Source organism: Methylobacterium nodulans ORS 2060, assembly GCF_000022085.1.
GTDB lineage: Bacteria > Pseudomonadota > Alphaproteobacteria > Rhizobiales > Beijerinckiaceae > Methylobacterium > Methylobacterium nodulans.
Genome location: NC_011894.1, coordinates 6570259 through 6679794, shown reverse-complemented (window position 1 = coordinate 6679794; position 109536 = coordinate 6570259). Strand labels below are relative to the sequence as shown.

The following is a 109536-nucleotide window of genomic DNA, read 5'->3' as shown; positions in this document are numbered from 1 at the left end:
CAGCTTCAGGGCGATGGCGGTGCCGATCACCTCGGCGAGGTCGCAGGCGATGATCGCCGTCTCGCAGGCGGCCCAGAGGGCGAGGCCGACCGGTCGCGGATAATGGTCGCGGCAGGCCTGGGCGAGGTCGCGGCCGGTGGCGATGCCGAGCCGGGCGGCGAGGGCCTGCAGCACGATTGCCATCAGGTTCGACAGCAGGATGACGGCGAGCAGCGTGTAGCCGAAGCGGGCGCCGCCCGCGATGTCGGTGGCCCAGTTGCCCGGGTCCATGTAGCCGACCGAGACCATGTAGCCTGGTCCCAGGAAGGCCAGGAGGCGCCGGAGCCAAGTGCCCGAGCCCGCGACCGCCACGCTCCCGTTCATGCGCCCGAGGCTCGGCTCCGTCCCGAGCTTCCCGAATTGCCACGCCGATCCGTCCCGCATCCGTCCCGCGCTCCTGCTGCGGCACCATATATAGCCTTTGCTATAATCAATCGACAAGGCTGGATCGGGATGCCGGAGGGACGGAATGCCCCGGGGCCCGCGGGGGGGGGGGTGCGGCCTCCGGTCAGTCCCGCCGCTCGCGAAAGAAATCCCGCAGCAGGGCCGCCGCCTCGGCCTCGCGCAGGCCGCCATAGACCTCGGGGGCGTGATGGCAGGTGGGCTGGGAGAACAGCCGCGGCCCGTTCTCGACGGCGCCGCCCTTGGGATCGGCGGCGGCGAAGTAGAGCCGGCGGATGCGCGCGAAGCTGATCGCCCCCGCGCACATGGCGCAGGGTTCGAGTGTGACGTAGAGGTCGCAGCCCGCGAGCCGCTCGTCGCCGATCGCCTGACAGGCGGCCCGGATCGCCAGGATCTCCGCATGGGCGGTCGGGTCCCGCAGGGCCCGCGGGCGGTTGCCCGCCACCGCGAGCACGGTCCCGCCGCGCATCACGACCGCGCCGACCGGCACCTCGCCGGCCGCCGCTGCGGCGCGGGCGGCCTCGAAGGCGAGCCCGAGGGGATCGGGGCGGATCCGGGTCTGCGGTTCTGACGATTCGCCCATCGGCCCCGCTCGCGCAAAGGAATCCGCTCTGGTATCAGGCACGTATGAGCGACAGCAACGACCACGAGCCCCGCGGGCCCAGGCGCCGCCGCGGGACGGGCGAGCCTGACCCGGCTCCGGCTCCCGCACCGGCCCCTTCCGAGCCCGAGCGCATCGCCAAGGTCATCGCGCGGGCGGGCATCGCCTCGCGGCGCGACGCGGAGGCGATGATCCTGGAGGGACGGGTGACCCTGAACGGCGAGACCCTGACCTCTCCGGCCGTGAATGTCGGCCCCAACGACCGGATCACCGTCGACGGCGAGCCCCTGCCCGTCCGCGAGCGCACGCGGCTGTGGATCTTCCACAAGCCGCGGGGCGTGGTGACGACGGCCCGCGACCCGGAGGGCCGCCAGACCGTGTTCGAGATCCTGCCCGAGGATCTGCCGCGGGTGGTGGCGGTCGGCCGGCTCGACATCAACACCGAGGGGCTCCTGCTCCTCACCAATGACGGCGGCCTCGCCAAGGTCATCGCCCATCCGGAGACCGGCTGGCTGCGCCGCTACCGGGTGCGGGCCTATGGCGACATCGACCAGGCGCAGCTCGACCGGCTGCGCGACGGCGTCACCATCGACGGCATGGAGTACGGCCCGATCGAGGCCTCCATCGACCGGCAGCAGGGCGACAACGTCTGGCTGACGCTCGGCCTGCGCGAGGGGAAGAACCGCGAGGTCAAGCGGATCCTGGAGCATCTCGGCCTCTCGGTGAACCGGCTGATCCGGCTCTCCTTCGGGCCGTTCCAGCTCGGCGATCTGGAGGTCGGGCTGGTCGAGGAGGTGCGCACCAAGGTGCTGAAGGAGCAGCTCGGCACTGCGCTCGCCGAGCAGGCGGGCGTCGACTTCACGAGCCCGGTACGCGAGCCGATCGCGCCCTTCGGCTCGCCGAAGGGCGCCAGGAAGACGGCGGCCGCGACCGCCCAGGCCCCGCAGGGGCGCGGCGAGGGGCGGCCTGCCCGCGGCGAGCGCCCGGCGTGGGGCGAGCGACCGATGTGGGGCGAGCGCCCCGCCAGGGGCGGACGCGATCCCGCGCGGCCGCAATTCGGGCGGGCGCCCGGTCCGGGCACGCGGCCCGAACGGAGCCGGACGCCGGAGGCCGGCCCGGCGCCGCGCCGGATGGTGTGGCGCGATCCGGAGGCCGAGGCCGCAAGCGAGGCGCGGCCGCGGGTGCGGCGGCGCAGCAGCGATCCCAAGGAGGCCCGGGCCGCGGCGGCCGAGCGCCCGCGCGAGCGGGTCGGCGCCATCGCGTCGGGCGAGCGCCGGGTAGTGGTCGAGCGGCTCGTGGCGGAGCCCGCCCCCGAGCCGAGCCGGCCCCCTCGGCCGGAAGGCCGGCTTCGGCCCGAAGGTCGGCCCCGGCCCGAAGGTCGGCACCGGCCGGAAGGCCGACAGGAGGGCGAGCGGCCCGCGCGGGCGGAGCGCCCCGACCGGGCACCCCGCGCCCGCGAGGAGCGCCCGGCGCGGCGTCCGTACGCCGAGGGGGCGGCGCCCGAGCGGCGCGGCCCGAAGGGCGGCTTCGGAGGCGGCCCGCCGGGCTCCGGCAAGGGCGGTTTCGGCAAGGGCGGCTTTGCCAAGAGCGGCGGCCGGTCCGGCCCGGGCAAGCCGGCCGGCAAGGGCGGAGCCCGGCCGGGCGGCGCTCCGGGCGGGCGGGGCCGCGCGGGTCCGTCCGCGGGGGCCGGCCGTCCGGGCGGCGGACCGCCGCGTGGAGGGCCGCCGCGCGGGGGGCGCCCGCCACGCGGGCACTGAGCCGTGCGGATCGTCGGCGGCGCCCTGCGGGGCCGCGCCCTGACGGGGCCGCGCAGCGACGCGATCCGGCCGACCTCGGACCGCCTGCGCGAATCCGTCTTCAACGTGCTCGCCCATGCCTATGACGATCCGGTCGCGGGCGCGCGGGTGCTCGATCTCTTCGCTGGGACGGGGGCGCTCGCCTTCGAGGCGCTGTCGCGGGGAGCCGCTTTCGCGCTGATGGTGGACGAGGGCGCGGAGGCGCGGGGCGCCATCCGCGGCAATGTCGAGGCGCTCGGCCTCGGAGGCGTGACACGTCTCTTCCGCCGCGACGCGACCCGGCTCGGTGCGGCTCCGCCGGGCGAGCCGTTCGGGCTCGTCTTCTGCGACCCGCCCTATGGGCGCGACCTCGCCCCGAAGGCACTGGAGGCCTGCCGGGCGGGCGGCTGGCTCGCGCCGGGGGCGCTCGCGGTGGTCGAGGAAGCCGCCAACGCCCCGCTGGCGCTGCCGCCGGGTTTTTCGGAGCTGGAACGCCGGACCTACGGCGACACCCAGGTGGTGTTCGGCCGGTTCGAGGGCTGATGCAGCGCCGTGTTGCGTCACCCCGCGCTGCCAGCGCCAATTCCGGACCCGCTCAGCGCCTCAGCATCTCCTCCAGCACGGGCGCGAAGACGCTTGCGGCGACGCCGGCCCCGATACGGCCCCGGTAGGCGGTGCCGATCCGCTCGGCCCCGAGCACGGCGGTGTGGATGCCGACCAGCGCCGCGCCGCCGTCCGGCTCCAGCAGCAGGACGGGTGCACCGGACTCGCCCGAGCCGGACTCGCACAGATCCGTGAGCTGACCGCGGACGGGCGCGTCGATCCGGACCGCGCAGCCGCGATGGATCACCGGCAGGTAGGGCCGGTCGAAGGCGTAGCCCGCCACCGCCATCACGGCGCCGGGCAGGCCGCCCGGCAGGTCCGCGCCGGGCAGGACGCGCCAGGGCACGGGCTTCAGGTCGGGCAGCGCGTCCCTCAGGGTGATGATCGCCCAGTCGCGCCGGATCATCTCTTGGGCGATTCCTTGGGCGATGCCCTGAGGCGCAGGGCGGGCCTCGCGGCGCAGGTCGAATTCGGGGGCGATCCGCAGGGCCTCGGCGACGGCATGCCCGGCGAAGCGGTCGCGGGCCTGGCCCGCGACGAAATGGACCTGATGCGGCTTGACCCAGCCGTTCAGGCGCTCGTCGAACAGGCAATGGGCGGCGGTGAGCACGTGGCGCGGGCCGACCAGCGTGCCGGTGCAGTGGCCGCGATGCGCCGGGCCCTTCACCACGTTCACCCGCCCGATGGCGGTGAAGGGCCAGGATGCGGGCTCGAGCGGCACCCGGCGGTCGGCGGGAGGCTCCTGCGCGAGGGCCGGGAGCGCCAGGAGGACGGATCCGGCCCAGGCCAGGCGGCAACGGATCGACAGGGTCACGCAGCGGCCTCCCGCGGGCGTCGGTCAAGCCCGCGGGATTATCCTCGGGCGGTGCGACAGATCGAGGACGGGGGCTTGAGCCCGCCGGGATCGAGCCCCGGCGGGCTCAAGCCCGGTAGGCCTCGCCGTCGAGCCCGTGCGGGCGGCCGGCATCGAGGAGCGTCGCCCAGACCGGATCGGGCAGCGGCACGCCCTCGGCAAGGCGCTGCGCCCGCGTGCGGCGCTCGGGCTCGCCGGGGAGCAGCACCTCGCCGTCCGGCGAGGCCGGGCGGGCGCTCTTGAAGAAGTCGAGATAGGTGCGGGTCTCGGCGGCGATCGCGTCGCCCGAGCCGAAGGCCTCCGGCGTCAGGTAGATCGACAGCATCCCGTTGCAGAACCGCTTCGGGCCGGGGCCGGCCGTGCCCGATCCGGTGAGCGCGCCCGCGATGAGTTCGCACATCAGCGCCAGCCCCGAGCCCTTGTGCTCGCCGAAGGCCCGGATCGCCCCCTCGCCCCGGCGGCTGTCGCGCTCCGCCGTGCCCTCGATCGGGCCGAACAGGGTGCGGGGATCGCGGCTGAGCCGCCCGTCGGGCTCGATCAGCACGCCCTCGGGCAGCGGCTTGCCGCCCTGCGAGGCCACCAGCACCTTGCCCTCGGCCACCGCCGAGGTGGCGAAGTCGAGGATGATCGGCTCGGCCCCGGCGACCGGAAAGCCCGCCGCGAAGGGGGCGGTCGAGAAGCGGCGATCCACCGAGCCGAAGGGCGCGACGAGAAGGCTCCCCGCCACGTTGACGAAATGCACCGAGACGAGGCCGGCGGCGGCGGCCTGCTCGGCCCATTCGCCGATCCGGCCGAGATGGCCGGCATGGCGCAGCGCCACGATGGCGACGCCGTTCTGCCGCGCCCGGGCGATGCCGAGTTCCGTGGCGAAGGGGCCGGCGGTCTGGCCGAAGCCGTAATGCGCGTCGACCAGCACGAAGGCCGCGCTGTCGCTCACCACCTCGGGCGCGCGGTCCGCCACGACCTCGCCCGCGCGCAGCCAGCCGACGTAGCGCGGCACCCGGATGACCCCGTGGCTGTCGTGGCCGGTCAGGTTCGCGGCGACGAGATAGCGGCCGATTCGCCCGGCTTCCTCCGCCGAGCAGCCCTCCCCCACGAAGATGTCCCGGACGAAGGCCGTGAGGCCCGCGGCGGCGATGAGCATGAAATCCTCCCGATGGTCAGTGCCGATGTCGTCCCGGCTCTCCCCGCAATAGCGAACCATGCCGCACCCTCCAAGCGCCGCATGGCCGAGTTTCCGCAACGCACAATCAAAGACAGGCCGGACGATCCGCTAATTTTCGCGCTCCGGGGGTGGACATGGCAGCGCTGCCGGTGTCCTATCCGCGACAACAACCGGGCCTCGACACCGGAACCATCGGGAGGAAGACCTCATGAGGACGACGCGTCGCGTTTTCCTGGGCGGCGCCGCATCCGCGGTGATTGGTAGTATGGCGGGTCCGGGGCTGATCCGGTCGGCCTGCGCGCAGGGCGCCGGCTCGACCGTGCGGATCGGCATGGTGCTGCCCGTGACCGGCCCCGGGGCGGATGCGGGGCGCTTCGCCCTCAACGGCGCCAAGCTGGCGCTGGAGGCGGTCAACAAGGCCGGCGGCGTGCTCGGCAAGCCGCTCGAGATCGTCACCGAGGACGACCAGACCACCAATCCGGGGGCGGTGCTCGCCTTCTCCAAGCTCGCCTCGCAGAGCGACCTCGTCGGGTTCCTCGGCTCGATCCGCTCGACCCAGAACCACGCCATGGCGCCCGACATCCTCAAGACCGGCAAGCCGGTCTGCTTCGGCGGCACCGACCCGGTGCTGACCCAGATGGGCAACCCGTGGCTGTTCCGCTTCCGCCCGAACGACAGCTATTCGGCCCGGGTGATCGCGGATTTCGGCATCAACACGCTCGCCAAGAAGAAATGGGCGGTGATCCACTCCACCGACGCCTTCGGCACGAGCGGCGCCAAGGCGCTGACCGAGGCGCTCGGAAAGGCCAGCGCGAGCGTCGCCCTCGACCAGGGCTACTCGAACCAGAGCCAGGACTTCACGCCGGTGGTGCTGGCGATCCGCCAGTCGGGCGCCGAGATCATCGGCTCCTACTTCACCTTCGAGAACGACCTCGGCATCTTCGCCCGGCAGCTGCGCCAGCTCGGCGTGACCGTGCCCTGGGTCGGCTCCCCCTCGATCACCAACGTGACGGCGCTGAAGCTCGCCGGCCCCTCGCTCTACGGCACCTACGGGGTGGCCGACTACGCGGAGGATTCGAGCGAGGCGGCGCGGGCCTTCGGCAAGGCCTACCGGGCCGCCACCAAGATCGCCCCCGACAACCAATCCTCCTGGACCTATGACGCCGTCACGGTGCTGGCCCTCGCCATCAACAAGGCCGGGAAGACCGACCCGCAGGCGATCCGCGAGGCGCTTTTGTCCGTGCGCGGCCACGAGGGGGCGGAGGGCACCTACAACTTCGACAAGAACGGCGACGGCCTGCACGGCTACAACGTCGTGAAGAACGACAAGGGCACCATCACCTTCGACAAGCGCATCGACTTCTACCAGGGCTGAGCGCCCGCCGCCGGCCCGCCGCCATGGCGGGCCTTTCCCCCTCACCGGTCGCGGGCGGATCGCATGGACCTCGTCCTCCAGCTCCTCTTCACCGGAATCGGCATCGGCGCCGTCTACGCCCTGGTGGCGCTCGGCTTCGTGCTGATCTTCCGCGCCACCAACGTGGTGAACTTCGCGCAGGGCGAGTTCTCGATGGTGGCGGCCTTCCTGATGGTCGTCTTCGCGGTCGACCTGCAATGGCCCTACTGGCTGTCCTTCCTGCTCGCCATCGGGGGCATGGCGGTCCTGGGCGCCCTGTTCAACCTCGGCGTCTACTATCCCTTGCGCCACCGCACCTACCTGCCGGTGATCATCTCGACCATCGGCGCCTCGATCTTCCTCGCCAACACCACGCTCGCCCTCTACGGGCCGCAGCCGCAGGTGCTCTCGCCGGTCTTCGAGACGCAGGGGATCCTGCTCGGGCCGGTCTTCCTCGACAGCCAGTACCTGCTGATCATCGCCGTCACGGCTTTGCTCGTCGCCTTCCAGTACTGGTTCTTCGAGCACACGCTCCTCGGCAAGAAGCTGCAGGCCACCTCCCAGGACAAGGAGATGGCGGCGCTGCTCGGTATTCCGGTCGCCGGGATGATCATGCTGACCTTCGTGTACAGCGCAGTGCTCGGGGGCATCGCCGGCATCCTGGTGGCGCCGGTGCTGTTCGTGTCGATCCAGATGGGAGCGACGATCGCACTGAAGGCCTTCGCGGCCACCATCATCGGCGGCTTCGGCGACGTCACGGGAGCGATCATCGGCGGGCTCGCCCTCGGCATCATCGAGACCTTCGGGGCGGCCTACGTCTCGGTGCCCTACAAGGACGCCTTCGCGTTCATCGTCCTCGTCGCCTTCCTGACCTTGAGGCCCCAGGGGCTGTTCGGCGAACGCATCGCGGAGAAGGCATGACCGGCTCTCCCCTTCCCCAGGCGGGCCTCGCGGCCCCGCCCACCCCCGCCGCCCGCCGGCTGCCGCTCGGCTCCCTCGTCTACGCCCTGGTGGCGGCGGGCCTCGTCGCGCTCGCCGTGACGATGCCGGTCAACGGCTATCTCCTCAACATCCTGATGCAGGCCGCGACCTACGCGATCGCGGTGATCGGGCTCACCGTCGTGCTGGGGCTGTGCGGGCAGATCAACCTCGCCCAGGCCGCCTTCTTCGGGCTCGGCGCCTACGCGGTCGGGCTCGGCACGGTCGATCTGGGCGTGAGCTTCTGGATCTGCCTCGCGGCGGGGCTCGCGGCCGCCCTGGTGGCCGGCGCGTTTCTCGGCGCCTCGACCCTGCGGCTCGGCGGCCACTACCTCGCCATGGTGACGATCAGCTTCCAGCAGATCCTGACCCTGGTGCTGGTGAACTGGATCCCGGTCACGCACGGGCCGGACGGGGTGCCGCGCATCCAGCGCCCGGCCCTGTTCACGGACGGCCAGGCCTATCTCGGCCTGTGCCTCGCGGTGCTCGCCGTGGTGGCCTGGATCGTGTGGCACATGCCGCGCACGCGGCTCGGCCGCGCCATGCGGGCGGTGCGCGACAACGAGCTCGCCGCCGGCGTCACCGGCATCGACGTCTACCGCACCAAGGTGATGGCCTTCGCGATCGGGGCGCTGCTGGCGGGGCTCGGCGGCGGGCTCTTCGCCGGCGGCTTCACCTATGTCAGCCCGGACCAGTTCTCCTTCGCCGAATCCATCGTCTTCCTGACGATGGCGCTCCTCGGCGGCGTCGGCTCGCCGGCCGGCGCCGTGATCGGCACGGGGCTGCTCATCCTCATTCCCGAATGGCTGCGCTTCCTGAAGGAGATCCCGGGCCTCTACCTCGCGATCTACGGCCTCGCCGTGATCCTGATCGTGGTGTTCATGCCGGAGGGCATCTGGGGCTTCCTCGGCGACCAGGTGCGCCGCCTGCGCCCGCGCCGCGCGCCGGCCGGCCGCGCCGATGACCTCGTCCTCACGCAGGGCCCGGCGAGCCCGGCCCCGATCCTCGAGGTCGAGGGCCTCTCGAAGCATTTCGGCGGCCTCAAGGCCGTGGACGAGGTCTCGTTCACGGTGACCCGCGGGGGCATCCACGCGCTGATCGGCCCGAACGGGTCGGGCAAGACCACCACCCTCAACGTGCTCTCGGGCCTCTACCGGCCGAATGCGGGCCGCGTGCGCCTCGACGGGCAGGACATCACCCATGCCCCGCCCCACGCGCGGGCGGGGGCGGGGCTCGGGCGCACCTTCCAGAACATCCGCCTGTTCCGCTCGATGAGCGCGCTCGAGAATGTCGAGATCGGCGCCGAGCGGCCGGACAACCCGCTCGCCGGGCACGACCGGGCCGCCCGCGAAGCCCGGGCACGCTCGGCGCTGGCCTTCGTGGGGCTGGAGGCGCGGGCCGACGAGCCGGTCTCGGCCTTCTCCTACGGCCATCAGCGGCTGATCGAGATCGCCCGGGCGCTCGCCGGCAACCCGGTGCTGCTCCTCCTCGACGAGCCGGCGGCGGGCCTCAACAGCACCGAGAAGGGGGCGCTCACCGGCCTCTTGCGCCGGGTCGCCGCCAAGGGCGTCACCATCCTCATCATCGATCACGACATGACGTTGGTGAGCGACGTCGCGAGCCACATCACGGTGCTGAATTTCGGCCGGCACATCGCCGACGGCGTCGCCGCGACCGTGCTGCGCGAGCCCGCCGTGGTCGAGGCCTATCTCGGCCAGGAATCGGCCGGGATGCGCGACCCGGGCCTGCGCACCGACCTGGAGCGGCATCCGTGACGGATGCCGCTCCAGGTTTCTGAGTTTGCCGCATTTTCTGCGACGAACCGGGATCCGCTTCGTCGGAAAATGCTCTTGCGCCCACCTGAGGAGGGATCGATGGCGCTGCTCGAGATCCGCGACCTGACCGTGCGCTACGGCGAGATCGAGGCCGTGCGCGGCGTGTCCTTCTCGGTGGAGGCGGGCGAGGTCGTGACCCTGCTCGGCTCCAACGGGGCCGGCAAGTCGACCACCCTCAAGACCATCTCGGGGCTGGTGAGACCGGCGGGCGGCGAGATCCTGTTCGAGGGGCAGTCGCTCAAGGGCCTCAAGCCCGAGGAGATCGTCCGGCGCGGCGTCGCCCATGTGCCGGAGGGCCGCCGCGTCTTCCCGGGCCTCACCGTGCGCGAGAACATCATGCTGGGCGCCTCGAACCGGACCGGCCTGTCGGCGCGGCAGATCCGGGAGGAGGCGGACGGCATGTTCGAGCTCTTCCCCGACATCCGCCGCTTCGCCGATGCGCTCGGCTGGACGCTCTCGGGCGGGCAGCTCCAGATGGTGGCGCTCGCCCGCGGGCTGATGGCCAAGCCCCGCATCCTGCTCCTCGACGAGCCCTCGCTCGGACTCGCGCCGGTGATCGTGCAGGCGGTCTTCTCCATCATCGCCGAGGTGCGCCGCCGCGGCACCACCGTGCTCCTGGTCGAGCAGAACGCCCGCATGGGTCTCTCGGTCGCCGACCGCGGCTACGTGCTGGAGACCGGGCAGCTCGTGCTGAGCGGCTCGCCGGACTCGCTCTGGGCCAACGACGACATCCGGGCGGCCTATCTGGGCGGGCGGGCGAAGGCCGCGGTCGGGTAGGACCAACCCCGCGCCACCTGCCATGCCGAGGAGATGATCATGTCCGCCGCAACCGCCCTGCCGCAGACCTCGCCCCGCACCGTACGGCTGAGCCCCGAGGACAACGTCGTGGTGGCGGTCGACGCCATCGCACCCGGCGACCGGGTCGAGGGCGTGACGGCGGCAGCCCGCGTGCCGAAGGGCCACAAGATCGCGACCGCGCCGATCCCCGAAGGAGCGCCGATCCGCAAGTTCGGGCAGGTCATCGGCTTCGCGAGCCGGGCGATCGCCCCGGGCGACTGGGTGCATGAGCACAATGTCGGCCTCGGGCAGGCCAAGGGCGACTTCGCCCGCGACTACCGCTTCGCCGAGGAGGCCCGCGAGACGCCGATGATCCCGGAGGCGGAGCGCTCCACCTTCCAGGGCTACCGCCGGGCCGATGGGCGGGTCGGCACCCGCAACTACATCGGGGTGCTCACCTCGGTGAACTGCTCGGCCTCGGTGGCGCGCTTCATCGCGGAAAGCGTGCGCCGCTCCGGCCTCCTCGACGACTACCCCGCCATCGACGGGATCATCCCCCTCGTCCATGGCACCGGCTGCGGCTACGACATCCAGGGCGAGGGCAGCGAGATCCTCAAGCGCACCCAGTGGGGCTATGCGGCGAACCCCAACATGGGCGGCGTCATCATGGTGGGCCTCGGCTGCGAGGGTTTCCAGATCGACCGCTGGAAGCGCGCCTACGGCATCGCCGAGAGCGACACCTTCCGCAGCTTCACCATCCAGGAGACCGGCGGCACCCGCCGGAGCGTCGAGGCCGGCGTTGCGGCGATCCGCGAGATGCTGCCCGCCGCCGCCGCGGTCCGGCGCGAGACCGTGCCGGCCTCCGAACTCGTGCTCGCGCTCCAGTGCGGGGGCTCGGACGGCTATTCGGGCATTACGGCGAACCCGGCCCTCGGCGCCGCCGTCGACCGGCTGGTGGCGGAGGGCGGCACCGCGATCCTGTCCGAGACGCCCGAGATCTACGGGGCCGAGCACCTGCTCACCCGCCGCGCCGCGAGCCGCGAGATCGGTGAGAAGCTCGTCGGCATGATCCGCTGGTGGGAGGCCTATACGGCCCGCCACGGCGGCGAGATGAACAACAACCCCTCCCCCGGCAACAAGGCCGGCGGGCTCACCACCATCCTGGAGAAGTCGCTCGGGGCCGCCGCCAAGGGCGGCACCACCCGTCTCAACGGTGTCTTCCACTACGCCGAGCCCGTCACCGCCAGGGGCTTCGTCTACATGGACACGCCGGGCTTCGATCCGGTCTCGGCCACCGGGCAGGTGGCGGGCGGCGCCAACATCCTGTGCTTCACCACCGGACGCGGCTCGGCCTATGGCTGCAAGCCCACGCCCTCGATCAAGCTCGCCACCAACTCGGAGATCTATCGCCGCATGGAAGAGGACATGGACATCAATTGCGGCGATGTCCTCGACGGGGTGACGATCCGCCAGAAGGGCGACGAGATCTTTGCCAAGATCCTCGCGGTCGCCTCGGGCGAGCGTTCCAAATCCGAGGCGCTCGGCTACGGCGATGCCGAATTCGTGCCCTGGCAGATCGGCGCCGTGATGTAGGCGCGGGCGTCAAACCGCGTTATGGCCCGCCCGGGGCCCGGAGAAGAGGCCCCGAACAAAGGCTCGGCGAACGGGGCCCGGGAGCAACGCGGTCATGACACAGGATGCAGCCGGCGGGAGCGATCTGACCCGCCGCCAATGGATGATGACGGTGCTGGCGAGCCTCGGCGGCGGGCTCGAATACTACGACTTCATCGTCTATGGCATCTTCGCGAAGGACATCGCGGCCGCCTTCTTCCCGGCGAGCGATCCGGTCGCGTCATTGACCCTCTCGCTCGCGGTCTTCGCCGTGGGCTACCTCGCCCGGCCCCTCGGCGGCATGGTGCTGAGCCATTTCGGCGACCGCTCCGGGCGCAAGACCGTGTTCGTGGTCACGGTCTTCACCATGTCGGCCTGCACCTTGGGCATGGGGCTCGTCCCGCCATACGCCTCCTGGGGGGTCGCCGCGACGCTCCTCCTCGTCACCCTCCGCTTCGTGCAGGGCCTGTGCATCGGCGGGGAACTCCCGGGCGCCATCACCTTCGTGGTCGAGACCGCCGCGCTGAGGCCCGGCTTCGCCTGCGGCATCGTCTTCTGCCTCGTCAACAGCGGCGTGCTGCTCGCCGCCCTCGTCAACCTCGCCCTGCAATCCTGGCTGCCCCCCGCCGCCATGGCCGATTATGGCTGGCGCATCGCCTTCGTGCTCGGCGGAGTCCTGGGCCTGGTGAGCTTCTGGCTGCGCCGCACCCTCGAGGAGACGCCCGAGTTCCTGCGGCTGCGCCACATGGCAGCCCGCAGCCCGGTCGGCGAGGTGCTGCGCCTCCACCGCCGCGCGGTTCTGACCGGCATCGGCATCGTGGCGCTCACGGCGGGCTTCAACGGCCTCCTGTTCGCGCACATGCCCGCCTATCTGGGGCAGGTGCTGCACTACGAGCGGCAGACCATCGCGCTCGCCATGAACGTCGCTCTCCTTGCGATGTCCGCCTCGCTGCTCGCCGCCTCCTGGTTCGCCGACCGGATCCCGCCCCGGCGGCTGATGCAGGCCTCGGCCCTCCTGCTCCTGGTCGCGGTGCTGCCGATCTATCAGGTGCTGGCGCGGGGCAACGCGAACCTGTTCCTGGTGCTGCCGCTCCTCACCGTGGCGGTGGCGGGCGCGAATGGCAGCTTCGCCTATCTGCTCGCCGGGCTCTTCCCGACGCGGGTGCGCTTCAGCGGCGTCGCGCTCTCGCTCAATCTCGGCTTCACGCTGCTCAGCGGCCTCGGGCCTCTGGCGGCGAACGCGCTCGTGGGCGCCACCGGCTGGCTGGCTGCGCCCGGCCTCCTCATCGCGGCCGTCGCCCTCGTCGGGCTCCTCACCGCGTGGCGGCTCGGCGACAGGCCGGCGGAGATCGCAGCGGCGGTGCCGGCCTCCGGCTGAAACCAGCAGTGGATGCCGCCCGGGCCGCCCTGGTGCGGCGGCCGAGGCGACGCTAAGCCGGACCACGATGAAACGTCCGGTTGGGTGACGCGTGACGGACGCGCTCGACGACATAGCCGGCATCCTGGAGCGCACCGGGGAATACCGGGTGCTGCGCCGGCTCAGGGCCTTCGAGCCGGAGGCGGCCGACCCTGAGGAGCCGACCTATCTGGGGCTGATCCTCGACACCGAGACCACCGGGCTCGACCCCGCGGCCGACGAGGTGATCGAGCTCGGCATCATCGCCTTCACGTACGGGCCGAGCGGCCGGATCCACCGGGTGCGCCATCGCTTCAACCAGCTCCAGCAGCCCGCAAGGCCCATTCCCGAAGAGGTGACGCGGCTCACCGGCATCACGGACGCGGATGTGGCAGGCCGGCGCATCGACGACCGCGCCGTGGAGGCGCTGGCCGCCAGGGCGCGGGTCGTCATCGCCCACAACGCCCGCTTCGACCGGCGGATGTGCGAGGCGCGCTGGCCGGTCTTCGCCGGCCTCAACTGGGCCTGCTCCTGCCACCAGATTCCCTGGCGCGAGGAGGGCCACGAGGCGGCGCGGCTCGGCGGGCTCCTGGCCGACCACGGGTATTTCCACAACGGCCATCGGGCGATCGACGATTGCGAGGCGCTGCTGTGGCTGCTCGCCCGGCCGCTCAAGCGCTCGGGGCGCCTCGCGCTCGCCACCCTGATGGAGGCGGCCCGCCGTCCGACCGTGCGCCTGTGGGCCTCCGACGCGCCCTTCGCGCTGAAGGACCGGCTCAAGGACCGGAACTACCGCTGGTCCAGCCGGCGGCGCTGCTGGTACATCGACCTCGACGAGGCGCAGCTCGAGATCGAGCGTTCGTTCCTCTCGCGGGAGATCTATGGCGGCGCTCTCCCCGGCCTGCCCGCGGACCGCTTCACCGCCCGCGACCGCTTCTCGAGCCGAGTCGATCCCGAGGCATGATACCAACGGTCATTGTCATGTGACTGTTGGTTCCGCTCTCGAATTTTTGCCAAGCCTCTTCAACAAAGCCTGTGGCTTGGCATCGAAAATTCGAGACAGGTCAACGGCCAGCTGCGTCAGCATCTTGGGCCGTTGTATGATTCCGGGGTTGGCCGCCGCGCGGAACCGGCGGTCATGGGCGACGACCGCCGGCATGAGAAAACCCGGCGCCGCGGGACGCCGGGTTTCGCGAGATTGGGAGCTCGTCGCGCTCAGTAGCCGTAGTAGAACCGCCGCGGGCCGTAATACGGACGCCGCCAATATGGGCGCGGGCCATAATAGTAGGGCCGGGGTCCGTAGAAGGGGCGCGGCCCGTAGAACGGGCGGCAATAGCCGAAGCGGTTCGGGGCGAAGCCCGGGCCGCAGCCGCCGAGCACCGGTGTCGCCACCGGTTCGCCGGACAGCGCGCCTGCTGCACCGAGTCCGATCGGGGCGGCGCTTGCCGCAGAGGCCAGTCCGAGGCTGCCCGCCACCAGGGCGGCGATCCCGAGCACTTTGACCTGCGTCATCGTGAGCAAACTCCAGACAGGGACCGGACGGCCGGAAGCCGCCCGGGATCCTGCCGGGATAGGGCGTTGGGCCTGAATGCCCGATGAGTGCGCTCCCGTGCCGCCGTTCAGCTCTGCCCCTTGCGTGGCCGGCCGCGGCGCGGTGCTCCCTCGGCTTCGGTCACGACCGCATCGGGCGCCGCGCTGCGGGCCGCGCTGCGCATGCGCCGGCTCTGGCCGAGGCCGCTCGTCTTGGCGAGTTCGGAGCGCTGGGCCGCGTAATTGGCCGCCACCATCGGGTAGTCGGGCGGCAGGCCCCATTTCTGCCGGTACTGTTCCGGCGTGAGGCCCCGCCCCGCGAGGTGACGCTTGAGCGTCTTGTAGGGTTTGCCGTCCTCCAGCGAGATGATGTGGTCGGGCGTGACGGTCTTCTTGATCGGCACGGGGGGTGTCAGCTTCTCCGGCTCCGGCTCCGCCGGGGCGACGAGCTGCATCAGCGAACCGTGGACGGAGCCGATGAGCCCGGCGACCTCGGATGCCGGTACCGAGTTGTTCGACACGTAGGCCGACACGATGTCGGCGGTGAACTCGATCAGGTCGAGCGGGGAGGTTGGATCGTCGTTCGTCATGAGGCACCGGAATGTTTTGCTGAACAACGATGTGCATGACTTTAGCCAAAGGTCAACTTTGTCATTCGAGAGAACTTGTCTTCTCGCAGGATGAAACTCTGCATCCCAAACCGATTGCGCACGATCGGCTACAGCCCGCAGGCATGCGGTGGCCGCAGGGCCGCACCGACACGAGCCGCGCGGCCGGGCCTTGACCGTTGGCCGATCCGGTCTCATTTCGGCCGCCAAGCCCTTGCAGACCCTTGTGGAAGGCGGTCAGGAGACCGCCATCCGACCGAGCTCCCCGCGACCGATCATGACCGACCAGACACGCCGCACCTTCGTCGCGAGCGCCGTGACGGGCCTTGCCTCCGTGCTGTTCTCCACTGCGCTGACCGGCACCGCAGGCGCGTGGCCGCAGCGTTATCCTGCCCCCGCTCCCGAGGCCGAGCCAGATGACGACTGGCCCTTCGGGAGCCGCCGGGCGGTCGAGCCGGAAGATCCGTTCTGGGGCGGGCCGCGGCGGCCGGCGCCGCAGCTGCAGCCGCAGGAGCCGATCACGGCGGTCGACGACGGCCCGATCGACTATGCCCGCGCCTATGCGGCCGTGACGACCGAGCCCTTTCCGGTCCCGGCCTTCCGCTGGCAGCGGGCGAACCCGGTCTTCCTGCGCCAGGAGGTGGCCTATGGCGGGCGCTACGAGCCGGGCACGGTCGTGATCGACCCGCGGGCTCGCCACCTCTATCTCGTGCAGCCGGGCGGGCAGGCACGCCGCTACGGCGTCGGCGTCGGGCGCCAGGGCTTCGCCTGGTCGGGGGTCGCGACCATCAACTCCAAGCAAGCCTGGCCGGACTGGTACCCGCCCAAGGAGATGATCGCCCGCCAGCCGGACCTCGCCCGGCAGGTGAGCCAGCTCCAGAGCGGGCTCGGCGTCCCGGGCGGACCGCGCAACCCCCTCGGCGCCCGCGCCATGTATCTGTGGCAGAACAACAAGGATACGCTCTACCGCATCCACGGCACCACCGAGCCGGAGACCATCGGGCGCAGCGTCTCCTCGGGCTGCATCCGCATGATCAACCAGGACGTGATCGACCTCTACGCGCGGGTCGCCATCGGCGCCCAGGTCGTGGTGCTGGGCTAGAGCATTTTCCGACGAAGTGGATACCGGTTTGTCGCAGACAATGCGGCAACTCAAAGACATAGAACAGAAGCCATCCATGGTTGAGCGACTTCTGTTCTAGAGTTTGTCCAGGAGAAGTGGACACCTTTTCTCTGGCACCGGCTTCCTGGCACCGGTTCTCCGTTCGGACATTCTTCCAATCAATGCCTTGTCTGTCAGGCGCTCATTGAAGCGCCTGACAGACTCTGGCTTCCGGAGCGAGCGCCGGGATCACGAGCGCACGCCCTTCAGAAGGCCGGCCGCGAGCGCGCCGATCGCGCCCAGGGCCGCCAGCACGTTCGCCGCGGTGGACGGGTCGGTGAGGAACGCGGCGAGTGTGGGCTTGCCGGCGAGGCTGGCGCCGATCGCCGCGGCCGAGAGCAGGCCGGTCACCACGCCGGGCGTCAGGAACTTCGTCATGGTCTCTCTCCGGTGTCTGCGCCGCGGGACCCGGCGGCGCGCGGGAGGGCTCAGGCCGAGAGCCGCGCGATCGCGCGCCGCCACCCGGGCTTGGAGGCGGCGGTCGGAGCCGAGGCCGCCATCGCGAGGGCCGCGGCCCTGACCTCGCTCACGCGGCGCCCCCAGCCGCGGCCGAAGCTCGGCCAGGTGGACAGCCGCTGCAGGAAGGCGAGCCGGTCGGCCGAGATCCGCCGGATCGTGCGCGCCGCCGGCGCCCGGGCGGCCGCCGCCAGCGTCATCGGGCCGATCCGCCCGTCATCCGCCACGCCCACGGCGCGTTGCAGCGCCATCGCGGCCCGCCTCACGCCGCTGTTCACCGCAAGGTCGAACACCGCCAGGTCCACCCCGGCCGGCAGGGCGTCGCCGTGCACCGCATCCCAGAACCGCGCCCGGTACAGCGGCGCCACCGAGGCGGGCGTCAGCGCCTTCACCTCCGCCCGGGTCGCCGGCCGCCCCAGCCAGGCCGACAGCGTCGCTTGCGTGACCCCGAGGTTGGTGGGCCCGCCCGGGTCGGCCGGATGATCGGACCAGCCGCCCTCGTGCGCGAGCACGCGCGCGAGCGCAGCGTCGAAGCGCGACGCAGCCATCGAGTCTCTCCAGGGGTGGGGATCAGGGGGAGCCGAAGTCCGGCCGAGCCGGCCTGCCGGACCTCAGGCTGGGGTCAGCTCAGGCGGGCTTCGAGCGCCGCCAAGCGGGCCTCCTGGCCGCGGGCGATGAACAGCGCGAGCTGATCCGGCCGGAAGCCGTAGCGGTCGCCGGCCGGCCGGGCGGGCGACAGCACGCGGGTCTCGCCGCTCGGCTCTCCGTCCTCGCCGAGGATCGGCTCGGAGACCTCGGGCTCGGCGTCCCACTTGTCGTAGCAGATGAAGGCGTAGCGGAACGGGTCGAGGCCGCGCGCCTGCCCCAGCGCGATCGCCCGCTGCACCGTCAGGCCGATGTGGTGCCGCGCCCCCTCCGCGCCCTTCTCGGCAATTGCGGAGAGGAACTGGAAGGTGCCGATCTCCTTGGCGAGATCGCTCGCCCACGCGAGTTCCGCCTCGGTCAGCGGCGCAACCCCGGTCTTCTCGCGGGCATCCGAGGTGTTGATCGAGCCGGTCGCGGCGTAGACGGTGCTCCACCGGTTCGGGGCGAGCCCGCTGGCTTTGGCGTTGTCGGCAGACGGATGGAACCCGGCCTCGGTGAACCAGAACAGGTCGCCGGTGTCGTCCCGGTACACCCGCAGCGGGCCGCCGGCCGCGTACACCACCCAGCGCGCGGCGCCGCTCCAGCGGTCCGCCCACGCCACCTCGCCCGCAAGGCCGCTGACGGCCACGGCGCCGGGGACGGTGATGCCCGCCGTGAAGCTGCCGCCCGCCTTGTCCATCTTGGTGGTCGGATCGAAGCTGGCCGAGGTCCAGAGGCGATCCCAGCTGCTCCAGCGGCCGGCGACCCGGACGCGCTGCCAGGTCTCCCGCGCGGCGGCGTCGTTCAGCCGCGTCGCCCGCTGCAGGGCGTAGAGGCTGCTGTTCGAGTGGGTCTGGACCTCGATGTACCACCACTCGGCCGTGGGCGCGTTGACGAGCTGCGCGCCGTCGTAGAAGCCCGCGGTCGTGAGCGTGTCGAGGTTCGTCGCGGCGGGGAGCCGGCTCGCCTTGCCGTACGTCAGCGCGCCCGCCGCGAGCGGGCCGGCGACGAGCCCGCCGGTGCTGCGGTCGATCCGCAGCGCCTCGATCCAGGCGCTGCCGTCGGCCGAGACCTTCAGGTGCAGGTCGTCGTCGCCGGTCAGCCCGATCTCGGCCCGGCCGGACCAGCCGGATTGGAACAGCAGCGAGAGCGTGTTGGCGGGCGCGTCCTTGTTGAGGGTGTAGCGCAGGTCGCCCGTGCCGCCCTCGGCGCGGGCGAGCGCGGTCCACAGCGCCGCGTTGAGCTTGGCCGCGAACGGATTGGCGGCATCCGCCGTGGTGCCGATCCCGAGGCGGGCGAGGTTCTGCAGCGCCGTGAGCGTGGCCCGGAACCCGACCCACGCACCGCCCGTGTAGGTGTAAAGGTCCGCCTCATCGGTGACCCAGGCGAACCACCCGGGCCGCGGAACGAAGGATCGCCACGCGCCGTCCTGAAACCGGACGATGCGCCCCGCCCATCCCGTCCACGCGCCGCTCGGGCTCGCTCCGGCGATCAGGTAGCGGTCGCCCTCGGCCGGGCTTGCCGGGGGTTCGAGCCGGTCCTTGTCGAGGACGGCGAGCTGCACCAGCGTGTCGAGGCCGAGCAGTGCCTCGTTGTGCGTCACGTGTTTCTGCGCCTGCGCCGCCTGCAGGAGCGGCAGCGCGAGCAGCGGCGTTGCGTCAGACATGGAGCGTCGTCCTCAGGGCCGCGCCGCGGCCGTAGGTTGCGGAGAGCTGGTGGATGGCGATGGACAGGCGCAGCACCGGCCCGCCGAAGTCCGCCGCCTGCTCGGCCGCCGTGTAGGTCAGGCGCGGCGTGTCGGTCTGGACCGTGCGGAGCACCGTCATCCCGTCGCGAATCTCGACCGCATAGGCCTCGGTCTCCTCGGCGAGCGGCACCTCGGTCTGCTCCCAGGCATCGCCGTTGAGCCGGGTGCGGCGGATCCAGCTCAGCACGAGGTCGCCGCTCGCCTGGCGCCGCAGCCGGGCCTGCACCGGGGCGTAGGGGCGCAGGCCCGCCCCCGCGATGGTCAGGGTGGCGCCCGCATAGCTCGCATCCTCCGGCGGCAGTGCCGCCGGCCCCCAGCGGAAGACCTGCGGCAGGGCCCGGCTGGCCAGGGGCATGCCCGACTGCACCAGGGCCTCCGAGAGCACCACGAACGGCGCCCCGGCCGGGGTCGGGTCGCCCAGGGCGAACTCGGTCCCGCGCTGCCCGCGCAGCAAGGTGGTCAGCCGACAGCGGCCCGGCCCCAGCAGGGTGGCGGTGGCCCATTGCAGGATCTCCCACTCGCCCGAGGGGGTGAGCAGGGCCGCCGCGTTGGCGCCGTTGAGCACCTCCATCTCCGGCGCGGAGGTGAGCTCGGCCCCGGCCGGCACCTGCACGTCGAGCGCCGAGACCCGGTCCCAGCGCTGGGTGGGGCCGCTGGAGAGCGGGGCCGTGAGCTGGCCGATGATCGAGCGGGCGGCCACCACCGCATCCGCCGCGAACGGCCCGCCGCCGAGCGCCCGCAGCACCGCGATCGGCGACCACGGCGCGGTGTAGCCGGCGAAGTACGGCGCATGCGCCACCGCGTCCGCGCGCAGCAGCGGCAGGTCCAGGGCCTGGAACAGCCCGACCCCGATCGTCGCCGGCGGGGCCGGCGCCCGCCCGCTGGCACTGCCGTCCCGGTAGGCATAGACGCCGCTGTCCGCCCGCACCGCGCTCACCGGCCGGCCCGCCTCCAGGCCCAGCCGCGTCAGGCGGTAGTCGGTGCGGCTGCCGGCCAGCGTCAGGCTGACGACGTCGCCCGCCTCCAGGGCCAGGGCCGAGGGCGGCAGCACCGCGCCGACCGCCTCGCGCTCCACCACCGCCTGATAGAGCAGCGCCTGGGCCAAGCCGCGGGCGGCGCCCTCCTCCAGGCACAGCGGCAGCGCGGTCCGCGACACCGCGGCCGAGCGGCCGGCGGCGCGGCGCGCCTCGACGGCCGCGCTCTGGTAGGCGCGGGCCGGATCGAGGTAGCTCAGCGCCACCGCGGCCGGCAGCGCGGTCTCGTCCGTGCGGGTGCGCCGGTAATCCGGCCCGGCGCCGGAGGCGACCAGATCGGCTTCGGTGAAGTGGGCCACCGGAGCCTGCGCGAGCGGCCGGAAGTGGATGGCGCCGCCGCTCTCGACCCCATCGAAGAAGTAGGCGGTGCGCAAGGGCGCCAGGCTGTCGCGCGGGGCCTGCACCTCGGCCACGGTGTAGCCGTGCACGAGGCCGTGCAGCGCCGACACGTCGACCGGCGCGCCGCTGCCGGCGCAGAGATCGGCGACGACGTCGGGCAGCAGGCCGAGGTTGAGCCGGCCGGTGAGCCAATGCCCGAGGCTGTAGTTCGGGCTGTCGCTCCAGACCGAAACCTGGCGCGGGAACTCGGGGAAGGGCCGCGCATCCCAGGTCCACACGAACAGCCGCTGCGGATCGACCATGCGGCCGCCGTAGACCGTCGAGACCGGGTTGCCGTCCGGGCTCTGCCAGTGGCGCAGCGTCGCCTCGAGGTAGGCGCGCTGCATCATCAGGTCCTGCCGGCCGGAGGAGTAATGGGGCAGGAAGCTCTCGGAGGATTTCGGATCGACGAAGACGTTGGGCTGGTTGGCGCCCTTGTCGACGGCCGGGCAGCCCACCTCGGTGAAGCGGATCGGCTTGGACTGGGGCCGCCAGGCGGTGGCGGCTTCCTGCCGGACGCCGCCGGGCCGGTCGTGGTGCGGGTTGAGCCACCAGGCGCGCAGATCCTTGATCCGGAACACCCACGGCTCGGCATGGGCGCTGTCGGTGATCGGCACCCGGTTCTGCGCGTCGCGGTCGGCGAGCGTCGGATAGTACCAGTCGAACAGCTCGCCCCCGGCGATGTTCTGCGTCAGATACTCCGGATCGTAGATCGCCTTGTGATCCTGCGCGTCCAGATGATCGAAGCCGTCGCGCCAGTCTGAGAGCGGCATGTAGTTGTCGATGCCGATGAAGTCGATGTTGCTGTCCGCCCAGAGCGGATCGAGGTGGAAGTAGACGTCGCCGGTGCCGTCGGCCGGGCGATAATTGGCGTACTCGCTCCAGTCGGCGCCGTAGCCGATTGCAGCCCCGGCGCCGAGGATGGCGCGGGCGTCGGCCGCCAGGGACTTGAGCTGCGCCACGGCCGGAAAGGTGGCGGGGTCCGAGCGCACGGAGGTCAGCCCGACCATCTCCGAGCCGATCAGGAAGCTGTCGACCCCGCCCGCTGCCTCGGCCAGACGGGCGCAGTGCAGGATGAAGCGGCGGAAGCTCCACTCGGCCTTGGCGCAGCTGACGGTCGCGCCGGTCCAGGCCAGATCGGCCGGCCTCACCGTGCCGAAGAAGGCCGCCACCTGCGCGGCGGCCGCCGCGGTCTTGTCCGGGCTGCCCGGGCGGCCGATCGCCGGATCGCAGCTGAGGCGCCCGCGCCAGGGAAACGCCGCCTGCTCGGGCCCGCCATACGGGTCGGGCAGGCCGTTCCCGGCCGGGATGTCCATCATCACGAACGGGTAGAGCGTGACCGACAAGCCCCGCCGCTTCAGCTCGCCGATCGCCTGCACCACCGAAAGATCCGAGGGCGCCCCGCCGAGCAGCGGGGCGCCGTCCGCGTCCCGGCTCACCACCGACGCTTGCGCCCGCGACAGGCCGCCGGCCCGCCAGGGCACATCCGTGCTCTTGGCGGCCGTCTCGACCTTCGGCAGGATCCGGCAGGCGGCAAGCCGCAGGTCGGTGCCGTGCCACGCCACCACCAGCGCGACGTGCCGGCAGCGCGGCGCCTCGGCCTGGAGCTGATCGAGCGCCTTCAGCAGATCGACCCCGCCCGAGACGGTGTTCTGCCCGGCAATGGCGCCGAACTCGCGCGCCGTCACCGGGGCGGTGGCATAGACGAACTCGCCCATGCCCGGGATCAGGGTCACGGCGGTGATCAGCTCCTCCAGCGCGGGCCGTGCACTGGCGGCGGGCGGGCGGCGGATGATCTCGGCGGTGATCACCGGGACGCGGTTGCCGAAGGCGGCCAACGGCAGATCCTCGAACACGAGATAAGCCACGCCCCGGTAGGCCGGGGCCGCGCCCTCGATCGCCTCGATCTTGGGATCCGGCAGCTGATCCTCCGTGCCGAGATAGAGCCGGGCCTGGTAGTCGGCGAGCCGGATCGGCTTGCCGTCCGCGTAGACCTCGCCGAGGGCCTGGATCGGCCCCTCGCAGAAGGCCACCGCCATGCTGACGCTGTAGCTGTACGTCACGTTGTAGGTCTTCGGCTGCGGCATCCCCTTGCCGCCGCGGGTCTTCACCGTCTCGACGGCCTGGGTCTCCTTGAGCCTGGTGGCCCAGATGATCTGGCCGGCGACGCGGGTGCGGCCGTAGACGCGGGCGATCGCCGCGCCCTCGCTGGACGCGGTGACGTAGAGCTCGGACAGGCGCGGCCCGCTGGCGATCTGCGGCTTGGGCCGCGCGCCGAACAGGGCGCGATCGGCCACCCCGCCGAGGGCGGCCCCGGCGATCCCGCCGAGGACGCCGCCGAGCGGCCCGCCGAGCGCGGTGCCGACCGCCTTGCCGGCATAGGACAGCACCAGCGTGCTCATCGGGCGATCTCCGGAAAGCGGAAGGCATGCGCGATGCGCCGGCTCCAGGCCGGCGGGATCCCGCTCTCCAGGACGGCATGGCCGTCATAGGCGTGGATCATCCGGCTGGGGCCGGAGAGGATGGCGCAGTGCTTGGCCGGCAGCCCGTCGCGCCAGCGGAACAGCAGCACGTCACCGGCTTCCGCCTGCGGGATCGGGATTTCCTCAAGGTGGCGGCGGGCCGCCTCGCGCAGCGTCTCGCTGCCGTGGTCCTCCGCCCAGCTCGGGCTGTAGGGCGGCGGCGCTTCGGGCGCGCAGCCGTACAGCTCGGCATAGACGCCGCGCAGCAGGCCGAGGCAGTCGCAGCCCACCCCCTTGAGCGCGGCCTGATGATGGTAGGGGGTGGCGAGCCACGTCCGGGCGAGCGCAACGACCCGCGCGCGGGTGCGATCAGAGGCGTCCGCCGTCATTCTGCGCTCCCGCCGGGCTGGCCGACACCGCGTAGTCGTTGCCCGGCAGATCCGGGAAGCCGCGGAAGTGGACGCCATTGCCGAACTTGGCCCGGCAACTCGTGAAGGACTTGTCGCAGCCGGCCGTGAGCGTGAAGCTGTCGCCGGCCGCCATCGGGGCCGGCATCGGCTCCCACAGCTCGAGCAAGGCGCTCGCTCCGGAACGCAGGTGGGCGCGCACCTCGACGACTGCCCCGGCATTGGCGCCGGAGGCCCAGACCAGGTGGCCGGCGGTGAACCAGTCGGTGCGGTAGGCCTCGAGGCCCGCGGCGACGAGCGCGCGGGCGGAGCGCACGGCGGTGACGCGGCCGCTGCCCTGATAGGTGGCCGATGTGGCGTCGATCCCGCAGCGGGGATCGCCGAACAGGGCATCGCAGGAGCGCTGGTAGAGCCGGCCGCAGGGCTGAGCCAGCCGATCGGCGAGCCCGCGCACCTCGGCGGTGAAGCCGGTGCAGCCGCGCGAGACCTCGCCGATGGTGCCGGACAGGATGAGCACCGCATGGGCCGGGGCGGCCCAGTCCAGCCACCACACCGCGACGGCGGCACCGTCGTAGAGGCCGCGGGCGAGCTCGGCCTCGGCCAGGCGCCCGCTGCTCAGCGCGCCCATGATCTCCAGGCTGTCGACGGCGAGCCCCGCGCTCTGCTCGAGGGCGCTGCCGGTGGCGCCGCTCTCGGCCGAGCAGAGCACGCCGTCGCAGGTCACGTCCTCGTCGTGATCCGTGAAGCCGAGGCGCTGGCCGTCGCTGCGGGTGAGGATCCAGCAGCGGCACAGGGTGGTGACGCCGCTGGCGAGGCTGGCGGCGAGGCCGGGCGGCAGGGTCTTCATCGGCGCAGCTCGATCACCGGAATGTCGGCGACCACGCCGGCCAGCACGGCCTGGTGGTCGATCTCGAGGCGGTCGCTGGCGAAGCGCACCGGCACATCGAACAGGAAGCCGGCGGTGACGGCAGCACCCGGCGCCGGCGCCGCGGCCAGGGTGACGCGCCCGGTGGTGGGATCGACCTGGAAGGCGGAGGCCGGCAGCTCGGTGCCGGCGACCGCGATGCGCACGGAGCCGGCGACCGGCTTGCGGATGGGGCGGAGATAGGGAGCGAAGGCGCCGCCATAGGTCTTGGCGAGCGGGAACACCGTGGTGCTGCCGTCGCCGGTGCCGAGCGGCTGGTCGGTGGGAGCCGGCTGCTGGCCAAGCGCACAGGAGGCATGGTCGAAGGTGTCGCGCCAGCGGAAGCCGTAGAGCGGCCCGCGGCGCTCCTCGAAGAAGGCCAGCAGCAGGGCGATGTCCTCGGCCCGGCGCAGGGCCGGGCCGGCATTGTAGGAGCGGCGGGAGTGGCGCCAGAGGCTGTTGCGCTCCTCGTCGCCCGAGCCCAGCGTGACGATCTCGGTGCGCCGCTCGGGCCCGCCGCGCGAGCCGTAGGAGAGGCTCAGGGGAAAGCGCACCTCGTGGAAGGCCGTGCACATCTCACATTCCTCGCAAGCCGCGCTGCACCGCGCGGGCGAGCGCGGCAGTGATCTGCGCCTCGGAGCGCGCGAAGCTCGGCGCGTCGGGCGTGGCGATCGAGACCGAGACCTGGATCGGGGGCGGCGCCTGTGGCGGGACGCTGCTGCGGGCGGCCGGCAGGATGCGGCCCGGCTGGAGCGGCACGAAGGTTTCCCGGCCGCGCTCGCCCACCGTGTAGGCGAGGCCCGGCGTCACCGGCCCGCCCTCGGCGCGTCCGGTCGGGTTGAGGTCGAAGCCGAGGCCGCCGAAGACCTGCCCCAGGAGATCGCTGCCCGCCCCTCCCTTCGAGAAGAGGCCCTCGACCGTGCGGTCGATGCTTTTCGCCGCGAGCATGGTGACGAGGCGCGAGAGCACGACGTTGAGTTTTTCGCCGTCGAGGATCGCGCCCTTGAGTCCCTCGGAGAGGGCCGCACCGAAATCGCGGGAGGCCTGCCGGAAGGCGCGCTGCGCCCGTTCCGCCGTCTCGACCTGCTCGGCCGCCGCGCCATAGGCCGTCGCGACTTTCTCGATCTCGGCCGTGAGCTGCGGGGTTACGGCGAGGTCCGCCTTCTTGGCGGCGTCGAGGAGGCGGAAGGCAGCTTCGGCCTTCGCGGCGGCCCCCTCCGACCGGCCGACCGTCTCGGCCTCGACCCGCAGGAGGCCCGTGCGCTTGGTGAGGCGGGCGACCTCGGCGGTGAAATCGTCCTCGGACGCGGATGTACGCGGGGCGGCCGATGCCGGCGGAGCCGGGACGGGATCGGGGTTCTGGGCTGGCATGGGCGTGGCGCCCGAAGCGCCGGCCGGGGCCGCCACCCGGGCGATCTCGGCCCGCACCCCCTCCCCGGCCCGCGCCATCGCGGCCTGGATGCGGGCCGCGCCTGCCGCGGCGGCGCGTTCGGCCTGTGCGAGCGCCCGCTCGGCCACGGGCGCGGCGCGACCGAGCTCGCGCTCATAGGCGTCGATATTGGCCTCCAGGGAGACGACCAGACGGTCAAGCTCGGTCGACATTCTGCGCTCCCGCGGTCTCGGTCCGGATCCAGGCCCAGAGGGCGTCTTCCTCCGCCTCCGTCATCGGCTCGGGCGCGTCGGGATCCTGCGCCCGGTTGAAACCGTCGAGGTAGGCGGCGAACTGCCAGAGGCTCATCGCCCGCAGATCCGCGACGGGGAGCCCCATGGCGGCGGCGGCCTCGTAGAAGGGCGCGAAGGCCATGCGGCCCTCCGGACGGGCGGGACCGGGGCGCATCCAGCGGCCGACCGTCTCGTCCTCGGCACCCTCCAGCCCCGCCGCGAGCGCCAGGGTGGCGGTGGCGATGACGGTCAGGCAGGGCAAATTGTCGAGTTTGTCGGCGAGCGCATGGGCTTCGCCGACGCTGGCCCCGCCGCCGATCAGGGCCGTGCACAGGATGTCGCGCAGATCGCGGAAGCGGTAGGGCCGCCCGGCATGGAGCCGGTGCAGCAGGTCGGCGGGACCGAGGCCGGTCGCCTCCTGGAGGGCTTCGAGATCGCCGATGGCGAGGCGGAAGCGGCGGGTCGCGCCGGCAAACGCGAGGTCGACATGGCCGTCGCGGCTCATGGGACACCTCAGGGAGCGGGCGTGAACGGCACCGGGCCGCTCGATTGCAGGGCGACCGTCACGGTGCAGCGCTCGCCGCGGATCGCCCCGACCTCGAAGCTCGTGAGGTGGAAGAGGCCCTCCCAGTGGCCGCCGCTCTCGGTGGCGGCGATGTCGATCCGGATGCGGACGGGGATGTCCGCCTCGAAGGCGGCGCGCCAGCGTGCGAGGCTCTGGCGGGCCATGACGCCCTTGCCGTTGACCGTCACCGATTTCGAGACGACGTCGCGGGCGACGAAGGGCGCGGCATCCTCATTGGCGCAATCGGGAATGGCGACGCTGTTGGTCTCCTTGGCGAAGGAGATCGAGCGCTCGGTGAGCCCGCAGGGCGCCTCGAAGGTGCCGGCCTGGGTAAGGCTCTCCAGCTTCACGGAAACACCGGAAAAGGGCAGCGTGGCAGCTTCGGCCATGGGTTGGAATCCTCTGTGTCAGACGGGGTCCGGGGCCCGAGGCCCCGGCGGGTCCAGGGCGGAGCCCTGGTCGGGTCCGGGGCGAAGCCCCGGTCATGCGATCGCGACGGCGGTGAAGCGCAGGATGCCGTGCCAGGAGGCGGGGCCCTGCGGCTCGGGCACGTAGAGGCTGCGTTCGTGGGCGATCCAGAGGAGCTGGCCGCGGGACAGCGTCAGGTCGGCCTCGTCGAGGGCGGCGGCGGCCGCAGCGGCGAGGCGCTGGATGGCAGTGGTGCCGCGCTCGCCGCGGGCGAAGGCATGGACGGTGATACGGCAGGTGCAGCCGGTCCAGCCTTCGGCCTCGTAGGGTGTGGTCTCGACGGGATCGAGACGCAGGAAGGGCCAGTCCTCCCCGGCCCGCACGTAGTCGCGCACGCGGCCGTGGATGAGGGTGCGCAGGTCCGGATCGGTGGCGAGGCGAGCCAGCACCGCGTGGCCGACCGGTTCCCCGAGATCGAGGCTTGCCATGTCAGGGCTCCGGGTCCCGCAGGCGATCGAGGACGGGTCCGAGGACGGGCCGGGCGGGAGCCGCAGCGGTGCCGAATTCCCGGGCGGCGAGGCCCGGCGCCGCCACCGTCACGGCGGTGCCCGCCGGCGTCGCCGTGACGATCGTGTCCATCCCGGCCGGGAGGTCGGCGGCGATCGCTTCCGCAGCAGCGGCGAGGCGATCACCGGCCCGGCGGCGGCCTGCCTGCCGGAGGGCAGCGAGGCGGCCGGAGAGGCGGGCGAGGTTCATCAGACCGGCCTCCCCTCCACCAGGACGTGGCTGCCGGCGGGGTCGCGCACGACGGAGACGATGCGCCAGCGGCCTTCCGCGACCGTGACCTCGTCCTCCGCCGTGGGGTTTGGATCGAGGCTCTTCGAGAGCACTACCAGGGTGATGCGGCGGCCGGGCAGGCCCGGCATTTCGGTGCCCTCGTGCAGGGCCTCCAGGCGGTAGCGGATGGGGACATCCGCAAAGCCGCCATCGGCCTGCGCGCGATGCAGGATCCCGTCCCGGCAGAGGGGATTGGCTGCGGCAGCAAGGAGCGCCGCGAGGCTGTCGGCGAGCGCGCCCATTACACCACCACGATCCCGGGGCTGTTGCGCAGAAGTGCTTCGTGGAAGCGCCGCCCGTAGGAGGTCCGGCCGAGGGTGCCGGGCAGGTCGGTGCCGGTCTCGCGCCGTTCGACCTGAAGGGTGCCGCTGCGCAGCACCCGCGGGTCGCCGGCCCGCGCCCATTCGCCCTCCGGACCGAACCCGTCGAGGGTGAGGACATGGGCGGCGTAGAGCATGCGGGCGAGGTCGCGCTCGCCCGGCGCCCAGGTGTGATCGAACTGGATTGCGGCCTCCGCGAGGGCGCCCGCAACCGCCGCGTCGGGGGCTGCCGCGAAGGCGGGGAAGCGGGCCTTGAGGTCCGCGGGCGTCAGCGTGCCGTCCGCCATGGTCAGACCTCCCGCATGCGGGGGCGCCGCCGGGGAGCAGGCGCGTCGGCGATCACGACCTCGCCGGCCGCCTCCCAGGCCCGCAGGAGCGGGTCGTCGCGGTCGAGGAGGTCGAGATCGGCGCTCTCGCCCGGGCCGAGCCGGCGGGGCGCCGCCTCGCCCCGCACCCAGAACAGCCGGGCGCCGCGCGCCCGGTTCGTCACCTGCACCATGGTCAGATCCCGTCGAGGTAGCGGAAGGCGCCGGGGCGGCGGATGTCGAGGCCGCCGAGGCGGAAGGCGCCCGGCACCTCGAAGCGCCAGGGGCCGGTCTGCCAGGCGGGGAAGAACCGGAACGGCATCGGCAGCCACAGCTTCAGGACCGAGGGGTCGCGCCGGTAGGCGACCATCCGGGCCGAGCCGCCGGCTCCCGCGGTTTCGAGCGCGCGCACGCCGATCACGGTCAGGTCCTGGCCGGTTTCGAGGGTGTAGATGTTGTGGCGCCGGATCCAGTCGAGGATGGTGATCGGGCTTAAGGAATCGATGCGGCGCAGCCCGATGCCGAGCATCTGCTCGTAGGGGAGCAGCAGGGTGTCGGCCATCTCGACGGTCGATGAGGCGGTGAACAGGCCGGTGAGCTCGGTATTGACGTCGGCGAGGATCTGCTCGGCGGTCTTGCGGGCCCAGGCGGGGCTGCCGCCCTCGCCCGTCGCCGCGGCGGTGCCGGTGGTCACGGCCGGGTGGTTGAGGAGGCCCGAGAAGCCCTTGGCGGGGTCGCCGAACAGGGCGACCTGATCGATGAACTCCTCGGAGGCGAGCCGCGCGGCCTCGGCCTTGTCGGTGCCGAGATTCATGCCCATGAGCTGGGCCTTGCCGAGTTCTTCCAGGTCGTAGCCGTAGCCGATGCCCGCCATGGCGACGGCGGTCTCGTGCTGGCGGCGCAGCACCTCGGCCTTGGGCACGTCGTCGGCGGCGCCGTGCAGCCAGGTCGCCTGCCCGACCCGGTCGGAAGAGAAATAGGTGACGGTGGGCACCCATTCGGGCGCGGCAGTGTCGACCGGGATGAGCCGCGGATAGCGGATCGCCGGGTATTCGATGCGGTAGATTGTGGGCTCGATGAAGGCCTGCTGGCTCACCAGGAAGGCGAGCGCGCGGGGCGCGTCGGTGACGAGGCGGTCGGTCATGAGGCGATCCTTCAGTTCAGGCGCAGGCGCGCGAGCCCGCCGGCTCCGGCCGAGGAGTCGAAGAGCGCGTTCGGGACGGGGACGTTGCCGGTGCCTTGAGCCGTGAAGGCGCCGGCGGGGGTGAGGAAGGCGGGAGCGCCGGCTGCGACCGCCCCCGAGACCACGACCCAGACGGTGCCCTTGATCATCACCGGGGCGGTGTCGTGCTGGGCGAAGAGGTCGCCGCCGTTGTGCGGGGAGAGGTTGCGGTCGGCGAGGGTGACGCCGCGAAAGACGCTGCCCGTCGCGACGATGCCCTCGTCGCGGGTGCCCTGGAAGGCGGGCTTGCCGAAGCCGATCCCGCCTGCGGTCTCGACGATGCGGCTGACCGTGAGGCTCGGCTCCTCGAAGGCGACCATGCCTTCGTAGGCGGCGGCCGGGCGGCCGGAATAGGTGGTCTGGACGGGCATCAGCGGGCTCCTTGGTGTCTCCAGGCGGTGCGGAGGTTCTCGACCATGGCGGCGTGGGCCGCCTCGGGCGTGAGGGTGTCGGCGGCGGGGCGGCCCAGGGCCGTCCGCAGCGGATCGGGGGCGGGAGCGGCGGCGAGCGCCCGGAAGGCGCCCTCGATCTCGGCCTCGCCCATGCGGGATGCGGCCTCGCCGAGGGCGCGGGAGACCGCCGCGCGGCGGATCGCGGCGGCGTCGAGGCCAGTTGGATCGAAGGCGTCGCCGAGGAGCCGGCGGGCGGCGGCGACGAGGTCGGTGCGGGCGGCGGCGAGGCCGTCGAGGGCGCCGGGCTGCCGCAGGGCCGCGATCTCGCGCTCCCGCTCGGCCAGCGCCGCCGTGAGGCGGGTGGTCTCGGCCTCGGTTTGAAGCGCCCGGGCGACCGCGTCGGCGAGTTGGCGGCGCAGGTCGGCCTCGTCGCCGATGCGGCAGGCCGGCCCGGCGCGGCCGTGCTCCACGATGGCCACATGATCGACGATCACCCGGGTCTGGCGGGCATCGTAGGGAGCGCCGTCCGGGGCGGTGCCGGGGGTCCAGTCGAGATCGCAGGTATAGCCGACCGAGATCTCGCGCCGCCCGGCCTGCACGGCGGCGATGGCCTCGGCATCGGCCAGCAGCAGGGGAATGCGGACGAACTCACCGTCGCGCAGCACCTCGCCGCCGACATGGCCGCGGGCGACGCCGCGCCAGGTGCGGGGCGTGACGGCCTCGGGCGGGTGGCCGAGGGTGACGGGCTTGTGGCCGAAGCTCGCGAGCGATTCCGTCCGGAAGATTTCTTCGGGGTCGCGATAGACCCGGATGGTTCCGCGATCCGGTCGTTCCAGCTCGGCGCCCTGGTAGAGCTGGATATTGCCGGCACGGGCGGCGCGGGCCTGCACCACCAGGGCGCCGCTGCGCAAGGGCCGCGTGTCGGCGATCTCGGCCGGGGGGCCGAGGCTGAGCGTATCGAAGATCTGCATGGGTGGTTCTCTCGGGTGGAGTGAGGCGGTTTCGAAGTTCAGCCCCACGTGAAAACCGGGATGACAGCCTCAATGGCCGGAGACTTATCGCGGCTTCATCTTGGGTCGCATCCGCACAACCAGGGTTGCTCAGCCGACCGTGCTGGCAGCCTCGACATTCCTCATGCTGAGGTGCAGCCGCAGGCTGCCTCGAAGCACCCCGGACCGCTCGTCCCAAACTCCGGGTGGCCGGGATCACCGGTCAGGCGTGCTTCGAGGCAGCCTGCGCGATCTGCGATCGCCTGTACCTCAGCATGAGGAGCGGGGCGGCTCCCTCCTGTCTGGGTTAGGAGGCGGCCATGGCGCCGCATGGCTCACGGAGATCGGTTTCGGCTACGGGCGCCCACGCCGATAGGCGGCCTCGATGCCGGGGAAGAGATCGGCGTTGACGAGCCAGCCCTCGACGCCGGCTGCGAGGACATCACGGGGGGTGAGATTCTCGCGGGCGAGGAGGGCCGCGGTCTCGGCGCGCAGGCGGCCGATCTCGGCCTTGTCGCGCTCGGAGGTCTGGAGGAGCGGGCGCCACGCGTACCAGATTTCGGGAGCCGGGCGGCCGAGGGCGTGGCGCAGGAGGAGCGCGTCGAGGCGGGCGAGCGCGGGGGTGAGCTCGACGGCTTGGCGCGCGGCGATATGGTCGTAGTAGTTGCGCAGGTCGGCGTCGCCGGTGGCGTCAAGGCCGGCCGGCGACTGGCCGAGGAGGCGCGTCACCGGGATGTCGGCGGCGCCCGCCGCCGTCTGGAGGAACAGGCGGGCGACCTCGGGGAGCCCGGAGAAGTCGAGCTGCTTCTGCTGGTAGCGCTCGCCCTCCGGCGAGCGGCCGTCGCCCTCCAGGAGCAGCATTCCGAACATCGACTTCATGGAGGCGGCGTAGCCGAAGCGCTCGGTGAGGCGGCGGGTGCCCTCCTCGGTGGCGAGCGCCTGGGAGAGGCCCGGGACCGAGATCACGTCCTGCTTGGCCTCGGGCAGCATGGCGGCGATGTGGGCGGCGGCGGAGGTCGCCTGATCGATCGCCTCCAGGAGCGCCTGCAGCACGCTGTCGCCGAAGGCGTCGCCGCCCGCCTCCTCCGGAACGGGCGCGCCGACGAGGCGGATCACGCGCGAGGGATGCACGGTCTGGCCCCCCGCCACCGCGTAGGCGGCGGGCTCGCCGAACCAGGGCGAGAGCGGGTCGCGCTCGATCGCGCCGGCCCGGATCGCGTCGCGGCCGAGCGCGTGGAGGTAGCGCAGGCCCCCCGGCCCGATCGTCTCGGGCAGGAGCGGCGCGGCGGGGTCGGGCGCGCCGTCGCCGATCAGGATCGCGGCCCCGCCGTGGAGGCGCGCGAGGCGCAAAGCCCGCAGCAGCACCTCGCGCAGGCGCAGGCGCGTCTCGGCGGCCTCAATGGAGGCGACCTCGGCGGGGGCCGCCTGCCACTGGCGCCATTCCCGCAGCATGTCGAAGGGCACGACGTCCACGATCTTGCGGGCGAGCCAGTTGTCCCGGTAGGCGGCGTCGAGTTCGGCCCTCCCGCGGGGCACGTGGACGTGGAGGGCGCCCGCGCCCTTGTCCCGCGGCCCGCCGAGGCCGGTGAGGAGGTTGGCGAGGCGATCGGCGAGCCACATCAGAGAACTCCCAGCATGCCGTAGCGCGGTTCCCTCAGGGTCAGGAAGGCGCGCGAGAGGGCGTCGACCTGGTCCAGGAAGGCGCCGTTCGGGAAGGAGGCGATCTCGTCGAGGAAGGCCTCGTTCCAGGGGCCTTCGAGGAGGTGGAGGTTGCCCGCCTCCCCTTGCGCCGAGACCGGGGCGGCGCGGGTGAGCTTGTCGCCGCTCTCCGGGGTGGCGCGGGCGTCGTAGCCGGCGAGGCGCCGGATCAGGTCCTCGGCCTGGGCCTTGCCGGCCTGTCCCGGATCCTGCGGCAGGGCGATGCGGCAATCCGGCCCGTCTTCGGCCGCGGTGGCGAGGATGAGGCGCACCACCCCGCCGGGCGAGAGCCGGTCGCGGCGGACATCCGCCACGTAGAAGTGGCCGTCGGGCGCGCGGGCGAGTTTTACGCCCGCCGTGTAGGCGGGGGCGCGGCCGGGGCGCGGCAGGCTCGCGGCGAGGTCCCAGGCCCGCACCATGCGGCAGCCGGCGGGGAGCGCCCGCACCACGTCGAACCAGTGGCGCTTGAACAGCCCGCCCTCGCGGGGGGCCGGGCGCTGCTGGAACTGGCCGGCGCTGGCATAGGCGCCCATCACGGCCTTGTCGCGCTCGACCACCTCGCGCGGGAAGCGCTCCGGAAAAAGGAGTTCGCCCTCCTGCAGCCGAGGATCGGCAAAGCCGATGCCCGTGATGCAGCGGCGCGCGGGCTCGAACTCCATCGGCAGGCAGAGATGCTCGTAGCCGAGCCCCTTGGCCAGGATGGTTCCCGACAGGTCGCGTTCGTGCAGGCGCTGCATGATGACCACGATGGCGGAGCGGGCGGGATCGTTGAGGCGAGTCGGCACGGCTTCGAGGAACCAGCGGTTCACGGTTTCGCGGATGCGCTCGGAATTGGCGTCCTCGGCCGAGAGCGGGTCGTCGAGGATGACCCGGTCGCCGCGGGCCCCCGTGATGGCGCCCGCCGCCAGGGCCTCGCGGAACCCCGCGGCTTTGGTCTCGAAACGCTGCTTGCGGTTCTGGTCGCGCATGAGGCTCACGCGGTCGCCCCAGAGGGCGCGGTACCACTCGGAGGTGATCAGGCGGCGGGTGCGCAGGTTGTCGCGGATGGCGAGGGCCTGCCGGTGCGAGACCGCGAGCGTGCGCAGGTCCGGCCGGTTCTTCGGCCCCCATTCCCAGGCCGGCCAGAACACGCCGACGCAGAGGCTCTTGGAGAGGCCAGGCGGCACGTTGATGAGGAGCCTCGTGATCTGCCCGGCGGTGATCGCCTCCAGATGCGCCGCGATGGCGTCGATGTGCCAGCCATGGACGTAAGCGGTGCCGGGCTCGACCGCGGGCCAGGCCCGGCGCAGGAAGCCTGCGAGGCTCTCCTCGCTCTCGACCCGGTCAAGGGCCCGCAGCAGGGCCGGCGGATCGGCCAGAAACGATCTCGGCGATGCGGCGGAGCTGCGTGCGCTCCTCGGGCGCAAGGAGCGCGAGGGCGGCGTCGAGGTCGAGGTCCGGCGTGTCGTCGTCACCCGTGTTGTCCTTGAGGCCCCAGGCCTCGCGTTCGAGGGCGATCCAGAGGCGGGCCGCCTGGGCGAGGTCGCGCAGGGCCGCGATGCGTTTGGCGAGGGTGGCGGCGCGCGTGTGGGCGGCGAGCCGTCCGGTCTCGTCGTCCGCCCCGGCCGCGAGCGCGTCGATCCGGGCGGAGGCGGCCAGCACCTCCTCCAGGAGGCGCTGCGTCAGGATCTGGCCCTGCTCGATGACGACGCGGTGCGCCGCGACCACCCGGGCGCGAGCGGGCGCCGGGTCGGCAGCGGCCGCGACGAATTCGCCGCGCACCCATCCCTCCCGCCGCGCCCGCGCCAGCACGGCGCCGTGGCCGATGCCGAAGCGCCGCCCGATCGCGCGGGCGGAGGCGCCGCCCTCCCGCCACGCGGCCTCGATCGCCGTCCAGTCGATGGATTGCCGTGCCATGCCGTGTCTTTGGGGTTGTCTTGGGGGGTGTCGTCTTGCCGAGGTCTTGGGATCCCGCGCGCAGGCACGAGCCTCCCTTCGCCTCGGTGATGCCGTGGGCCGGGTCCAGGGACACATCCCCTCGGCAGCGGGTCAGTCCCGCCGGCGGGGCAGTCGAGCGGCCACTTCCGAAGCGGCAGGCCGCAGACCTGGATTACCTGCGCTCTTGATACGCGATCCCGTTTTGTTCGTCAAATGTTCTTTTTGGCCGGGCAGGGATGGCGGTCAGACGTTCGGGCCGTCGAGGCGTGGCGTCCAGTCCTCGACCGCTCCGCGCCCCAGCCAGAGCCCGCCAGGAGGACGGCCGTGCGGCGAGGCTGCGACGGATCGGGCCTTCGCCGTGCTCGTCATCGTGGCGGGTCGAGGCGCGCGGCGCTCAGCGCCGCTCGATCTGATCCTCGTCGAGATCGACCGGGGTGGCGCGGCCGAACATCTCGACGGCGACCCGGTAGCGGCGCCGATGCGGATCGACGGCCTCGACGATGCCGGGAAGGCGGGCGAGCGGGCCCTCCGTCACCCGGACCGCATCGCCGAGGGCGAAGAGCAGGGCCGCAACCGCCTCGGCCTCGCCCTCCCCCGTGTGGCCCGTGAGCGCATCCGCGAAGGCCTGGAGCATGGCGGGCGGGATGACGACGGCGCGCCCTTCGCGAAACAGCACCTGCTCGACGCCCGGATGGGCCTCGACGCGGCGCAGCTCGGCATCGTCGCGCACGCCCACGAAGATCAGGCGGCGCAGGAGCGGCTCGCGCACGATGCGGCGCCGGCCGTTCGGCTCCACGCGCTCGACCTCCTCGCGCGCCTCGAAGGTGGCGAGGCCCGCCTCGGCGAGATCCCGGGCGGCACGGGCGGACCAGCGCGGACGGGTGCGGGCCACCAGCCAGACCCGGTCCGGCGCCACGAGGATGCGCGGGGGACGGGAGCGCCGACGGCGGCGCCGGATCGCCTCCGGGCGCGATGCGGGCGGGCGGTCATGGGCCAGCGCCTCCCGGCGGCGGCGGGCGATGCGACGGAGCTTGGTCGATGGGCTGGTCACGGTCGCCTCGCCGCAGGAAGCGGGGCCGGACGGGACGCGCAGCGCAGGCCCTCGGGGCTGCGCCTCACGGGGGCGGCGGGCCGTCCCGATCGTCCTGCGGCCTCTCGGCCGCGCTCCGTTCCAGATCCCGGATCGCCCGGTCGATCCGCCGCCTCACGATGAGGAACAGGACCACGCCGGCGGCCAGGGTCCAGAGCACGATCAGGGCGGCCTTCATGCCAGCTCCCTAGCGGCGAAAAGCCGTCAGCGGAAGCCCGCGGCCGCTTCCGTCCGGCCGCCTCGCGGCCGTGATGGATCGATGACGACGAGCTGTGGCCCGGTCGGGGCGACGCACGCACCAGGGCGCGCGCCGCGGATCGGCGGCGGATCATGGGGCGACTCCTGCCGTAGAGGAAGAAAGGGCGGCGCGCATGATGCGGCCGGCCGCTTGCACACCCGATAGCTACATGATGTAATGACCATGATCAACACGCTAGGTAGCGATTTCTCCGTCAAGGTTGTGGAAACCATGCGCGAGGGCCGGATCCGGATCGATCAGGGCGAGAGGCTGCGGCTCGCCCGCCTTGCGGCGGGTTACCGCTCCGCGCGCGACGCGGCTTTGCGCAACGGCTGGCCGGAGAGCACCTACCGGGCGCACGAGGCCGGCACCCGCACGATGGGCCAGGACGACGCGGAGCGCTATGCCGAGCGGTTCCGCCGGGACGGGGTGCAGGTGACGGCCAAGGGCCTGCTGTTCGGCGACGACGAGGCGGCGGAGCCCCCGGGCGACGGCGCCCAGGTGGTGGGCGTGCGGGGGGTGATCAGCGCCGGCGGGCTCATCGCCACCGGCGACGAGCAGCCGGACCCGAGCGGCAACCTGTTCGAGGTCACGGTGCCCTTCGCCCTGCCCCCCGGCACGATCGCGTTCCGGGTCGCGGGTGGCTCGATGCACCCGAAATACGAGCCCGACGACATCGTCCTGTGCGCTCAGGCCGGGGAGAGTCCCGAGCGGCTGGTCGGCTGCTACGCGGCGGTGGCCACCGCGGACGGCAACCGGTTCCTGAAGAAGATCCTGCGCGGCTCGCGGCGGGGCACCTACCACCTGGAGAGCCACAACGCCCCGCTGATGCCGGACCGCCGGCTGGTCTGGGCCTCCGGCATCATCAGCACGGTCCACGCGCAGCACTGGCGGCGGTTCACCGGCTCGCGCTGAGAGGGTGCCTCACCCTTCCCCGTCGAGGGCATAGACCGCATCGCCGAGCCGCCGGAGGGCGGTCCCTCCCTGCGCGCGCTTCCACAGGCGGGTGTTGAGGGCCGCGACCGGATCGTGCCCCGGCAGGGTCAGCCCGCGGGCGGCGACCGCCTCCCAGATCTCGGCCGCATGCATCGGCCTCCCGGCGGCCGCCATCACCTCGAAGGCGGCCTCGATCACCCGCCGGCCCGCCGACCGACCGTCGGCCGGCGCCGGGCCGGCGGGCGCCGGAGGTTCTGCCTGCGGCCGGGGTTCCGGCTGCGTCGGCCCGACGGGCGATGGGGGCGCGGGCGCCGCGGCCGTCAGCCGGCGTCCGAGTTCGAGATAGAGCTCGTGCTCGGCAATGGCACGGTCGAGCGCCGCGCGCTGGCGGCGCAGCTCCTCCAGCCGCGCCTCCGCCTCCGCTTCCGACAGGAACATGGCTCTGCCCAAGGAATATTCCGATTCCGCGCCGCGCGCCTCGTGCATGCGGCAAGGGAATATCGCAGAACGGCCCTCTATTCCGCAAGTCCGGTCCGCGCTCCCATGACTCGGAAAAGGAATATTCCCTTTGCCCCGCCAACGCGCGGCTCAGCCCGGCAGCGTCATGTGCCCGTTCCCGTCGAGCGGGGCCGTGGGATTGAAGGCCAGTTCCCAGAGATAGCCGTCGGGATCGGCGAAATAGCCGGAATAGCCGCCCCAGAACACCTTCTGCGGCGGCTTCACGGCCCGCGCGCCCTTCGACAGGGCGAAGGCATAGGCCGCATCCACCTCCGCCTCGCTGGCGAGGTTGTGCGCGAGCGTCATGCCGGGAAAGGCATCCGGTGCGCGGCCCGCATCCTCGACGCCGGCATCCTCGGCGAGCGACGCGCGCGAGAACAGCGCCAGCACGATGCCCTTGAGCCCGATGAAGGTGATCGCCGGGTTGGAGGCCGCCGAGCGCGTCCAGCCGAGCGACTCGTAGAAGGCGGTGGAGCGCGCCACGTCGGCGACGCCGAGGGTGATCAGGGAGATGCGTGGATCGAACATGCCGGATCCCGGATGTGAAACGAGGCCGGAAGGTTCTCCGTCGTGTCCTGACGGTCCGCAAGCTTTTCCGGCCCCGCCTGTCCGCGCGAGGCGCCCGGAGGAGTGTCTCTTCCTCAGCCGGCGGCCTTCTTCCGGGCGGGCTTGGGCGGCACCAGAAGCATGCCCGGATCGGCGGGCAGGAGCTGCATGCCGGCCTCGTCGAGACTGATCGGCAGCTTCGGAAACACCTCGCACAGATGGGCCACGTCGGCCTTGAAGGCCTGCCGGAAGCTGCGCAGCGAGCCGTTATCCGCCCCGAACTGCTTGTGGAGGTTGTCCCAGGACAGGCGCAGGGGCCGCTGCAGGGCGCGCAGGCGGTAGCCGACCCAGAACAGGAGGTCGAGCTTGCGGGCCGAGCCCGAGAAGGCCCGGGCGGCCCGGATGTCCACCGGCAGGGCGTGCTTGATCAGGTTCTCGTAGAAATCCTGGTGGAACTGCACGGTCTTCGACCAGGCGACGCCGCCCTGGCCTTCCACCCGCCAGAGGTCGAGCTTGCGGAAGGGCGGCATGGTGAGGGTCGAGGAGCGCGACTGCCCGTCCCAGAGGCCGATCTGGAGCGTGCAGGCGGCGAGCCGGTTGAGCTGCTCCTTGAACTGCCGGATGGTGCCGCGCTCGCCGCCCGTGACGGCGAAGCCCATCTCGCGCATGAAGCCCGAGAGGCTATCGGCGACCTCGATCGTGGGGCTGCGCTGGCGCACGGCCTCGGTGCAGAGGTGCAGCAGCACGAGGCGGGCCTTGGGGCCGTAGGGCAGGCCCTGCAGCTCCATCTGGCCGGTGGCCGGGTTCTTGATGCGCCCGGCCAGGATGCTGAGGGTGTTGCGGCCGTATTCCCGGAAGAATTCCCGCGTCTCGCCGGGATCGCGGTAGGGCAGCCCGCACAGGGCCAGCACGGAATGGATGTGCTGGATGTTCTCGGGGCTGACGGGCTCGGTCTCGATCACGGCCCGCACGGCGTCGCGGCGGCGCTGGTCGCGGCCCATGCCGGCGCGGGCCTCAGCCGTGCGGGCGGCCTCCTCCCGCGCGGCGTCGCGCTGCGCCTGCCGGTGGGCGATGGTCTCGACGATGACCGCGAACAGGAAGCTGCCCCGCGCGGCTTCGAGCTCCGCCCGGAGGTCCTCGTCGTGGATCGCCGCGATCTTGGCCTCGATGCCCATGGATTGTCGACAGCACCCTCGCGGCCGCGCCGCATCGGTCCAATCCGTCATGACCGATTCCGCTCCCGGGAATCCCGGTCCGGCGGAGGGTTATCCCAAGATTCCCGCGAGTCATCCCCATGATCCTTCGGGGCTCCGCGAGCCGAGGCCCGGCTTCGGAGCGCCGGACGGGCCTGTGGGCCGCCGTGTGGACCCCCTGGGGACGATGCCCGGGAGGAGCCTGGGGACGGGCCCCGGGACATCCCCTGCCCTCGCGGTCGAGGAACTCGGGACGAGCCGTGCACGACCGGGGGGTGGGCGCAGAGTTCGATACGCCCGGATCCGGCCTGCGCGAGCCCACGCAGAGTCGGATACGCCCCGGGGTTTGAAAACCTGTGGGATTCCGAAGCGTTTGGCCGGGCTCGCCCGCCGAATCCGATGCGGATCCACGCAGAATCCGATGCGGCCGGTCGCAAAATCCACGCAGAGTCCCATACGCATCCACGCAGAGTTCGATGCGGATCCGCGCAGAGTGGGATGCGCGGATACGGCCCAACCCCCTGTCAGATCAGCGGAATCACCCTCTCCATATAATCCACAGAACTGACTCTCTAAAGATCCATAGCCCGATAGGGCTTCGTATAGGCCCGATGGCAGGTTCGTTTTGACGAACAAGGGTATGCAGGTGAGGAATGGGGATCGTGTCGAAACGCCCCCTGCCCCGCTTCAACGACGTATGGAATAGAATAGAATATTCCCAAGCCCGGAATCACGCCCTGCGGAGGCGGCTTCCTTCCTCTCTCGGGCGCAGCGCTCTAAGAGCGAGGGGCGTCGCGCGCTGGCGACGCATCAGCCCGTGAGCGCCCGCATGAGCAGCACCCCGATCGAGCGGCTTCTCGCCATCATGGCGCGCCTGCGCGACCCGGAGACCGGCTGTCCGTGGGACCTGAAGCAGGATTTCGCCTCGATCGTGCCCTACACGATCGAGGAAGCCTACGAGGTGGCGGACGCGGTGGACCGCCGCGACCTCGACGACCTCCGGGACGAACTGGGCGACCTGCTGTTCCAGGTGGTGTTCCAGGCGCGGCTCGCCGAGGAGGCCGGCGCCTTCGGCTTCGACGACGTGGCGAGCGCCATCGCCGACAAGATGGTGCGCCGCCATCCCCATATCTTCGGCGAGACCCGCGACCTCGATCCGGATGCGGTCAAGGCGCAATGGGCCGCGATCAAGGCGCAGGAGCAAGCCCGGAAGGGCGCCGCGAACGGTACGCTCGCGGGGGTGCCGCTCGCCCTGCCGGCCCTGACCCGGGCGGAAAAAATCTCCACCAAGGCCGCCACGGTCGGCTTCGACTGGCCGGATGCCGCGCAGGTGGTCGCCAAGGTGCGCGAGGAGACCGAGGAGGTGGCCGATGCCCTCGCGGCCGGCGACGCGGAGGCGGTGGCCGAAGAAATCGGCGACCTCCTGTTCTCGGTCGCCAACCTCGCCCGCCACGCCCGCGTGGATCCCGAGGAGGCGCTGCGACGGGCGAACGAGAAATTCCGGCGCCGCTTCGAGGCAATGGAGGCGCGGGTCGCGGCGATGGGGCTCAGCCTCCCCGAGGCGGGCCTCGCCACGATGGAAGAGGCTTGGGCGGCGGTGAAGCGGGAGGAGTGACGGCTCCGAGCCCCTCCCCGATCGGGGTGGCTCTAGACCGCCACCACCGTCAGGGTGGCGCCGTCGAGGCCGGTGATCCGCACGCGGGCGCCGGCCGGGAGATCCGGACCGGTGACGCGCCAGACCGAATCACCGACGCGGATGCGCCCGATCCCGCCCTCGATGGCCGTGTCGAGGACCACGATCCGGCCGACGAGATCGGACCCGCGGCGGTTGAGGGCGTCGGGGCGTGCCCGCGACAGGCGGTGGCCCACGAGCACCGCCACCCCCGACAGGGCCGCGAAGAGGAGCACCTGCGCCTGCCAGGGCGGCCCGACCGCCCCGACGAGGAAGCCGGTGAGGAGCGCCCCGAGCCCGAGCCAGACCAGAAAAACGCCCGGCAGGGCGAGTTCGCCCGCCATCAGCACGAGCCCGAACAGAATCCAGCCCCAGGCCGGTCCAATCGCCGCGAGGAGATTCGCGAGCATCCTCGCTCAGCTCCGCGGCGGAATGCCGGCGGCGGGCGGGCGGCCGGAGCGGCCCGGCGCGCTCCCCTCGCCGAACACGCCCCGGACGATCTCCGCGATGCCCCCGAGCGTGCCGGTCAGCGCCGCCGCCTCGATCGGCACCACGACGACGCGCTGATTCGGCGCGGTGGCGAGCGCGCGCACCGCCTCGACATATTTCTCGGCGACGAGGAAGTTCGCGGCCGCGAGGTCGCCGCGCGCGATGGCCTCGCTGATCACCGCGGTCGCCCGCGCCTCCGCTTCCGCCTGCCGCTCGCGGGCCTCGGCATCCCGGAAGGCGGCCTCGCGCCGCCCCTCCGCCTCCAGGATCACCGAGGCCTTGCGCCCTTCGGCCCGCAGGATCTCGGCCTGGCGCTGCCCTTCCGCCTCCAGCACGGAGGCGCGCTTCTCGCGCTCCGCCTTCATCTGCCGGGCCATGGCGCCCGCGAGATCGGCGGGCGGCAGGATGTCCTTGATCTCGATGCGCGTGACCTTGACGCCCCAGGGCGAGGCGGCGGCGTCCATCACGCGCAGCAGCTTTTCGTTGATCTCGTCCCGGTGGGACAAGAGCTGGTCGAGGTCCATCGAGCCGACGACGGTGCGGATGTTGGTCATCGTCAGCGTGAGTAGCGCGAGTTCGAGATTCGAGACCTCGTAGGAGGCGCGGGCCGGGTCGAGCACCTGGTAGAAGGCGACCGCGTCGATGCGCACGCCGGCATTGTCGCGGGTGAAGGCCTCCTGGCTCGGCACGTCGAGCACCTGCTCCATGACGTTCACGCGCCGCCCGATCCGCTCGACATAGGGCACGATGAGCCCGAGCCCGGCCGAGAGCGTGCGCTGGTAGCGCCCGAACCGCTCCACCGTGAAGACGAAGCCCTGCGGCACGATCCGCACGCCGAGCGCGATGGTCAGCACCACGAGAAGCGCGAGCCCGATGACCGCAACGTCGAACCCGGTGACCGGCCCCATGGAACATCCCCCTCCCTGTCCTGCCCAGCTTAGAGCATGTGTGTGACGGAGTGGACACCGGTTCGCTGCAGAAAATGCGGTGGAATCAAAAGTCTAGAGCACGATCCGGTGCGACCGGAACGGATCCTTCCCCAACGCTGAACGGCTTGGCCGGGAACGGCGTGGCCGGCCCGGTCCCGCGAAGGATTGAGGGCGGGCCACCTTGCGCCGCAGCAGAGCCGCGGGCCATGGTCCCGCTGGTCGCATCAGGAGGCGACCGCAACCGGAGGGATCCATGAGGTACGCCAAGATCGCCGCGCTGGCGGCCGGGATCGGGCTGCTGCTCAGTGCCGGGAGCCTCGCGCAGGCGCAGGACGCCTCGACGCCCGAGCAGATCGTCGATGCCATGAACACGCTCTGGGGCAAGCATCCCGGCAAGCGGGCGAACCACGCCAAGGGCGTGGTGGTGGAGGGCTCCTTCACGCCGACCAGGGAGGCCGCGACCCTGAGCACGGCCTCGGTCTTCCGCGGGCCGGCGGTGCCCGTGAAGGTCCGCTTCTCGGATGCGACCGGGATCCCGACCATTCCGGATGGCAACGCCAACGCCAAGCCGCACGGGATGGCGATGAAGTTCACCCTGGCCGATGGTGGCGAGATGGACGTGGTGGTGAACTCGCTGAAGTTCTTCCCCGTCGCGACGCCGGAGGAGTTCCGCGACCTCCTGCGCGCCGCCGCGGCGAGCGGCCCCGACGCGCCCCATCCGACCCCGACGGAACAATTCGTCGCGACCCACCCGACGGTTCCGAAGGCGGGCGCGGCGGTGGGAACGCCGTCGAGCCTCGCGCGGCAGGTCTACAACGGCGTCAACGCCTTCGTGTTCGTGGATGCGGCCGGCAAGCGGACGCCGTTCCGCTACCGCTTCGTGCCGGTAGCCGGCACCGACTACCTGGACGCGGCCGAGGCGGCCAAGCGCGACCCGAACTTCCTGATGGACGAGTTGCCGGCCCGGCTCGCCAAGGAGCCGGTGGCTTTCCGCGTGCTCGCGCAGATCGCCGCGGAGGGTGATTCCACCAAGGATGCGACGCAGCCCTGGCCCGAGGATCGGCGCCTGGCCGAGATCGGCACCCTGACCCTGACCAAGGCCGTGCCCGACAGCGCGGAGGCCGAGAAGGCGCTGCTGTTCTTGCCGAACGCCCTGCCCGACGGCATTGAGGTCTCCGACGACCCGCTCATCGACGCGCGGGTTCAGTCCTACGCGATTTCGTTCAGCCGCCGCTCGCAATAGCCGGAAGGGTGGCCGGGACCGGGAGCCGGCGCGAGGCCGGCCCCGCGCCGGCTCCCGCAAGTGCCCGCGATCTTGACGGTTGATTCCGGCGACAGTAAGCCGGAATCGGATAGTAACGAATTTCGGGTTGCAATGCTTTTCGCTCTTCATTTGCAAGAGAACTCGAATATTTCGATCTGGATCGCGCCGGACGACCAGCGGTTGATTCCGCGGGTCCGGATTGTTGCCGATAAGAGTACGGTGATTGAGCTGACCGCCAGCGTCTACTGGCAGGCCGTGAAGGATGTCGGTTGGCACACCACCGGACAATGCGGCTTCGACATCGGCGCAGTGGCGGTTCCGGGTTACTCCGCCGACAGCGACATCGACATCCGGGACTACGAAACGAATTTCCTGCTGTACCGGCGCTCGAAGAGCCTGAACAATATCGCCGCGCGTCTCGTCTATCTCGATTACAAGATCACTCAGAACGACCCTCTCAAGGAAACATTGATTTCACAATTTCAGATTTCTCATACAAATTTGAGGAATATAGACAATAACGCACTTCGATGTATGTTTGGTAATACGGATATAAAATCATCATTTGCGTATGGGGAGTTGGAGTATGAGAAATTCATCGATGTCCTGGATGGGGATCGGTTCATCCGGGCGGTCCTGATCTGCGATCCGTTCATCGAGCTGGCCACGCGGATCCTGTGGCTGCGCAGCCGTGCCGAGCTGGCGCTCAACCCGGCTCAGGCCTGGCGGATCGAGCACATCGCCGCGCCATGCGCCTTCGCCACGGATCTCGACTTCGGCAATCCCGTGCTGCTGAAGCGGGCCTTCTCCGGCATCGACGAGGAGAGCGCCGATTTCCTCTCCAATCCCATCACCCGGTGCCTCGGCTACAACCCCAAGCACGGGAAGCTCGGCCCCACGCATTGGCACGCCGCGGTGCAGAACATCTCCCGCTTCGAGGTGGTCGGCCATGCCGAATACTACGACAGCTTCGCCGCGACGCTGTTCGACCGGCTCGGGATCGAGAGGCCGCTGCCGGAGAGGAGGGCCGAGCCGAAGCGCGTCCTCGAACTGGCCGATCTACTGCGGCGGATGAAGGAGGTGGATCCGCTCATCGAGATGGATCTCGAGCTCAACGAGCGCGTGCTGTCGGTGATCCGCAAGCACTGGAGTCCCGGGGCGTGAGGCGGATTCGCCGGAGGCCCGGGGGCCTCTGCCCTCTCCCGGCTCAGCGCCGGATCGCATCCCCGCCGGTGCGCAGCCGCCGCGCGGTGCCGAAGCGGTTGAGGAGGCGCGGCTCCTTCTCGGGAGCGATTCGGACCACGAGGTGGAGCTGGCCGCCCGCATCCTCCCGGCGGTCGAGGACCTCGGCATTCTCATAGAGCCAGTGGAGGCCCGCTCCCTCCGTCGGTTCGAGGACGAGGGCGAAGCTCGCCCGGCTTTCGGCGATCCGCGCCTCGATGCGGGCGAGCAGGCGGTCGGTCCCCTCCCCGGTGAGGGCCGAGATCAGCACGGGCTTCGCCCCCGCCTGACGGCTGAGGTTGAGCAGGCGCTCGCGCTCGGGCGCGTCGAGGAGATCGGCCTTGTTCCAGACCTCGATGATCCGGTCCGTCTCCGGAGCGATGCCGAGTTCGGCCAGGACGGCCTGCACGTCCTGGCCTTGGGCTTGCGTGTCCTCGTGCGCCATGTCGCGCACATGCAGCAGGAAGTCGGCCTCGATCACGTCCTCGAGCGTCGCCCGGAAGGCGGCGATCAGCATGGTCGGCAGGTCGGAGATGAAGCCAACCGTGTCGGATAGGATCGCGGTTTCGCCGTGCGGCAGCTTGATCGCCCGGGCGGTCGGGTCGAGGGTGGCGAACAGCAAGTCTTCCGCGCGCACCTCGGCGGCGGTGAGGCGGTTGAACAGGGTCGACTTGCCCGCATTGGTGTAGCCGACCAGGGCCACGACCGGATAGGGCACCCGGCGCCGGCTCTGACGGTGCAGGCCGCGGGTGCGGGTGACGGTCTCGAGCTCCCGCTCGATCCGGGTCATCCGCTCCTGGATGAGGCGCCGGTCGGCCTCGATCTGGGTCTCGCCGGGACCGCCGAGAAAGCCGAAGCCGCCGCGCTGGCGCTCCAGGTGGGTCCAGGAGCGCACGAGGCGGCTCCTCTGATAGGCGAGATGCGCGTGCTCCACCTGCAGGGCGCCCTCGCGGGTCGAGGCGCGCCGCCCGAAGATCTCCAGGATCAGCCCGGTCCGGTCGATGACCTTGACGCCCCAGGCCTTCTCGAGGTTGCGCTGCTGCACGGGCGAGAGGGCGCAATCCATGACCACGAGGCGCACCGATTCGGCGGCGATCCGCCCGGCGATCTCCTCGACGCGCCCCTTGCCCAGATAGGTCGAGGGGCGGATCGCCTGGACCGGGAGCATGAGATGGTCGACCACGTCGAGATCGATGGCGGCCGCGAGCCCCACCGCCTCGTCGAGACGCGCCTCGGGGGGGCGCCCGGCCCCCGGGCGCGCAGCCTCGGCCCCGCGGCGGGCCGGATAGGGGCCGACCACGAGGGTGCGGGTCTCGGCGGCGATCGTGCCTTCCGGCTCCGCCATCCGCTGCAGCCGGGCCTCGCCCGGCAGCCGGGCGTCGCCCGGAATCCGTGGTTCCATGAAAGCCGATCTCACCAGCATCGTGCGACGGAGCGACAGGCCGATCCGTCACCGCCGGGGCGGCGTCCCGGGAGCTTCCTCCCGTCGCGCCGCGACGGCGATCGATGACAGATTGGAGGCCGCCCGGCCGCAATCAAGCGGCCGGACCTCCGATTCGCCGGATGCGGTGGTGGCTCAGCCCTTCTCGGCGCCCTCTTCACCCTGCTCGAAGAGCTGCACCGGGTGTCCGGGCATGATCGTCGAGATCGCGTGCTTGTACACCAGCTGGGAATGTCCATCCCGGCGCAGCAGCACGCAGAAATTGTCGAACCAGGTCACCACCCCCTGCAGCTTGACCCCGTTCACCAGGAAGATCGTGAGAGGAATCTTGTTCTTGCGGACGTGATTGAGAAAAGTGTCCTGCAGATTTTGCGCGCGCTCGCCCGCCATTCTTCTTGTCCTTGTGAACCCGCTGCCGGCCCCGGATGGCGGGTCGCTCCGTTGATTTTTGCGGGCCGCGCCGCGCGCGACCCCGGACCTGCACCCTATTACACGGTGAAGCCCGGTTCCGCGCAAGAGGCGTCCGGCCGCGCCGCAGCGATCCGACCGGTCAGTCCCGCTCGGATCGCTGCGCCGTGGCCCGGAAAGTCCTAGCAAGATTGCGGCCCGCCTGCATTCCCAAATGCAGGCGGGCGGCGGCCGTCAGGCGCCGATGCCGAGCGACTTGAGCTTCCGGTGCAGGGCGGAGCGCTCCATGCCGATGAACTCGGCGGTGCGGGAGATGTTGCCGGAGAAGCGGGCGATCTGGGCGATGAGGTATTCGCGCTCGAAGATCTCCCGGGCCTCGCGCAGGGCGAGGCTCATCAGCTTCTCGCCGCCCGCCCCGCTCGGCGTGGTGGGCACGAGGGCGCCGACCTCGCTCGGCAGCATCTCGGTGGTGACCTCGGTCTCGGGATCCCCCTGCGTCAGGATCATCAGGCGCTCGACGTTGTTGCGCAGCTGCCGGACGTTGCCGGGCCAGTCGTGCGACTGCAGCACCGCCATGGCGTCGGGGGCGATCCGGCGCTGGGGCAGGCCCGTCGCCGTCGAGATCTGGTCCATGAAGAAGCCGATCAGCTCCGGCACGTCCTCGCGGCGCTCGGCCAGCGGCGGCACCCGGATCGGCACCACGCTGAGGCGGTGGAAGAGATCCTCGCGGAAGCGGCCCGCCGCGATCTCCTCGGCGAGGTCGCGCGAGGAGGAGGAGATGATCCGCACATCGACATGCACGCGGGTCGTGCCGCCGACCCGCTGGAAGTTCTGGTCGACGAGGACCCGCAGGATGCGGTTCTGGGTCTCGCGGGGCATGTCCGCGACCTCGTCGATATAGAGCGTGCCGCCATGCGCCTCCTCGAGGGCGCCGACCCGACGGGGGCGCCCGTCCGCGGCCTCGACCCCGAACAGCTCCGCCTCCATGGTCTCGGGCGTGATCGTGGCGGCGTTGATCACCACGAAGGGCCCGTTCGCGCGCGCGGAAGCGGCATGGAGCGTGCGGGCCGAGAGTTCCTTGCCCGAGCCCGGGGCGCCCGAGATCATCACCCGGGCATTGGTGGGCGCGACCCGCTCGATGGTCTGGCGCAGCTGGTTGACGGCGACCGAGCCGCCGACGATGCGGCTCGCCTGCCCCGAGCGGGCCTTGAGGTCGCGCACCTCGCGCTTGAGGCGCGAGGCTTCGAGCGCCCGCTCGGCCACCAGGATCAGCCGGTCGGCCTTGAACGGCTTCTCGATGAAGTCGTAGGCCCCCGCCTTGATGGCCGAGACCGCGGTCTCGATGTTGCCGTGGCCGGAGATCATCACCACGGGCAGGTCCGGGGCCTGGGCCTTGACGATGTCGAGCACCTGCAGCCCGTCGAGCCGGGAGCCCTGCAGCCAGATGTCCAGGAAGACGAGATGCGGCCGGCGCTGCTCGATCGCGGCGAGCGCCTCGTCGGAGGACCCGGCCGTGCGGGTGCGGTGGCCCTCGTCCTCGAGGATGCCAGCCACGAGGTCGCGGATGTCGGCCTCGTCATCGACGATCAGGATGTCGGCGCTCATCGCTCACGGCCTCCCCGCGCGGCGGGTGTCCGGCCCTCCGGCCGCACCCTGGTGTATCGTCTGCTTGGCTTGTCCGGGGCCTGCGCGCCACCGGAGATGGACGGCATCGGCCTCACGGGGCGGCGCCCTCCCGGGCCCGCGCCGTCCCGTCGGGGGCCGGCTCGTCGCGCCGGACTTCGCGCAGCAGGCGCATGCGCACCTGTCCGCCCCGCCCCTCCGGATTGTCGTTGAGTTCGATGCCGCCGCCGTGCTCTTCCAAGACCTTGCTCACAATCGCCAGCCCGAGGCCGGTGCCCCCTTCCCGGGTCGTCATATAGGGTTCGAGCAGCCGCTGGCGTCCTTCGGCCGGAAATCCCTTGCCGGTGTCGGTGATCTCGATCACGACGCCCTCCCCCTCCTCGACGAGCCGCACCGCGATGCGGCCCCGCCCGCGTTCCGCCTCGGGCACCGCCTGCACCGCCTCGACGGCGTTCTTGAGGATGTTGGTGACCGCCTGCGACAGGAGGCGGGTGTCGAAGGCCGCGCTGATCCGCGCTTCCTCCCCCTCCATCACGAAATCGATGTCGGGATGCGCCACCCGCATCATGAACAGGTTCTGCTTCACGATCTCGGTCAGATCGTTCCGGGCGATCGCCGGCTTGGGCATCCGCGCGAACGACGAGAACTCGTCTACCATCCGCTTGATGTCGTCGACCTGGCGCACGATCGTAGCGGTACACTGCTCGAACACCTCCTTGTCGGTCGTGATGACCTTGCCGTACTTGCGCCGGATGCGCTCGGCCGAGAGCTGGATCGGGGTGAGCGGGTTCTTGATCTCGTGGGCGATGCGCCGGGCGACATCCGCCCAGGCGGAGGTGCGCTGCGCGGTGACGAGGTCGGTGATGTCGTCGAGGGTGACGACGTAGCCCCGGTCGACCCCTTGCGCCTGCTCGCTCGTCACCCGCACGTCGATGGTGCGCTCGCGGCCGTTGCGGGTGATCTGGATCTGCTGCTGCATCGGGCGCAGCCGCGCCTCCCCGGGCTCGCCGAACAGCCCGGCGAGTTCGGGAACCGCGAGGCGCAGGGGCGTGCCGACGAGTTCCTGGGGCTTGCGTCCGAGCATCCGCTCGGTGGAGGGGTTGGCGATGGTGATGACGCCCTCGGCATTGACCCCGAGCACGCCCGCCGGCACGCCGGCCAGCACGGCTTCCGTGAAGCGGCGGCGGCGGTCGATCTGATCGCGGGCCTCGACGAGCCCGTCATGCTGGCGGCGCAGCTCCTGGGTCATCTTGTTGAAGCTCTCGCCCAGGTGCTGAAGGTCGCCCTCGGTCTTGCGGAAGGGCACCTGCGCGTAGAAGTTGCCGGACGCCACCTGGTCGGCGGCGTTGATCAGGCGCCGGATCGGCGCGACGAACCGGTTGGCGAAGTTGAGCCCGAACCAGACCGCCGACAGGAGCGCGATCAGGGCGATCAGCGCGAACATGCTGGCGAAGGCGATCTGCACGCTGCGCCGCCCGGCATCGATGGTGAGGAATTCGGCCGCGGCGGCCCGCGACACGCCCGGGAACTCGACCGCGAGCCGCGTCACCTCCCGCTCGATCAGCAGGAAGGAATCACCATAGGCCGGCAGCTTCATGAGCGCGCCGAACACCCTTCCCTCGCGGGGAAGCAGGCAGGTCGGGTCGTTCGACTTCGCGGCCTCCTCGAAATCCGCGCTCGATGGCAGCGGCGGATTCTTGAGCACGTCGATGTTGGCGCGCGCCACGGTCTCGTCGGCCGAGCGCATGATGCGGGCGATCGGCAGCCCGAGAGAACTCGCGCGCGCCGTGAGGAAGTTCTCGAACCAGGCCCGCTCCACCTCGAAGGCGGGCCGGGCCCGGGTGAGGTCGTCGCTGAGGATGCGAGCCTCGCGGGCGAGGCTCTGGCACTGGTTGGTGAGATAGGCGTCGGCGACGTCGACGGACATCAGCACGACGTTGCGCATCCGGTCGGAGAACCAGGGGGAAAGCCCACGCTCCAGGGTGATGGAGGCTACGACCGCAAGCAGGATCGTCGGCAGGGTGGCGATGAGGCTGAACAGCCCGACGATGCGCGTGTGGAGCCGCGCCACCCGCGCATTCGCCCGCCGCGCCCGCAGGAACACCCGGGCTTCCCAGGCGATCACCACGATGAGGCCGATCACCAGGGCGACGTTGCCGAGCAGCAGCGTGACGACGACGTTGTGGGTCGGCGCGATCGTCGTAGCGCCGACGAGAATCAGGAAGGTGGCGAGCGCCAGGGCCAGCGCCACGCCGACGACGAGGGCCCCGAACAGGCCCGGCCCCCGCGGCGCGGCCTCCGGCGGGACGCCGGCGGGTTGAGCCCCGGGAGGATGAACGCGGCGCGACAGCAACATGCCTGATGCATGGCCACTACAGTGTGGCGAAATTAATACGGGACCGCGGCCGGTTTGGCGCGCGGTCCCGTATCGCGGACCTGCATCGGAGGGACGACGCGGGTGGGCCGGGGCTCGGCCGCTTCGGCCCGACCGCGGCGCGGTCCCGCGGCGGGATGCGGTCCCGCAGTGGGATCAGGCCGCCTGGCTGCGGGCGCGGCGGGCGACGGGCTTCTGGCCGAGACCGATGCTCTTGGCGAGCTCGGAGCGCTGCGCAGCATAATTGGCCGCCACCATGGGATAATCTGGAGGCAGGCCCCACTTGGCGCGGTATTGTTCGGGGGTGAGGCCACGGCCCGCGAGATGGCGCTTGAGCGTGCGGTAGCGCCGCCCGTCCTCCAGGCTGATGAGATAATCCGGCGTGATCGTCTTCTTGATGGGCACCGGGGGGACGAGTTTCTCGGGCTGGGGCGCCGCCGGGGCGCCGAGCCGGGCCACCGCGTCATGCACGCTGCGGATCAGGCCGGCGAGCTCACCCACGGGCACCGAATTGTTCGATACGTAGGCCGACACGATGTCGGACACGAGTTCAATGGTCTGCGGGGCCTCGGTCTGATTCTCGGAATTCATCGTGTTCCTCGCAAAGCTGCGTACCCCCATCCAGTGGGGTAGATGTTACGCGAGATGCGCTCAACTTCAAGGTCCGTTGGAGCAGAGGCGGATCGGATATGCTTGGAAACAGCCCTCTTTCGTAACGTCAGGCGATCCGCTGCGGCCCCCCTCGACCAATGCGATCGGCGCATGATGCAAAGCTCCTTCGGACACAAGGGGATGGCGGCGGCGGACCGCCGAAAACGCCACCCGTCCAATGGCTTGGTATAGCTCTTATGGGTTAATCCATTTCCAGGCAAGGATTAAGTCTATCGGGAGGGTTGTGTCCAGATCGACGCAGGCCGGCAAAGAATCGAAAAAGTCGAAATGTCGCCGGGCCTTGCATGGAATCCGGTCTAGAGTGATGATGATCGGTAACCTGCGGGGCGCGTATGGCGGAATCAGCCGGGCCAACCGGCGGTCTTCCTGGCTCTGCGGAAAGAAGGTTGTGGTCGGGGGACGTTTCAAAGATGACAAAGCGCAAGGATGGCTCACCGCTGGGTCGTGAGAAGAAGGCTCGCGGTCGAAAGACGGCCAAGACGGTGCCGTCGACTTGGCAGTCACGGCGGCGCGTGATGACGGCCGGCGAGATTTCGGACGAGTATCACAGCCATCCGGGCGCTCCGGCCAATGACAACATGAGGTTGTATTCCCGGAGGCGCCTCTATTGCGTGTCCGCGACGCCCGACGATACGGCGCTGCCCTGCGCCTGAAGCATGACCTTGAGAGGATGGGCTAGGCTGATCCCGGCTGTTCGGTCCGCGACGAAATGTCTCGCAGGTTCGGGCCGGTCTTCCGGCCCCGGCAGGCTGGAATCACGGGTTGGCACCCGTCTCCCGACAGGTGAAGCGGACAGCGCAGCAGATCAGGCACCGCGGCTCTGCTGTGGTCCATCGCCGTTGGCGGGGTGGAAACGCTGAAGCCGGTCGTCCGTCCGGACGGAGAACCGGATTTCACTTGTCTCGACAGATGACCGCGGCGGGCCCGGTCACGCGGGACCGGGCCGGCGCGATGATCCTGCTTAAGCTGCTCTCAGCGGGCATTCAGCGGGGCGTGCGGAAGACCTGAAGGTCGAGGTCCCGGACCTTCTTGCGCAGGGTATTCCGGTTCACGCCGAGGAGTTCCGCCGCGCGAATCTGGTTGCCGCGGGTCGCCGCGAGCGCCGCGCCGATGAGCGGCCCCTCGATCTCGCGCAACACGCGGTGGTAGAGGCCGGGCGGCGGCAGCGTATCCCGAAAGCCCGAGAAATACTCGGCGAGGTGCCGCTCCACGGCCGCCGAGAGGCCTTCCGCCTCGGCGGCGCCCTTGCGCGGCGGGCCGCCCGGCGCCGGCGCGGCAAGCGGCAGCGTGTCGAGCTCCGCCTCGATCACCGGGCCGGTGATCGTCTCCTGCGGATAGAGCGCCGCGAGGCGCCGCACGAGGTTCTCGAGTTCGCGCACGTTGCCCGGCCAGCGATAGCGCTTGAGGCGCTCCATCGCGTCGGCATCGAGCTGCTTGCGGCTCAGGCCCTCGCGCTCGACGAGCGTGAAGAAGTGGCGGACGAGGTCCGGCACGTCCTCGGTGCGCTCGCGCAGGGCCGGCAGGCGCAGCGGCACCACGTTGAGGCGGAAGAACAGGTCCTCGCGGAAGATGCCCTGCTGGATCGAGACCCGCAGGTCCTTGTTCGTCGCCGCGATGATGCGGACATTGGTCTTGATCGGCACCCGCCCGCCGACCGTGGTGTACTCGCCCTGCTGCAGCACGCGCAGGAGCCGGGTTTGGGCCTCCATCGGCATGTCGCCGATCTCGTCGAGGAACAGTGTGCCTCCCTCCGCCTGCTCGAAACGCCCGGCCGAGCGGGCGGTGGCGCCCGTGAAGGCGCCCTTCTCGTGGCCGAAGAGTTCGGATTCGATCAGGTCGCGCGGGATCGCCGCCATGTTGACGGGGACGAAGGGCCCGGCGCGGCGCCGGCCGTAATCGTGCAGCGCACGGGCGACCAGCTCCTTGCCGGTGCCGGACTCGCCGGTGATCATCACCGTGAGGTCGGTCGGCATCAGGCGGGCGAGCGACCGGTAGATCTCCTGCATGGCCGGCGAGCGCCCGACGAGCGGGATGTCCTCGTTCTCCGGCCCGGCGCCGGGCGCCGCGTTGCCGCGGGGCCGCGACAGGGCGCGCCCGACGATCGCCGTCAGCTCCTTCAGGTCGAAGGGCTTGGGCAGGTACTCGTAGGCGCCGCGCTCGGAGGCCCGGATCGCCGTCATGAAGGTGTTCTGCGCGCTCATGACGATGATCGGCAGGTCCGGCCGCACCCGCTTGATGCGGGGCAGGAGGTCGAAGGCGTTCTCGTCGGGCATCACCACGTCGGTGATGACGAGGTCGCCGTCGCCCTGGGCGACCCAGCGCCAGAGGGTGGCGGCATTGCCCGTCGAGCGCACCTCGTAGCCCGCGCGCGAGAGCGCCTGGTTGAGGACGGTGCGGATCGCGGCGTCGTCGTCGGCGACGATGATGTGTCCGTTCGGCATGGGGCTACTCGACATCCGGGGCCGATTCGCGCCCGTCGCGGGCGTGGGACATCGGCAGGAGAACGCGGAAGGTGGTGCGGCGCGGGGCGGGATCGCATTCGACGATGCCGCCATGGTCGCCGACGATCTTGGCGACGAGGGCGAGGCCGAGGCCCGACCCCTGCGCCTTGGTGGTCACGAAGGGGTCGAACAGGTCGGGCAGCAGATCGGCGCTGACGCCCGGGCCGTTGTCGCGCACCGCCACCTCGATCGGCAGGCTCACCCGCTCGCGCGAGCCCGGCACCTGCAGGCGAAGGCCGGTGCGGAAGGCCGTCGAGAGCGTGATCTCGCCATCGACTGCATCCGCGCCGATCGCCTCGGCGGCGTTCTTCACGAGGTTGAGGATCACCTGGATGAGCTGGTCGCGGTTGCCGAGGACAGGCGGCAGCGAGGGGTCGTAGTTCTCGACGAAGCGGATATGGCGGGCGAAGCCCGACTGGGCCGAGCGCTTCACCTGATCCAGCACGCCATGGACGTTGACCGGCCCGCGCTCGACCGGGCGCTCGTCTCCGAACAGCTCCATGCGCTCGACGAGGCGCACGATCCGGTCGGCCTCGTCGCAGATGAGGCGGGTGAGCAGCCGGTCGTCCTCGGCCGCCGACTGCTCCAGGAGCTGCGCGGCGCCCCGGATGCCAGCGAGCGGGTTCTTGATCTCGTGGGCCAGCATGGCGCCGAGCGCCACCATCGAGCGCGCCGCCTGCCGGTGGGTGAGCTGGCGGTTCATCTTGTCCGCGATGGTGCGCTCCTGGAGCATCAGCACCACCATCTCGTCGTCGAGATAGGTCGCGAACACGTCGACGCTGCGCTCGATGCTCAAGCGCGGCGAGCCCAGTTCCACCCGGTACTCGCTCACGCTCGACCGCCGCCGCCGCACCTCGTTCACGAGGGCGATGATCGGCGAGGAGAACGGAATGATGTCGCGCAGGCGCTGGCGCTGCATCAGCCGGCGCGAGTAGTCGAAGAAATGCTCCGCGGCCATGTTGACCTGGAGGATCCGCTCGTCCGGCCCGATGGTGAGCACCGGAAGCGGCAGCGCGTTGATGATCGCGTCGCTCGTCGGTGCGCTCATCGCCGGCACGCTCCCGGCGGAGCCTCCGGAGGAGCCGCGCGGGGGCTCGTCGGGGATGGTGGCCGAACCATCGGGGAGACCCTTTCTCATGCCGCCCGCTTGGCGGCCGGTGCCGCCTGCTTCGCAGCCGGTGCCGCCGGGTCGGCGTCGAAGGCCCGCCGGAGCAGCCCGCGCGCCTCCACCGGATCCGTGGTGGTGACGAGGCGCGCCCGCTCGGGCGCCGGGAGGCCGCCTGCATGGTCCGCATAGGCCGCAAGGTGCTTGCGGGCGTGGCGGACCCCCATCGGCACGCCGTAGCGTGCGAGCAGGCCCTCGTAATGCTCGACCGCGAGGTCCGCCTGCTCGGCGGGCGTGAGGTCGGGGGCGTCCCGGCCCTGCAGCCCGGCCGCCACCGCGCCCACCAGCCAGGGCCGCCCGACGGCTGCCCGCCCGATCATCACGGCCGCGGCGCCCGAGGCGTTAAGGCAGGCGCGCGCCGCCTCCAGGCCGTCGACGTCGCCATTCGCCACGACCGGGATCGACACGGTTTCGACCACCGCGCGGATCGCCGCCCAGTCGGCCCGGCCGGTGTAGAATTGCTGCCGGGTGCGGCCATGCACCGTGACGGCGGCAAGGCCGAGATCCTCGGCCCGCCGCGCCAGCTCCGGCGCGTTGAGGGCGGCGTGATCCCAGCCGAGCCGCATCTTGACGGTGACCGGCACCGCGACGGCCCCGCGCACGGCCGCGAGCAGGCGCGCCGCGTGGTCGAGGTCGCGCATCAGCGCCGAACCGGCCTCGCCGCCCGTCACCTTCTTGGCCGGGCAGCCCATATTCACGTCGATCACATCGGCGCCGTTGGCCTCGGCGAGGCGCGCGCCCTCGGCCATCCAATGCGGATCGCAGCCGGCGAGCTGGACGACATGCGGCAGCACCCCCTCGCCCTCCGCCCGCAGCCGCGCCTCGGCAGTGCCGCGGGCGAAATCCTCCGCCGCCACCATCTCGGAGACGACGGCCGTGGCGCCGAGCCGGCGGGCGATGCGGCGCAGGTGGAGGTCGGTCACGCCCGACAGCGGCGCCAGCAGGGCGCCCGGCAGGCGCTCCGCGTCCGCCCCCGGTCCGGATGGCAGCGCTCTCACTCCGCTACTGGCCTCCGCGTCGCTCAAATAATGGTCAATCCTCATTCTGCACAACAAATAGCCAAAACCAGGCCGTACGCAAGCGAAGATGCCGGGCGGCGCACCGATTTGATTTTGCGCCGCACCCCGCCTAGGAAGCTCCCGCGCCCGCCGGAGCGGGTCTTCCCGGGAGCATCGAGGATCCGGTCCATGTCCGAGACTGCCGCGGTGGTCGTCGCTGCGGGCCGCGGCATCCGCGTCGGCGGCGACACCCCCAAACAATATCGCCGTGTCGGTGGCAAGACAGTGCTGACCCGGACGCTCGACGCCCTCGCCCGCCATCCGAACCTGTCCCGCATCCAGGTGGTGATCGCCCCCGATGCGGCCGCGTTCTACGACGAATGCCTCGCCGATCTCGCGCCGGGGGCCGGCGCGAAGCTCGCGCCGCCGGTCGAGGGGGGCGCCACGCGCCAGATTTCGGTGCGGGCGGGCCTGGAGGCGCTCGACCGCGCGGGCGCCCCGGCCCTGGTGCTGGTCCACGACGCCGCCCGTCCCTTCGTGGACGAGGCCCTGGTCGACCGCGCCATCGCGGCGGCCCGCGCGCACCGCGCCGCGGTGCCGGGGATCCCCGTCACCGACACGATCAAGATCGTCGATCCGCAAGGCCGCGTGCGCGAGACCCCGCCCCGGGAAAGCTTGCGCGCCGTGCAGACGCCGCAGGCCTTCGCCTTCCCGGCCCTGCTCGACGCCCACCGCCGCGCCGCCGCGCAGGGCCTCGACGCCTTCACGGACGATGGCGCGCTCGCCGAATGGGCCGGGCTTCCCGTCACGGTCTTCGCGGGCGACCTGCGCAACCGCAAGATCACGCAGGCCGCCGACCTCGACGAGGCGGACCGTACCTTCGCGGGCGCTGCCGCGCCTTCGGGCGCGGATCGACCCGCCGCAGGAGTTCCCATGACCCTTCTCACTCGTCTCGGCACCGGATTCGACGTGCACGCCTTCACGGAGGGCGATCATGTCTGGCTCGGCGGCGTGCGCATTCCCGCCGATCGCGGCGTCCTCGCCCATTCGGACGGCGACGTGGTGCTGCACGCGCTCACCGACGCGATTCTCGGCGCGCTCGCGGATGGCGACATCGGCGTGCATTTTCCCCCGAGCGACCCGCGCTGGCGGGGCGCGTCCTCCGACCAGTTTCTGGCCGACGCCGTCGCCCGCGTGGCGGCCCGCGGCGGCGTGATCGATCATCTCGACGTGACGGTGCTCTGCGAGTCGCCCCGCATCGGCCCGCATCGGGAGGCGATCCGCGCCCGCATTGCGGAGGTCGCGGGCATCCCGGTGACCGCCGTCTCCATCAAGGCGACGACGACGGAGAAGCTCGGCTTCGTCGGGCGCGCCGAGGGGCTCGCCGCCCAGGCCGCCGCGACGATCCGTCTGCCGTAAGTCCCGGCGCCCGAGCATCGCCCGCCCCCGTCCGGGAGAACGGATCCTCGGGCCTGCATCGGGAGCCGCTCCGGATTCGGCCATGCGCTGGACGAAGCCCCCGGGCGAAGTCCCGGGTGCTTGTCTTGCGGCCTGTCCCGGCGGAGAAGCGGACACGACCTCTCTGTTCATCTTCGAAGGAAGCCTGATGATCGCGGACACCGCCCTCATCACCCGCGCGGGCGTGCTGATCGCCGCCTATCGCGAGCGCCACCGCCGCATCGTCACGGCCGAATCCTGCACCGGGGGCCTCGTGGCGGCGCTGCTCACCGAGGTGGCCGGATCCTCGGCCGTGGTGGAGCGGGGCTTCGTCACCTATTCGAACGAGGCCAAGGCCGAGGTGCTGGGCGTCGATTTCGGCCTCATCTCCGAGCACGGCGCCGTGAGCGAGCCCGTGGCGCGCGCCATGGCGGATGGGGCGCTGGCCCATTCCCGGGCCGACGTGGCGCTCGCCATCACGGGCATCGCCGGCCCCTCGGGCGCCACCGCGACGAAGCCCGTGGGCCTCGTGCATTTCGGGCTCGTCACATCCGGGCGCACCATGCGCCACCTGGAGCGCCGCTACGGCGATCTCGGCCGCGCCGAGGTGCGCCGGAAGGCGGTGGAGGACGCGCTGGGGCTGCTCGAAGGGGCGCTGACGGAGATGTGAGGGGCGTAAGGCCGGTCCCGGCGGCGAACGAACGCCGAAGGCCCGCCCTGCGGATCGTCTCCCGGGCCGGGGCGCTCACGCCCTGGCGTAGATCCGGTCCGCCCGGCTTTCGAACGCGTCCGTGAACCTGCGGAAGGCGTGGTCGAACATCTTGCCCATCAGGAGCCCGAGCGTGAGGCTCCTGAACTCGTAGGTGATGTAGAACTCCACCGCGCAGCTCCCGTTCGGGGCCTCGCGGAAGCTCCAGCGGTTCTCCAGGTGCCGGAACGGGCCGTCGATGTACTCGGCCACGATGCGCCGGTTCGGCCGGTCGAGCTGGACGCGGGTGGTGAAGCGCTCCGAGATCGCCTTGTAGCCGACGCTCATCTCGGCCACCAGGGTCTCCACCCCCGCCCCTCCCGGCTGGCGGCGCAGCACGCGCAGGCCCTCGCAGAGCGGCAGGAATTCGGGATAGCGCTCGACGTCGGCGACGAGAGCGAACATGTCGTCCGGGCTGTGCCGGACGGTGCGGGTGGTGCGGAAGCTGGGCATCGGGTCAGGCGGTCGCGAGGCGGTCGAGCCGGGCCTGCTTGAGCCGGGCGAAATCCGCGCCGGCATGGTGGGAGGAGCGCGTCAGCGGCGTCGCCGAGACGAGCAGGAAGCCCTTGGCGTAGGCCGTCGTCTCGTAGGCGCGGAACTCGTCCGGCGGCACGAAGCGCTTGACCGGGTGGTGCTTCTTCGTCGGCTGCAGATACTGGCCGATGGTGAGGAAGTCGACCTCCGCCGAGCGCAGGTCGTCCATCAGCTGCAGCACCTCGTTCCGCTCTTCCCCCAGGCCCACCATGATGCCGGACTTGGTGAACATCGTCGGATCGAGTTCCTTGACCCGCTGCAGGAGGCGCACCGAGTGGAAGTAACGGGCGCCCGGGCGCACCGTGAGATACTTGGAGGGCACCGTCTCCAGGTTGTGGTTGAAGACGTCGGGCTTGGCCGCGACGACCACGTCCAGCGCCCCCTCCTTGCGCAGGAAGTCGGGGGTGAGCACCTCGATCGTCGTGCCCGGGCTTGCCTGGCGGATCGCCCCGATCACCGCCGCGAAATGCCCGGCGCCCCCGTCCCGCAGGTCGTCCCGGTCGACCGAGGTGATGACCACGTGGGAGAGGCCGAGCCGGGCCACCGCATCGGCCACGCGGGCGGGCTCGTCGCCGTCGAGCCCCTGCGGCAGGCCGGTGCGCACGTTGCAGAAGGCGCAGGCCCGGGTGCACGTGTCGCCCATGATCATGAAGGTGGCGTGCTTCTTCTCCCAGCATTCGCCGATATTGGGGCAGCCCGCCTCCTCGCAGACCGTGACGAGCCCGTGCTCGCGCACGATCCGGTTGGTCTCCGCCCAGCCGGGAGAGCCCGGCGCGCGCACGCGGATCCAGTCGGGCTTGCGCTGGATCGGCTGGTCGGGCCGGTGCGCCTTCTCCGGGTGGCGCGGACGCGCATCATTGGCGAGGAGATCGAGGACGACGGCCATGGGTGATCCGGACGTGGCGCCCGCCCCATGGGGCGCCGACGCCCTGACTTAAGGGCTTGCCGCCGTTTGGGCAAATGGGGCGTGACGGGCTGCCGCGTCATACGAAATCCGATGGATTGCTCGGCGATTGCTGTCGCAATCGCGCGGCAAGGCGGATTTCGGCTTCGCTCAAGGAGGCGCGGAGCTCTGCTCCGCGCCGCGCGGGTTCGGTGAGCCGGGTTCCGAACGATCCGTTCGGAACCCGGATCAGTAGGTCGAGCGCGTCCCGCGCACCGCCCGGTAGATCGTGATCAGGATGATCGCCCCGATGCTGGCCGAGATCAGGTTGCGCCAGAAGCCGTAGACCGGGATGTGGAGCTGGGCCGCCAGGAAGTTGCCCACCACGCCGCCGATGATGCCCAGCAGGATGTTGGCGAACAGGCCCATATTCGCGGACGTGAACTTCTCCGCGAGCCAGCCCGCGAGGGCCCCGATGATAATGGCCATGAAGAAACCGACGCCCGGTTGACCGAGCGCTCCGAAGACCTGACCGTCCATGTGATCCTCTCCGCCTTGACCTTCGGGCTCTGATGCCGAAGGGTTTTTGTCGCTCACCGCGGGAGCGTGACCGGGTTGCACACGGCATCCGCTCCGAGGCCGGTCAATAACGCGGGACCGTCCGGCTTTCCACCAGGGGCGCCTCCATGCGGAAATGCAATCCGGCCGGCGCGAAATCGAAGCGGATGTCGGCCCCGCATTGCACGGTCAGCACCCGTTGCAGCAGGGTCGAGCCGAAGCCCCTGCGGGTGGGCTCCCGGGCCGGCGGGCCGCCGCGCTCGGTCCAGTCGAGCCGCAGCCGCCGGCCGCTCTGCGCCGCCTTCACCTGCCAGTGCACGGCGATGCGCCCTTCCGGCACCGAGAGCGCCCCGTGCTTGGCGGCATTGGTGGTGAGTTCGTGGATCGCCATGCCGGTCGGCACCGCGAGATCCGCCGTGAGTTCGACCGGCGGTCCGTCGAGGGCGATGCGCTCGCCCGCTTCGTCGTTGTAGGGGCCGAGCTCGTTCTCCAGCATCTCCTGCAGCGAGGCCATCTGCCAGTAATCGTCGGTGAGGAGATTGTGCGTCTTGGCGAGCGAGATCACCCGGTCCGAGAAGCTCTGGTAGAACTCGTCGACGCTGGTGGCCGAGCGGGCGGAAGCGCCGAGCAGGGCCTGCACGGTGGCAAGGGTGTTCTTCACCCGGTGATGCAGCTCGCGGATCAGCAGGGTCTGGCGCTCCGCGGTCTGCTGGCGCTCGTGCAGATAGGCCGCCGCCTCCCGCTGGCGGCGCCGCGCCCGCACCGCGAAGCGCGAGGCGGTCACCAGGGTCGCCGGATGGAAGGGCCGTTCCAGCAGCGTCACGTTGCCGAGCGCATCGGTCAGCCGCGGGTCGGGGGGCGATCCGCGTAGGGTGAGGAGCAGGAACGGGTAGTCCGACCACGGCTCCTGACCGGCGATCCAGGCCGCGAGCTCGCGCCGGTCGGCGTCCCGCAGCGCCTCCTCGGTCACGACCGCGCAGCTCCCCGAATCGAGGCGGGCCACGAGATCCGGCAGCCCCGAGCAGACCGCGGCATGGATTCCGCCCTCCGCCAGAATCACGTGCGCCACGGCGGCGTCCCGGCCCGCAGGGGCGAGAATCAGGACCGGCGGATCATTCATTCTCTTTCATCACCGTCCCGATCAGCCAGCAGGCGGCCGGAATCTCCCTCATAGGTGGGCGTGCCCGTGAGCACGCCCCGGAAGGCGCTCAGCGGCTCGCCCACCCGCAAACCGCCGCTTTCGATCCTGAGTTCCCGGATCGCGGCCTCGTGCGGACCCACCCGCTTCTTGACCACCGAGATCGCCCGCCGCAGCGAACCCGCCGCCTCGAAGAACCGGAACAGCAGGATCGTGTCGCTCAGATAGGTCAGGTCGATCGTCGCCGACATCTGCCCCACGAGCCCGTGCTGGGCCAGAACCAGCAGGGTGGTCACCCCCTGCTGGTTCAGGTAGGTCAGGATCTCGTGCATCTGCAGCAGAAGGTGCTGCTCCTCCGGCATCGCGTTGTGGTAGCCGGTCAGCGAGTCGATCAGCACCACCCGCGCATCGTCCCGCTCCACCGTCTCGCGCACGATCGCCGTCAGCTCCCCCGGCGACACCTCGGCCGGGTCGATCTGCTCCACCCGCAGCTGGCCCGTGGCGCAATAGGGCTCGATGTCCATGCCGAGCCCCTTCGCCCGGCGCTTGAGGATGCCGCTCGTCTCGTCGAAGCTCAGGATCAGCGCGCGTTCCCCCCGCCTCAGCGCGCTCACCACGAAGGCGAGCGCGCTCGACGACTTGCCGACGCCCGAGGGGCCGAGCAGCATCGTGCTGGTGCCCTGGTCCAGCCCCCCGCCGAGCAGCGTGTCGAAGGCGGCGATCCCGCTCCCGAGCGTCCCCTCCGGGAAAGGATGGCCGTGCTCGGCCGCGATCAGCCGCGGGAAGACCGACAGCCCGCCCCGGCGGATGACGAAATCGTGGTAGCCGCCGCGGAAGGCGGTCGCCCGCATCTTGATCACCCGCAGGCGCCGCCGCTCGCCGCCGTAGAGCGGCGCGAGCTGCTCCAGGCGCAGCACCGCGTGGCAGAGGCTGTGCAGGTTGAGGTCGTCCTGCTCGGCGGTGATGTCGTCGAGCAGCAGCGCCGTGGTGTCGTGGATGAGGAGGTAGCTGCGCAGGGCGAGCACCTGCCGCCGGAAGCGCAGCGAGCCCTGCGAGAGCAGGCGGATCTCGGACAGGCTGTCGACCACCACCCGCTGCGGCTTGATGCGGTCGATCTCCGCGATGGCCATCCGCACGGTCTCGCCGAGTTCGAGATCGGAGGAATGCACGAGGCTCTGCTGCTGCGAGGGGTCGAGGCTCAGCTCCGGCGGCACCAGCTCGAACACCTCGATGCCGTCGAGCGACCAGCCGTGCCGGTCGGTGACGGTGAGGAGTTCGCGCCGGCTCTCCGAGAGGGTGATGTAGAGGCAGCGCTCGCCGAGGCGCGCCCCGTCGAGCAGGAACTGCAGCGCCAGCGTGGTCTTGCCCGAGCCCGGCCGCCCTTCGAGGAGATGCGCCCGGTTGGCCGCGTAGCCCCCGCCCAGGATGTAGTCGAGGCCGGGAACGCCGGTGGCGATCCGGGTCGCGTCGGGTGGTGCGGTCATGGCAGGCCCTGGGGACGGAATGCAACCGTGACCTATCAGATGCCGCCCGCGCTTGCACCTCGCCCGCCAGGTATCCGGTATCCCAGCTTCCGGAAGTCCTGACGACGATCCGCGGCAATCATGCTCGCCTTGAGGCCCGTATTGGTGCTGTCATGTGCGCCAGGACACATACAGAGTGCTGATACTGTGGCGATGATAGATGATGACGCCATTTGCGAGCGACGCTGAAAACTGTCGAGCTCGCCCGTGAAAAGGGGCGTGCCATGCACAATGCTTGGCTTCACCGTCATGGCGACGGATCGATCCATTACACGCATTGTTGCACCGAGGCGGTGGAGTGCCTTCCCGCCTTCGAGCGACCGGACCTGCCGAGGAAGGCAGGCGCGCGCCTGCGCGCCGCCGCCGGAGCGGCAGTGGCCGCACTCGGCCTTGCCACGGTGGCCTTCTGGATCACCATGCTGAGCACGCCGCCGGTCTCGCGTGCCGCCCTGCCACCCAAGGCGGATCTGTGCTGGACCGCGGGCCACGCGGTGCGCACCGCCATCGATGCGGAGGTCGCGCGGCGCGCCCGGATCGGCTCCGCACCGGGACAGGCCGAGTTCAACGGCCTTCTGCTCTGGACCCGGTCCGCCGAGAGCGCCTGTGCGGCCGGCCGCACCCGCGAGGCGTTGCGGGAGTTCAAGGCGCTGGAGCAGATGATCGCCGCCCGTTCCGTCCGGCACGAGCCGGAAGAGGACTAAGCAGGTTTCTGAGCCCGCGGTCTTCCGACATAAACCTGCGATAGACCAAGGACCTCAGCAGGCGAAGTGGTGGCACGCCAACGCAAGCCTGCTTGGAGCGCCTCCCGCCGAAGTGGAGGCCGGTTCGGCGCAAAGGAGAGCGCGACACAGCGAGAGCTCAGGAGCCGTGCCCGAGCCAACCGGAATCGGCACGATCGCCTGTTCGCGACCAAGACGGTGCAGCCCGCGAGCCTGGAGGCGGCGACCGCGGCCATCGGGGCGACTCTGGGTCAGCTTCGGGCGGCGCATCTGCGCTACCACCTCGCCATGCTGGACGTGCTCACCCCCGCGCAGGTGCGGCGCTACGGCGAGATACGCGGCGACCGTGCGGGCGGGGCCGGGGCGCAGCACCGCGAGCACGGGCACGGCGCGCACCGGCCCTGACCGGGCGGGAGGGGCTGCAGGATGCCGACGGACGCGGCGGCCTCGATCCGGAGGGCGAACAACTCCGGGGATGGCTGAAGGGGCAGCGGGCCGTCGCCACCCGCTCCGAGAAGACCGCCTGCGCCTCACGGGTGCCCTCTGTCCAGCCTTCGAGAGCCTCGACGCTCCTGAGACGCCATCCGTCCGGGCGGAGAGCCGGATGCCGCATCTCCTGGATGGTCTTCCCAAGCCTGCTTGCGCCTGTCCCGTGTCCGCGCTTGGGTGCCGGGGCCGGAGAGGCGGTCTGACCGGGAGGAGCGCATGACGGGGCGGGAGAGAAGCCTCACCTTCGTGCTGGTGCATGGGGCGTGGCACGGAGGCTGGTGCTGGCGGCGCGTGGCGGACCGGCTGGCGGCACAGGGTCACCGAGTCTTCGCGCCGACCTGCACCGGGCTTGGCGAGCGGGCCCATCTCCTCTCCCGCGCCATCACCCTCGACACCTTCGTGCAGGACATCGCGGGCGTGATCGCGGCCGAGGAACTCGCGGAAATCATCTTGGTCGGCCATTCCTTCGGCGGTCTCGCGGTCAGCGGGGTCGCCGACGCGATGCCGGAGCGGATCCGTCATCTCGTCTACCTGGATTCCCTGCTGGTCGAGCCGGGCCGCGCGCCCTTCGACGCGCTTCCTCCGGAGGTGGCGGCCGCCCGGCGCCAGGCGGCGGCGGAGACGAGCGGGGGCGTGAGCCTGCCGGTGCCGCCGCCCGAGTCCTTCGGGGTGATCGATGCCGCTGATGCCGCTTGGCTCGGCCGGCGCCTGACCCCGCACCCGCTCGGCACCTACGAGAGCCCGCTGCGCCTGAAGGGGCCCCTCGGCAACGGGCTGCCGCGCACCTATGTCGATTGCACCAACCCGTCCTATCCGCCCCTCGACGGCGTGAAGGACTGGGTGCGGCGTCAGCCCGGCTGGGATTGGGCCGCCCTTGCGACTGGGCACGACGCCATGGTCAGTACGCCCGACGCCCTCGCCCGGCTCCTCGTGGAACTCGCGACGCCGCGGCCCTGAGCCTCAGCCCATGGTCACGGTGGCCTGGGCGAGATCGATCTCGATCAGCCGCATCCCGAACGGCCGGCCCTCCTGCGCTTCCCAGTCGGCCAGCGCGGCATTGACCTGCTCGGGTCCCTGTTCGGTCAGGGTGCGGCGGCCCACAGGCTCGGCCAGGGCATGCACCACCTCCTCCATCAGCCGTGCGCGGGCCGACTCGTCGATCGGGCCGGAGGCGTCGAGGTAGACGGAGACGATCCGGCGGGACAGGGTCTCGATGACGGCTTGATTGACGGAGGTCATCACCATGTGCGCTCTCCCCTGGGGTGCCTGGCTCTGCCGGCCGGTGAGGCATCAACACCGCAGGGGCGCGAGTGTTGCGATCAGCCGCCCTGGCTCGCCGCGCGGTGAGCCGCGAGCGTGACCACCTCGGCGCTCGGCGGCGTCTCCGGCCGGTCCGGATGCATCATGAAGATCACCGGGCTGCGAGGCGTGTAGCCGGGATTGCCGCGCAGGTTGAGGAGCGGCTGCAGCTCCACCGCCGCGAGGTCCTTCATGGTCGCGTCGCGCCAGACGTGGCCGGGCGACGCGGTCCGTCCGAAGGGCCACCACGCCCTGCGCACGGTCTCGACCTGCAGCACGAGCTTGCCGGTCAGGGTTTTGCGGAAGTTGAAGCGACCCGTGATGGCCATGACCGATTCCCCATCGGGCCACCGTGCAGCCCGTCTCTCAACCAACCCTGATGCGGCCGTCCGGGTTCGCACGCGCTTGAGTGGCGGCCTTCCTCGGATTGCCCTCCGGTCGCGTCCGTGCTCTCTAGTGAAGATAAGGGCCGCGATCGAATCGGCCATGGGGGTGTGGATGCAGAAGCTCGCCTTCGGGGTGTTCCTCGCCATGGGCGTCACCAACCTGCTGGCGGTCCAGGCCGGGCTGATGCAGACTTTGGGCCTGCCCTGGCTCGTGGCTCTCCTGCTGGCGGTTCCGGTCTTCTACCTGCGCTATGTCGGCTCCGTCGCCGGGATCCTCGGCGCAGTGGTGGGCTGGCACTGGTCGCTTCCGGCGGCCGTCGTGCTGTTCGCCTGGCCGGCGATCCTCTACGCGTTGCTTCGCGGCGGGAGCGAACTCCTCACCCTGGCGGCTCCCCGCCGGGCGGCCTGAGGCGGGCGCGAGGCGAAGCCGGCCTCGCGCCACGAGGCAACAGGGTCACTCGTCCAAGAGGATCATTCGTCCAGGTCGAGATCCGGGCCGCCGTAGCCGTAGCCGTACCCGACTGGGCGCGGCCCGTAATATCCCCGGTGCTCCACGATCACCTCGCGCGCCACCGGCCGCGGCCGTTCCACCACGACCTCCTCCCGGACCACGCGGCGTGGCGGCACGATCACGGGCCGCTCGACGATCACCTCCCGCACGACGCGACGGGGCGGCAGAACCACGGGCCGTTCCACCACGGTGCGGCGCGTCACGATGGTCGCGGGCCCGTCGATCTCGGCGTAGCCGTAATCCGCGGCCCTCGCGGCGGTGAGGCTGCCGGCCAGGCCGGCCACGAGCGCGACGGCGCACAGTGCCATTCTCTTCATCGGTCACACCTCCCGACAGGTTTCAGTCCGCCTGCTGACGGAGCAGGCAGAGAACGCCGATCCCCCGGATCCGGACGAGGCGATGTGCGAATTTCGCGCATCGGCCCTTCACCCGAGGCGGCATCGTCCGGCAGCCGGACCGGTGACCGGAAGGGACTCGCTGGACGCACAAGCTCGGCTTGGATTTCTTCATTCTTATCGCCGAGCCTTGGGACACTTCGGCGAATGATGCTTAGGATTTCCTCTCATGAGCCGGGGGCACGAGCGGGGTCGTTCAGCATGCGTCGTGCTTATCCGGCCGCCCTCGAAGCGGTGTCCCTGCGGCTGAGCGAGGCCGTGGTCGATCCGGGCCGCTGGCCGTCGCTCCTCCACGAGATCTCGGTGGCGGTGGGGGCCGCCGGCGCCGCCCTGTTGCAGAGCGATCGGCGGACGCCGGACGTGCCCCGCTCGGAGGGCATCGCGGCCGTGTTCGACCAGTACTTCCGGGAAGGATGGCACGTCCGGGATCTGCGCACGCGCGGCATCCCGACCATCCTGAAAGGGCATGTCATCGGCGACGACTGCGTGACGCCCGACGAGATGCGCCGCGCGCCATTCTATACCGAGCTGCTGCACCCGCACGGCCTGCAATGGTTCGCGGGTGTCGGATTCTACGCCGGATCGTCGCATTGGGCCCTGTCGATCCAGCGCACGCGGCAGGCCGGGATGTTCGACCGCGCCGACAAGCGGCAGCTTGCGGCCCTCTCGGCCCGGCTCACGGAGGTCGCCACGCTGTCGGATGCGGCCGGGCGCGGCGCCCTGGACGGGATGCGCAGCGCGTTCAGCGCCGTGGGGCAGCCGGCGATCCTGCTGCACCGGCTGGGCGGGGTCCTGGACCTGAATGCGGCGGCCGACGCCCTCCTCGGCGAGCATCTCAGCCTCGTCAACCGGCGCCTTCGCGCGAAGGACAAGCGCGTGAGCGACCATCTGGATGCGCTCGGTGCGGCGATGCGCAGCCGTCGCGAGGGCGAGCCGCTCGACGTCCCGCCCTTCACGGTGCCGCGCGCCGGCCAGCATCCGATCATGGTGCGGGTCCTGGCCATCGACGGCGCTGCGCGCTCGCCCTTCATCGGCGCGGAGGCCCTGTTGCTCCTCGACGATCTGCGTCCGCAGACTTTGCGCCGGTCGGTCGGCCTGATCCGGCTCGCTTTCGGCCTCTCGCCGGCCGAGGCCCGCCTCGTCTCCCTCCTGGCGGCGGGCGAGAGCCTCTACGATATCGCCGAGGCGACCGGCATCACCCGCGAGACCGCGCGCAACCAGCTCAAGTCGGCAATGGCGAAGACCGGGATGCGCCGGCAGAGCCAGCTCGTCGCCCTGATCTCGCGGCTGCCTCTCCCTCCCCGGTGACCGGTGCACCGGCTGCCGGCGCAGCCCCTTCGCAGCCCGCCCGGCTCGCTCAGACCTCCTGCCGCAGCTGCTTCCGGGTGGCAACCTTTCAGCAGCAAGTGCGTTCAGGAAGCCACGCTTGCGTGAGCGAGCGAGAGGAGGGCTCAACGATGAGACGGTTTTTGCTCGGAGCAGTTGCGTTATCGGTCCTTGTTTCGTCTTCAGGTATGGGCTTGGCGCAGGGCATCTCGGTCGGCCCGGGTGGCGTACGGGTCGATGACGGTCGGAGAGACTACTATGAGGAGCGTCGGCGCGGCCCGTCGCCGGGCATGTGCCGCGAACTGCGCCAAGCCTGCCTCCACAAGGAGGAACTCGGCGAGCAGGGAGCGGGCAATTGCCGCCGGTATCGCCGGCTCTGCAGATGACCTGACGGGCCTGTCCTGGGAAGGGGCACGCGCAAGGTGGCAGCTTGGTCGATGCGAAGCGCTGTGGAGATGTGCGTTTTCGCACTGCAGCAACGGGCTGTCCCCTGTAGACGGATGCCTGCCCTTCGTGGGCGTTTCCTCCCTAGACTTCGGGCCGCTCGCAAGGGTGGCCTTTTTTGTATCCGGCCCGCTGCGCTGAAGCGCGAGGAGGCCAGAGATGCCGACCGCTGGATGCCGGCCGGTGCAGGGCGGCGGTCCGGCGATCCACCCGGTCGCAGAGCGGCCGGGCCGTCGCTCCGATGCGGAACGCGGGATCGATCGGCAGCGTTGCCGCGATGTCTCCTCGCTTCAGCCGACAGGCGCCCGGCAAGGTCCTGACCCTCCGCCGGGCATTCTGCAGACCGGCCGGGAGCGGCCCATCCGGGTTGCCATGGGGCGGCTTGGTGCGCCGGAAGCCAGGCGGCAAAAAATGAGGCCCACCGTGGGTGGACCTTTGAGGCAATCCGGGTGGCGGAACATCCCGGTGCAGTCACGAGTTTCATTGTTGCGGCACGGCATTGGCGATGTCGCGCTGCTGCCCCTTTCGGGGGGCGTTCCTCCCTAGACTCGGGCCGCTCGCGAGGGCGGTCTTCTTTTTCGTCCAGGAGCAATCAACCTAACTCGATAACCTGGGTTTGGTTGCACTCTTGAGCGGCAACCGGCTGCCCATTCGCGCGGCAGAGTCTCCGATAAAGCTCCATGCTTCAGCTTCACTTCGGCTGCGAGGTGCCCTCCTGCCCAGTGCTGCCGGTCGTGCCGGGTGCCGTGCCATCTGCTGCAGGCTGACCGGACAGCTGCTGGCGGGTATCGGCCAACTTGCCTTGTGCGTCCGCAAGCTCCTGGCGCGTTGTGCGGAGCCGCTCCTCCAGAGCCGCAACCTCTTTGTTCTTCGCCGCAAGGTTCTCGGTCAGGGTCGCGAGCTGAGCTTGCGCCTCGGTGTACCGCCTCTGGAGGGCCTCCAGATCGCCGGTCAGCTTCTCCCGGTTGCTGTTCAGCGTCTTGATGGATTGCTCGACCTGACCTCGCTCCGTCGTCAGCCGGTCACGCTCAACCTGGGCGGCGGCCACGTCCTTCTGGGCGGCAACCAGGGAGTCTCGAACCTGTTGCAGCTGTTGCTCGAATTGGCTCGTGTCGGTGGAAGCCTTGTCACGGTTCTGGGTGAGAGCGGCGATGGCCTGCTCCAGGTCGCCCCGTTGCTGCGCCGTTCGCTCCCGCTCGGCTCTGACCTCCAGGAGTTCCTTCTGGGCTGCCGCCAGACCCTCGCGGGCTTGCTGGTGGCGCTGCTCGGCCTCCGCCAGTTCAGCGGTCTTCGAGGTGGCCTCCTGGGCCAAGGCGGCGAGATCGGTCCGAAGCTTCGCCTCCTGCTGGCGAGCCTCCTCGACGCGCCGCCCAACCTCCGAGAGTTCCTGCGTGCGAGCCGCCGCAGCCTGCTCCGCCGAGGTGGCAGACTCGCGTAAGGACGCAAGTCGCTGCTCTGCCTTCTGCACCTCGGATTGCAGCTCGGCGAGACGCTGGCTGGGCGCCTCGGCGGCGCGTGCAGCCTCCGCGGCCTTCTGCTCTGCCGTCTGCCTGCTCTGCTCCAGCGTGAGCAGCTGTGCCTGTGCCTGCTGAGCGGCCTGCGTCACCTGAGCGGCCTGCTGGTCCGCTGCGGCGATCTTCGCCTGGAGCTCCTTGAGCGTCCCTGCCGCCCGTATCTGCTGGTCCCGCTCCGATTGGAGGGCTGCCAGCTGGCTGTTCAGGCTTCCGATCTGCTGTTCTTGGTCTCGCCGCTGCCTGGAATGTGAGATGCTCGTTGCAATCAGGATGATCAGAAGCAGCGCGGCCAGTCCAGCGAAGGCGAGCGTGGCGGGCCGGCGAAGTTCCGAACGAAGGTCGATGGCCATGTGCCCCTCCCCGCAGAATGGCCTGACGATGAACTGCTGACGCGAGACCAATTCTGCGGATTGATAACTCGGCAGTTCGAACTTCGCTCCCGCCAATCTGCGCCTCGGCAAAATGGTGCCCGCCTCAAGGTCTGCACGGCCGAGCGGGTAGCACTGGCAGAGAGAGGGCAATTGCTCTTGGTCCAGTCCTTGCTGGCGCGCGATCGTTCACCCGAGTGCATTGACGGAACTGGAATGTGACGAAGCCCTGGCCTGCAATCAGGGCTCAACACGACAGAGAGATGCGCGGCGCCGGCCCTTCAGTCCGCCCAAGCGGACGATCCTGGAGGTGGTCCAGGAGACGCGGACACCTTGGCTCCACCCGGACATCCGCCCCATCGAAGACCGAGAGTCCGTCAGGTGCTCATCGAAGCGCCTGACGGATTCCAACGGCTCGTTCCGAAGGAGCTTTCCGGCGTCCGGACCGCTCAGACGTGGATCACCCGCCCATAGGCGTCGAGCACGCTCTCGTGCATCATCTCCGACAGGGTCGGGTGCGGGAAGACCGTGTGCATCAGGTCCTCCTCGGTGGTCTCGAGCTGCATCGCCACGACATAGCCCTGGATCAGCTCCGTCACCTCGGCCCCGACCATGTGGGCGCCGAGCAACTGGCCGGTCTTCTTGTCGAAGATGGTCTTGATCAGGCCGTCCGGCTCGCCGAGCGCGATGGCCTTGCCGTTGCCCATGAAGGGGAAGCGGCCGATGCGGATGTCGAAGCCCTGCTCTCTGGCCTTGGCCTCGGTGAGGCCGACCGAGGCGATCTGCGGCTGGCAATAGGTGCAGCCCGGGATCTTGCCCTTGTCCATCGGGTGGGTGGGCAGGCCCTTGATGGTCTCGACGCAGATCACGCCCTCGTGCTCGGCCTTGTGGGCCAGCATCGGCGGGCCGGCCACGTCGCCGATGGCGTAGATGCCGGGTACATTCGTGCGCCCGAGCCCGTCCGTCGCCACGATGCCGCGCTCGGTCTTCACCCCGAGCGCCTCCAGCCCCAGATTCTCGGTGTTGCCGACGACGCCGACGGCCGAGATCAGCGTCTCGGCGGTGATCGTCTGGGACTTGCCATCCGCCTCGACGGTCGCGGTGACCGCGTCCTTGCCCTTCTGGACCTTGGTGACCTTGGCGTCCGTGAGGATCCTGATGCCCTGCTTCTCGAACCGCTTGCGCGCGAGCCCGGCGATCTCGGCATCCTCCACCGGCAGGATCTGCGGCAGCAGCTCCACCACCGTCACCTCGGCGCCCATGGTGCGGTAGAAGGAGGCGAACTCGATGCCGATCGCGCCCGAGCCCATCACCAGCAGGCTCTTGGGCATCGCCTCCGGCACCATCGCCTCGTAATAGGTCCAGATCTGGCGCTTGTCGGGCTCGATGCCCGGGATGACGCGGGGCCGCGCGCCCGTTGCCACGATGATATGCTTCGCCTGGTAGATGCCCGGCCCCTTGGCGCCCTTCGGGGCCTCGGCGCGCTGCGATTCCGCCACGGTGACCCGGCCGGGCGCGTTGCCCTTGGCGGCGGCGTCGATCCGCGCCTCGCCCCAGATCACGTCGACCTTGTTCTTCTTCAGCAGCATGCCGACGCCGCCGTTGAGGCGGCCCGAGACGCTCCGCGAGCGCTTCACGATCGCCGTGGCGTCGAAGCCGATCTTCTCCGCCGAGAGGCCGTAATCCTTGGCGTGCTGCATGTAGTGGAAGATCTCGGCGGAGCGCAGCAGCGCCTTCGTCGGGATGCAGCCCCAGTTGAGGCAGATGCCCCCCAGATGCTCGCGGTCGACCACCGCGGTCCTGAAGCCGAGCTGCGCCGCGCGGATCGCCGTGACGTAGCCGCCGGGGCCGGCGCCGATGATGAGGACGTCGTAGGTGTCGGACATTCAGGGCTCCGTGGCGGAGTGCGCCGGCAGGGAGAGGGATGAGCGGCAGGGGGCGGCGCAGGACGCGCCGCAACTCACACCAGCATCCCCATCGGGCTCTCGATCAGGCCCTTGAAGGCCGCGAGCAGCTCGGCGCCGAGCGCCCCGTCCACCACCCGGTGGTCGCAGGAGAGCGTCACGGTCATGGCCTGCACCACCGCGGGGGCGCCGTTCTTGACGACGACGCGCGCCTCCCCGGCCCCCACCGCCAGGATGGTGCCGTGGGGCGGGTTGATGACGGCGCCGAACTCCTTGATGCCGTACATGCCGAGATTCGACACCGCCGTCGCCCCGCCCTGGTACTCGTCGGGCTTCAGCTTCTTCGTGCGGGCGCGACCGGCGAGGTCCTTCATCTCGGCCGAGATGGTCGAGAGCGTCTTCTGCTCCGCCTTGCGGATCACCGGCGTGAACAGGCCGCCCTCCACCGCCACGGCGACGCCGACATCGGAGTGGCGGAACTTCAGGATCCGGTCCTCGGCCCAGACCGCGTTGGCGTTCGGCACCCGCTGCAGTGCCAGGGCCAGGGCCTTGATGACGAAATCGTTCACCGAGAGCTTGAACAGCGGCTTGCCGTCCTTGTCCTGGCCCGCCCCGGCATTGACTTGCTCGCGCAGGGCCAGAAGCGCATCGAGCTCGACGTCGAGCGAGAGATAGAAGTGGGGGACGGTCTGCTTCGACTCGACGAGGCGCTTGGCGATGGTCTTGCGCATCCCGTCGAGGGGGATTTCTTCGTAGGACCCCTTGTCGAACATCGCCTTGACCTGCTCGGCCTTCAGGCCGAGGGGGAGCGCGCCGGCCGTCGCCGTGGGGGCGGCGGGCGGGACCGCCTCCCCGGCCTCCTTCGGGGCGGGCCGGGCCGGGGCTGGCGCCTTGGTGGCGCCGCCCTCCGCCAGGGCCGCGCGCACGTCGCGCTCGATCACCCGGCCATGCGGCCCTGAGCCCGCGATGCGCGAAAGGTCGATCCCCTCCTGCTTGGCGATGCGGCGCGCGAGCGGCGAGGCGAAGATCCGCCCGTCCGCCTGCGGCCGAGTGGCGCCGTTCGGCTTCGCCTCGGCCTTCGCGGCATCCGGCGCCGCGTCCACCCGGGCGTAGGCCATCGTCCCGCCGCCGGGCGTGCGGTCCTCGGCGGGCTTCGCCTTGGCCCCGGCTCCGGCCCCGGCGCTCACGCTCTTCGGGTCCTCGCCCTCCCCGGCGATGAGGGCGATGAGGTCGTTCACCGGCACGTCGGCGGTGCCCTCCGGCACCACGATCTTGGCGAGCACACCCTCGTCGATGGCCTCGACCTCCATGGTGGCTTTGTCGGTCTCGATCTCGGCGAGCACGTCGCCGGACTTGACCGTGTCCCCCTCCTTCTTCAGCCACTTGGCGAGGTTGCCCTTCTCCATCGTGGGCGAGAGGGCGGGCATCAGGACGTTGATCGGCATCGGGTTCTTGTCTCTGATCCTGAGCGGGGCCGGTGGGGTCAGTTGAGGCTGTCGGGGCCGGACGGGTCGCTCTCGGCCTCCAGCCCCTCGCGGATGCGCGCGAAGGCCTCCTCCTCCGAGATGTCCGTTTCCATCGCGTAGATCCGGGCCGCCTGGCGGGCGAGGTCGATCAGCAGCACGCCCCAGGTGAAGGGGTCGTCGAAGGAGCGCCGCAGCGCCACGCTGACGCCGCCATCGACCACGCAGGCGCGCACCACCTCGACGCCGCCCTTCTCCAGGGCATCCGGCGGGATGGCGAGGGCTTCGAATTTGGGCTTGTCCGCCATCGGGTTACCGGTAGCAGACGGCCTTGGCCGCCTCGATCACCTCGGCGACGGTCGGCAGCGCCAGCTTCTCCAGGTTCGCCGCGTAGGGCATCGGCACGTCCTTGCCGGTGATGCGCAGGACCGGTGCGTCGAGATAGTCGAAAGCGTCGACCATCAGCCGCGCGGCGATCTCGGCGCCGACGCCGGATTGCGGAAAACCCTCCTCCACGGTGATGCAGCGGCCGGTCTTCTTCACCGATTCCACCACCGTCTCGGAATCCATCGGCCGGATGGTGCGCAGGTCGATGACCTCGGCGCCGATCCCGGCCTCGGCGAGTTCGTGCGCGGCCTTGAGCGCATAGGTCATGCCGATGCCGAACGACACGATGGTGACGTCCGAGCCCTCCCGATGGACCTTCGCCTTGCCGATCGGCACCAGGAAGTCGTCGAGCTTCGGCACCGGGAAGGACTGCCCGTACAGGATCTCGTTCTCGAGGAAGATCACCGGGTTCGGGTCGCGGATGGCGCTCTTGAGCAGGCCCTTCGCGTCGGAGGCGGTGTAGGGCATCACCACCTTGAGGCCCGGCACGTTGGAGTACCAGGCGGCGTAGTCGTGGCTGTGCTGGGCGGCCACGCGGGCGGCCGCGCCGTTGGGGCCGCGGAACACGATCGGGCAGCCGAGCTGCCCGCCCGACATGTAGAGGGTCTTGGCCGCCGAGTTGATGATCTGGTCGATCGCCTGCATGGCGAAGTTGAAGGTCATGAACTCGACGATGGGGCGCAAGCCGGTGAAGGCCGCGCCGACGCCGACGCCGGCGAAGCCGTGCTCGGTGATCGGCGTGTCGACGACGCGCCGCGCGCCGAATTCCTGCAGGAGCCCCTGCGTGATCTTGTAGGCGCCCTGATACTCGGCGACCTCCTCGCCCATCACGAAGACGGACTCGTCCCGGCGCATCTCCTCCGCCATGGCGTCGCGCAGGGCCTCGCGCACCGTCAGGGTCACCATTTCGGTGCCCTTGGGGATCTCCTCCATCGCCTTGTCGGCGCTGCGGCTCGCGATGGTGGCGGGGGCCGCGGGGGCGACCGGCCTGTCCTCGCCGGTCTTGGCGGCGGGGGCGGGCTTGGCGGCCTGTCCTTCCGCCTTCATGTCGGGGGCGGGCGCAGTTTGCGCCTCCGGCTGGCCCTTGCCGTTCGGCTTCCGGGAGGCGGCGGCCGAGACGTCCTCGCCCTCCCCCGCCAGCACGGCGATCGGCGTGTTGACCGCGACGTTGTCGGTGCCGTCGGCGATCAGGATCTTGGCCAGCACGCCCTCGTCGACGGCCTCGACCTCCATGGTGGCCTTGTCGGTCTCGATCTCGGCGAGCACATCGCCGGGCTTCACCGGATCCCCCTCTTTCTTGAGCCATTTTGCCAGCTTGCCCTGCTCCATGGTGGGCGAGAGGGCGGGCATCAGGATGTCGGTCGCCATGGGTGCTTCTGTCGATCCGAGGAAAGGGGCGTTCAGGCGCGGGGGGATTCGAGCAGGACGTCCGTCCAGAGCTCGGCGGGATCGGGCTCGGGATCGTTGGTGGCGAACTCCGCCGCCTGGTTGACGATCTCGCGCACCTTGGCGTCGATCGCCTTGATCTGGTCGTCGGGCGTCTTGTGGGGGCCGAGGAGCCGCTTGCGCACCTGCTCGATCGGGTCGGATTCCTCGCGCATCCGGGCGACCTCGTCCTTGGTGCGGTACTTGGCCGGGTCGGACATCGAATGGCCGCGATAGCGGTAGGTCTGCATCTCCAGGATGTAGGGCCCCTCCCCGGACCGGGCATGCTCGATCGCCCGCGCCGCGGCCTGCCGCACGGCGCGCACATCCATGCCGTCGACCTGCTCGCCCGGGATGCCGAAGGAGACGCCGCGTTTCGAGAAGTCGGTCTGGGCCGAGGCCCGGGTCACCGAGGTGCCCATGGCGTAGCGGTTGTTCTCGATCACGTAGACCACGGGCAGCTTCCAGAGCTGCGCCATGTTGAAGCTCTCGTAGACTTGGCCCTGGTTGGCCGCGCCGTCGCCCATGTAGGTGAGGCTGACCGCCCCGTCGCCGCGATACTTGTTGGCGAAGCCGATGCCGGTGCCGAGGGAGACCTGGGCGCCGACGATGCCGTGGCCGCCATAAAAATTCTTCTCGCGGGAGAACATGTGCATGGAGCCGCCCTTGCCGCGAGAATACCCGCCGCGCCGGCCGGTCAGCTCCGCCATCACGCCCTTGGGATCCATGCCGCAGGCCAGCATATGGCCGTGGTCGCGGTAGCCGGTGATGACCTGGTCCCCGTCCTTCGAGGCCATCTGGACCCCGATCACCACGGCCTCCTGGCCGATATACAGATGGCAGAAGCCGCCGATCAGGCCCATGCCATAAAGCTGGCCGGCCTTCTCCTCGAAGCGCCGGATCAGCAGCATCTCCCGATAGGCGTGGAGATCCTCGTCGCGCGTGAACTGCGGCGCGTTCGCGGGGGGCGCGGCTGCGGCCTTGTCCTCGCGGCGTGCCTTGTTCGCGGCCTCCATCGGCGCCTCCCAGCCTTCCTACCTTAGTCCAACGCCTTCTAGGGCAGGCGAAGCAGGAAAGCGAGGCCCTGGACCCCGCCGCGACGGCAGGAATTGCTTAGGAGCAGACAGTTTCAGGGATTGATGATGACGACGTCGTTCGGGTGGACGCGCCCGAGCACGATGCGGGCGCGCTCCTCCAGGAGGTCGCGGTCGATCTGGTCGCTGCGCAGCAGGGCGACGCGGCGCTCCCACTCGGCCCGGTCGGCCTTGGCCGCATCGAGCTCCTGCTGGAGATTGTAGGCCTGGATCTTGAGCGCCCGCTTGGCCTGCAGGCCGCGGCTGCCGCTCTCGGCCTCGCGCAGGAAGTAGCCCACCGCCAGGATCGAGGCGGCGTAGAGGCCAAGCGGCAGCAGGAGGGCGCGGGCGCGGCGACGGACAACCATGCCGGGAAGCGTGGCGGATCAGGGTTAAGGAAAGATCAAGGAAGGCGACGGGCTTCCGGTCGTGCGATCGGCCGCGGGCCATGCGTGGCCCCGCCACTGGCCGGGCGTGGCGCCGGTCGCCTGCTTGAAGCTCCGCGTGAAATGGCTTTGCGAGGCGAAGCCACAGGCCGCCGCGATCTCGGCGAGGCTCGTCCGCCCGTCCGCAAGCAGGCTCTTCGCGCGCGCGATCCGTCGTTCGATGACGTAGCGGTGTGGCGCCACGCCAAAGCTGGCCTTGAACATCTTCGCGAAATGGAAGGTGCTGAGACCGGCCTCGTCCGCGAGCACGTCCAGGGTGAGCACGTCGCCGAGACGCGCCTCGACCTGATCCGCGATGCGGCGCCGGATGGAGGGCGACAGACCGCCCGTCACCGGCCGCCCCGCGCCGGAGCGGTTGTGATGCCGCAGCAGATTGTGGAGCAGCAGGTGGCAGGCCGAACTCAAGGCCATCCGGTCGATGCCGTCCGCCCAGTCGAGGGGCAGCACGCCGCCGCGCACGATCATCGCGGTGGACGGATCGTCCGAGAAGGTCAGTTCCATGAGATCGATCCGGCGAGGATCGATGTCGAAGGCGGTGGCGGCCTGAAAGGCGAGCGTCTCCGGTTCGATGTAGAGGTGGAACAGCCGGAGCTGACCGCCGATGTGCCAGCAGCTCTCGTGCCCGGCCGGCAGCAGGCAGAGCTTGTCCGGCCCGCCGCCGGAGACGGGGCGATCCTCGCGCACGACGCCTTCGCCGCCCGTGAGATAGAGGCTCAGCGTATGATGGTCCGGACGGTCGTAGCGCGCGTGATTGTCGCGGTTGACCCATTCGGCCAGCGCGATCCCGCGACCTGCCGAGCCCGACCGCAGCAGCGCCGCGCCGGTGCGGGCCAGGACGTCGCGGACGTTCGGATGCTGTTCTGCCATGGGCCGCCGGGGAAGGATCCTGCGCGCTTTGAGCAGGAGGCGATATCCGCGCGGCGGGCAATGGGGGGCGTCGAAAAAGCCCATGAATGTGCAACGGCACGGCGGGGAATCGGCAAGCCGCGGGGGGCGGCTCTGGCCTATCGAGGCCGATGTCATTCGTCGCCTGGACGGGACGCCGGAACCGTGACCGCCTTCTGCTATGCCGCCACCGTGCTCATCTGGGGCACCACATGGATCGCCATCAAGAACCAGCTCGGCATCGTCGCCCCTGACGTATCCATCGTCTATCGCTTTGTCCTGGCCGGCCTCGTTCTGCTTGCCGTTCTGCGGCTGACGGGCCGGTTCAAGCCTGTCCCCCTGCGGCAGCAGCCCTTCGTCGTGTTGCAGGCCTTGTGCCTGTTCTCCTGCAACTTCGCCTGCTTCTACGCGGCGACCCGCTACGTCGCGAGCGGGGTCGTCTCCGTGGTGTTCTCGGCGGCGACGATCTTCAATATCGCGAACGCGTTCCTGTTCCATCGGCGGCGGCCGGCGCCTCGCATTTTGGCGGGGGCGGTGATCGGCCTCGCGGGGATCGTCTGCCTGTTCTGGGAAACCATCACCGGAACCTCGCTCAGCGGCGAGACGGCGCTTGGCCTGTCGCTCGCCCTGCTGGGCACGTGGTTCTTCTCGGCCGGGAACCTCGTATCCGCCAGAAACCAGCGGCATGGGCTGGCCGTCGCCTCGGTGAACGCCTACGGGATGCTCTACGGCGCCGGACTGGTCGCGACCTTCGCCGTCCTTCGCGGCGTGCCGTTCCGCTTCGATCCGTCGCCGGCCTACGTGGGATCGCTCCTCTACCTCGCCCTTCCGGGCTCGGTCATCGGCTTCACCACCTACCTGACCGTCGTGCACAGGCTGGGTCCGGAGAAGGCATCCTACATGACCGTGCTCTTTCCCGCCGTCGCACTCACGCTGTCGATCGTCTTCGAGGGATATCGGCTGACGCCGCTCGCGGCCATCGGCTTCGCGGCCGTTCTGGTCGGAAACTTGGTCGTGTTCGCGCCCCGGATCGCGTCCGCCTGACGGCGGCCGCTCGGGCAGTCGCCGCTCCCAGCAAAACGGCCGCCCGGAGGCGGCCGTGTTCTACCAACGGCCCAAGATGCTGGCGCATCGGGCCGTTGACCATCACGCTTCGGAGCGGTCTGTCCGTCGGAAGGAGCGGTCGCCCGTCCCTTCCCGGCCGGCTCGTCACGCCTTGAGCGCGGCGCGCCCGGCGTAGCGGGCCTGGCCGCTTAAGCCCTCCTCAATGCGGATGAGCTGGTTGTACTTGGCGAGCCGATCCGAGCGGGCGAGCGAGCCGGTCTTGATCTGCCCGCAATTCGTCGCGACGGCGAGGTCGGCGATGGTGGCGTCCTCGGTCTCGCCGGAGCGGTGGGACATCACCGCCGTGTAGCCGGCCCGGTGGGCCATATCGACCGCCGCCAGCGTCTCGGTGAGCGAGCCGATCTGGTTGACCTTGACCAGGATCGAATTGGCGGTGCCCTTGGCGATGCCCTCGGAGAGCCGCGCCACGTTGGTCACGAACAGGTCGTCGCCGACGAGCTGGCAGCGGTGGCCGATCTTGTCGGTGAGCGCCTTCCAGCCCTGCCAGTCGTCCTCGGCCATGCCGTCCTCGATCGAGAGGATCGGGTAGGCGTCGGCGAGCTTGGCGAGATAGGCGGCCTGGGCCTCCGGATCGCGGGTCTGGCCCTCGCCCTCGTACACATAGGCGCCGTTCTTGAAGAACTCGGTGGCCGCGCAGTCGAGGGCCAGCACGATGTCCTTGCCCGGCGCGTAGCCGGCAGCCCGGATCGACTCCATCACGAAGTCGAGGGCGGCCTCGGCCGAGGGCAGGTTCGGGGCAAAGCCCCCCTCGTCGCCCACATTGGTGTTGTGGCCGGCCTTCTTGAGCGCCCCTTTCAGGGTCTGGAACACCTCGGCGCCCATGCGCACTGCCTCGGCGATCGAGGCGGCGCCGACCGGCATGATCATGAATTCCTGGAAGTCGATCGGGTTGTCCGCATGCGCGCCGCCGTTGATGATGTTCATCATCGGCACCGGCAGGACGCGCGCCTGCGTGCCGCCGACGTAGCGGTAGAGGGGCAGCCCCGAGGCTTCGGCCGCCGCCTTGGCGACGGCGAGCGAAACGCCCAGGATGGCGTTGGCGCCGAGCCGCGCCTTGTTGGGCGTGCCGTCGAGCTCGATCATCGCCTCGTCGACCGCGACCTGGTCCTCGGCATCCATCCCGCCGACCGCGTCCAGGATCTCGCCGTTGACGGCTGCCACCGCCTTGAGCACGCCCTTGCCGCCGAACCGCGCCTTGTCGCCGTCGCGCAGCTCCACGGCCTCGTGGGCGCCCGTCGAGGCGCCCGAGGGCACGGCCGCGCGGCCGAAGGAGCCGTCCTCCAGGAGGACGTCGACCTCCACGGTGGGGTTGCCCCGGCTGTCGAGGATCTGGCGGGCGGCGATGTTGGTGATCGCGGTCATGAGGATGCTCTCCGGCGGACGGCCGACAGGCCGGGCTTATCGGCCAAGTCGCCGCGCACGGCAAGCACCCCAAGGGAAGGATATCAAGGGAAGGATATCCCGTATCGCGGGCGGCCCTCGGCCCCTATATCAGACTCATGACCAACGAGACCCTGCAGCTCGGGCGGCCCTCCGCCCTGCCCCGCTCGCCCGAGGAGGCTCAGCTCGACCGGGTGCCGAACCCGCACCCGGATACGGACTACCTCGCCCGCTTCACGGCGCCGGAATTCACCTCGCTCTGCCCGGTCACGGGGCAGCCCGACTTCGCGATCCTGGTGATCGATTACGTGCCCGACCGCTGGCTCATCGAGTCGAAATCGCTGAAGCTCTACCTTCACAGCTTCCGCGACCACGGCGCCTTCCACGAGGATTGCACGGTCGCGATCGGCAAGCGGCTCGCCGGGCTCCTGCAGCCGCGCTACCTTCGCATCGGCGGCTACTGGTACCCGCGCGGCGGCATCCCGATCGACGTGTTCTGGCAGACGGGCGAGCCACCGAAATCCCTCTGGCTCCCGGACCAGGGCGTGCCGCCCTACCGGGCGCGCGGGTGACGTCGCCGCTCGCCCGTCCCGCGTGAGTGCGCCTGCGTCAGACGCTGAAGAACGAGGGCAGGCGCAGCGACGACAGGATCGGCTGCAGCTTGATCAGGCTGAAGGACCAGCGCGGCGGCAGGGGCTGCGGGTTGAGGCCGCCCGACACGCGGTCGAGGTCGGCATCCGGCAGGCCCGGAATCGTGTCAAGAATCGTCTTCTTCGTCGAGGGCTTGGTCATCATGGCTCTCCTTCGTCGCGACCGAGGTCGCAGTCAGGAGAGTGGCGCGGCCGCTCTCGCCTGGATGTGTGCTGCCACGCATGTTTAGAAGGGCTGGACGACACGCACATGAGACAGGCGGTCGGACCGGCCGACCGCCCCGATCCGGACTGGCTCCGCGGATCAGTAATCGTAATCGTAATAGCCGTAGGCGGGGGCCCGGTACGCCGGTGCTCCGTAATAGTAGCCGTTGCGGCGCGCCGCGTCCGCCGCGATGGCGCCGGCGGCGAGGCCCGCGATGCCGAGACCGACCGCAGCACCCGTCGAGATGCCGCGCCGCCCGCGGTAACCGTAGCCATGGGCATAGGGGTGGCCGTGATAGCCGTAGGCATAGCCGCCGCGGTAGCCCGGCCGCGCTTCGGCGGGGGCCGAGACGGTCGCGATGGTGCCGAGCGACAGGGCAGCAGCTGACAGAAGCGCGAGCTTGCGCATGATGTCTCCTCGCATGTGAATCTGCTCAGGCGGATCAACGGGCGAGGCACCGGGCGGTTCCGTATTTCCGGCAATCGAGCGCGACGCGGCCTGCCGTGACATCTTTGTTCATCGGCCGTTCATCACAGGATCTTCTTACGAAAATACCCGCTGGATCGGCCGCGACAGGCGCCGTGCGGTAACGAGACCGAGCGTCAGGATGAGGGCGGCGCAGACGGCGAGCGCCCCGAACTGGCCCAGCGCGGCGAGCCCGGCCCCCAGCACCGCGACGCCGAGCGCCTGCCCGCAGAAGAACGAGAAGGCGTGGAGCGCCACCGCCGAGGCGCGGGCCTCCGGCGCCACCTCGGTGACCTGCACCTGGTAGGTGTTGTGGAGCATGTAGAAGCCGAGGCCGAGGGCCACGAGCGCTGCGGCGTCGGCCTGCCACGCGCCAGCGAGCCCCACCGTCAGCAGCGCCGCGCCCGAGACCGCGCCGCCCGCCATCAGCATCCGGGTCTGCCCGAGCAGGCGCAGCAGCAGGCCGACGAGGAGCGAATAGAGCAGGCCCCCGGCCGCGAAGCCCGCGAGCACGAGCCCCGCCTCGCGCGGGCCCCCCTCGCCCCGCGCCTCGATGAGGGGGGCGAGGTGCGGGAAGATCCCGAACACCGCGATCGCCTCGATGAAGACGGCGCAGAACAGCACCCGGGCGCGGGGATTGGCGAGGATCACCCGGTAGCGGTTCAGGGCCGGGCCGAGGGCGAGGCGGCCGCCGGGTGAGCGCAGGCTGCGCGCGAAGCCCGCGAGCACCGCGCCGCAGCCCGCGACCGCGATGGCGGCCGAGAGGCCGAAGACCCCGCGCCAGCCGATCTGCCCCTCGATCAGCCCCGAGACGGTGGAGCCCATGAGCTGCCCGAGGATCACCGCGACGAGGAAGCGCCCGATGGCGACCTGGCGCTGGTCGAGCGGGATGCGGTCGCCCATCATGGCAAGCGCCAGCGGGATCACGCCGCCCGCCGCCGCGCCCGCGATCATGCGCAGCGCGAAGAGCATGCGGATATCAGCCGCCACGATGCTGGCGGCGAGCGCCAGCGCCAGGATGCCGAGGCAGGTGACGACGACCCGCTCCTTGCCGAGAGCGTCGCCGACCGGGCCGAGCACCGGCTGGATCAGCGCATAGGGCAACGCGAAGGCCGTGGAGAGGAGCGCCACCGTGGCGGGCGCGGCGGAAAAATCCCGCGCCAGCACGCCGACAAGAGGTTCCACCACGCGGCCCGCGAAGGTGCTGGCGAAGCCCCCGGCGGCCAGGATGGCGATCAGGCGGGCGCTGCCGTCCTTCACGCGGCGGGTCCGAGGGTGGCGGGGGCGGAGAAACTCACCATGCCCGACGGTTAGAGGATGTGCGGGACAAGGGGAAGCCGCTTCTCCGGCCGGTCCTCCGCGCAGGGTCGCTCCCGCCCCGGGTCCAGGCGGAGGATCGCCCGATCTTCCGGTCCGGGACTCCGGCTCCGCAGGAGACCCTGGCCGTCTCAGGACCGCCCGGCCCGCGGGCCGCGCAGGGCGCGCACGAGGCAGCTCGACAGGAATTCACCCACGGGCGCGGCCGTGCACGTGATCTCCACCGGCCCCGCCCGCCCGGCCCGACCGGTGCCGCCGAGCCGGGCGGCCCGATGAAGCGCGAGCGCGAGGGTCTCCGCCTCCTCCGGCCGGGCGCCTGCCAGGGCCTTGGCGGCGAGCCCGATCAGCACGAAGGTGTAGCGGTTCGGTTCGGCGAAGCGCGAGCGCAGGATCACCTGCCGGGGGGCGCGGCAGTCGAGCAGCATCAGGTCGGCATCCGCCGCCCCGAAGGCCACGGTGCTGCCGCTGCGGCCGGCGAACGCGGCCCCGGTCACCGTCACGAAGCGGCCGGCGAGCGTCCCACAGGCATCGGCCCGCGCCGCGGATGCCGCCCCGAGGGTGCTCCCGAGGCACATGAGCGCGGCAAGCCCGATCAGGCGCATGGCGGTTCTCCGGGGCGCCACCGGGGCGCCATGGCGCGACCCTGTGGTCGCTCCCTCGGCCGGTCAAGGCGCGGCGCGGGCCCCCGCGGGGGCCGGCTGTTCCCGCTATCCCCAGGCGGCGCGGCTCCGTCGTGGGCGCAGACACATTGTTCGCAGCAACCCGCGCATACTGCCCGCCCGGAGCGGCCAAGGCAGGAACAGCGTGGGACACAGGATCATCCGCAGCCTGCTCGGGCTCGCCGCGCTCGCCGCGGTGGCGAGCCCGATCGTGCTGATCCTGCTCCTCGATCCGCGCATCGGTCTCATGGCCCGCCGCGCGGCGCGGGAGCCCGCGCCGGCCGTCCGGACACCCGCTTCTCCCGCGCCGGATCCTGCTCCCGCCACCCCGTCTGCGGCCGCGCCCGCCTGTCCGCCCTGCGAGCGGGCCGAGTCGCTGCGCCCCTCCGTCCCGCCGGACCGGCCCGAGCCGCCGGCCGCTCCACCGCAGCCCACGCCGCCCCTGCCGGAAGCCGGCATCGTGACGCCCGACGTCGCGGCCGAGCGGGAGGCCCAGCGCCGCCGGCTCGTCGGCTTCGTGACCCATCCCGATCGCGTCTCCGGCTCGGCCGCGTGGCTCGACGTGATCGGCCTCGGCTTCACGCAGCCGCGGCCCGCCGACGTGCCGTCCTACCGCCGCGCCGCCCTCGACCTGACCGAGGCGCCCGACCGCGCCGTGGTGGTGCTGGCCGACCAGCCCCTCGCGCTGACGCTCGCCACCCGTCCCTCCGACCGGGCGGGGGCGCTCGGCGTCGAGTCCCTCGCCGCCTTCGACCTGCCGGAGGGGCGGTCCGACCTGCTCGCGGGCTTCCGCAGCGCGGCCCTCGGTGCCGCGCGGGTGGCGCCGATCCTCGTCCCGGTCCGCTACGGGCCGGAAAGCCTGAAAAACTTCTGCGCGGCGCTTCGGCTCTGGGCCGGGCTGTACGGGCTCGGTCTCGACCGCATCCGCTACACGCTGATCCAGAATGCCGGGCAGATCCGCCTGGAGGGTGACCGCATCCACACGGATGGCACCGCCCGCGGCCGGGTGGCCGGGCGCCGCCTCGCCCTCCTGTGCAGCCCCTGACTAGAAACCGGCTCTGCGGGTGAGACGGAGCCTGCGACGCCGAGCGCTCGCTTCGTCGAAATCGAACCTGACCTGCGTGGCAGCCGACCCCTGCCCTCATGCTGAGGTGCTCCGAAGGAGCCTCGAAGCACCCCGGACCGGTGCTCCCAGCCACCACAGCCTCGGACCAGCGTTCTGGTGTGCTTCGAGGCTCCTTCGGAGCACCTCAGCATGAGGGCAGGGGTCGGCTGCCATCGGGGGCGCTCATGCCGCCGCCTCAGGGTTCATCCGTCAGGGTCGGTGCAGCCGGTGGCACCTGATCCGGTTTCCGGACGGTCCGTTCGGAGACCGCCGTCTCGCCCGGCCTCCCGTCGCCCGCCCCCCTGTCCCGGGCGCATGCAGCGTCAGCGGAAGGAGATCCGGGAAAGAGGGTGCGCGAAGGGGGCGGAGACCGTCTCATCGCGCCCCCTGAGCGAAGCTGAAATCCGCCTGAAACGCGGCGAGGCCGGCCCCTCTCGGAGCCGGCCCCGTTCCGCGGCGATCGGTCGGATCAGCCGTTCTTGTTCTGGAGGCCGATGGCGACGAAGCGCACCCCCTTGTCGCTCTTGATCCGCATCAGCACCGCCTTGCGGCCGTCGCGCTCCGCGCTGCGGATGCGGCTCTGAACGTCGGAGACCGAGGAGACCGGCTGGCCGCCGACATCCAGGATGATGTCGCCCGGCTCGATGCCCTTGGCCGCCGCCGGGCCGTCCGGATCGACATTCACCACCGCAACGCCCTCGGTGCCGGCCCCGACCGCATCCGCGGGCGCGAGGCTGAGGCCGAGCCGCGGCTGGGCATCGCTGCCCCGCCCGCGCTCGTCGCGGGAGGCCACCTTGATGTCGTTCGGCAGGGTCCCGAGCTCCACCGTGGCGGTGTCGGTCTTGCCGCCCCGCAGGTAGGAGAGCTCGACCTTGGTGCCGGGCTTCATCGCGGCGATTCTGCGCGACAGCTCGCGGGCATCGCTCACGGGCTCGCCGTTGACCGCCTGCACCACGTCGCCGGACTTGAGGCCCGCCTTCGCGGCCGGGGTGCCGTCCTGCGTGCTGGTGACGAGGGCGCCCTTCGCCTTGTCGAGGCCCAGACCCTCGGCGATGTCCTTCGTCACCGGCTGGATCTGGAGGCCCAGATAGCCGCGGGCGACCTTGCCGTCTGTGCGCAGCTGGTCGACGACCGCCTGCACGGTCTCCGAGGGGATCGCGAAGGCCAGCCCCACATTGCCGCCGGACGGCGAGGCGATGGCGGTGTTGACGCCCACGACCTCGCCCGAGACGTTGAAGGTCGGGCCGCCCGAATTGCCCTTGTTGATCGGCGCATCGATCTGCAGGAAGTCGTCATAGGGGCCGGCGCCGATGTCGCGGCCGCGGGCCGAGACGATGCCGGCCGTGACCGTGCCGCCGAGACCGAACGGGTTGCCGATCGCCACCACCCAGTCGCCGACCTGCGGCGCGCCGTGGGCGAGCTTCACGTACGGGAACGGGCCGCCCTCCGTGACCTTGAGGAGCGCGAGGTCGGTCTTGGGGTCGGTGCCGATGACCTTCGCGGCGAGGGTGCGGCCGTCATCGAGGGTGACCTCGACCGACTGGGCGTTCTCCACCACGTGGTTGTTGGTGACGACGTAGCCGTCGGGCGAGATGAAGAAGCCCGAGCCCTGCGCGGCCCGCCCCCCGTTGCGGTGCGGCCGGTTGGGCATGCCGTTCTCGCCGAAGCGGCGGAAGAACTCGCGCAATTGCGGCGGCAGGTTCTGGACGCTGCCCGGCCCGTCATCGTCGTCGGCGCCGTCCTTGAGCGACACCTTCACGGAGACGACGCCGGGCTTCACCCTGTTGACGATGGGCGCGAAGCTGCCCGGCGGGTGCTCGGGGACCGTGATCGGGGTCTGCGGCAGAGCCTGGGCGAGGACCGGCGTGCTCGGCGGCAGGAAGGCGGTGCCGAGCGCGCCCGTCGCCACGAGCGTCACGGCCGCCACGGAGGCGAGGGCCTTGCGGTGGAAACGGGACGCGGGAACGGGCTCGGTCATGAGCAAACATCCTCCAGATGGCGTGGGGCCGCACGACGCGGCCTTGATCGATGACGCCATTCTAGAGAGGGGCCCTGACCGGCCCGTGGCCCGCAGATTACGGATTCGTCATACCAATGGGCCTTGAAAAGGACCGTTGGTTCCGCCGCTGCAACAATCCTCTGGCTCAAGTAAGTGTCCGCACCGCCTAAGCACTCGGCACGTTCGTCCAGTTTAGCGGCGCGACTCCGTAGCCATACGAACTGCAAGTCCCGCCAGGACCGTTCCCATCAACCACCGCTGTACGGCGATCCATGTCGGACGGCTCGACAAAAACACAGCAATTGATCCCGCAGCCAAAGCTATTGCCGCGTTCACCGCGACGCTGATGATGATCTGCGTGCCACCCAACATCAATGATTGCGTCAATACGCTGCCATTCTCCGGGCTTATGAACTGCGGCAGCAGCGAAAGATACATAACTGCAATCTTTGGATTGAGCAGATTGGTAATGAAACCCATCATGAACAGCTTCTTCGCGCTGTCCTTCGGCAGTTCCTTGACCTGAAATGGCGATCGCCCACCCGGCTTTACGGCCTGCCACGCAAGATAGAGCAAGTACAATGCGCCTGCGAAGCGGAGCGCGTCATAGGCATAGGGAACGGCCATAACAATGGCTGTGATTCCGAATGCGGCGCATAGCATGTAAAATACAAAGCCAAGAGCAACGCCACCTAAGGATATGAGTCCCGCTGCACGACCTTGGCAGATTGAACGTGAAACCAGGTAGACCATGTTTGGTCCCGGGGTCAGGACCATGCCGAGAGCAACGAGGCCGAATGCAAGCAAGTTGGCTAATTCAGGCATGAACCAACCTCCGGATTGATAGGTGCAGTATCTCTCTTTCCAACCTGGATCGCCATGAAACACTGCGTCACGAGAGGGCAATCAACACCCTCATACACCGAATGGGCGCGGCTTCCATCGCCATGGAATCGTTTCAGGTGCCGCCCCCCTGTCCGGCCGCCTGCGCGGCTGGGAGCAGTCCGGCATGCGCCTCCGCGCCGTGCCGGAGGCCCTGCCAGCCGAGCCAGCCGGTATAGAGGCCCACCAGCACGATGAGCGCCGCCGAGGCGTAGGGCGCGCGCCGGGCGATGATGCCGAGCCCGGACCAGCGGCGCGAGACCTGCCGGACGCTCAGGGCCGCGAGCACGCCCGCCGACACCATCGTCAGGGCGAGCCCGATGCTGAAGCAGACGACGAGCGCGAAGCCGAGGCTGAACTGCTTGAGCTGGATGCACAGGAGCAGGACCGTGATGGCCGCCGGGCACGGGATCAGGCCGCCGGTCAGGCCGAACAGGACGATCTGGCCGGTGGTCACGGTGCGGCCCGCGAAGCGCCGCCGGATGTCCTGGGCATGCGCCCGGGCATGCGCGTCGTCCTCGTCGCCGAGATTCATGTGGGCGTGATCGTGCTCCTCGAAGACCTGCTCATGGGTCTCCGCGCCGGCGGGGCCGTCCCGGTGCAGCCGGGCCGTGAAGGCGTGCGGCTCCGGGATCTCCTCCAGGCTCTCCAGGAAGGCGCCCCGGTCGGCGAAGGCGAAACGCTGCCGGGTGCCGTCTGGCCGCAGGGTCTCGACGCTCACCTCCCGGGCCGCCGGGAGCGGGCCGCGTTCCGCGTGGATGCGCCAGCGCGGCGGCACGCCGTCCTCGAACACCGCCAGCGTCAGCAGCCCGTCCCGCGTGGCGATGCGGCGGGGCTCGTCATGGTGATGATGGTGATGATGCTGCTCGCGCCACGTCCGCCACGCCATCCAGAGCGCGATGCCGACGATGATGCCGGCCGAGGCGAGCTGGAAATAGGGCTCGGCGGCCTCAGCCCCCCATTCCCGGCCGAAAGACTGCCCGCCGAGCGCGATCGCCCAGACGACCGCCGTGTGCGAGAGCGTCGCCGCGAGCCCCAGCAGCACCGCCTGCGCGACGGTCCCGCGCACCGCGATGATGAAGGCCGCCATCATGGTCTTGGAATGGCCGGGCTCCAGCCCGTGCAGGGCGCCGAGCAGCACCGCGCTCGGCACGAACAGCCAGGCATGCGCGGTCCCCTGCTGGAGCAGGTCGGCGAACGGGGTCATGGCGCCTCCGTCACTTAAGGTAGGTGCGCACCACGTCGATCAGCTCGGCCGCACCCCTGGCGCGCTCCGAATCCGGCTCGCTGTCCGGGTTCACGACGTGGTGGCGGATGTGCTCCTCCATCAGCTCGGCGGTGAGGCCGTTGAGGGCCCCGCGCATCGAGGCGACGAGCATCAGCACATCTGCGCAGCCGATCTCCGCCTCGAGGGCGCGCTCGACCGCCTCCGCCTGCCCTTTGATCCGCCGGATGCGGCCGAGCAGCTTCGTCTTGTGTTCGATCGTGTGGGACATGCGCGGTCGTCTTTCGCCAGTAACATAGGGGGGTACCCTATCGGTGTCGAGAGCCGAGACGGCCGCAGGCTGCGAGCGGCCTCAGCCGCGCGGGCCGAGCAGGATCACGGCGGTGCCGGCGAGGCAGAGGGCCGCGCCGCCGAGGTCCCAGCGGTCCGGCCGCTGCCCCTCCACACCCCAGAGCCAGACGAGAGAGGCCGCGATGTAGACGCCCCCATAGGCCGCGTAGGCCCGGCCGGCGGCCCCGCTCTCCACCCGCGTCAGCAGGACGGCGAACAGGGCGAGCGAGGCGAGGCCGGGCCCGAGCCACAGCGGCGACCGGCCGAGGCGCAGCCACGCCCAGACCGCGAAGCATCCGGCGATCTCGGCGAGCGCCGCACCGACATAGGCCAGGAGGGTCGTCATCCGCGGCCCTTCACACATCCGTGGCGCAAGGCCAAGCTTGCGCCGAGAACCGGTGCCCCGTGCTCCTGGACGGAGTTCAGGGACGGCGCGGCGGTCCGGCGGGATCGGGCGCAGCGAGCAGGGCCCGCACCAGCTCCCGGCGCGTCCGGCGGCCTGCCTGCTGCGCGAGGGCCGCGAGGTCTGCCCTCGCGCGCTCTTCCAGGAGCCCCGCCCCCATGGCCCGGGCTGCGGCGACCGCCTTGCGCAGCCACGCCTCGGCGTCGGTCTCGCCGCGGGCGAGCGCGCACAGCCCGCGCAGGCGCAGGAGCGCCGGCCCGAAGAAGGCCTGTCCGGTCTGCGCGATCTCGTCGAGGGCGATTCGGACCTGATCCAGCGCCGGCTCGGGATCGCCGCAGAGCAGCAGCGCCTCGGCCGCGAGGCCCCGGAGCTGCGGCAGGCCGAGCCGCGTGCGCGTGGCGGCATCCGCGATGTCGCCGACGATCTCGGCGGCGAGATCGGCCCGCTCGGGCCCCGCCGCGGCGGACCAGGCCAGGAAGACCTTGCAGTGCAGGCCCCAGGCCGCGATGGCATGGGCGCGGCAGAACGCGACGCCCTCCGCGGCGGCCGCCCGCGTCGCCGGCCGGTCGCCCCGGTAGTGATGCACGTAGCAGGCGGAGGCGAGCGCCCAGCCGATGCTCGCCGGATGGCCGAGAAGGCGCGCATGGTAGAGATTCGCCTCGGCCATCGCGACCGCCTCCACGACGCGGCCCTCCGCGCACAGGATGACGCACTCGAACCCGGCGGCCCCGACCTGGCAGTCGGCCCCGAAGATGGGAGCGAGGCCCCGGTGCGGGTCCGGCCGGTAGAGGCGGCGGATCTCCCGGAAATGCGCCTGCGCGCCCGGCAGGTCGCCCCGGAAGAAGCAGACATAGCCGAGCATGCGGTGCGCTTGGCAGAGATGCGTCGAATCCCCGTCGCGGCGGGCGAGGTCGAGGCATTTCCGGGCCGAGGCCTCCGCGGGCGCGAAGCGGGCGGCGAAATGGTGCCCCGAGAAGATGCCCCACAGGAGGGAGAAGCGCTCGTCCGGATCGCTGAGGTCGTCCAGGAATTCCTGCGCCCTCGCATAGGCCGCCACCGTGTCGTCGTGGGCGGGGCCCTTCACGACGTAGAAGGCCTGGGCGAGGCCGAGATGGAGCCGGGGGCCGAGCAGCCCGGTCTCCTCGCCCCGGACCCGGGCGAGGTCCTCGATGCCGGCCCGGAAGTGCTGGATCGCTTCCGGGTTGGCGAAGCGCGCCGCCGCCCGCTGCCCGGCCCTCAGGGAGGCCGCCGCCGCCCGGTGGAAGAGCTGCGCCCCCCGCAGGTGATGCGCGACGGTCTCGGGCTCGGTCTCGGCGATGTCCGGGAAATCCGCCTCGAGGACGGCGGCGATCCGGGCATGGAGGGTGCGGCGGCTCGCCCGCAGCAGGCTCTCGTAGGCTGCGTCCTGCACGAGGGCGTGCTTGAACAGGTAGGTCGTGCCGGCCGCCCCGCTCTGCTCCGAGAGCAGGCCCGCCTGGACGATCTCGCCGAGCGCCGCGGCAAGGTCGCGATCCGGGCGCTCCGCGATGCGCTGCAGCATCGTCCAGGTGAAGGAGCGGCCGAGCGCCGCTCCGATCTGGGCGATCGGCTTGGCGCTGCCGAGCCGGTCGAGCCGCGCCATGATGATGTCCTGGAGGGTCGAGGGGACGCGGGAGACCTCGGGGCCGGAGCCGGGACCGTCCCGCACCTCCAGCACCGCATGGGTGAGTTCCTCGATGAAGAGCGGGACGCCGTCGGCCTTGGCGACGATGTCGCGCCGCTCCTGCGCTGCGAGCGGCCGGCTCTGCGCCAGGCCCCGGACCAGCTCCTCCGCCTCGCCGGCATCGAGGCCCGTGAGGGTCAGCTGCCGGACGGCCGGCCGGTCGGCCCAGGCGGGCTGGTATTCGGGGCGGGCCGTGACGAGGAGGAGCAGCCGCCGCCCCGCGAGCCGGTCGATGACGAGGCGGGCCAGCTCCTCGGTGGTCGGGTCGGCCCATTGCGCGTCCTCGACCACCATCACCACGGGCCTGCGCGCGGTGAGGCCGATCAGCTCGTCGAGGAGGAGGCGCAGGGTCGCCGCCTTGCGCTGGTCCGAGGTCAGGTCCGGGTCCGGAGGCGCATCCTCCAGGGGCACCGAGAGGAGATGGGCGAGGAGAGGCACGCCCTCGTCCCGCCGCTCCGGCGCGAGCAGCCGCTCGATCTTCTCCCGCCGGAGCGCGGGCGGGTCGTCCGGAGCGAGGCCGGAGACGCGCCGCAGATGCGCGAGCAGCGGATACCACGGGCTATGCGTGTGCCGCGGCGAGCACTGGAGCGCGACGCGCGTCACGTCGGGGCCCGCAAGGGCACCCGCGGGTGCATCGCCAAGCCGGCTCGTCCAGGCGCGCAGCAGGGCGGATTTGCCGATCCCGGGCTCGCCCCGCACCAGCACCACCTGCCCCTGGCCCGACTCGGCGAGCGCCCAGCTCTCGGAGAGGGCTTCGAGCTCCCGCAGGCGCCCGACATGAACAGCGCCGCTGCGGCGCCCCTCGGAGCGGGCGGCGTGCTCGCGCGCGCCGTCGACGCGCCACAGCACCACCTCGTCCGCGATACCCTTGAGCCGGTGGGGGCCGAGATCCGTGAGGTCGAACAGGGAGCCCAGGAGCCGGCGCGATGCATCGGCAATCACCAGGGTGCCGGGGGCGGCGGCGGCCTGGATGCGGGCGGCGAGGTTCGGCACCTGGCCGATGATGGCCGTGCGCGTGCCCGGGGTCTCGGTCGCATCCTCGACAACGACCACGCCGGTCGCGACGCCGATGCGGACCTGGGCGTCGGTCTCGGTCGATACCCGCAGCTCCGGCACCCGCCGCAGGATCTCGAGCCCCGCCCGCACCGCCGCTTCCACGCTGTCCTCGTGGGCCATGGGGAAGCCGAAATAGATCACGATGCCGTCGCCCTGGAACTGCGCGACGAAGCCCCCGTGGCGCGCGACGACCTCGGCGCACAGGCCCTGGTAGCTGCGCAGCACGTCGCGCAGGTCCTCCGGATCGAGCCGGGAGGCCAGCACCGTCGAATCCACGAGGTCGCAGAACATCACGGTGAGCTGCCGCCGCTCGGGAGCGGAGGGCGCCGGGTTCTCGGCGAGCCGGTCCGGATGCGGCGGGTCCCGCCGTCCGGTGTGGTCGAGGATCGCCATCAGGCGCCGCTCCCCGGGGCGCCGGCGCTGGATCGGATCGCGGCCCTTACGCTCAACGCTCCTCGGCACACTCTGGCCGCGCCCGGAACCGGGGCGGCGATGGTCCGGGACGGTATCCTCACCCGGTCTCCTCCTTTCTCACGAAGCGTTCGACCGTCAGGGGACCCTTCGGGGCGGCCACGTTCAGCGAGAAGCGCCGCCGCTCCCAGACCGGACGCTCGGTGAGCGTCCACGCATAATCCCGCACCAGAGCGGTGCAGAAGAGCCGGGCGGTGGCGAAGGCCGCGTCCTTCCCCGGGCAGGTGCGGTCCTGTGCCCGCACCAGGGCGTGCTCGAGGCCGCGCGGCCAGATCAGGGGACGTGCGCCGGTTCGCGGATCCGCGAAGCGGTCCGGATCGAAGACGTCGGCGCGCGGCACGTGCACTGGATCGTTCTGGGCGAAGGGGATCACGCCCATCACCAGCTCGCCCTTCCGGATCCGGAACCGGCCGGATTCCGAATCGAGGCTGCGGTCGCGGATGGCGCGCCCGAAAACGAAGGATACCGGCGGATGCAGGCGCAGCGTCTCGCGGATGACGCGGTCGAGGAGCGGCGTCGCGGGCCTGCCCGCAGGAAGGCCGGTCTCCTGCCGCAGGTCTTCCTGCCGCAGGGCCTCCTGCCACGCGGGGTGCAGGCTCAGCTCCCCGACGAGGGACTTCATCAGGTTCTGAAGGCCGAGGAAGCTGTTCATCCCGACCAGGAAGGCGAGCTGCTTGGCGAGCGCCTCGCGGTCGTGCAGGCCCTCCTCGGCCGCCATCTCGGCGATGCGGGGGAAATCCGGGGCCCGCCGCACCACGTCGAGGATCCGCTCGTAGGCGCGGCGCGAGCGGGCGTAGTTCGACCAGGGGATGAACTGCGTCAGGGCCGTGAAGCGCTGCGTGAAGATGTTGCCGTAGACGAGCCGCACGTCGGCCGGATCGGCCTCCGTCCCGAGGAGCCAGCGGAACACGAAGGTCGCGGCGAAGTCCTCGATCTCGTCCGCCCAGGCGAAACGCGGCCGGGAGGTCCAGCGGGCGGCGTACTGCCCGAAGGTCTCGGCGAAGACCGGCTGCAGCGTGGCCGCGCGCCAGTCCAGCAGGCGCAGATAGAGGCGCTTGGGGCCGTCATGGGCCTCCCCGCTCTCGAAGATGCTCGGCGTCACGGAGCCGACGAGCGGCCGGGGCGGCACCGCCCGGCCGAACCCGTAATCCTGGATCAGGTCCGGATCGGCGAAGAGCGCCCCGATGCCCTGCTGGTCGAGCACCACGACGGTCGGCTGGAACAGGTTGACCTTGAAGACCGTGCTGCGGTGGAGGGTGCGCCGCCTTGCGAAGAACCGCTCCCAGCCGCTGACGAACAGAAAGTCCACCGTGTCGAAAAACTTCCTCAGCCCGGGCGGTCCGAAGGAGCCGGGCGGATCGCGCTCCGGCGGCGCCCCGAAGGTGAAATTCGCCCGTCGGTCGCCGAGGTCGGCGTTGCGGCGCACCACGTCCTCGAGCGTCGAGGTCGTCTCGAGGCCGGCGAGGCCCGCGGGCGAGAAGGTATCGGCCCCGTAGACGTGGCAGGACAGGAGGGGGTTGGTGAGCGCCTGCGAGAAGGCGTCGGAGCCGACCATCAGCGTCATCAGGTCGCCGAGCGGCGCGTCAGGCGCGCGCGCCTCGGCGAAGAGGCCGACCAGGAAATCGACCTGGTCGACATGGGCGTAGACGGCGCGCAGCCGCTCGGCCAGGTCCCGGTCCCCGGTGAGTTCTTCGAACGAGGTCACGCGGGGCAGGCCGAAGCGCTCGCGGTAGTCGTTGTAGGGCTTGATCCGCCACGCCCGCGACTTCTCCATCGCGGCGAGGTCCGCCGGAACCAGGAACCAGGGGGTGTTGCCGAGCGTGATCTTGCCCGCGCGCTGGCTCGCCGCCGCGTGCAGCACCGCGACGAGCCCCTTCTCCACCAAGAGGGCGTTGTTGAAGCGGAACCGGTCATCCGGCAGCGGCGCCCCCTCGAGGGTCATCGCGGTCGGGACCAGGGGATGCCAGCGGTAGAGGAGATCGAACTCTCCGGCGATGCGGTTCGTCCGGTACCAGGGCCGGCGCTCCGCGAAGCCGACCTCGGGGAAGACCCGGAAGCGGGTCGTCGAGAGATGGTTGATGTAGTCGCGGATGACGATCTCGAGCAGCTGGGCGATGTTGACGGCGCGCGCCGTCTCGAACAGGCGGTCGTCGTCCCAGTCGGCATGCTCGGCCCGCAGGCGGCGGCACAGGCGGTTGTGCTCCCGCAGGAACACCGTGTTCAGGGCGCAGTAGAAGATCGTGGAATTGCCCCGCTCCAGGCCCGACGCGAACAGGGACCGGCGGCGCTCGGGCGTGTCGAACGCGCCGGTCAGGATCGGGTTGCGGTAGCCGGTGCCGTCTTTATTGACATACGACAGGCCCCTGAACTCGTCCCGCACATGCTCGCCGGTCTCGTCGAACAGGAAGGGCGGGTATTCCTCCGCGTCGATGATCTGCGACTTCAGCAGGCCGTCCCGGTGGCTGCGCAGGATGTCCGTGTCCGCCACGCACAGGCCGTAGATCTGGCAGAGGTCGATCTCGTGGTTGGAGGTGTTGCAGCGGAGGTCGTCCGGGTCGGTGCGCAGGAAGCTGTCGGTGAACCACTGCGCGAAGAAGCAGAACAGGGCCGAGCTCTTCGGGCAGGGCTGCATGGCGCCCGTCCGGCGGAAGAGCGCATCGAGATCACGGACGGGCGGGAGCGCATCGACCTCCGCGGGTGTCGCCGGCGGAAGATGGCGCCCGGAGAACCGGCGCTCCACGAGGCCGGTCCATGAGGTGTAGGGAGCGCAGGGCGCCGTCCCGGGACCCCAGAGGGAGAACGGATAGGGACGCGGCGGCGCGCTTCCCGTGATCAGGTTGATGAAGAGGCGGTTGGTCCAGCCACGCAAGGCCGGCGTGTCGCTGACGAACTGCCAGAATCCTGGCGCCTTCGTCACGAGCCTGAGGGCGATCTGATTGGCCGATGGCACGGTCCATCTCCCTCGCGCTCGTGAGTAGCGAGATCAACCGCAGCCTTTTTCCACTTCGCTTGTCTTGTCAAGGGCAGTAGAGCCCGGCGTTTCTCGGAACTCCCGCAGGCGAAGGCTGGTCAGGGCGCCCAACCCGGGCGGTGGAACCGCGGACCGGTCCGCCCCTTGCGCTCCGGTGCCCAGGCCTATCCCTCCAGCCGCACCAGCGCCTCGCGCACCTTGCCGATCCGCTCGGCCGCCGCCTCGCGGCGCTCGCGCTGCTCCTCGACCACCTCCTCGGGCGCGCGGGCCAGGAAGTCGGCATTGGCGAGCTTGGCGTCGATCTTGGCGATCTCGCCGTCGAGCTTGCCCTCCTCCTTGCGCAGGCGTGCCACCTCGGCCGCGAGATCCACCACGCCTTCGAGCGGCAGCGCCGCCACCTCCCCGCGCACGAGGAGCTGGATTGCCTTCGCGGGGCTCTGCGCCACGGTGCCGATCTCGGCGATGCGGCCGAGCCGCCGCACGGTCTCGCCCCAGCGGGCGAGGCGCGCCTGAACGGCCTCGCTCGGGTTCACCAGCACCAGCGGGATCTGGGCGCCGGCCGGCACGTTCGTCTCGGACCGGGCCGAGCGGATCTCGGAGACGAGATCGACCACCCAGCCGATCTCGGCCTCGGCCTCCGGCCGGCTCAAGGAGCCGAGATCCGGCCAGCGCGCGAGCGCCAGGAGCCCGCGCTCGAGCCCCGCCTCCTGGCCCTTCGTCGCCCACAGCTCTTCCGTCAGGAAGGGCATGAAGGGATGCAGCAGGATGCAGATCTGGTCGATCAGGAAGGCGACCGTGGCGCGGGTCTCGTCCTGCGCAGTGCCCGCCTCGCCCTGGAGCACCGGCTTGGCGAGTTCGAGGTACCAGTCGCAGAAGACGTTCCAGACGAAGCGGTAGGCGGCGTTCGCGGCGTCGTTGAAGCGGAAGGCGTCGAGCGCCGCCGTCACCTCGGCCACCGCGCGGGCGGCCTCGCCGAGCGCCCAGGCGTTCAGCGTCTCGCGCAAAGCCTCCGGCCGGAAGGCCGGATCGATCCGGCAGCCATTCATCTCGGCGAAGCGGGCGGCGTTCCACAGCTTCGTCGCGAAATTCCGATAGCCTTCAACGCGTTGGATGGAAAGCTTGATGTCGCGTCCCTGCGCCGCCATGGCGGCCAAGGTGAAGCGCAGCGCATCCGCCCCGTAGCGATCGACGAGATCGAGCGGATCGACCACGTTGCCCTTGGACTTCGACATCTTGGCGCCCTTCTCGTCGCGGACGAGGGCATGGATGTAGACGGTCCGGAAGGGCACTTCGTCCATCGCGTGAAGGCTCAGCATCATCATCCTGGCAACCCAGAAGAAAATGATGTCGAAGCCCGTCACCAGGGTGCTGGTCGGGTAGTAGCGGGCGAGCTCGGGCGTCGCCTCGGGCCAGCCCAGCGTCGAGAAGGGCCAGAGCCCCGAGGAGAACCACGTGTCGAGGACGTCCTCGTCGCGGCGCAACGCCACCGGGCGGCCGTGATGGGCGGCGGCCTTCGCCAGGGCCTCCTCCTCGCTCCCCGCCACGAAGACTTGGCCCTCGGCATCGTACCAGGCCGGGATCTGGTGGCCCCACCAGAGCTGGCGCGAGATGCACCAGGGCTCGATGTTCTCCAGCCACTGGAAGTAGGTCTTCTCGTAAGCCTCCGGCACGAAACGGGTCTTCCCGTCGCGCACCGCCCGCATAGCGCGCTCCGCCAGCGGCTTGACGTTCACGTACCACTGGTCGGTGAGGTAGGGCTCGATGACCTCGCCCGAACGGTCGCCATGGGGCACCGCATGGGTGTTGGGCTCGATGGCCACGAGGCGCCCGCGCGCCTCCATCAGGGCGACCACCGCCTTGCGCGCCTGCGCCCGGTCGAGCCCGTGCAGCGCCAGGGTCTCCGGCTCGGGGGCAGCGTCCTTCAGGAAGGCCTCGTTGCCGTCGAGGCTTATGCGGGCTTCTTCATCCAAGACATTGACGAGCGGCAGGTCGTGGCGCCGCCCGACCTCGAAGTCGTTGAAGTCGTGGGCCGGGGTGATCTTCACCGCGCCGGTGCCCTTCTCGGGATCCGAGTACTCGTCCGCGACGACCGGGATCAGGCGCCCGACGAGGGGCAGGCGCACGCGCCTGCCGACCAGCGCCCGGTAGCGCTCGTCCTCCGGATGGACCGCGACCGCGGTGTCGCCGAGCATCGTCTCGGGCCGGGTCGTCGCCACCGTGATGGTCTCGCCCGTCTCCTGCCCGGCCTCGTCCACGACCGGGTAGGCGAAGTGCCAGAGATGGCCCTTCACCTCGACCTGCTGCACTTCGAGGTCGGAGATCGCGGTCTGGAACTTCGGGTCCCAGTTCACGAGGCGCTTGTCGCGGTAGATCAGCCCCTCGGCGTGCAGGTCGACGAAGACCTTGATGACGGCCCTGGACAGGCCCTCGTCCATGGTGAAGCGCTCGCGCGACCAGTCGCAGGAGGCGCCGAGCCGCTTGAGCTGATTGACGATGGTGCCGCCGGATTCCGCCTTCCATTCCCAGACCCGGCGCACGAATTCCGGGCGCCCGAGGGTGCGCCGGTCGGGCTCCTGGTGCTCGGCGAGGCGGCGCTCGACCACCATCTGGGTAGCGATGCCGGCATGGTCCGTGCCGGGCTGCCAGAGCACGTCCTTGCCGCGCAGGCGCTCGAAGCGGGCGAGCACGTCCTGCAGGGTGTTGTTGAGGGCATGCCCCATATGCAGCGAGCCCGTCACGTTCGGTGGCGGGATCATGATGCTGTAGGGGGCGGCGTCCGCCCGGTCGGGGCGCCCGGCCCGGAAGGCCTGCGCCTCCTCCCACTCGGCGGCGATGCGCGCCTCGACGGCGGCAGGATCGAAGGTCTTGTCCATCATCAAGGGCCACCCGCGCCGGCGTGGCGCCCGGCGATCGGCCGCGGTGCTCACCGGCGAAAACGCGTCGGAAATCGAAACGGGGCCGGCTTGCGCGGGCAGCCGGCCCCCTCACGACGCGCTTTCAACCGAACGGGGCCCTCCCGTCAACTCTCCGTCACGCCGCCGGCCGCTCAGCGCCCGCGGGCGACCCGCTCGATCTCGGCCCGCACGAGGCGCTCGACCATCGCCGGCAGGTTGTCGTCGAGCCATGCCTTGAGCATGGGGCGCAGCATGTCCTGGACCAGATCCTCCAGGGTGCGGGCGTTGTTGGTCAGGACCGTATGGGCGAGGAGGTTGAAGGCCTGGCTCACGCTCGCATCCGCATCCTGCGAGAGCAGCCGCTCCGGAGCCTGAGCCGGAGCCGGCTCAGGCGGCCGGACGGGCTCCGGCTTCGGCGGCGGGACGGCCGCTTTCGGGGGCGGCGGAGGCGGGGGCGGCGGCTCGATCTCGATGGTATCGAAATCGATCGGGTCGTCCTTGAAGGCGATCTCGGGCTCGCCCTCCAGCGGCGGCTTGCGCACCGGCTCGGCGACCTCGGCGAGGTCGAGGACGTCCTCCTCCTCCGCCGGGGCCGGATCGGGCACCGGCACGGGCCGGGCCCCCGCTATGGGGGCCGGCTCGGCGTCCTTCTGGTCGTCGGCGATGATGCGGCGGATGGAGGCGAGGATCTCCTCCATCGAGGGTTCCTGCGTCTTGGGGCTCGCTGCGCTCATCGACTGACAACACTCGGGAGGGAGGGCCGGGACGTCACGCCCGCGGGCCAGTATTCCACGTCACGCCCGCCGCACAAGCGACCCTGCCCACCGCCAACAGGACAGTTCGCGGGTGTGACCCGGGGGCCATGATCAGCGCCCGTCCGGGGTCCGCACGCCGTACCAGAGATCCTTGACCTGATCGAAATGCTGCTTGGAGCTGTATTGCGCGACCGGCACGTTGATGAAGGCGGTGGTGAGCCGGCCGATCGACTGTACCACCTGATAGGAGCTGACCACGCGGTCGCGCTGGGCGGTGATGAGGTTGACCCGGGCCGAGAGGAGTTCCTGCTGGGCGTTCAGCACGTCCAGGGTGGTGCGCTGGCCGACGCGGGCTTCCTCGCGCACGCCGTTGAGCGCCACCTCGTTGGCCTGAACCTGGGCCTGCTGGGCGATCACCCGGGCCTTGGCGGCGTCGAGCGCGCCCCAGGCGCTGACGATGGCGGCCCGGACCTGGTCGCGGAAGATCTCGACCTGGATGCGCGCCTGGCCCACCTGCTCCTTGGCCTGACGGATCGCGGCGTACTCCGCGCCGCCCTGGTAGAGCGGGACGCTGAGCTGGGCGGTGACGGTGCCCTGGAACTGCTCGGAATTGGCGAATTGCTGGTCGAAGAGCTTCTGCACCGAGCCGCTGACGCTCACGGTCGGGTAGAGCGCGGATTCCGCGATCTTCACCTGCGCCTCGGCGGCGTCGACGGCGTGGAGGGCCGCGATGACCTGCGGGTGCTCGCGCAGCCCGATGTCGACCGCCGTCCCGAGGCTGCTCGGCACGAAGCGGTCGAGGGGGCGGCCCGGGGCGAGCTGGCGCGGCTCGACGCCCACCACCTGCCGGTAGATGGCGATATCGGCGCGCAGGGTCGATTCGGCCAGGCTGACCTGCGAGCGCGCGCCCGCCAGACGGGCCTCGGCCTGGGCGACGTCGGTGCGCGTGACCTCGCCGACGTTGAAGCGGTCGCGGGTCTGGCGCAACTGCTCCTCGAGCACCTCGACGTTGTTGCGGTTGAGTTCGAGCGTCGCGGTGTCGGCGAGCACGTTCATGTAGGCCTGCACGGCCGAGAACAGCGTCGTCATCTCGACGTTACGCAGGCTCTCGCGCCCGCCCAGCACCTGCGATTCGGCCTGGCGGGTCTGGTTGTCGGTGAGAAAGCCGTTGAAGAGGGTCTGGTTGACGGTGAGCCCCGCGCCGCCCGGGACGAGGGTCTGGTTGATGCGTTGCCCGCCCACGGTGCCGTTGTTGTTCTGCACGCCGATACTCGCGCTGCCGCTCGCTCTCGGCCGGTAGCCCGCAAGGGCCCGGCTCACGTTCTCGTCGGTCGCGCGCTGGCCGGCCCGCTGGGCGTTCAACGTCGGGTTGCCCGCATAGGCGCGCGCCATGGCGGTCTCCAGGGTCTCCGCCGAAGCGGCGTGGCCCGCCAGCGCCAGCGCGAGGCCGGCAAGGCCACCGAGCCTGAGCCCGCGATACGCCCGAGTAGGTGTGTCGGTCACGCTTAACTCACCCTGTGAGGCCGATGCCATTCCGTCCCGATGTACGGACATGCCGGTCGGAATGATGTCCTGCTTGCCCACCTCGCACCCAACCTTAGCCGAAGCGGGAGGTCGGGACATCGGCCAGGAGTCGTTGGGAACCGACTTTGGGCAGCGGTGGCGCATAAAAGCGACACTCGCGGCCCGCCTGCGGGCATCGCGCACGCACAGGCTCCGGGCCGCCGCGGCGGCCCGGAGGGGGCTGGCCCGGATGGGCTCGCGCCGGCCGCGGCCGGTTCAGAAGGTGAAGCCGGGCTCCGTCGCGAAGGCCCGCAGGAGCGGCGCGGCGGCGTCGAACAGGGGGCGTGAGCCGAAGGCGTTGCCGGCGCGCACCCAGAGGGTCGCTTTGCCGGTGCGGCCCTCGCCCTGGATGCAGGCGAGGCGGCCGCCATCGGCGAGCTGTTCCAGCAGGGCCTGCGGGCGCCGCTCGATTCGCCCGTTGATCAGGATGACGTTGTAGGGGCCGTGCTGCGGTGCGCCCCTGTCCAGGGGGCCGGTCTCGACCGGGATCGCCTTGCCGGTGACGGCGGCGAGCCGTTCGCGGGCCGCCGCGGAGAGGCCGGGCAGCGATTCGAGGCCGACCGGCCTGGCGCCGATCCGGTCGAGGAGCGCCGCCGCGTAGCCGAGGCCCGTGGCGACGTCGAGGGCCCGCTCGCCCGGCTTGACGGCGAGCGCCTGAAGAAGGCGGGCGAGGACCATCGGGGCGGGCATGGAGCGGGTCTCTCCCTCCTCCGTGCCGAGCGCGAGCGGCTGGTCGATATACGCGAAGGCTTCCCGTCCCTCCGGCACGAAGCGCTCGCGCGGGACGCCGTCGAAGGCGTCGAGGAGCGCGATGTCGGTCACGTCGAAGGTCCGCAGCTGACAATCGACCATGAGGCGGCGCGCTTGCGCGTAATCGAGCATGGGAGTCTCTGAGGACAGTGGCGGCCAGGCCGTCGGGCGACGGGGTTGTGGTGGATCGCCTGCCAAAAGGCAAGGTTCGACCGCGCCGGTCGCCGAAGCGCCGGGCCGCAGGGCGTATCGATGCATCGGAACGGGGAGAATGGAGGCCTCGCCCGTTCTTCCACAATCACGCCGCCGCAATGGCTTGTGAGTTCCAAACCGCGTCGGACCACCCACCAAATCACTAGGCTTTTCGGTCGACTTCCAACCCGATCCTGGCCGGAGGGGCAAGGCGGATGAGCCAGTCGACTACTCCTCGTCGGCCCGCTTCCGGCTCGCGATCTTGAGGATGGCGGCACCCGCCGTTGCCTTCTGGTTGACCTCGCGCGTGTAGCGTTCGATCTCGGCGAGGCTCTTGTGCCCGGTGATCGACGCCACCTGGTGCGTCGTGCATCCGGCCTCGGCAAGGCGCCGGGCCGCGGCCTTGCGAATCCCGTGCGTAACGCACCGATCCGGCAGACCCGCGGCCGCGATCGCGTCAGCCATCTTGTTCCCGAAGCCCTTGGCGGAGAACGGATCGCCGTAGGTGGTGGTCACGAGCGAGAAATGTGTCTTCGGCCACCCGGCTGCTGGGCCAGTCGCCCCAGGGCATGAACGCCACCGGTGACAGCGACACTCGGAATTACTACGACCGCTGCGCCGCCGAGCAAAAAGTCGTCCTGACCCCGGCGATCGCCCGCCTCGACGAGCTGCTGATCCGGCACGCCCTCGGCGATCGCCCGGCCGAGGTCTGGTACGACTGGCGCCCGCTCTACCAGCCGACCCAGAAGGAGAAGGCCGACGCCTTCAAGGCGGTGGCGGACGCGGTCAATGTGCTGGCGAACGCCGCCGTCATCCCCGACGAGATCCTGGCCCGGGGCGTCAAGGGCTTCGTGACCGAGAGCGGCCTGCTGCCGGGCATCGACGCGGCCTATGCCGAGCACGGCGATGCCCCGCTGACCGAGGATGATCCGCAGGCCGACCAGTTCGGGCCGGACGGCCAGCCGGCCGAGGGCTTCACCGGCACTGTGGTGCCCTTCCCGGCCCGCCAGATCGCGGACGCCACCCCGCGCACCCTCTACGTCAGCCGCAAGCTCGTGAACGGCGACGACCTGCTGGCCTGGGCGCGCAGCCAGGCGTTTTCGGACCTGATGCCGGCGCGCGAGCTGCACGTCACCCTCGCCTACAGCCGTCAGCCCCTCGACTGGATGAAGGTCGGCCAGACCTGGCAGGGCGAGCAGCTGAAGATCGACGCTGGCGGCCCGCGGATGGTCGAGCGCTTCGGCGAGGCGGTGGTCCTGCTGTTCGCCTCCTCCGACCTCCGGTGGCGCTGGCAGGAGATCATCGACGCGGGCGCGTCCTGGGATCATCCGGAATACCAGCCCCACGTCACCTTCTCGTGGAATGCAGGCGATATCAATCTATCCAGGGTCCAGCCCTACAACGGCCCGCTCGTCTTCGGCCCCGAGATCTTCGAGCCGGTGGACGAGAACTGGCGGGCGAAGTTCGAGGCCGCCGAGTGAACGAGTCGGTCTGGCTCGGCGCCTACCTGATCAGCGTCGTCGTCCTGATCTGGGTCGGCCAGATGCGCTACCGACACGGCATCTGGGACGGCGCCTTCAATCAGTCCCTGCCCCACGTCCAGCGCGCCATGCTCGCGTACGACGATGAGCGCGCGATGCGGATCTTCGAGGACAACGGGATCCCGCTCGCCATCGGCGGCGCCGACCCGCTGGGCCCCGATCCCGACCGGAGGTGAGCGGTGATCTGGCTCGGCATTGTCTGGCTCGCCTCGGCTGCCATCGTGCTCTGCCTGATCGAGCGGGCCCCCGAACTCCCCTGGCACGACTGACGGAGGGCCTTGTGGTCCAGCCCGCTTGCAGCCGCCGGAGCGCGCTTTCCGGCCTCCCCGCCCCGCGCCACTGCACGATCTGCGGGCTCGGCCCGTGCCGCTATCAGGAGACCCCCATGGCCACCGTCGAGAGCACGTCGGACAAGCGCACCGCGAACAATGGCGTGCGCCACCAGTCCCGGCTCCTGACCGAGGACGAGAAGGCCCTCGTGACCCGGATCAAGGACGCCGGCGCGACCTTCATCCAGCTGATCCACGAGATCGCCGAAGTGCCGCCGAGCGTCGAGAAGCTCGATGACCGCGACCTTGAGCTGACCCGGACCCACGTCGAGGACGCGGTGATGCGGGCGGTTCGCGCCGTGACGACCTGATGAGGAGGCGCACATGCTCGGCACCATCCTGATCGTCATCCTGATCCTGGCGCTGCTCGGCGCCCTGCCGCTCGGCCTGCCCTATAACGCGAGCTGGGGCTTCGTGCCGGGCGGACTGATCGGCCTGCTGCTCGTCGTCGTCATCATCCTGGTTCTGCTGGGTCACATCTGATGCCGTGGCGCAATGGCTCCGGCCCCGAGGCCGCGACGGTGCTCGGCGCCGTCGCGCTGGCGGTCTTGGCCCTCGGCGCCGTTGCGATCGTCGGCGCCGTCTGGCCCTCCTGATCCCATGCCGGACAATCGCGAGATCACCCCCTCGGACCGGCTGACCTTCTACGCCGGTGCGGTCCTATTCCTGGGCGTTCTGGTGCTGTTCTGGCGATGATCGGCACTGATCCGCTGTTCTGGCTGGCCATCGCCGCGCTCGTGGCCGCCAGCTTCGTGATGCTTCTCACCGGATGGGATTGCTGATGTCCGGCTTCGTCGGCGGTACCGGCTACGGCCGGGCCCTGCGTGACATCCTGATCGGGCTCGCGGCAGCCGGCTGCCTCGTCGGGTTCGGCTGGCTCGTCGGCCTGCTTGCCATGGGGCAGGGCTGATGCGGGTCTCGTCGGACGAGCGCGATCCCGGCTTCCGCGCCTTCCGAGGCGCGCGACCGCGGGATCACCTTCATCGTGACGCTCGAGGGCGAGCGGCTCGACCGCGTGATCACGACCGACGACCTCGCCGGCGAGGTGGTGATCCCGGCCGAGGACGCCGACGGCTATTTGCGGCCCAATCCGCGGCGCCCCGGCCACTTCCTGTCCGAGACCCGGGGCGGCCGCGTCCGGATCACCCGCAAGCACCCCCACTGGCGCGGGGCATAGCGCCTCGTCGGCTTCAATCGGGCCGCCGCGGGCGGCCGGCAGCAGAGGTTTCCATGCAGTTCTTCGATCAGCTGTCGCTCGGCGAGGCCGCCGAGATCGCGAACGCACGCGAGATGCGCAACGGCGCGCTCGTCCTCCAGGCCAAGGCTGCCCGGGGCGGCAACGTGCAGGACTACCTCGGCGCCGAGGTGGGCAAGCCTGAGATGCCGGTCGTCCGGGTCTACCGCGACGCCGACGAGGTGTTCCGGGCCGATAGCCTGCGCACCTTCGGCCACAAGCCCGTCACCCTCGATCACCCGCCCTCCCCCGTCACCCCGACCACCTGGCGCGATGTGGCGCGCGGGCACGTGGGCGAGGAGGTGCTGCGCGACGGCGAATTCGTGCGCATCCCCATGCTGCTGGCTGATCAGACCGCGATCGAGGCGGTCAAGGACGGCAAGCGTGAGCTGTCGGTCGGGTACCAGTGCGACCTCGACTGGACCCCCGGCACTACCCCGGATGGGCGCGCTTACGACGCCCGCCAGACCAACATCGTGGTCGATCACGTCGCGATCGTGGATCGCGGGCGAGCCGGCCCCGAGTGCCGCATCGGCGACCAGCACCCCGCCGAGGCGAAGACCATGCGGGTGCTCTCCGACCAGCAACAGCAGAGGGAAGCCATCCCCATGCCCCCCGTCCTGAAGACGATGACCATCGACGGCCACACCGTCGAGATGAGCGATGCTGCGGTGGTCGCGGTGTCCGGCCTGCAGAAGCAGATCGGCCAGCTGACGGCCGACAACCTGCAGCTCACCGCCGATGCCAAGGCCGCGGCTGAGGCCCACGCCACGGCAATCAAGGCCAAAGACGCCGAGCTCGCGGACGCGCGCAAGGCACTCGACACCAAGGACGGCGAGATCGCGGTCCTCAAGAAGCAGGTCGAGGACTCGGCCCTCACCCCGGACAAGCTGGCGGCCGCCGTGGCCGCCCGCGCGGCGGTGATCGATGTCGCCAAGACCGTCATCGGCGCGACCTTCACCGACGCCGGCAAGACCGACGCCCAGATCCGCCGCGAGGTGGTGACCGCCCGTCTGGGCGACAGTGCCAAGGATCTCACGGACGGCGTGGTTGAGGGCGCCTTCCTGGCGATCGCCAAGGACCACAAGCCGGCGGATCCCCTCGCCCGCACCATCGCGGATGGCGTGACGCCGACCAGCGGCCGGACCGCCATCGCGGACGCCTATGCGGCGAACGTCGACTATCTCACCAGTGCCTGGAAGTCGCCGACCGGCCGCGCAGTGCAATGACCCAAGCATGACTCGGCAGAACTAGAATAGGAGCATAGTCACATGCCTCCGGTTCAGACCACGTATGCGGGCGGGATGGCCCCGGCCTTCGAGGGCCAGATCGCCGCCATGGAGCCGGGCGGGATCCTCTCCCGGGTCATCGCGTCGGACGACGGGATCGGCTTCGGCCGCCCGGTCTTCCAGGGTGGCTCGGACCACGCCATCGCGGCCACCGGCACGGTGTTCCGCGGCGTCACGGTGGTCGACCACTTCCCCACGGTGAACGCCGCGGGCGACCTGCACCCGAAGGGCGACACGGTGTCGGTCATGCAGCGCGGCACGGTCTGGGTGCGGGCCACCGGCGCCATCACGGCGGGCGCGGCCGCCTTCCTCACCGGCGCGGGCAGGTTCACCGCCACCGCGGCGGACGGCACCGCGATCCCGGCCGTGTTCGACAGCAGCGCCGCAGACGGCCAGCTCGTCAAGCTGACGCTCAATCTTCCCTGATCCGGCGCGAGACGGATCTCCCCACCCACAATCGAAGTGAATCGAAAGGAGAAACTGACCATGCGAGGCCAGTTCCTGATCGATGCGCCGCGTGCTCTGGCCTTCCTGGTCAGCCAGCAGTCGTTCATCGAGCCCACGGTCTACCGGACGCAGTACCCCGAGATCCGTTACCCGCGGCTCGTCCCGGTGGACACCAACGTCCCCGACTGGACCCCATTCCTCGCGAAAAGTGACCGAGATCGTGGACGACCAGCGCACCATGATCCGCGCGGCGCTCACCGCCGGCATGGTGGCGGGGCGCAACCCGCGGGACGTGGCGCTCGATCTGGTCGGCCGGATCAACCCCGCCACCGGCCGGCGCGAGGGCGGCACCATCGGGCTCACCGCCCACCAAGAGGAGTGGGCGCGCCGCTACGCCGACCAGCTCGCCCGCCTCGATCCGGCGGCGCTCACCCGAACACCGCCGCCCTCGACGGGCTGCCGTTCGACAGCGATCGGACCCACGCCGGCCTGTTCGTGCTCACCGTGGTCTGGCCGGTCGACCATCCGCACGGTCAACCTCGATTTCTCGGTCGATAAGAACACCCGCGTCCTCTCATGGACCGCAGGCTACGTCCTGTGGATCGATGATGCCGGCAACATCGTGTCGAGCCTCGTGCCGGCCGGCAGCTTTGGAGGAGGCGGCGCCTATGTCTACGTCTGGTGGGACAAGACGACCCCCAGCGTGCTCTATGCTGCCGCAAACAACTGGCCGGACATCTTCGCCAATACGAACACCGTCCTGATGTGCTCGTATGACGGGTATGCCGGCCTCAACCCCGTCTATGGCGGCACGATCATCGACGGCACCCGGATCAACACCGGCACCATCACCGCCAACCAGATCGCCGCCAACGCGATCCAGGCCAGCCACATCGCGGCCGGGCAGATCCAGGCCAGCCACATCGGCGCCGCGCAGGTCACCGCCGACAAGATCGGCGCGGGCATGCTGTCGTCGGCCGACATCCGCGTGGGCTCCGACTACTTCGTGCTCCAGGCCCGCCCGGAGGCCGGCTGGGGCCGGATGTTCTCGCGCGATAGCAATGGCGTGCTGCGCGTGGCGGTCGGCTACATCGAGGATCTTTCCGGCGGCGGCTGGGGCCTCGCGATGTGGGATGCCGCCGGCAACCTGATCATCAACGGCACCGGCCTCAACGGCGGCGGCATCTGGGCGCGCTCGATCTCGGCGGACAAGCTCGTCGCCAACTCCATCACCGCCAGCGAGCTGTCGACCGGGCAGCTCATCTCCTACTCGGCGCAGATCGGCAACTTGGTTGTCGATAACTTGCAGGTCAACAACAACGCCATCTCGCAGACGGTGTGGGGACAGACTGGTACCGGCGACGACATTTACTGCTGGATCAACATCAGACAACCCAACACTCGTGTCGAGATCGGCATGTATTTTTCCGGCACGGGCGGAAACGGCTATTCTCTCGGGACCGCTATCGGTGCGCTCGACGTCTACCGGAGCGACGGGCCTCATATCCTGGCGGGCAACTGCGCCTACCACATAAACAGTACCAATAACTTGGTCTACATGGGACCGACCTGCTACGTGACGGTCGATACCGTCGCAAATCCCGGCGTCTACTGGTATCGTCTGGTCAACAGCAATGCCGCCAGGGCTAGTGGCACCACATTCCTCAAGGTTACGGAGTTGTCGCGATGAGCGCTGGCGTGGAGGACGCCGCCCACCCGGCCCTCGTGGAGCAGGTCTCCTACGTGGCCTACGACGACACCGGACGTCTTACCGTCCATGGTCGCATGGCCGGCGGCGTGCTCCAGATCGCCCGGCTGCAGGGCCACCGAATGCTGCCCGGCGAGGGCCAGCAGGCGACGCATTACGTTGACCTGTCCGGCGACGCGCCCGAGCTGCGCGAGCGCCCGGTGCTGGAGCTGCCGGCGAGCCTCACGGCCGCCGCCGGCGAGGAGGTGACGATCCCCGCCGTGCCGGCCGGCCCGGTCCGCTTCGCCGGCCCCTACAACGGGAGCATCGAGCACCCGGGCGGGGATCTGGCGATCGGCTTCTCGATCCCCGGCACGTACACGCTGACCATCGAGCCGTTCCCCGCCCGGCGCGCGGCGATCACGCTGGAGGTGACGGCATGATCCTCGGTCCGGACCTCACCACCCTGAAGGAAGCCGCCAAGAAGCGGGCGCAGAGCTACTTCGTGTCGATCGCCGAGAGCGATGGCGTCGAGCCGACCCTGCGGGCGATGTACGTCCTGAAGCTCCAGGAGGCCCGCCGGGTCCTGGCCGGCGGCGCCTCCGACATGATCCACGAGGAAGCTCAGATCCGGGGCATCTCCGACACTGAGATGGCCCAGATGGTCGATGCCATGGCGGCCGACTCGACCCGCCTGGAGATGGCGCGGATGCAGACGAACGTCGCGATCGACGCGGCCACC

At 70.8% G+C, this 109536-nt stretch carries 112 protein-coding genes (2 of these 112 cut by a window edge); 37 read left to right on the top strand and 75 right to left on the bottom strand.

Going from position 1 to position 109536, the window contains the following annotated elements:
- Both MNOD_RS31115 and MNOD_RS31110 read right to left on the bottom strand, forming a co-directional pair.
- On the bottom strand, positions 1 to 423 hold the 5' end (the start) of the coding sequence (locus MNOD_RS31115; RefSeq protein WP_015932933.1) for an Nramp family divalent metal transporter. Its footprint begins 912 nt before the window's first position; the window shows 423 of its 1335 coding nt (coding positions 1–423); it begins with the start codon at positions 421 to 423; its stop codon lies beyond the left edge, outside the window.
- A gap of 124 nt (positions 424 to 547) precedes the next feature.
- Positions 548 to 1024, bottom strand: coding sequence for a nucleoside deaminase (locus MNOD_RS31110; RefSeq protein ID WP_015932932.1), 477 nt, complete (start codon positions 1022 to 1024; stop codon positions 548 to 550).
- Between the two features lie 44 nt (positions 1025 to 1068).
- On the opposite strand from MNOD_RS31110, the gene MNOD_RS31105 reads away from it, so the two are divergent.
- Entirely contained in the window at positions 1069 to 2799 is a 1731-nt protein-coding gene (locus tag MNOD_RS31105; protein ID WP_015932931.1) for a pseudouridine synthase, read from the top strand.
- Between the two features lie 3 nt (positions 2800 to 2802).
- Entirely contained in the window at positions 2803 to 3360 is a 558-nt protein-coding gene (rsmD, locus tag MNOD_RS31100; protein WP_015932930.1) for a 16S rRNA (guanine(966)-N(2))-methyltransferase RsmD, read from the top strand.
- 52 nt (positions 3361 to 3412) lie between these two features.
- Here the strand turns inward: rsmD and MNOD_RS31095 are convergent, their stop codons facing one another.
- Entirely contained in the window at positions 3413 to 4234 is an 822-nt protein-coding gene (locus MNOD_RS31095) for a trypsin-like serine peptidase (RefSeq protein WP_015932929.1), read from the bottom strand.
- A gap of 106 nt (positions 4235 to 4340) precedes the next feature.
- Positions 4341 to 5417 (bottom strand): malate/lactate/ureidoglycolate dehydrogenase, encoded by a 1077-nt coding sequence (locus MNOD_RS31090; RefSeq protein ID WP_043752577.1) that lies wholly within the window; start codon positions 5415 to 5417, stop codon positions 4341 to 4343.
- A gap of 229 nt (positions 5418 to 5646) precedes the next feature.
- On the opposite strand from MNOD_RS31090, the gene MNOD_RS31085 reads away from it, so the two are divergent.
- From MNOD_RS31085 to MNOD_RS31055, 7 genes are all read left to right on the top strand, one after another.
- Positions 5647 to 6813, top strand: a complete 1167-nt coding sequence (locus tag MNOD_RS31085) for an ABC transporter substrate-binding protein (protein ID WP_015932927.1) — start codon at positions 5647 to 5649, stop codon at positions 6811 to 6813.
- A gap of 63 nt (positions 6814 to 6876) precedes the next feature.
- On the top strand, positions 6877 to 7752 hold the full coding sequence (locus tag MNOD_RS31080; RefSeq protein WP_015932926.1) for a branched-chain amino acid ABC transporter permease: 876 nt from the start codon (positions 6877 to 6879) through the stop codon (positions 7750 to 7752).
- Positions 7749 to 9584: a branched-chain amino acid ABC transporter ATP-binding protein/permease gene (locus MNOD_RS31075; RefSeq protein WP_015932925.1), complete on the top strand. Its 1836-nt coding sequence runs from the start codon at positions 7749 to 7751 to the stop codon at positions 9582 to 9584. The genes MNOD_RS31080 and MNOD_RS31075 overlap by 4 nt, the downstream gene beginning before the upstream one ends.
- A 99-nt stretch (positions 9585 to 9683) precedes the next feature.
- Positions 9684 to 10421: an ABC transporter ATP-binding protein gene (locus MNOD_RS31070; RefSeq protein WP_015932924.1), complete on the top strand. Its 738-nt coding sequence runs from the start codon at positions 9684 to 9686 to the stop codon at positions 10419 to 10421.
- Between the two features lie 39 nt (positions 10422 to 10460).
- Positions 10461 to 12014: a UxaA family hydrolase gene (locus MNOD_RS31065; protein ID WP_015932923.1), complete on the top strand. Its 1554-nt coding sequence runs from the start codon at positions 10461 to 10463 to the stop codon at positions 12012 to 12014.
- Between the two features lie 94 nt (positions 12015 to 12108).
- On the top strand, positions 12109 to 13410 hold the full coding sequence (locus tag MNOD_RS31060; protein WP_015932922.1) for an MFS transporter: 1302 nt from the start codon (positions 12109 to 12111) through the stop codon (positions 13408 to 13410).
- A 91-nt stretch (positions 13411 to 13501) separates the two neighbouring features.
- Positions 13502 to 14392 carry a 3'-5' exonuclease gene (locus MNOD_RS31055; RefSeq protein WP_015932921.1) on the top strand — a complete coding sequence of 297 codons (891 nt, stop codon included), beginning with the start codon at positions 13502 to 13504 and terminating at the stop codon, positions 14390 to 14392.
- 251 nt (positions 14393 to 14643) lie between these two features.
- On the opposite strand, the gene MNOD_RS31050 is transcribed toward MNOD_RS31055, so the two are convergent.
- Both MNOD_RS31050 and MNOD_RS31045 read right to left on the bottom strand, forming a co-directional pair.
- Positions 14644 to 14940, bottom strand: coding sequence for a GCG_CRPN prefix-to-repeats domain-containing protein (locus MNOD_RS31050; protein ID WP_015932920.1), 297 nt, complete (start codon positions 14938 to 14940; stop codon positions 14644 to 14646).
- A gap of 107 nt (positions 14941 to 15047) precedes the next feature.
- Positions 15048 to 15548: a Ros/MucR family transcriptional regulator gene (locus MNOD_RS31045; protein WP_015932919.1), complete on the bottom strand. Its 501-nt coding sequence runs from the start codon at positions 15546 to 15548 to the stop codon at positions 15048 to 15050.
- 295 nt (positions 15549 to 15843) lie between these two features.
- Between MNOD_RS31045 and MNOD_RS31040 the strand changes: the two genes are divergently transcribed.
- Complete coding sequence (locus MNOD_RS31040; protein ID WP_015932918.1) at positions 15844 to 16668, top strand: L,D-transpeptidase; 825 nt, start codon at positions 15844 to 15846, stop codon at positions 16666 to 16668.
- Between the two features lie 249 nt (positions 16669 to 16917).
- On the opposite strand, the gene MNOD_RS31035 is transcribed toward MNOD_RS31040, so the two are convergent.
- The 23 genes from MNOD_RS31035 to MNOD_RS48380 all read right to left on the bottom strand — a co-directional run bounded on the left by MNOD_RS31035 (position 16918) and on the right by MNOD_RS48380 (position 36323).
- Positions 16918 to 17106 (bottom strand): hypothetical protein, encoded by a 189-nt coding sequence (locus tag MNOD_RS31035; protein ID WP_015932917.1) that lies wholly within the window; start codon positions 17104 to 17106, stop codon positions 16918 to 16920.
- 50 nt (positions 17107 to 17156) lie between these two features.
- Positions 17157 to 17732 (bottom strand): glycoside hydrolase family 108 protein, encoded by a 576-nt coding sequence (locus tag MNOD_RS31030; RefSeq protein WP_015932916.1) that lies wholly within the window; start codon positions 17730 to 17732, stop codon positions 17157 to 17159.
- A 74-nt stretch (positions 17733 to 17806) separates the two neighbouring features.
- On the bottom strand, positions 17807 to 19474 hold the full coding sequence (locus MNOD_RS44390; protein WP_015932915.1) for a DUF2793 domain-containing protein: 1668 nt from the start codon (positions 19472 to 19474) through the stop codon (positions 17807 to 17809).
- On the bottom strand, positions 19467 to 23369 hold the full coding sequence (locus MNOD_RS31020) for a baseplate multidomain protein megatron (RefSeq protein WP_015932914.1): 3903 nt from the start codon (positions 23367 to 23369) through the stop codon (positions 19467 to 19469). Before MNOD_RS31020 ends, MNOD_RS44390 begins: the two co-directional genes overlap by 8 nt.
- Positions 23366 to 23818, bottom strand: coding sequence for an NlpC/P60 family protein (locus tag MNOD_RS31015; protein ID WP_015932913.1), 453 nt, complete (start codon positions 23816 to 23818; stop codon positions 23366 to 23368). The genes MNOD_RS31020 and MNOD_RS31015 overlap by 4 nt, the downstream gene beginning before the upstream one ends.
- Entirely contained in the window at positions 23799 to 24683 is an 885-nt protein-coding gene (locus MNOD_RS31010; RefSeq protein WP_015928686.1) for a DUF2163 domain-containing protein, read from the bottom strand. Before MNOD_RS31010 ends, MNOD_RS31015 begins: the two co-directional genes overlap by 20 nt.
- The gene (locus MNOD_RS31005) at positions 24680 to 25315 is read right to left on the bottom strand and encodes a DUF2460 domain-containing protein (RefSeq protein WP_015932912.1); all 636 of its coding nucleotides are present in this window, start codon (positions 25313 to 25315) and stop codon (positions 24680 to 24682) included. Before MNOD_RS31005 ends, MNOD_RS31010 begins: the two co-directional genes overlap by 4 nt.
- A 1-nt stretch (position 25316) precedes the next feature.
- Positions 25317 to 26342: a hypothetical protein gene (locus tag MNOD_RS31000; RefSeq protein ID WP_015932911.1), complete on the bottom strand. Its 1026-nt coding sequence runs from the start codon at positions 26340 to 26342 to the stop codon at positions 25317 to 25319.
- Positions 26326 to 26907, bottom strand: a complete 582-nt coding sequence (locus tag MNOD_RS30995) for a gene transfer agent family protein (RefSeq protein ID WP_015932910.1) — start codon at positions 26905 to 26907, stop codon at positions 26326 to 26328. Before MNOD_RS30995 ends, MNOD_RS31000 begins: the two co-directional genes overlap by 17 nt.
- An 8-nt stretch (positions 26908 to 26915) precedes the next feature.
- Positions 26916 to 27356, bottom strand: coding sequence for a phage tail tube protein (locus MNOD_RS30990; RefSeq protein WP_015932909.1), 441 nt, complete (start codon positions 27354 to 27356; stop codon positions 26916 to 26918).
- Between the two features lie 93 nt (positions 27357 to 27449).
- Positions 27450 to 27863, bottom strand: coding sequence for a DUF3168 domain-containing protein (locus tag MNOD_RS30985; RefSeq protein WP_015932908.1), 414 nt, complete (start codon positions 27861 to 27863; stop codon positions 27450 to 27452).
- Position 27864: 1 nt separating this feature from the next.
- Entirely contained in the window at positions 27865 to 28131 is a 267-nt protein-coding gene (locus MNOD_RS30980; RefSeq protein ID WP_015932907.1) for a hypothetical protein, read from the bottom strand.
- Positions 28131 to 28454: a hypothetical protein gene (locus MNOD_RS30975; protein ID WP_015932906.1), complete on the bottom strand. Its 324-nt coding sequence runs from the start codon at positions 28452 to 28454 to the stop codon at positions 28131 to 28133. The genes MNOD_RS30980 and MNOD_RS30975 overlap by 1 nt, the downstream gene beginning before the upstream one ends.
- Positions 28454 to 28819, bottom strand: a complete 366-nt coding sequence (locus MNOD_RS30970; protein WP_015932905.1) for a DUF4054 domain-containing protein — start codon at positions 28817 to 28819, stop codon at positions 28454 to 28456. The genes MNOD_RS30975 and MNOD_RS30970 overlap by 1 nt, the downstream gene beginning before the upstream one ends.
- Positions 28820 to 28821: 2 nt before the next feature.
- The gene (locus MNOD_RS30965; RefSeq protein ID WP_015932904.1) at positions 28822 to 29031 is read right to left on the bottom strand and encodes a hypothetical protein; all 210 of its coding nucleotides are present in this window, start codon (positions 29029 to 29031) and stop codon (positions 28822 to 28824) included.
- 2 nt (positions 29032 to 29033) lie between these two features.
- Positions 29034 to 29981: a DUF2184 domain-containing protein gene (locus MNOD_RS30960; protein ID WP_015932903.1), complete on the bottom strand. Its 948-nt coding sequence runs from the start codon at positions 29979 to 29981 to the stop codon at positions 29034 to 29036.
- An 11-nt stretch (positions 29982 to 29992) separates the two neighbouring features.
- The gene (locus MNOD_RS30955) at positions 29993 to 30430 is read right to left on the bottom strand and encodes a structural cement protein Gp24 (RefSeq protein ID WP_015932902.1); all 438 of its coding nucleotides are present in this window, start codon (positions 30428 to 30430) and stop codon (positions 29993 to 29995) included.
- Positions 30430 to 31422, bottom strand: a complete 993-nt coding sequence (locus tag MNOD_RS30950) for a DUF2213 domain-containing protein (RefSeq protein WP_015932901.1) — start codon at positions 31420 to 31422, stop codon at positions 30430 to 30432. Before MNOD_RS30950 ends, MNOD_RS30955 begins: the two co-directional genes overlap by 1 nt.
- 372 nt (positions 31423 to 31794) lie before the next feature.
- Positions 31795 to 33060 carry a DUF1073 domain-containing protein gene (locus tag MNOD_RS30945; RefSeq protein WP_015932900.1) on the bottom strand — a complete coding sequence of 422 codons (1266 nt, stop codon included), beginning with the start codon at positions 33058 to 33060 and terminating at the stop codon, positions 31795 to 31797.
- Positions 33060 to 34427, bottom strand: a complete 1368-nt coding sequence (gene terL, locus MNOD_RS30940; protein WP_043752574.1) for a phage terminase large subunit — start codon at positions 34425 to 34427, stop codon at positions 33060 to 33062. Before terL ends, MNOD_RS30945 begins: the two co-directional genes overlap by 1 nt.
- A gap of 34 nt (positions 34428 to 34461) precedes the next feature.
- Positions 34462 to 35034, bottom strand: a complete 573-nt coding sequence (locus MNOD_RS30935; RefSeq protein WP_015932898.1) for a hypothetical protein — start codon at positions 35032 to 35034, stop codon at positions 34462 to 34464.
- 415 nt (positions 35035 to 35449) lie between these two features.
- Complete coding sequence (gene nusG / locus MNOD_RS30930; RefSeq protein ID WP_015932897.1) at positions 35450 to 36106, bottom strand: transcription termination/antitermination protein NusG; 657 nt, start codon at positions 36104 to 36106, stop codon at positions 35450 to 35452.
- A 64-nt stretch (positions 36107 to 36170) separates the two neighbouring features.
- Complete coding sequence (locus MNOD_RS48380; RefSeq protein WP_015932896.1) at positions 36171 to 36323, bottom strand: hypothetical protein; 153 nt, start codon at positions 36321 to 36323, stop codon at positions 36171 to 36173.
- A 243-nt stretch (positions 36324 to 36566) separates the two neighbouring features.
- On the opposite strand from MNOD_RS48380, the gene MNOD_RS30925 reads away from it, so the two are divergent.
- Complete coding sequence (locus tag MNOD_RS30925; protein WP_244424595.1) at positions 36567 to 37298, top strand: LexA family transcriptional regulator; 732 nt, start codon at positions 36567 to 36569, stop codon at positions 37296 to 37298.
- Positions 37299 to 37307: 9 nt separating this feature from the next.
- On the opposite strand, the gene MNOD_RS30920 is transcribed toward MNOD_RS30925, so the two are convergent.
- From MNOD_RS30920 to MNOD_RS30910, 3 genes are all read right to left on the bottom strand, one after another.
- A complete protein-coding gene (locus tag MNOD_RS30920; protein ID WP_043752567.1) occupies positions 37308 to 37757 on the bottom strand; it encodes a winged helix-turn-helix domain-containing protein in 450 nt (149 codons plus the stop codon).
- Positions 37758 to 37907: 150 nt separating this feature from the next.
- Entirely contained in the window at positions 37908 to 38345 is a 438-nt protein-coding gene (locus MNOD_RS30915; RefSeq protein WP_015932893.1) for a VOC family protein, read from the bottom strand.
- A 113-nt stretch (positions 38346 to 38458) separates the two neighbouring features.
- The gene (locus MNOD_RS30910; protein WP_015932892.1) at positions 38459 to 39538 is read right to left on the bottom strand and encodes a replication protein RepA; all 1080 of its coding nucleotides are present in this window, start codon (positions 39536 to 39538) and stop codon (positions 38459 to 38461) included.
- Between the two features lie 847 nt (positions 39539 to 40385).
- On the opposite strand from MNOD_RS30910, the gene mazG reads away from it, so the two are divergent.
- Positions 40386 to 41171 carry a nucleoside triphosphate pyrophosphohydrolase gene (gene mazG, locus MNOD_RS30905; RefSeq protein ID WP_015932891.1) on the top strand — a complete coding sequence of 262 codons (786 nt, stop codon included), beginning with the start codon at positions 40386 to 40388 and terminating at the stop codon, positions 41169 to 41171.
- Positions 41172 to 41203: 32 nt separating this feature from the next.
- Here mazG and MNOD_RS30900 read toward each other — a convergent pair whose 3' ends face one another.
- Positions 41204 to 41638, bottom strand: coding sequence for an NfeD family protein (locus MNOD_RS30900; RefSeq protein ID WP_015932890.1), 435 nt, complete (start codon positions 41636 to 41638; stop codon positions 41204 to 41206).
- A 6-nt stretch (positions 41639 to 41644) separates the two neighbouring features.
- Complete coding sequence (locus tag MNOD_RS30895; RefSeq protein WP_015932889.1) at positions 41645 to 42625, bottom strand: SPFH domain-containing protein; 981 nt, start codon at positions 42623 to 42625, stop codon at positions 41645 to 41647.
- 274 nt (positions 42626 to 42899) lie between these two features.
- Here MNOD_RS30895 and MNOD_RS30890 point away from each other — a divergent pair, with 274 nt between their 5' ends.
- Positions 42900 to 43889 carry a catalase family peroxidase gene (locus tag MNOD_RS30890; protein WP_015932888.1) on the top strand — a complete coding sequence of 330 codons (990 nt, stop codon included), beginning with the start codon at positions 42900 to 42902 and terminating at the stop codon, positions 43887 to 43889.
- 60 nt (positions 43890 to 43949) lie between these two features.
- The gene (locus MNOD_RS47295) at positions 43950 to 45074 is read left to right on the top strand and encodes a hypothetical protein (RefSeq protein WP_157091598.1); all 1125 of its coding nucleotides are present in this window, start codon (positions 43950 to 43952) and stop codon (positions 45072 to 45074) included.
- A gap of 43 nt (positions 45075 to 45117) precedes the next feature.
- Here MNOD_RS47295 and hflX read toward each other — a convergent pair whose 3' ends face one another.
- From hflX to MNOD_RS30860, 5 genes are all read right to left on the bottom strand, one after another.
- A complete protein-coding gene (hflX, locus tag MNOD_RS30880; protein ID WP_015932886.1) occupies positions 45118 to 46533 on the bottom strand; it encodes a GTPase HflX in 1416 nt (471 codons plus the stop codon).
- Positions 46534 to 46707: 174 nt separating this feature from the next.
- Positions 46708 to 46962 carry an RNA chaperone Hfq gene (hfq, locus tag MNOD_RS30875; protein ID WP_012335600.1) on the bottom strand — a complete coding sequence of 85 codons (255 nt, stop codon included), beginning with the start codon at positions 46960 to 46962 and terminating at the stop codon, positions 46708 to 46710.
- A gap of 252 nt (positions 46963 to 47214) precedes the next feature.
- Positions 47215 to 48585, bottom strand: coding sequence for a nitrogen assimilation response regulator NtrX (gene ntrX, locus MNOD_RS30870; protein WP_015932885.1), 1371 nt, complete (start codon positions 48583 to 48585; stop codon positions 47215 to 47217).
- A gap of 112 nt (positions 48586 to 48697) precedes the next feature.
- The gene (locus MNOD_RS30865) at positions 48698 to 50959 is read right to left on the bottom strand and encodes a sensor histidine kinase NtrY-like (RefSeq protein WP_015932884.1); all 2262 of its coding nucleotides are present in this window, start codon (positions 50957 to 50959) and stop codon (positions 48698 to 48700) included.
- A 174-nt stretch (positions 50960 to 51133) separates the two neighbouring features.
- The gene (locus MNOD_RS30860; RefSeq protein WP_015932883.1) at positions 51134 to 51568 is read right to left on the bottom strand and encodes a Ros/MucR family transcriptional regulator; all 435 of its coding nucleotides are present in this window, start codon (positions 51566 to 51568) and stop codon (positions 51134 to 51136) included.
- 491 nt (positions 51569 to 52059) lie between these two features.
- Between MNOD_RS30860 and MNOD_RS44380 the strand changes: the two genes are divergently transcribed.
- Complete coding sequence (locus MNOD_RS44380) at positions 52060 to 52302, top strand: hypothetical protein (RefSeq protein ID WP_015932882.1); 243 nt, start codon at positions 52060 to 52062, stop codon at positions 52300 to 52302.
- Positions 52303 to 52632: 330 nt separating this feature from the next.
- On the opposite strand, the gene ntrC is transcribed toward MNOD_RS44380, so the two are convergent.
- From ntrC to dusB, 3 genes are all read right to left on the bottom strand, one after another.
- Positions 52633 to 54090, bottom strand: a complete 1458-nt coding sequence (gene ntrC / locus MNOD_RS30855; protein WP_015932881.1) for a nitrogen regulation protein NR(I) — start codon at positions 54088 to 54090, stop codon at positions 52633 to 52635.
- Between the two features lie 4 nt (positions 54091 to 54094).
- Entirely contained in the window at positions 54095 to 55198 is a 1104-nt protein-coding gene (locus tag MNOD_RS30850; RefSeq protein WP_015932880.1) for a two-component system sensor histidine kinase NtrB, read from the bottom strand.
- An 86-nt stretch (positions 55199 to 55284) separates the two neighbouring features.
- Complete coding sequence (dusB, locus tag MNOD_RS30845) at positions 55285 to 56358, bottom strand: tRNA dihydrouridine synthase DusB (RefSeq protein ID WP_015932879.1); 1074 nt, start codon at positions 56356 to 56358, stop codon at positions 55285 to 55287.
- A 144-nt stretch (positions 56359 to 56502) separates the two neighbouring features.
- Between dusB and MNOD_RS30840 the strand changes: the two genes are divergently transcribed.
- Both MNOD_RS30840 and MNOD_RS30835 read left to right on the top strand, forming a co-directional pair.
- Positions 56503 to 57732, top strand: coding sequence for a bifunctional 2-C-methyl-D-erythritol 4-phosphate cytidylyltransferase/2-C-methyl-D-erythritol 2,4-cyclodiphosphate synthase (locus MNOD_RS30840; protein ID WP_015932878.1), 1230 nt, complete (start codon positions 56503 to 56505; stop codon positions 57730 to 57732).
- A gap of 187 nt (positions 57733 to 57919) precedes the next feature.
- Positions 57920 to 58420: a CinA family protein gene (locus MNOD_RS30835; protein WP_015932877.1), complete on the top strand. Its 501-nt coding sequence runs from the start codon at positions 57920 to 57922 to the stop codon at positions 58418 to 58420.
- Between the two features lie 75 nt (positions 58421 to 58495).
- On the opposite strand, the gene MNOD_RS30830 is transcribed toward MNOD_RS30835, so the two are convergent.
- The 5 genes from MNOD_RS30830 to MNOD_RS30810 all read right to left on the bottom strand — a co-directional run bounded on the left by MNOD_RS30830 (position 58496) and on the right by MNOD_RS30810 (position 63095).
- Positions 58496 to 58951, bottom strand: coding sequence for a type II toxin-antitoxin system RatA family toxin (locus tag MNOD_RS30830; protein WP_015932876.1), 456 nt, complete (start codon positions 58949 to 58951; stop codon positions 58496 to 58498).
- Positions 58952 to 58955: 4 nt separating this feature from the next.
- Positions 58956 to 59918 carry a lipoyl synthase gene (lipA, locus tag MNOD_RS30825; RefSeq protein WP_015932875.1) on the bottom strand — a complete coding sequence of 321 codons (963 nt, stop codon included), beginning with the start codon at positions 59916 to 59918 and terminating at the stop codon, positions 58956 to 58958.
- A 246-nt stretch (positions 59919 to 60164) separates the two neighbouring features.
- Entirely contained in the window at positions 60165 to 60455 is a 291-nt protein-coding gene (locus MNOD_RS30820) for a GlsB/YeaQ/YmgE family stress response membrane protein (protein ID WP_015932874.1), read from the bottom strand.
- Between the two features lie 103 nt (positions 60456 to 60558).
- On the bottom strand, positions 60559 to 61593 hold the full coding sequence (locus MNOD_RS30815) for a sensor histidine kinase (protein WP_015932873.1): 1035 nt from the start codon (positions 61591 to 61593) through the stop codon (positions 60559 to 60561).
- Positions 61590 to 63095 (bottom strand): ATPase domain-containing protein, encoded by a 1506-nt coding sequence (locus MNOD_RS30810; protein WP_015932872.1) that lies wholly within the window; start codon positions 63093 to 63095, stop codon positions 61590 to 61592. The genes MNOD_RS30815 and MNOD_RS30810 overlap by 4 nt, the downstream gene beginning before the upstream one ends.
- A 263-nt stretch (positions 63096 to 63358) precedes the next feature.
- On the opposite strand from MNOD_RS30810, the gene MNOD_RS30805 reads away from it, so the two are divergent.
- The 3 genes from MNOD_RS30805 to MNOD_RS30795 all read left to right on the top strand — a co-directional run bounded on the left by MNOD_RS30805 (position 63359) and on the right by MNOD_RS30795 (position 65299).
- Positions 63359 to 63835, top strand: coding sequence for a hypothetical protein (locus MNOD_RS30805; protein WP_015932871.1), 477 nt, complete (start codon positions 63359 to 63361; stop codon positions 63833 to 63835).
- A gap of 216 nt (positions 63836 to 64051) precedes the next feature.
- Positions 64052 to 64258 (top strand): hypothetical protein, encoded by a 207-nt coding sequence (locus tag MNOD_RS41875; RefSeq protein ID WP_050783437.1) that lies wholly within the window; start codon positions 64052 to 64054, stop codon positions 64256 to 64258.
- A gap of 300 nt (positions 64259 to 64558) precedes the next feature.
- Complete coding sequence (locus MNOD_RS30795; RefSeq protein WP_015932869.1) at positions 64559 to 65299, top strand: alpha/beta fold hydrolase; 741 nt, start codon at positions 64559 to 64561, stop codon at positions 65297 to 65299.
- 3 nt (positions 65300 to 65302) lie between these two features.
- On the opposite strand, the gene MNOD_RS30790 is transcribed toward MNOD_RS30795, so the two are convergent.
- Positions 65303 to 65587, bottom strand: coding sequence for a hypothetical protein (locus MNOD_RS30790; RefSeq protein WP_015932868.1), 285 nt, complete (start codon positions 65585 to 65587; stop codon positions 65303 to 65305).
- A 74-nt stretch (positions 65588 to 65661) separates the two neighbouring features.
- The gene (locus MNOD_RS30785; RefSeq protein WP_015932867.1) at positions 65662 to 65970 is read right to left on the bottom strand and encodes a hypothetical protein; all 309 of its coding nucleotides are present in this window, start codon (positions 65968 to 65970) and stop codon (positions 65662 to 65664) included.
- Between the two features lie 157 nt (positions 65971 to 66127).
- Here MNOD_RS30785 and MNOD_RS30780 point away from each other — a divergent pair, with 157 nt between their 5' ends.
- Positions 66128 to 66436 (top strand): hypothetical protein, encoded by a 309-nt coding sequence (locus tag MNOD_RS30780; protein WP_244424593.1) that lies wholly within the window; start codon positions 66128 to 66130, stop codon positions 66434 to 66436.
- Positions 66437 to 66498: 62 nt separating this feature from the next.
- On the opposite strand, the gene MNOD_RS30775 is transcribed toward MNOD_RS30780, so the two are convergent.
- Positions 66499 to 66855, bottom strand: coding sequence for a hypothetical protein (locus tag MNOD_RS30775; RefSeq protein ID WP_015932865.1), 357 nt, complete (start codon positions 66853 to 66855; stop codon positions 66499 to 66501).
- A 279-nt stretch (positions 66856 to 67134) separates the two neighbouring features.
- Here MNOD_RS30775 and MNOD_RS30770 point away from each other — a divergent pair, with 279 nt between their 5' ends.
- Entirely contained in the window at positions 67135 to 68241 is a 1107-nt protein-coding gene (locus MNOD_RS30770; RefSeq protein WP_015932864.1) for a helix-turn-helix transcriptional regulator, read from the top strand.
- A gap of 149 nt (positions 68242 to 68390) precedes the next feature.
- A complete protein-coding gene (locus MNOD_RS50755; protein ID WP_015932863.1) occupies positions 68391 to 68645 on the top strand; it encodes a hypothetical protein in 255 nt (84 codons plus the stop codon).
- Positions 68646 to 69394: 749 nt separating this feature from the next.
- On the opposite strand, the gene MNOD_RS30765 is transcribed toward MNOD_RS50755, so the two are convergent.
- The 8 genes from MNOD_RS30765 to MNOD_RS30730 form a co-directional block, all read right to left on the bottom strand.
- The gene (locus tag MNOD_RS30765; RefSeq protein WP_015932862.1) at positions 69395 to 70567 is read right to left on the bottom strand and encodes a coiled-coil domain-containing protein; all 1173 of its coding nucleotides are present in this window, start codon (positions 70565 to 70567) and stop codon (positions 69395 to 69397) included.
- A 467-nt stretch (positions 70568 to 71034) separates the two neighbouring features.
- Positions 71035 to 72471: a dihydrolipoyl dehydrogenase gene (gene lpdA / locus MNOD_RS30760; RefSeq protein WP_015932861.1), complete on the bottom strand. Its 1437-nt coding sequence runs from the start codon at positions 72469 to 72471 to the stop codon at positions 71035 to 71037.
- Positions 72472 to 72545: 74 nt separating this feature from the next.
- Positions 72546 to 73934, bottom strand: a complete 1389-nt coding sequence (locus tag MNOD_RS30755; protein WP_015932860.1) for a pyruvate dehydrogenase complex dihydrolipoamide acetyltransferase — start codon at positions 73932 to 73934, stop codon at positions 72546 to 72548.
- 38 nt (positions 73935 to 73972) lie between these two features.
- Positions 73973 to 74260 (bottom strand): DUF5076 domain-containing protein, encoded by a 288-nt coding sequence (locus MNOD_RS30750; protein ID WP_015932859.1) that lies wholly within the window; start codon positions 74258 to 74260, stop codon positions 73973 to 73975.
- 4 nt (positions 74261 to 74264) lie between these two features.
- On the bottom strand, positions 74265 to 75707 hold the full coding sequence (locus tag MNOD_RS30745; RefSeq protein ID WP_015932858.1) for a pyruvate dehydrogenase complex E1 component subunit beta: 1443 nt from the start codon (positions 75705 to 75707) through the stop codon (positions 74265 to 74267).
- Positions 75708 to 75739: 32 nt separating this feature from the next.
- Complete coding sequence (pdhA, locus tag MNOD_RS30740) at positions 75740 to 76780, bottom strand: pyruvate dehydrogenase (acetyl-transferring) E1 component subunit alpha (protein WP_015932857.1); 1041 nt, start codon at positions 76778 to 76780, stop codon at positions 75740 to 75742.
- Positions 76781 to 76893: 113 nt separating this feature from the next.
- Positions 76894 to 77205, bottom strand: coding sequence for an FtsB family cell division protein (locus tag MNOD_RS30735; protein ID WP_015932856.1), 312 nt, complete (start codon positions 77203 to 77205; stop codon positions 76894 to 76896).
- A gap of 24 nt (positions 77206 to 77229) precedes the next feature.
- On the bottom strand, positions 77230 to 78150 hold the full coding sequence (locus tag MNOD_RS30730; protein WP_015932855.1) for a helix-turn-helix transcriptional regulator: 921 nt from the start codon (positions 78148 to 78150) through the stop codon (positions 77230 to 77232).
- Positions 78151 to 78333: 183 nt separating this feature from the next.
- On the opposite strand from MNOD_RS30730, the gene MNOD_RS30725 reads away from it, so the two are divergent.
- A complete protein-coding gene (locus MNOD_RS30725; RefSeq protein WP_015932854.1) occupies positions 78334 to 79212 on the top strand; it encodes a DMT family transporter in 879 nt (292 codons plus the stop codon).
- A 165-nt stretch (positions 79213 to 79377) separates the two neighbouring features.
- Here the strand turns inward: MNOD_RS30725 and eno are convergent, their stop codons facing one another.
- Positions 79378 to 80655, bottom strand: coding sequence for a phosphopyruvate hydratase (eno, locus tag MNOD_RS30720; RefSeq protein WP_015932853.1), 1278 nt, complete (start codon positions 80653 to 80655; stop codon positions 79378 to 79380).
- Between the two features lie 137 nt (positions 80656 to 80792).
- On the opposite strand from eno, the gene queF reads away from it, so the two are divergent.
- Positions 80793 to 81245, top strand: coding sequence for a preQ(1) synthase (gene queF, locus MNOD_RS30715; RefSeq protein WP_015932852.1), 453 nt, complete (start codon positions 80793 to 80795; stop codon positions 81243 to 81245).
- Positions 81246 to 81282: 37 nt separating this feature from the next.
- Here queF and MNOD_RS30710 read toward each other — a convergent pair whose 3' ends face one another.
- The 4 genes from MNOD_RS30710 to MNOD_RS30695 form a co-directional block, all read right to left on the bottom strand.
- Positions 81283 to 81465 carry a hypothetical protein gene (locus MNOD_RS30710; protein WP_015932851.1) on the bottom strand — a complete coding sequence of 61 codons (183 nt, stop codon included), beginning with the start codon at positions 81463 to 81465 and terminating at the stop codon, positions 81283 to 81285.
- Positions 81466 to 81627: 162 nt separating this feature from the next.
- Entirely contained in the window at positions 81628 to 81936 is a 309-nt protein-coding gene (locus MNOD_RS30705; protein WP_015932850.1) for a hypothetical protein, read from the bottom strand.
- Positions 81937 to 82071: 135 nt separating this feature from the next.
- The gene (locus MNOD_RS30700; RefSeq protein ID WP_015932849.1) at positions 82072 to 83253 is read right to left on the bottom strand and encodes an MFS transporter; all 1182 of its coding nucleotides are present in this window, start codon (positions 83251 to 83253) and stop codon (positions 82072 to 82074) included.
- A 188-nt stretch (positions 83254 to 83441) separates the two neighbouring features.
- Positions 83442 to 83912: a hypothetical protein gene (locus tag MNOD_RS30695; RefSeq protein ID WP_015932848.1), complete on the bottom strand. Its 471-nt coding sequence runs from the start codon at positions 83910 to 83912 to the stop codon at positions 83442 to 83444.
- A 202-nt stretch (positions 83913 to 84114) separates the two neighbouring features.
- On the opposite strand from MNOD_RS30695, the gene MNOD_RS30690 reads away from it, so the two are divergent.
- Positions 84115 to 85014 (top strand): hypothetical protein, encoded by a 900-nt coding sequence (locus MNOD_RS30690; protein ID WP_015932847.1) that lies wholly within the window; start codon positions 84115 to 84117, stop codon positions 85012 to 85014.
- A gap of 529 nt (positions 85015 to 85543) precedes the next feature.
- Here MNOD_RS30690 and MNOD_RS30685 read toward each other — a convergent pair.
- The 12 genes from MNOD_RS30685 to MNOD_RS30625 form a co-directional block, all read right to left on the bottom strand.
- Positions 85544 to 87052 carry a Do family serine endopeptidase gene (locus MNOD_RS30685; RefSeq protein WP_015932846.1) on the bottom strand — a complete coding sequence of 503 codons (1509 nt, stop codon included), beginning with the start codon at positions 87050 to 87052 and terminating at the stop codon, positions 85544 to 85546.
- Between the two features lie 213 nt (positions 87053 to 87265).
- Positions 87266 to 87898, bottom strand: a complete 633-nt coding sequence (locus MNOD_RS30680; protein ID WP_015932845.1) for a LysE family translocator — start codon at positions 87896 to 87898, stop codon at positions 87266 to 87268.
- 133 nt (positions 87899 to 88031) lie between these two features.
- On the bottom strand, positions 88032 to 89162 hold the full coding sequence (locus MNOD_RS30675) for a nickel/cobalt efflux transporter (protein WP_015932844.1): 1131 nt from the start codon (positions 89160 to 89162) through the stop codon (positions 88032 to 88034).
- Positions 89163 to 89172: 10 nt separating this feature from the next.
- Positions 89173 to 89451, bottom strand: a complete 279-nt coding sequence (locus tag MNOD_RS30670; protein WP_015932843.1) for a metal/formaldehyde-sensitive transcriptional repressor — start codon at positions 89449 to 89451, stop codon at positions 89173 to 89175.
- Positions 89452 to 89532: 81 nt separating this feature from the next.
- Positions 89533 to 89856 (bottom strand): YnfA family protein, encoded by a 324-nt coding sequence (locus MNOD_RS30665; protein ID WP_015932842.1) that lies wholly within the window; start codon positions 89854 to 89856, stop codon positions 89533 to 89535.
- A gap of 76 nt (positions 89857 to 89932) precedes the next feature.
- A complete protein-coding gene (locus MNOD_RS30660) occupies positions 89933 to 93064 on the bottom strand; it encodes an AAA family ATPase (RefSeq protein WP_015932841.1) in 3132 nt (1043 codons plus the stop codon).
- Between the two features lie 118 nt (positions 93065 to 93182).
- Positions 93183 to 96092 carry a cytochrome P450 gene (locus tag MNOD_RS44370; protein WP_015932840.1) on the bottom strand — a complete coding sequence of 970 codons (2910 nt, stop codon included), beginning with the start codon at positions 96090 to 96092 and terminating at the stop codon, positions 93183 to 93185.
- A 185-nt stretch (positions 96093 to 96277) separates the two neighbouring features.
- On the bottom strand, positions 96278 to 98989 hold the full coding sequence (locus tag MNOD_RS30645) for a valine--tRNA ligase (protein WP_015932839.1): 2712 nt from the start codon (positions 98987 to 98989) through the stop codon (positions 96278 to 96280).
- Between the two features lie 170 nt (positions 98990 to 99159).
- Complete coding sequence (locus MNOD_RS30640) at positions 99160 to 99741, bottom strand: PopZ family protein (protein ID WP_198157557.1); 582 nt, start codon at positions 99739 to 99741, stop codon at positions 99160 to 99162.
- 132 nt (positions 99742 to 99873) lie between these two features.
- Positions 99874 to 101265 (bottom strand): TolC family outer membrane protein, encoded by a 1392-nt coding sequence (locus tag MNOD_RS30635; RefSeq protein WP_043749730.1) that lies wholly within the window; start codon positions 101263 to 101265, stop codon positions 99874 to 99876.
- A gap of 276 nt (positions 101266 to 101541) precedes the next feature.
- Positions 101542 to 102207 (bottom strand): protein-L-isoaspartate O-methyltransferase family protein, encoded by a 666-nt coding sequence (locus MNOD_RS30630; RefSeq protein ID WP_015932836.1) that lies wholly within the window; start codon positions 102205 to 102207, stop codon positions 101542 to 101544.
- A gap of 288 nt (positions 102208 to 102495) precedes the next feature.
- Entirely contained in the window at positions 102496 to 102783 is a 288-nt protein-coding gene (locus tag MNOD_RS30625) for a tyrosine-type recombinase/integrase (protein WP_050783436.1), read from the bottom strand.
- An 11-nt stretch (positions 102784 to 102794) separates the two neighbouring features.
- Between MNOD_RS30625 and MNOD_RS30620 the strand changes: the two genes are divergently transcribed.
- From MNOD_RS30620 to MNOD_RS30580, 11 genes are all read left to right on the top strand, one after another.
- Complete coding sequence (locus MNOD_RS30620) at positions 102795 to 103748, top strand: anti-CBASS protein Acb1 family protein (RefSeq protein WP_050783435.1); 954 nt, start codon at positions 102795 to 102797, stop codon at positions 103746 to 103748.
- A complete protein-coding gene (locus tag MNOD_RS30615; RefSeq protein ID WP_015932835.1) occupies positions 103745 to 103984 on the top strand; it encodes a hypothetical protein in 240 nt (79 codons plus the stop codon). The genes MNOD_RS30620 and MNOD_RS30615 overlap by 4 nt, the downstream gene beginning before the upstream one ends.
- A gap of 209 nt (positions 103985 to 104193) precedes the next feature.
- Positions 104194 to 104448 (top strand): Acb2/Tad1 domain-containing protein, encoded by a 255-nt coding sequence (locus MNOD_RS30610; RefSeq protein ID WP_015932834.1) that lies wholly within the window; start codon positions 104194 to 104196, stop codon positions 104446 to 104448.
- Positions 104449 to 104461: 13 nt separating this feature from the next.
- Complete coding sequence (locus tag MNOD_RS44365; protein ID WP_015932833.1) at positions 104462 to 104620, top strand: DUF3309 family protein; 159 nt, start codon at positions 104462 to 104464, stop codon at positions 104618 to 104620.
- Positions 104621 to 104918: 298 nt separating this feature from the next.
- Entirely contained in the window at positions 104919 to 105047 is a 129-nt protein-coding gene (locus MNOD_RS50145) for a hypothetical protein (protein WP_015932831.1), read from the top strand.
- A 75-nt stretch (positions 105048 to 105122) separates the two neighbouring features.
- Entirely contained in the window at positions 105123 to 105314 is a 192-nt protein-coding gene (locus MNOD_RS30605) for a hypothetical protein (protein ID WP_015932830.1), read from the top strand.
- A 53-nt stretch (positions 105315 to 105367) separates the two neighbouring features.
- On the top strand, positions 105368 to 106600 hold the full coding sequence (locus MNOD_RS30600; protein WP_015932829.1) for a DUF2213 domain-containing protein: 1233 nt from the start codon (positions 105368 to 105370) through the stop codon (positions 106598 to 106600).
- A 42-nt stretch (positions 106601 to 106642) separates the two neighbouring features.
- Positions 106643 to 107086 (top strand): structural cement protein Gp24, encoded by a 444-nt coding sequence (locus tag MNOD_RS30595; RefSeq protein ID WP_015932828.1) that lies wholly within the window; start codon positions 106643 to 106645, stop codon positions 107084 to 107086.
- A 259-nt stretch (positions 107087 to 107345) separates the two neighbouring features.
- Positions 107346 to 108797, top strand: a complete 1452-nt coding sequence (locus tag MNOD_RS49460; protein ID WP_244424592.1) for a hypothetical protein — start codon at positions 107346 to 107348, stop codon at positions 108795 to 108797.
- Positions 108794 to 109237 carry a hypothetical protein gene (locus tag MNOD_RS30585; protein WP_015932827.1) on the top strand — a complete coding sequence of 148 codons (444 nt, stop codon included), beginning with the start codon at positions 108794 to 108796 and terminating at the stop codon, positions 109235 to 109237. The genes MNOD_RS49460 and MNOD_RS30585 overlap by 4 nt, the downstream gene beginning before the upstream one ends.
- Positions 109234 to 109536: the 5' portion of a hypothetical protein gene (locus MNOD_RS30580; RefSeq protein WP_015932826.1), read on the top strand. It continues 93 nt past the right edge of the window; 303 of the gene's 396 nt are visible here — the first part of the coding sequence; the start codon lies at positions 109234 to 109236; its stop codon lies off the right edge, out of view. Before MNOD_RS30585 ends, MNOD_RS30580 begins: the two co-directional genes overlap by 4 nt.

Bases quoted from the DNA above. Each gene is read 5' to 3' on its own strand.
- MNOD_RS31035 (WP_015932917.1), bottom strand. From the start codon at position 17,106: ATGACGAAGTTCCTGACGCCCGGCGTGGTGACCGGCCTGCTCTCGGCC.
- MNOD_RS44365 (WP_015932833.1), top strand. From the start codon at position 104,462: ATGCTCGGCACCATCCTGATCGTCATCCTGATCCTGGCGCTGCTCGGC.
- MNOD_RS31065 (WP_015932923.1), top strand. From the start codon at position 10,461: ATGTCCGCCGCAACCGCCCTGCCGCAGACCTCGCCCCGCACCGTACGG.
- MNOD_RS31050 (WP_015932920.1), bottom strand. From the start codon at position 14,940: ATGACGCAGGTCAAAGTGCTCGGGATCGCCGCCCTGGTGGCGGGCAGC.
- MNOD_RS44380 (WP_015932882.1), top strand. From the start codon at position 52,060: ATGACAAAGCGCAAGGATGGCTCACCGCTGGGTCGTGAGAAGAAGGCT.
- MNOD_RS30965 (WP_015932904.1), bottom strand. From the start codon at position 29,031: ATGGTGCAGGTGACGAACCGGGCGCGCGGCGCCCGGCTGTTCTGGGTG.
- pdhA (WP_015932857.1), bottom strand. From the start codon at position 76,780: ATGGAGGCCGCGAACAAGGCACGCCGCGAGGACAAGGCCGCAGCCGCG.
- MNOD_RS30640 (WP_198157557.1), bottom strand. From the start codon at position 99,741: ATGAGCGCAGCGAGCCCCAAGACGCAGGAACCCTCGATGGAGGAGATC.
- MNOD_RS30670 (WP_015932843.1), bottom strand. From the start codon at position 89,451: ATGTCCCACACGATCGAACACAAGACGAAGCTGCTCGGCCGCATCCGG.
- MNOD_RS30705 (WP_015932850.1), bottom strand. From the start codon at position 81,936: ATGCGCAAGCTCGCGCTTCTGTCAGCTGCTGCCCTGTCGCTCGGCACC.
- MNOD_RS30935 (WP_015932898.1), bottom strand. From the start codon at position 35,034: ATGGCACGGCAATCCATCGACTGGACGGCGATCGAGGCCGCGTGGCGG.
- MNOD_RS31080 (WP_015932926.1), top strand. From the start codon at position 6,877: ATGGACCTCGTCCTCCAGCTCCTCTTCACCGGAATCGGCATCGGCGCC.
- MNOD_RS31075 (WP_015932925.1), top strand. From the start codon at position 7,749: ATGACCGGCTCTCCCCTTCCCCAGGCGGGCCTCGCGGCCCCGCCCACC.
- MNOD_RS30865 (WP_015932884.1), bottom strand. From the start codon at position 50,959: ATGTTGCTGTCGCGCCGCGTTCATCCTCCCGGGGCTCAACCCGCCGGC.
- hflX (WP_015932886.1), bottom strand. From the start codon at position 46,533: ATGGAACCACGGATTCCGGGCGACGCCCGGCTGCCGGGCGAGGCCCGG.
- MNOD_RS31090 (WP_043752577.1), bottom strand. From the start codon at position 5,417: ATGCTCATCGCCGCCGCGGGCCTCACGGCCTTCGTCCGGGACATCTTC.
- MNOD_RS30595 (WP_015932828.1), top strand. From the start codon at position 106,643: ATGCCTCCGGTTCAGACCACGTATGCGGGCGGGATGGCCCCGGCCTTC.
- MNOD_RS30850 (WP_015932880.1), bottom strand. From the start codon at position 55,198: ATGAGCGCACCGACGAGCGACGCGATCATCAACGCGCTGCCGCTTCCG.
- MNOD_RS30975 (WP_015932906.1), bottom strand. From the start codon at position 28,454: ATGGGCGCGCTCGCCGACAGCCTCGCGGCGCTCCTTGCTGCCGCAGCC.
- hfq (WP_012335600.1), bottom strand. From the start codon at position 46,962: ATGGCGGGCGAGCGCGCGCAAAATCTGCAGGACACTTTTCTCAATCAC.
- MNOD_RS30925 (WP_244424595.1), top strand. From the start codon at position 36,567: ATGATCAACACGCTAGGTAGCGATTTCTCCGTCAAGGTTGTGGAAACC.
- MNOD_RS30685 (WP_015932846.1), bottom strand. From the start codon at position 87,052: ATGACCGAGCCCGTTCCCGCGTCCCGTTTCCACCGCAAGGCCCTCGCC.
- MNOD_RS30680 (WP_015932845.1), bottom strand. From the start codon at position 87,898: ATGCCTGAATTAGCCAACTTGCTTGCATTCGGCCTCGTTGCTCTCGGC.
- MNOD_RS30755 (WP_015932860.1), bottom strand. From the start codon at position 73,934: ATGCCGATCAACGTCCTGATGCCCGCCCTCTCGCCCACGATGGAGAAG.
- MNOD_RS30660 (WP_015932841.1), bottom strand. From the start codon at position 93,064: ATGGCGATCCTCGACCACACCGGACGGCGGGACCCGCCGCATCCGGAC.
- MNOD_RS30795 (WP_015932869.1), top strand. From the start codon at position 64,559: ATGACGGGGCGGGAGAGAAGCCTCACCTTCGTGCTGGTGCATGGGGCG.
- MNOD_RS30785 (WP_015932867.1), bottom strand. From the start codon at position 65,970: ATGGCCATCACGGGTCGCTTCAACTTCCGCAAAACCCTGACCGGCAAG.
- MNOD_RS30790 (WP_015932868.1), bottom strand. From the start codon at position 65,587: ATGGTGATGACCTCCGTCAATCAAGCCGTCATCGAGACCCTGTCCCGC.
- MNOD_RS44390 (WP_015932915.1), bottom strand. From the start codon at position 19,474: ATGTCTGACGCAACGCCGCTGCTCGCGCTGCCGCTCCTGCAGGCGGCG.
- MNOD_RS49460 (WP_244424592.1), top strand. From the start codon at position 107,346: ATGATCCGCGCGGCGCTCACCGCCGGCATGGTGGCGGGGCGCAACCCG.
- MNOD_RS30665 (WP_015932842.1), bottom strand. From the start codon at position 89,856: ATGACGACCCTCCTGGCCTATGTCGGTGCGGCGCTCGCCGAGATCGCC.
- MNOD_RS30745 (WP_015932858.1), bottom strand. From the start codon at position 75,707: ATGGCGACCGACATCCTGATGCCCGCCCTCTCGCCCACCATGGAGCAG.
- ntrC (WP_015932881.1), bottom strand. From the start codon at position 54,090: ATGCCGAACGGACACATCATCGTCGCCGACGACGACGCCGCGATCCGC.
- MNOD_RS30955 (WP_015932902.1), bottom strand. From the start codon at position 30,430: ATGCCCGTCCAGACCACCTATTCCGGCCGCCCGGCCGCCGCCTACGAA.
- MNOD_RS31110 (WP_015932932.1), bottom strand. From the start codon at position 1,024: ATGGGCGAATCGTCAGAACCGCAGACCCGGATCCGCCCCGATCCCCTC.
- MNOD_RS30610 (WP_015932834.1), top strand. From the start codon at position 104,194: ATGGCCACCGTCGAGAGCACGTCGGACAAGCGCACCGCGAACAATGGC.
- MNOD_RS30730 (WP_015932855.1), bottom strand. From the start codon at position 78,150: ATGGCAGAACAGCATCCGAACGTCCGCGACGTCCTGGCCCGCACCGGC.
- MNOD_RS30710 (WP_015932851.1), bottom strand. From the start codon at position 81,465: ATGACCAAGCCCTCGACGAAGAAGACGATTCTTGACACGATTCCGGGC.
- MNOD_RS30900 (WP_015932890.1), bottom strand. From the start codon at position 41,638: ATGCTCGCGAATCTCCTCGCGGCGATTGGACCGGCCTGGGGCTGGATT.
- MNOD_RS30980 (WP_015932907.1), bottom strand. From the start codon at position 28,131: ATGAACCTCGCCCGCCTCTCCGGCCGCCTCGCTGCCCTCCGGCAGGCA.
- MNOD_RS30820 (WP_015932874.1), bottom strand. From the start codon at position 60,455: ATGGACGGTCAGGTCTTCGGAGCGCTCGGTCAACCGGGCGTCGGTTTC.
- MNOD_RS30775 (WP_015932865.1), bottom strand. From the start codon at position 66,855: ATGAAGAGAATGGCACTGTGCGCCGTCGCGCTCGTGGCCGGCCTGGCC.
- MNOD_RS30910 (WP_015932892.1), bottom strand. From the start codon at position 39,538: ATGGGCATCGAGGCCAAGATCGCGGCGATCCACGACGAGGACCTCCGG.
- MNOD_RS50145 (WP_015932831.1), top strand. From the start codon at position 104,919: ATGTCCGGCTTCGTCGGCGGTACCGGCTACGGCCGGGCCCTGCGTGAC.
- MNOD_RS30920 (WP_043752567.1), bottom strand. From the start codon at position 37,757: ATGTTCCTGTCGGAAGCGGAGGCGGAGGCGCGGCTGGAGGAGCTGCGC.
- MNOD_RS30985 (WP_015932908.1), bottom strand. From the start codon at position 27,863: ATGGCAAGCCTCGATCTCGGGGAACCGGTCGGCCACGCGGTGCTGGCT.
- mazG (WP_015932891.1), top strand. From the start codon at position 40,386: ATGAGCAGCACCCCGATCGAGCGGCTTCTCGCCATCATGGCGCGCCTG.
- MNOD_RS31000 (WP_015932911.1), bottom strand. From the start codon at position 26,342: ATGTCGACCGAGCTTGACCGTCTGGTCGTCTCCCTGGAGGCCAATATC.
- MNOD_RS30810 (WP_015932872.1), bottom strand. From the start codon at position 63,095: ATGACCGCACCACCCGACGCGACCCGGATCGCCACCGGCGTTCCCGGC.
- MNOD_RS30895 (WP_015932889.1), bottom strand. From the start codon at position 42,625: ATGGGGCCGGTCACCGGGTTCGACGTTGCGGTCATCGGGCTCGCGCTT.
- MNOD_RS30995 (WP_015932910.1), bottom strand. From the start codon at position 26,907: ATGAGCCGCGACGGCCATGTCGACCTCGCGTTTGCCGGCGCGACCCGC.
- MNOD_RS31070 (WP_015932924.1), top strand. From the start codon at position 9,684: ATGGCGCTGCTCGAGATCCGCGACCTGACCGTGCGCTACGGCGAGATC.
- MNOD_RS30830 (WP_015932876.1), bottom strand. From the start codon at position 58,951: ATGCCCAGCTTCCGCACCACCCGCACCGTCCGGCACAGCCCGGACGAC.
- MNOD_RS31040 (WP_015932918.1), top strand. From the start codon at position 15,844: ATGACCGACCAGACACGCCGCACCTTCGTCGCGAGCGCCGTGACGGGC.
- queF (WP_015932852.1), top strand. From the start codon at position 80,793: ATGACCAACGAGACCCTGCAGCTCGGGCGGCCCTCCGCCCTGCCCCGC.
- MNOD_RS31010 (WP_015928686.1), bottom strand. From the start codon at position 24,683: ATGAAGACCCTGCCGCCCGGCCTCGCCGCCAGCCTCGCCAGCGGCGTC.
- lpdA (WP_015932861.1), bottom strand. From the start codon at position 72,471: ATGTCCGACACCTACGACGTCCTCATCATCGGCGCCGGCCCCGGCGGC.
- MNOD_RS30675 (WP_015932844.1), bottom strand. From the start codon at position 89,162: ATGACCCCGTTCGCCGACCTGCTCCAGCAGGGGACCGCGCATGCCTGG.
- MNOD_RS30840 (WP_015932878.1), top strand. From the start codon at position 56,503: ATGTCCGAGACTGCCGCGGTGGTCGTCGCTGCGGGCCGCGGCATCCGC.
- lipA (WP_015932875.1), bottom strand. From the start codon at position 59,918: ATGGCCGTCGTCCTCGATCTCCTCGCCAATGATGCGCGTCCGCGCCAC.
- MNOD_RS30815 (WP_015932873.1), bottom strand. From the start codon at position 61,593: ATGAATGATCCGCCGGTCCTGATTCTCGCCCCTGCGGGCCGGGACGCC.
- MNOD_RS48380 (WP_015932896.1), bottom strand. From the start codon at position 36,323: ATGAAGGCCGCCCTGATCGTGCTCTGGACCCTGGCCGCCGGCGTGGTC.
- MNOD_RS30695 (WP_015932848.1), bottom strand. From the start codon at position 83,912: ATGCGCCTGATCGGGCTTGCCGCGCTCATGTGCCTCGGGAGCACCCTC.
- eno (WP_015932853.1), bottom strand. From the start codon at position 80,655: ATGACCGCGATCACCAACATCGCCGCCCGCCAGATCCTCGACAGCCGG.
- MNOD_RS30735 (WP_015932856.1), bottom strand. From the start codon at position 77,205: ATGGTTGTCCGTCGCCGCGCCCGCGCCCTCCTGCTGCCGCTTGGCCTC.
- MNOD_RS30970 (WP_015932905.1), bottom strand. From the start codon at position 28,819: ATGGCGGACGGCACGCTGACGCCCGCGGACCTCAAGGCCCGCTTCCCC.
- MNOD_RS30860 (WP_015932883.1), bottom strand. From the start codon at position 51,568: ATGAATTCCGAGAATCAGACCGAGGCCCCGCAGACCATTGAACTCGTG.
- MNOD_RS50755 (WP_015932863.1), top strand. From the start codon at position 68,391: ATGAGACGGTTTTTGCTCGGAGCAGTTGCGTTATCGGTCCTTGTTTCG.
- MNOD_RS30890 (WP_015932888.1), top strand. From the start codon at position 42,900: ATGAGGTACGCCAAGATCGCCGCGCTGGCGGCCGGGATCGGGCTGCTG.
- MNOD_RS31015 (WP_015932913.1), bottom strand. From the start codon at position 23,818: ATGACGGCGGACGCCTCTGATCGCACCCGCGCGCGGGTCGTTGCGCTC.
- MNOD_RS30600 (WP_015932829.1), top strand. From the start codon at position 105,368: ATGCAGTTCTTCGATCAGCTGTCGCTCGGCGAGGCCGCCGAGATCGCG.
- ntrX (WP_015932885.1), bottom strand. From the start codon at position 48,585: ATGAGCGCCGACATCCTGATCGTCGATGACGAGGCCGACATCCGCGAC.
- dusB (WP_015932879.1), bottom strand. From the start codon at position 56,358: ATGAGGATTGACCATTATTTGAGCGACGCGGAGGCCAGTAGCGGAGTG.
- MNOD_RS31005 (WP_015932912.1), bottom strand. From the start codon at position 25,315: ATGTGCACGGCCTTCCACGAGGTGCGCTTTCCCCTGAGCCTCTCCTAC.
- MNOD_RS30835 (WP_015932877.1), top strand. From the start codon at position 57,920: ATGATCGCGGACACCGCCCTCATCACCCGCGCGGGCGTGCTGATCGCC.
- MNOD_RS31020 (WP_015932914.1), bottom strand. From the start codon at position 23,369: ATGAGCACGCTGGTGCTGTCCTATGCCGGCAAGGCGGTCGGCACCGCG.
- MNOD_RS30945 (WP_015932900.1), bottom strand. From the start codon at position 33,060: ATGTGGCTCGCCGATCGCCTCGCCAACCTCCTCACCGGCCTCGGCGGG.
- MNOD_RS30915 (WP_015932893.1), bottom strand. From the start codon at position 38,345: ATGTTCGATCCACGCATCTCCCTGATCACCCTCGGCGTCGCCGACGTG.
- MNOD_RS30585 (WP_015932827.1), top strand. From the start codon at position 108,794: ATGAGCGCTGGCGTGGAGGACGCCGCCCACCCGGCCCTCGTGGAGCAG.
- MNOD_RS30750 (WP_015932859.1), bottom strand. From the start codon at position 74,260: ATGGCGGACAAGCCCAAATTCGAAGCCCTCGCCATCCCGCCGGATGCC.
- MNOD_RS30990 (WP_015932909.1), bottom strand. From the start codon at position 27,356: ATGGCCGAAGCTGCCACGCTGCCCTTTTCCGGTGTTTCCGTGAAGCTG.
- MNOD_RS31105 (WP_015932931.1), top strand. From the start codon at position 1,069: ATGAGCGACAGCAACGACCACGAGCCCCGCGGGCCCAGGCGCCGCCGC.
- MNOD_RS30630 (WP_015932836.1), bottom strand. From the start codon at position 102,207: ATGCTCGATTACGCGCAAGCGCGCCGCCTCATGGTCGATTGTCAGCTG.
- MNOD_RS30645 (WP_015932839.1), bottom strand. From the start codon at position 98,989: ATGATGGACAAGACCTTCGATCCTGCCGCCGTCGAGGCGCGCATCGCC.
- MNOD_RS31060 (WP_015932922.1), top strand. From the start codon at position 12,109: ATGACACAGGATGCAGCCGGCGGGAGCGATCTGACCCGCCGCCAATGG.
- MNOD_RS30780 (WP_244424593.1), top strand. From the start codon at position 66,128: ATGGGGGTGTGGATGCAGAAGCTCGCCTTCGGGGTGTTCCTCGCCATG.
- MNOD_RS30950 (WP_015932901.1), bottom strand. From the start codon at position 31,422: ATGCAGATCTTCGATACGCTCAGCCTCGGCCCCCCGGCCGAGATCGCC.
- MNOD_RS30805 (WP_015932871.1), top strand. From the start codon at position 63,359: ATGCACAATGCTTGGCTTCACCGTCATGGCGACGGATCGATCCATTAC.
- MNOD_RS30770 (WP_015932864.1), top strand. From the start codon at position 67,135: ATGCGTCGTGCTTATCCGGCCGCCCTCGAAGCGGTGTCCCTGCGGCTG.
- MNOD_RS30960 (WP_015932903.1), bottom strand. From the start codon at position 29,981: ATGACCGACCGCCTCGTCACCGACGCGCCCCGCGCGCTCGCCTTCCTG.
- MNOD_RS31045 (WP_015932919.1), bottom strand. From the start codon at position 15,548: ATGACGAACGACGATCCAACCTCCCCGCTCGACCTGATCGAGTTCACC.
- MNOD_RS31030 (WP_015932916.1), bottom strand. From the start codon at position 17,732: ATGGCTGCGTCGCGCTTCGACGCTGCGCTCGCGCGCGTGCTCGCGCAC.
- MNOD_RS31085 (WP_015932927.1), top strand. From the start codon at position 5,647: ATGAGGACGACGCGTCGCGTTTTCCTGGGCGGCGCCGCATCCGCGGTG.
- MNOD_RS30765 (WP_015932862.1), bottom strand. From the start codon at position 70,567: ATGGCCATCGACCTTCGTTCGGAACTTCGCCGGCCCGCCACGCTCGCC.